The following is a 112735-nucleotide window of genomic DNA, read 5'->3' as shown; positions in this document are numbered from 1 at the left end:
CGATCGAGAAGCCCTGCCCGCTCTTGTACGTCGTCACGGCGGTGGAACCCGAACCCGATTCCTTGCCGTCGCCGCCCGAGCCGTTCGAGCCGTCCGCGTCGCCGGTGCTCGTGCCCGTCCCCGTGTCCGAGGAGGCGTCGTCCGAGCCGGAGCCGGACTTGTCGCCGCTGTCGGTGTGGGCGGCGTCGTCCTTGCTCTTGTCGCCGCCCTTGCTCTTGCTGTCGTCGCCGTTCTTCCCGCTGCCGGCGGCCGCTCCGCTGGAGGCGGTCGGCTTGGCGCCGCCACCGCCCTTGGCGCCGTTGTCGTCGCCTCCGCCGAGCGTGATGGCCAGCACGGTGCCGACCACGACCAGCGCCACGACGACCGCGAGGATCACCAGTGTCCGCAGCGGCACGACATCGGTGAGTGAGGCCTTGGGCGCCGGACGGGCCGGGCGCTCGGGCGCCACCGGCCACCCGGATCCCGAACCGCCGCGCCTGCCGCCCGCGGTGGTGGAGGCGGAGTTCCCCGCCTTGCCGTCGGAACCGCCCGTCCCTCCCGGCACGGACGCGTTCACGGCGGTGGCCGCCACGGAGGTGCCGCCGGTCTGGCCGGCCTCCGCTCCGGACCCCGAACCCGCCTGCGGGGAGGCCGTCTTGGCGGCCCCGGCCGCCTGCGCGGTGTCCGGGCTGCCGGCCGCCTTGGCACGGGCCGTCGCCGCCGAGGTGGCCGCCGCCGTGGCGGCACCGGCCGCGGTCGCGGCCTTGCGCACCGAACGCAGGGCACCGCGCAGCCGCTCCGAGGGCTCCTCGCCCTTCTTGGCACCGGCCGAACCGCCCCGCCGACCCGGTTCGTCCGGCAGCGGCGGCATGGCCACGACCTTCGTCGCGTCCGGCGGCTCCGGCACGTTCCGCTCGGGGTCGGGCGCGCGCAGCACCTCGTTGAGCATGGCCCGGGCGCCCGCGTCGTCGAGCCGCTGCTCGGGATCCTTGGCGAGCAGGCCGTAGATCACCTTCTCCAGCGGGCCCGCGTTCTTGGGCTGTTCGACCGGCTCGGTCATGACCGCGGTGAGCGTCGCGATCGCGGAGCCCTTGTCGTACGGCGGCACGCCCTCGACCGACGCGTACAGCAGACCGCCCAGCGACCACAGGTCGGCCGCGGGTCCGGGCTTGTGGCCGCGCGCCCGCTCCGGCGAGATGTACGAGGGCGCGCCGACGAGCATGCCGGTCGAGGTGATGGACGGGTCGCCCTCCACCTGGGCGATGCCGAAGTCGGTGAGCACGACCCGGCCGTCGTCGCCGGAGATCAGCACGTTCGACGGCTTCACGTCGCGGTGCAGGATGCCCTCGCGGTGCGCCGCCTGGAGCACGTCGAGGATCGCGAGCCCCACCTCGGCCGCGCGCCTCGGCGTGAGCAGCCCGTCCTCACGGATGGCCTCGGCGAGGGACTTGCCCTCGATGAGTTCCATGACGATCCAGGGCCGGTTGTCCTCGTCGACCACGTCGAAGACCGTCACCGCGCCGCTGTTGCGGATCCGCGCGATGGCCTTGGCCTCCCGCAGCGTGCGCGTGATCAGCCGGCGCTTCTCGTCCTCGTCGATGGCCGAGGGGAACCGCAGCTCCTTCACGGCGACCGTTCGGCCCAGGGTCTCGTCCTCGGCGCGCCACACGGTGCCCATGCCGCCGCGGCCGAGAACATCCCCCAGCCGGTACCGCCCGGCGAGGAGACGTTCGCTCTTGTCCTGACGGGATGCTCCCGCCCGCTCCGCCTCCGACATGCGTCCCCTCATGCAACCCGCCCTGACAGAGCCTCCATTGTCCCCCACCCGACAAGTGCCCAGCGCCCTGGGGGCCCCTGGAACCGCAACAGCTCGGCCACTGAGACGCCCGGACCCCGTCGGCGGCTCGCCCGCGACGGCGCCCCGCACCGCACGAGTGCCCCGCAACCACAGCCTTACGGGTCCGCCGCGCCCGTTTCCCGGACCGGCCCCCGCGCCGGCCGCGGACACAGCGACATGCCTCATGATGGCCGCGACAAGGAAGGACCCCGCGATGCCAGCGCCCCGGACACCTCGGACACTTGTGGCCATACCCCTGTCCCTGGCGCTGCTCGTCGCGGTCGGGGCCGACCTGCCGGGGCAGACTCCGGCCGCCGCGCGAACGGCCGTCACCCGGGCCTCGGACGCCGCGCTGGCCCGCCTGGTGACCCGTGGCGGCGCCCCCGCCGCCGCTCTGCTCGCCGACGACGTGACCGGTTCACGTTTCGCGAGCGACGGAAACGGAATTGCCCGCTCCGACCATTTCCGTGCCGGAAGCATCACCAAGTCGTTCATCGCGACGGTCGTCCTGCAACTCGCCGCCGAGCAACGGCTGTCCCTGTCCGACTCCGTCGAGGAGCATCTGCCCGGCCTGGTGCGCGGCGCGGGCAACGACGGCCGCCGCATCACCCTGCGCGCCCTGCTCCGGCACACCAGCGGCCTCTACGACTTCACCGCGACGACCCGGGGTGCCGTCCCCGTGACCGCTCCTCAGGCCTTGCGCATCGCACTCACCCATCCCCCGGCCGACCCCGGCCGCTTCGCCTACTCGAACACGAACTATGTGGTGCTCGGCATGATCGTCGAGCAGGTCACCGGACACCCGTACGCCACCGAGGCCGAGCGGCGCATCATCAACCCCCTTCACCTGACCGGCACTTCGTTTCCCGGCGACCGTGTGTCGCTTCCCGCGCCGCACGGCCGCGCCTACGCCGCCGACGGCTCCGACGTCACCGAACTCGACCCGCGCGTGGCCGGCGCGGCGGGTGAGCTCGTGAGCACGCTGGCCGATATGAACCGCTTCTACGCGGCCCTGCTCGACGGCACGCTGCTGCCCTCGCACTGGCTGCGCGAGATGCTCGACACCCGCGCCGCACATGGCTCGTACGGCATGGGCCTGTTCCCGGTGAAGCTGCCGTGCGGGACCACGGTGTGGGGACACAACGGCCGGATCTCCGGCAGCTACGTGCGCAGCGCGGCCACCGTCGACGGCCGCCGCGTCCTCACCTTCCGGGTGAACACGGACGGGGTCACGGACCCGGCACTCGAACCGGCCCTGCTCGCAGCCGAGTTCTGTCCCCGCACCTCGTAGAACGGCCGGGCCGCGAACAGAGATCCCGGCTCACCACACCCATTCGAGTGACATCCAAGGGAGGGCCGGTCAGAACTGCACGATGTCCGGCGCCCCCAGCCGGGCCGCGTCCGCCGTCAGGTCGTCCGGCTGGCGCTGGGACTCCCGCTCGGCCTCGACCCGCTTCTCGTAGTGCTCCACCTCGCGCTCGATCTGCTCCTTGTCCCAGCCGAGGACCGGCGCCATCAGCTCGGCGGCCTCCAGGGCGCTGCGGGTGCCCCGGTCGAAGGTCTCGATGGAGATGCGCGTGCGCCGGGTCAGGACGTCGTCCAGGTGGCGGGCGCCCTCGTGCGAGGCGGCGTAGACGATCTCGGCCCGGAGGTAGTCCTCGGCGGCGGGCAGCGGCTCGCCGAGGGAGGGGTCCGCCGCGATGAGGGCGAGGAGTTCCTCGGCGAGCGACCCGTACCGGTTCAGCAGGTGCTCCACACGCACCACGTGGATGCCGGTGCGCGCCGCGATCCGCGCCCGCGCGTTCCACAGCGCGCGGTACCCCTCGGCACCGAGCAGCGGGATGTCCTCCGTGACGCATTCGGCGACCCGCTGGTCCAGGCCGTGCACCGCCTCGTCCACCGCGTCCTTGGCCATGACCCGGTAGGTCGTGTACTTGCCGCCTGCCACGACCACGAGTCCGGGCACCGGGTGGGCCACGGTGTGCTCGCGCGACAGCTTGCTGGTGGCGTCCGACTCGCCGGCCAGCAGCGGCCGCAGCCCCGCGTACACCCCTTCGACGTCGTCGCGGGTGAGCGGCACGGAGAGCACCGAGTTCACATGCTCCAGCAGATAGTCGATGTCCGCGCTGGAGGCGGCCGGGTGGGCCTTGTCGAGGTCCCAGTCGGTGTCGGTGGTGCCGATGATCCAGTGGCGGCCCCACGGGATCACGAACAGCACGGACTTCTCGGTGCGCAGGATCAGGCCCGTCGTGGAGTGGATGCGGTCCTTCGGCACGACCAGGTGGATGCCCTTGGAGGCGCGGACGTGGAACTGGCCCCGCTCCCCGACCATGGCCTGGGTGTCGTCGGTCCACACGCCCGTGGCGTTGACGATCTGCCGGGCGCGGACCTCGTACTCGCCGCCGCCCTCGACGTCGCGCACCCGGGCCCCGACCACCCGCTCGCCCTCGCGCAGGAAACCGGTGACCCGCGCGCGGTTGGCGACCTTCGCCCCGTACGAAGCCGCCGTGCGCACCAGGGTCGCCACATAGCGGGCGTCGTCCATCTGGGCGTCGTAGTACTGCAGGGCGCCGATCAGCGCGTCCTTCTTGAGGGCCGGCGCGACGCGCAGGGCGTGCCGGCGGCTGAGGTGGCGGTGGCCGGGCAGGCCGCGGCCGTGCCCGCGGGCCATCGACATCGCGTCGTACAGCGCGACGCCCGAGCCCGCGTACAGCCGCTCCCAGCCCTTGTGCTGGAGCGGGTAGAGGAACGGGACGGGCTTGACCAGGTGCGGCGCCAGCCGTTCGAGCAGCAGGCCGCGTTCCTTCAGCGCCTCGCGGACGAGCGCGAAGTCGAGCATCTCCAGATAGCGCAGGCCGCCGTGGATCAGTTTGCTGGATCTGCTCGACGTGCCCGACGCCCAGTCACGCGCCTCGACCAGTCCGGTGGACAGGCCGCGCGTCGCGGAGTCCAGCGCGGTGCCCGCGCCGACCACGCCCGCGCCCACGACCAGCACGTCCAGCTCGCCCTCGGCCATTCCCGCCAGTGACTCGGCACGCTCCGCCGGCCCCAGTGTCGCTGTCCTCACCGCTGCCTCCCGCTGTAGGTCGCGCTGGCCGCACCCGTCCGGCGACGCCCGGCTCACATCCCCCCTGCCCAAAGTCTGACCGTCTCTCCCCTCATCGGCCACCGTCCGTCCTCAGCCTGTGGACAACTCTGGGCGACGCGCAAGGAATCTTGATCGATCAATCCCGCAAATCGGTCATATTTACTCCTAGTCTGACATTGCTCTCGCCCATCCTGTCCACAGGGCTTGCGCACCTGTCCCGCATCGGTTACTGGGAAGGACGGCCCACTCCATGCCCGCAGACCTCGCCGTCATCGGACTCGGTCACCTCGGCCTGCCCCTGGCCCAGGCCGCCGTCGCCGCCGGCATCCCCACCCTCGGCTACAGAACCGGCCCGGAAGGCGGCTCCCTCACCGCCGCGGAACTGCGCCGGATGCTCGCGGGCGGCTTCCGCCCGGCCACCAACCCGGCCGAGCTGGGCCGCGTCCGCACCGCCGTCATCTGCGCGCCGACCCCGCGGGGCGCGGACGGCGCCCTGGATCTCGGCCAGGTCGAGGCGGCGGCCCGCACCCTGGCCGCACGGCTGCGCCCGCACACCACGGTCATCCTGGAATCGCCGGTGCACCCCGGCACCACCGAGGCGTTCCTGCGCCCGCTCCTCGAAACCGGCTCGGGACTGCGAGCGGGACGCGATTTCCACCTCGCCTACTCGCCCAGCCGGGTCGACCCCGGCAACCGGGACTTCACGCCCGCCGGGACACCGAAGGTCATCGGCGGCCTCACCCCCGCGTGCACCGAGTCGGCCGCCGCCTTCTACGGACGGCTCACCGACAAGGTCGTCCGCGCGCGCGGGCCCCGCGAGGCGGAGACCGTGCAGGTCCTGGAGACCAATTTCCGGCACGTCAACATCGCCCTCGTCAACGAGATGGCCGTGCTCTGCCACGACCTGGGCGTCGACCTGTGGGACGTCATCCGCTGCGCGGAGACCAAGCCGTTCGGGTTCCAGGCGTTCCGGCCCGGCCCGGGAGTCGGCGGCCACGGGATCGCCCAGGACCTCGGCGGCCCCTCCGGACGCCCGCTGCGGATGGTCGAACTGGCCCGGCAGGTCAACAACCACATGCCCCAGTACGTCATCCAGCGCGCCGCCGCGCTGCTCAACGAGCACGGCAAGTCCGCCCGGGCCGCGCGGGTGCTCCTCCTGGGCATCACCTACAAGGCCGACATCGCCGACCAACAGGGCTCCCCCGCCCACGAGATCGCCGTACGCCTCATGGAACTCGGCGCCTCCGTCAGCTACCACGACCCGCACGTACCGGCCTGGAGCGTCCTCGGGCGGCCCGTCCCGCGCGCGGACTCCCTCTACGAGGCCGCGGCCGACGCCGACCTGACGATCCTGCTCCAGCAGCACCGCACCTACGACCTGCAAGGACTGTCCGTGAAGGCCCAACTCCTCCTGGACACAAGGGGGGCGACCCCGACCGGGGCGGCACACCGGCTCTGAGCCGGGGAAATCGCCTCACGGATTGTCACTCCCCCCTGCTAATCTGCGGCAGCTCTCGCACACACGTGCGCCCCTGCCCCGGGCGCCGACAGGTGTGCGCGGCATCCCAAGCGCACACCTCGTGCGCCCGCATCCCTGGGGGGAACCACATGACTCAGTCGACGCCGCCGTCCGGTCCACCGGTCGACGCCAACCCGTACGCGGACGCGCCCGCCGCACCCGCCGACCAGCCGCCCGTCCTGGAGAAGGCCGCCGCGCCGCAGGATGCTCCTCAGGGCGCGCCCCAGCCGGGCTTCCCGGTGGCGCCCGTCGCCCCGGCCGCCCCGGTGCGCAACAACTTCCCGCTCGGCCTCGTCGCCTCCATCGGCGCCGGCGTGGTCTCCGCGATCCTGTACGGCCTGGTCATCGGCCTCACCAAGCACGAGATCGGCTACGCCGCCGTCGGTGTCGGCTTCCTCGTCGGCATCGCCGCCGGCCGCGTCGGCGGGCGCAGCCAGACCCTCCCGGTCGTCAGCGTGATCGTCTCCGTGGCCGCGATCTACCTCGGCCAGCTCATCGGCGAGGCCATGATCGGCGCCGACGAGACCGGTCTCAGCTTCAGCACGATCTTCTTCGACCACTTCAGCGTGGTCCAGCAGGCGTGGAAGGACAACGCCGACCCGCTGACCTTCGTCTTCTTCGCGGTCGCGGCCTACGTGGCCTTCCAGAGCGCCCGCAAGACCGGGGACTGAGACACCGACTTCCGGGCCGACAGGCCCGGACACGTAGGAAGGGCCCCCACCGATTCGGTGGGGGCCCTTCCTACGTGCAGGCTTCGTACGAACTACCGCTTGTGCTGGGCGTCCGCCACCGTCACCTCGACGCGCTGGAACTCCTTCAGCTCGCTGTAGCCGGTGGTGGCCATCGCGCGGCGCAGGGCGCCGAAGATGTTCATCGAGCCGTCCGGGATGTGCGACGGGCCGGTGAGGATCTCCTCGATGGTGCCGACGGTGCCGAGGTCGACCTTCTTGCCGCGCGGCAGCTCCTCGTTCACCGCCTCCATGCCCCAGTGGTGGCCGCGGCCCGGCGCGTCGGTGGCGCGCGCGAGCGGGGAGCCCATCATCACGGAGTCGGCGCCGCAGGCGATGGCCTTGGGGAGGTCGCCGGACCAGCCGACACCGCCGTCGGCGATGACGTGCACGTACCGGCCGCCGGACTCGTCCATGTAGTCGCGGCGGGCCGCAGCGACGTCCGCGACGGCGGTGGCCATCGGGACCTGGATGCCCAGGACGTTGCGGGTGGTGTGCGCGGCGCCGCCGCCGAAGCCGACGAGGACACCGGCCGCGCCCGTACGCATCAGGTGCAGCGCCGCGGTGTAGGTGGCGCAGCCGCCGACGATCACCGGGACGTCGAGCTCGTAGATGAACTGCTTCAGGTTCAGCGGTTCGGCGGCACCCGAGACGTGCTCGGCCGACACCGTCGTACCGCGGATGACGAAGATGTCCACGCCCGCGTCGACGACGGCCTTGGAGAACTGCGCCGTGCGCTGTGGGGAGAGCGCGGCGGCGGTGACGACACCGGAGTCACGCACCTCCTTGATGCGCTGCCCGATCAGCTCCTCCTTGATGGGAGCCGCGTAGATCTCCTGGAGCCGGCGCGTCGCGCTCTCCGAGTCCAGTCCGGCGATCTCGTCGAGCAGCGGCTGCGGGTCGTCGTACCGCGTCCAGAGGCCTTCCAGGTTCAGGACGCCCAGGCCGCCCAGCTCACCGATACGGATCGCGGTGGCCGGGGAGACGACCGAGTCCATGGGGGCGGCCAGGAAGGGCAGCTCGAAGCGGTAGGCGTCGATCTGCCAGGCGATCGAGACCTCCTTCGGGTCCCGCGTACGGCGGCTCGGGACGACGGCGATGTCGTCGAAGGCGTACGCCCGGCGGCCGCGCTTGCCGCGCCCGATCTCGATCTCAGTCACGTTGTGGCCTTTCCCTCTTCGCTTCTGCGCCTCCCAGTATCCCCGACGCCCACGACAAGGGCGGCCCCGGAACCTCCGGGGCCGCCCTCGTGGCGGGTCTTCACGCGCGCGGGGAAGACCGATCAGGTGTACGGATGACTACTTGAGGCGGCTGTAGTTCGGCGCCTCGACCGTCATCTGGATGTCGTGCGGGTGGCTCTCCTTGAGGCCCGCCGAGGTGATGCGCACGAACCGGCCGCGCTCCTGGAGCTCGGGAACCGTACGGCCGCCGACGTAGAACATCGACTGCCGCAGACCGCCGACCAGTTGGTGGACGACCGCGGAGAGCGGGCCGCGGTAGGGCACCTGGCCCTCGATGCCCTCGGGGACGAGCTTCTCGTCGGAGGCGACGCCCTCCTGGAAGTAGCGGTCCTTGGAGAAGGAGCGCTGCTCGCCACGGGACTGCATGGCACCCAGGGAGCCCATGCCGCGGTACGACTTGAACTGCTTGCCGTTGATGAAGAGCAGCTCGCCCGGGGACTCCTCGCAGCCCGCGAGCAGCGAACCGAGCATCACCGTGTCGGCGCCCGCGACCAGGGCCTTGGCGATGTCGCCCGAGTACTGGAGGCCGCCGTCGCCGATGACCGGGACGCCGGCCGCCTTGGCGGCGAGCGAGGCCTCGTAGATGGCCGTGACCTGGGGCACGCCGATGCCGGCGACGACACGCGTGGTGCAGATGGAACCGGGGCCGACACCGACCTTGATGCCGTCGACGCCGGCGTCGATCAGCGCCTGCGCGCCCTCGCGGGTGGCGATGTTGCCGCCGATGACGTCCACACCCGAGGAGTTCGACTTGATCTTGGCGACCATGTCGCCGACCAGCCGGGAGTGGCCGTGCGCGGTGTCGACGACGATGAAGTCGACGCCGGCCTCGATCAGCGCCTGGGCCCGCTCGAAGGCGTCGCCCGCGACACCGACGGCCGCGCCGACCAGCAGGCGGCCCTCGCCGTCCTTGGCGGCGTTCGGGTACTTCTCGGCCTTGACGAAGTCCTTGACCGTGATGAGGCCCTTGAGGACGCCCGCGTCGTCGACCAGCGGAAGCTTCTCGATCTTGTGGCGGCGCAGGAGCTGCATCGCGTCGTGACCGGAGATGCCGACCTTGCCGGTGACCAGCGGCATCGGCGTCATGACGTCGCGCACCTGCTGCGAGCGGTCGGTCTCGAAGGCCATGTCGCGGTTGGTGACGATGCCGAGCAGCTTGCCGCCGCCGTCGGTGACCGGCACACCGGAGATGCGGAACTTGGCGCAGATCGCGTCGGCCTCGACGAGCGTGGCGTCCGGGTGCACGGTGATCGGGTCGGTGACCATGCCGGACTCGGAGCGCTTCACCAGGTCGACCTGGTTGGCCTGGTCCTCGATGGACAGGTTGCGGTGCAGAACACCGACGCCGCCCTGACGGGCCATCGCGATCGCCATGCGCGACTCGGTGACCTTGTCCATGGCGGCGGAGAGCAGCGGGATGTTGACCCGGACGTTCTTCGAGATGTGCGAGGCGGTGTCGATCTGGTCGGGCGCCATGTCCGACGAGCCCGGCAGCAGCAGCACGTCGTCGTAGGTCAGCCCGAGTGTCGCGAATTTGGCGGGCACTCCGTCGACGTTGGCAGTCATGACACCTTCCCCAAATGGCCTTGATCGGTGCGGATGTCCATGCTAACGGGAAGCATGGCTCTCTCATTCCACGGTTGCGGGTGGGCTTCGGCTTCGTATGTTCGTACGGGATGACGGCCTTTCCCGTTCAGACCCCGCCCCGAGAAGGGCATCGCAGTCCGCCCGGGCCGCCCTGCGCGGGTGGGCGAGCGCCCTCCGGCCCCGTCTGTTCCCGCCCGGAGCGGCGCCGTGCCGTCCCGGCCGGACCGCATCGACACCGCCGGGGCCCGTCACCTTTTGCCTGCAATTTGCGGAGGGAAACGGTTCCCGCACGCGGGACGCCCCCGACCGCAGTGACCGGCATCACCGGCCCGACATCACCGGAACGTGTCACGCCGCGCGGGACGCGACCAGTGCGACGGGACCGGCGCGGGCCGGACCCGCCACCGGCCGTGCACACGGACGAACGGCCGGTCACCCGGAGGTGCCATCCGTCGTGCCATCCGGCCGCGTCGCCGCGACCGGATCCGAAGGTCCACGGGATCCGAACGTCCACCGGGTCCGGACGTCCACCGGGTCCGAACGTTCACCAGATCCGAATGTCCGCGGGATCCAGATGCCCAACGGGTCCGAACGTCCGCGGGATCCAGATGTCCACGGAATCCGGATGTCCACCGGATCCGGGCGTCCACCGGATCCAAATTCCTACTGCTCCGCCAGTGCCCGCAGCCTGCTCAGCGCGCGGTGCTGGGCGACCCGGACCGCACCCGGCGACATGCCCAGCATCTGGCCCGTCTCCTCCGCCGTGAGGCCCACCGCGATCCGCAGAAGGAGCAGCTCGCGCTGGTTCTCGGGGAGGTTGGCCATGAGCTTCTTGGCCCACTCGGCGTCACTGCTGAGGAGCGCGCGCTCCTCGGGGCCGAGGGAGTCGTCGGGCCGCTCCGGCATCTCGTCGGAAGGGACGGCCGTGGACCCCGGATGACGCATCGCGGCACGCTGGAGGTCGGCGACCTTGTGCGCGGCGATAGCGAAGACAAACGCCTCGAAGGGGCGCCCGGTGTCCTTGTAGCGCGGCAGCGCGAGGAGCACCGCGACACAGACCTCCTGTGCCAGGTCCTCCACGAAGTGCCGCGCGTCCCCCGGGAGCCGGGACAGCCGGGCGCGGCAGTACCGCAGCGCGAGCGGGTGTACGTGGGCGAGCAGGTCGTGCGTGGCCTGTTCGTCGCCGTCGACCGCGCGAAGGACGAGCGCACCGATCCCCGTCGTCTCGTCTTCACGCATCGGTCCATGGTGCCTTGACGTCGTTCTGTCCGTGGCACCGCGTCCATAGTTGTGCACCGAAGCGTTATGAGCAGGTGCGCCGGAACTCATCTCCTGCGCCCTCCCCTTCCGCTCGACCGACTTGTCCCCAAGGAACTCCACACCTCAAGGATGCGGCATCCGCCGGGAAACGGAGTCCGGACATCGAGGAGGCACTCTCCGGGGGCCCGGCCCCACCCGCCGGCCGGCGGGCAGGGACCACCCTCGTCATACCCGCGAGGCTGTTCGCCCAAGGGCTGTCCCATGGTCTTCGGCGGTCGCCCGACGACGGCTACGGCGACTCGCCGCGTCGCCGGACCGCCCGGACACACCTCGTACGAGGACGGCCCTCCGCGTTGCGACGCACCGCGTCCGACGCCGCGCGCTGATCCACAGGGGACCACGGGACACCCCTCAGCGGACCAGGCCCCACCGGAATCCGAGCGCGACCGCGTGCGCCCGGTCCGAGGCGCCGAGCTTCTTGAAGAGCCGCCGGGCGTGGGTCTTGACCGTGTCCTCGGAGAGGAACAGCTCACGGCCGATCTCCGCGTTCGAGCGTCCGTGGCTCATTCCCTCGAGCACCTGGATCTCACGCGCGGTGAGCGTGGGCGCGGCGCCCATCTCCGCCGAACGCAGTCTGCGCGGCGCGAGCCGCCAGGTCGGGTCGGCGAGCGCCTGGGTCACGGTGGCGCGCAGCTCCGCCCGCGAGGCGTCCTTGTGGAGATAGCCGCGGGCACCGGCGGCGACGGCGAGCGCCACACCGTCCAGGTCCTCGGCGACGGTGAGCATGATGATGCGCGCACCGGGGTCGGCGGACAGCAGCCGCCGGACCGTCTCCACGCCGCCCAGTCCGGGCATACGTACGTCCATCAGAATCAAATCCGAACGGTCGGCTCCCCAGCGGCGGAGGACTTCCTCGCCGTTGGCCGCCGTCGTCACACGCTCGACACCGGGCACGGTCGCGACCGCGCGGCGGAGCGCCTCTCGGGCAAGCGGGGAGTCGTCGCAGACGAGGACGGATGTCATGACCGTCCTCCGCAGCTGATGCGCGTCACCTTGAGCCTCCAGGCTGTTACGAATCGTCACCTGTGCGGTCGACACTCGCAGGTGGATGTGTCCACCTACCCGAGCGCTTGTTCCTTCAACCGCCTCAGCCATCTCAACGATGGTCACTCGAAAGAGTTACGGGGCAGCCGGTCGTCATCGGCACTGTACGTGAGGGCGCGGACACGGTGCAGACATGCGCGCCGACCCTCAACGTTTCATCACAACCCATGCCCCATTTAGCCTGTTTTCTTCCCATTTGCTGGTGTCTGAGGCTAGATTCGCAATGAGTCATATTTTCATCTCCTTAGATCGTAGATGTACGGTCGGTGGGCACAGAGCAGCCCAGAACGGCAACAAGGGGACACGCAATGGCAGATTTCTCCCGCCTTCCCGGTCCGAACGCGGACCTCTGGGACTGGCAGCTCCTCGCGGCCTGCCGAGGGGTCGACAGCTCACTCTTCTTCCACCCGGAGGGTGAGCGTGGTGCGGCACGGAGCGCTCGTGAGAACTCGGCCAAAGAGGTCTGCATGAGATGCCCGGTACGCGCGGAGTGCGCGGCACACGCGCTCGCGGTGCGCGAACCGTACGGCGTGTGGGGCGGACTGACCGAGGACGAGCGCGAAGAGCTCATGGGACGGGCACGCAACCGACTGGTCTCGGCGGCGGCCACGGGAAACGCTTCCGCTTCGAACACCTGAAGGAACGTTTCTGCCCTGAAGGTGCGTACAGCTTCGGTACGCACAGGTGAGTGCGCACGGGCTGGAGGTGCGTACGAGGAAGCACGTACGGCGTGTGAACGGAGCACGAGGACGCGCACGGAAGGTGCGCGCAGCGCAGGAGGAGTCGAGCCCGGCCGCGACGGCCCGGCTCCCTCATGGACCGGACGCCGGGCGCCGGGGGCGAGGCGCTAGCCGGCGGAGTGCTGGCGGGCCGCCGCTCGCGCCAGCCGGTCGAGCGTCGCGGCCACGGCCGGCACCTCGGCGAGGTCGGGAAGGGTGAGGGCGACGATCTCGCGGCGCACCGCGGGTTCCACCGTCACGGTCCGGGCCCCCTTCGGCCGTACGGACTCGATCGCGAGCTCCGGCAGGACGGCGACGCCCAGTCCCGCGCCCACGAGTCCGACCACCGCGGGATAGTCGTCGGTGGCGAAGTCGATGCGGGGCTCGAAACCCGCTTCCCGGCAGACCTCGACGAGCTGGCCGCGGCAGCGCGGGCAGCCCGCGATCCACGACTCGCCGGCGAACTCGCCGATCGCGACGGACTCCGCGCGCGCGAGCCGGTGCCGCTCGGGGACCAGGCCGACGAGACGGTCCATCAGCAGGGGCCGTACGACGAGGTCGTCCCACTCCCCGACGCCCGGCGCGCCCTCGTAGCGGAAGGCGAGCGCGATGTCGCAGTCGCCGGCCCGGAGCTTCTCCACGGACTCGGGCGGTTCGGCCTCCTCCAGGGAGACACGCGTGCCGGGGTGGGCCTCGCGCAGCGCGGCGAGGGCGGTGGGGACGAGGGTGGAGCTGCCGCTCGGGAAGGAGACGAGGCGGACGCGGCCCGCGCGCAGGCCGGCGATCGCGGCGACCTCCTCCTCCGCGGCCGTGAGGCCGGCCAGGATGCTCGCCGCGTGCTTGACCAGGGCCTCACCGGCCTGGGTGAGCCGCATCTCGCGGCCCGTCCTGACGAGCAGCGGGGTGCCCACCGACGACTCCAGCGCCTTCATCTGCTGGCTCACGGCGGGCTGGGTGCAGCCCAGTTCGCGGCCCGCCGCCGAGAAGGATCCGGTGGTGGCGACGGCGCGCAGGACGCGGAGATGACGAGCCTCGATCACCCTTCGAGCATAAGCGCATCTTGGGTGCGGCGCCGAATATCACGTCGACGCTTTGGGGCGGATCGCCTAGCTTGGTCGCATGAAGCTTCTGTCACTGAACCTGGGCCGGGCGCGGACCGTCCCGTACACGGACCAGCCGGAGGGCGTGACCGGCATCGACAAGCGGCCGGTCGAGGGTCCGGTCCGCGTGACGGCGCCGGGGCCCAAGGGCGTCGGCGGGAGCGGGCTGGCCGGGGACACCGTGTGCGACCTGCGGCATCACGGGGGCGACGACCAGGCGGTGTACGCGATGGCGCGCGAGGACCTGGACGGCTGGGAGCGCGAGCTCGGCCGGACGCTGCCGAACGGCGTGTTCGGCGAGAACCTCACGACGCTGGGTCTTGACGTGTCCGGCGCGCTGATCGGTGAACGCTGGCGGATCGGCTCGGGCGTGGTCCTGGAGGTCACCTGCGGGCGCATCCCGTGCCGCACCTTCCAGGAGCACCTCGGCGAGAAGCGCTGGGTCAGGCGTTTCACGCTCCAGGGTGCGCCGGGCGCGTATCTGCGGGTGATCGAACCCGGCGAGATCCGTACCGGCGACCCGGTCGAGATCGTGCACCGGCCCGCGCACGATGTCACCGTCGCCGTCCAGTTCCGCGCCGCGACGACCGAACGGGAGCTGCTGCCGCGGCTGTTGGCGGCGGGTACGGCCCTGCATCCGGAGTCGCTGGCGGCGGCGCGGGAGTACGTGGCGAAGTACGGCGGGTAGGTCCGGCCGAGGCGGCGGCCCCGGGATGCCGGCGGGCGCGGCTCCTGCCTTCCGAGGCCGGCGGCCCGGGCTCCGGAAGCCGAACGGCCCCGGCCCGGAAGCCGGCCGGCCCCGGTTGCGGAGACCGGGCGTGAAGGACCCGTGGAGCGGGGCGGGAGGCCGACGCCGTGGGGCGGCGGGGGCCTTCGCCGGTCGGTAACGTTGCGCCATGACAACGGCTCTGATTACGGGATCGACCGCGGGGATCGGTGCCGCCTTCGCGCGGCGGCTCGCGGCGGACGGGCACAACCTCGTGCTGGTGGCGCGGGACACGAAGCGGCTGCGCGAGCAGGCGACCGAGCTGCACGACCGGCACGGCATCGAGGCGGAGGTGCTGACCGCGGACCTGGCGACGGACGCGGGCATCGAGGAGGTCGCCGCCCGGCTGGCCGACCGCAGGAGCCCGATCGACCTGCTGGTCAACAACGCCGGTTTCGGCAACAAGGGCCGCTATCTGGACGTGTCGATGGCGGACGAGCTGAAGATGCTCAAGGTGCACTGCGAGGCGGTGCTCCGGCTGACGTCGGCGGCGGCCGAGGCGATGCGGGAGCGCGGCCGGGGCGGGGTCGTCAACGTGGCGTCGGTGGCCGCGTTCGTGCCGCGGGGTACGTACGGGGCGTCGAAGGCGTGGGTCGTGCAGTTCACGCAGGGCGCGGCGAAGGATCTCGCGGGCAGCGGGGTGCGGTTGATGGCGCTGGCTCCGGGCTTCGTGCGCACCGAGTTCCACGAGCGGGCGGGGATGGGCACGGACAACATCCCGAACTGGATGTGGCTGGACGCCGACAAGCTGGTCGCGGCGGCGCTCGCCGATCTGGCCCGCGGCAGAACCCTGTCGGTCCCGGACCCGCGCTACAAGGTGCTGATGGGCGTGGTGAAGGTGACCCCGCGCGCGCTGCTGGGCGGGATCTCGTCGAAGACGGGACGCAAGTACGGGCCCCAGTGAACCGGGGCGCGCCGCCGGTCCCCGGGCTCGCGATGATCGTGCGGTGGGTGGTGCCGCTCCTCCGGTGGGAGGATTGAGGGTGTTTCGACCGGAGCGAGAGCCGGAGGCGGCGCCATGACTTTCGTACAGCTCATTGACGGCAGGACCAGTCGGTTCGACGAGATGAACCGGCTGATGGACACCTGGGTCGAGAAGACCAACGGCAAGCGGACCGCCACGCGCGGCGTCGTGGGCATGGACCGCTCCGACGCCAACCACTTCGTGGAGATCGTGGAGTTCCCGTCGTACGAAGAGGCGATGAAGAACTCGAAGATGCCGGAGACCGAGCAGATCTTCCAGGAGATGGTGGCGCTCTGCGACGGGATGCCGACCTTCACGGACCTGGACGTGGTGCGCGACGACAAGCTCTGAGAGCGGAGAACCGCGTGGAGCCCGTGGAACGCGGGAGGTCCCCGTTCCGACCGGAACGGGGACCTCTTCACGCTGTCACACCCCGAAGGGCGTGGCCTCGCTCATGACGTCGGACGTCAGTGGGAGTGACCGTGGCCGCCGTGGCCGGCGTCGCCCTCGTCCTCGGCCGGCTTCTCGACGACCAGGGTCTCGGTCGTCAGGAGCAGGGAGGCGATGGAGGCGGCGTTCTCCAGGGCGGAGCGGGTGACCTTGACCGGGTCGATGACGCCGGCCTTGACCAGGTCGCCGTACTCGCCGGTGGCGGCGTTGAAGCCCTGGCCCTTGTCGAGCTCGGCGACCTTCGAGGTGATGACGTAACCCTCGAGGCCGGAGTTCTCGGCGATCCAGCGCAGCGGCTCGACGGCGGCGCGGCGGACGACCGCGACACCCGTGGCCTCGTCGCCGGTCTTGCCGAGGTTGCCCTCGAGGACCTTGACGGCGTGGACGAGCGCGGAGCCACCACCGGAGACGATGCCCTCCTCGACCGCGGCGCGGGTCGCGGAGATGGCGTCCTCCAGACGGTGCTTCTTCTCCTTCAGCTCCACCTCGGTGGCGGCGCCGACCTTGATCACGCACACGCCGCCGGCCAGCTTCGCGAGGCGCTCCTGGAGCTTCTCGCGGTCCCAGTCGGAGTCGGTGTTCTCGATCTCGGCCTTGATCTGGTTGACGCGGCCGACGACCTCGTCGCTGCTGCCGGCACCGTCGACGATCGTGGTGTCGTCCTTGGTGACGGTCACGCGGCGGGCGCTGCCGAGCACGTCCAGGCCGACCTGGTCGAGCTTGAGGCCGACCTCCTCGGCGATGACCTGACCACCGGTGAGGGTGGCGATGTCGCCGAGCATGGCCTTGCGGCGGTCACCGAAGCCGGGGGCCTTCACGGCGACGGCGTTGAACGTGCCGCGGATCTTGTTCACGACCAGGGTCGACAGGGCCTCGCCCTCGACGTCCTCGGCGATGATCAGCAGCGGCTTGGAGGCGTTCGACTGGATGACCTTCTCCAGCAGCGGCAGCAGGTCCTGGATGGAGCTGATCTTGCCCTGGTGGATGAGGATGTACGGGTCGTCGAGGACGGCCTCCATACGCTCCTGGTCGGACACCATGTACGGGGACAGGTAGCCCTTGTCGAAGGCCATGCCCTCGGTGAAGTCGAGCTCCAGACCGAAGGTGTTGGACTCCTCGACGGTGATGACACCGTCCTTGCCGACCTTGTCCATCGCCTCGGCGATGAGCTCGCCGACCTGCGGGTCCTGGGCGGACAGACCGGCGACGGCGGCGATGTCGGACTTCTCGTCGATGGGGCGCGCGGTGGCGAGGAGCTCGTCGGAGACCGCCTTGACGGCCGCGTCGATGCCCTTCTTCAGCAGCGCCGGGGAAGCACCGGCGGCGACGTTGCGCAGGCCCTCGCGCACGAGCGCCTGGGCGAGCACGGTGGCGGTGGTCGTACCGTCACCCGCGATGTCGTTGGTCTTGGTCGCCACCTCCTTCACGAGCTGCGCGCCGAGGTTCTCGAACGGGTCCTCGACCTCGACCTCACGGGCGATGGTCACACCGTCGTTGGTGATGGTGGGAGCGCCGAACTTCTTGTCGATGACGACGTTGCGGCCCTTGGGGCCGATCGTCACCTTCACCGTGTCGGCAAGCTTGTTGACGCCGCGCTCAAGGGCGCGACGGGCGTCCTCGTCGAACTTCAGGATCTTCGCCATAGGAGCGGTTCAGCCCTCTCGAAAATATGGAGAACGAACCGCGCCCCCGGCGCCCGGCTGGATGGTCGCGGGTGCCAGGGGCGTGGTTCACTGCAATGCTTGGTGCGGGGTCGTCCGGGGAAAAGTCCCGAACTCCCTTACCAGGTGAATTACTTCTCGATGATCGCGAGCACGTCGCGAGCCGAGAGGACGAGGTACTCCTCGCCGTTGTACTTCACCTCGGTGCCGCCGTACTTGCTGTAGAGAACGATGTCGCCGACGGCGACGTCGAGCTCGACACGCTTGCCGTCCTCGATGCGGCCCGGGCCCACGGCCAGGACGACGCCCTCCTGGGGCTTCTCCTTCGCCGTGTCGGGAATGACCAGGCCGGAGGCCGTGGTCTGCTCGGCGTCGAGCGGCTGGACCACGATGCGGTCCTCGAGCGGCTTGATGGCAACCTTGGAGCTGGCGGTCGTCACGATCCGACCTCCCCCTTCGGAGATCTCACGGGGTTAACTGTCTGAGGTGGCGACCAGGTCGATCCGTCGTCGCGGGTGCCGGACCTGCCCGTCGCTGTTGGCACTCTCCAGGGGGGAGTGCCAGACCTGAGACTATGACTGTGATTAGCACTCGGTCAAGCGGAGTGCCAAAGGCGTCGGCGTGGCGTAGCCGACTAGAGGTAGTTCTCCAGTCGCGCCAGGGTGAAGCCCTCGCGCTGGATGCGGCGGAGCAGGCGGAGCGTGGCGCCCGTCAGATCGGGTTCGGCCGGGCCCGAGAGGATGTCGCCGGGCCGGAGCGGTCGGGTGTCGGCCGTCCTGCCGAGGACGATGGCGGCGACCCCGCAGTCGGCGGCGGCGCGCAGGGTGGTGTCGTCGTACCTGCCGTACGGGGGCCGCAGCAGCCGGGGCCGGACGCCGAAGCGCCGCGCGAGCTTGTCCTGTTGCCCGCAGATCTCGGCGCGCTGGCCGGCGTAGGGCAGGCCGCGCAGGGTGGCGTGGTCGACGGTGTGGTTCTGCAGGCTCGCGCCGACCGAGCGCAGCCGGGCGAGCCGCCCGTACCCGGGTCCGGCGACCCGGTCCGTGAGGAACATGCTGACCGGCAGGCGCAGTTCGCGGACCATGTCGGCGAACCGCGGGTCGCGCTCGGCCCCGTCGTCGTACGTCAGGAAGACCACCTTGTCGCGGGTGCGCACCTGGTTCACGACGGGCGGCAGGCCCGTGTCCGCGGTGCGCGCGGTGGTCCGGACGGTCACGGCCGGCGCGGGGGCGAGCGGACTGGCCAGGCCCCAGCGGTGGTACGCCGACTCCGTCGGGTGCACGCGCTGGGCGGCCTTCTTGCCGAGCCTCTCGATGGGGTCGACGGACTGCGCGCACCCGCTGAGCAGCGCCGCCACGAGCAGCCCGGCGGCCGGCGCCCGCAGCCTCACAGGTAGTCCTCCAGGCGTGCGACCGCGTACCCCTTGGCGGTGACCGTCCTCAGGAAGCGGCGGACCATGTCGGGCATGGTGCCCTTCCATTCCCCGCGGCCCTGGAAGTGGGTGAGGACGATGTCGCCGGGGTGCAGGTCCTGGTCCTCCTCGCGGTACTCCCAGTGGTCGGCGAAGACCTCCTCGTTCCAGATGGGCGCGTACCTGATGCCGCAGGACCTGGCGGCGCGCAGGGTGTCCTGGTCGTAGTTGCCGTAGGGCGGGCGGAAGACGGTCGGCCGTCTGCCGAACTGCTTCTCCATCACGTCCTGCATGCCGCAGATCTCGTGCTTCTGCCGGGCGTAGGACAACGCGGGCAGATAGGGGTGGTGCAGCGTGTGGTTGTTGAGCGTGACGCCCCGGTCGCGCATCTTCCGGAAGTAGCCGTAGTCGTCCTTGACGAGGAAGTCGCTGAGGAAGGCTGTGTACGGGATCTTCAGGTCGCTCATCATCCGCAGGAACGCGGGGTCCTTCTCGGCGCCGTCGTCGACGGTGAGGAAGACGACCTTGTCCTTGGTGGGGACGGTGGTGAAGACCGGCGGCAGCCCCAGTTCCCGCTGGTCGTCCACCTCGAACCCCTTGCGGGCCTCGATGACCGGCTTCCTGGCGGGCGGTGCCGGGGGCGTCAGCGGCACCGCCTTCAGGCCCCAGCGCCGGGCGACGGCGGCGCGCCGGGCCTGCGCCGCGCCGAGCCGGGAGGCGTACGCGGCGAGGGCGGCCGCGGGGCCTTCCGGGAGCACGGCCCGCGGGGCGTGGGCCGGTTCGGCGCTTCCGCGCCCGGCCCGACCTCCGCCCCCGGCCCCTTCCCCGGACCGCGTGGCCGGGACGGCGCCGGTCCCGGCGCAGCCGGAGGCGAGGAGGACGAGGGCGAGCACGCCGACTCCCCAGCGCGCACCAGCCCCGTTTGCGCCGGTTTTATCATTTTGTCGTACGGGTCGCATGGAGCCGGATCCTCCCAGCTCACCCCTCCCGCGAGGGCCCCGACACCGCCGCCGGAAGCACACCGTCCACCGACTGGCCCACAATGGCCGGGTGAACGACGTCTCCTTCGCCCCCCTCCTCACCCCCGAGGGCCGCGCCCTGCTCGACGAGGTCCGCGCCACGGAACCGGCACAGGAACTGGCCGTCGCCACCCGGCTGCGCCGCGAACACCCGGCCGACCTGGTCTCGGCGGCCCTCGGCCAGGCACGGCTGCGGCAGCGCGCGGTGGCGAAGTTCGGCGCCGAGGACGCCGGACGGATGTTCTTCACCCCGAACGGGGTCGAGCAGTCCACCCGGACGAGCGTGGCCGTGCACCGCGCCGAGCGGCTGCGCGCGCTGGGGGTCCGCTCCGTCGCCGACCTGTGCTGCGGCATCGGCGGCGACGCCATCGCGCTGGCCCGCGCCGGGATCCGCGTGCTGGCCGTCGACCGCGATCCGCTGACGGCCGCCGCCGCCCGCGCGAACGCCGACGCGCTGGGGCTCGCGGACCTGATCGAGGTGCGCGAGAGCGACGTCACCGAGGTGGACACCACGTCGTACGACGCCGTCTTCGTGGACCCGGCGCGCCGGGGCGGCCGGGGCCGGATCTTCGACCCGGAGGCGTACTCGCCGCCGCTGTCCTGGGCGGTCGGAGCGGCCCGGGGCGCACGGGTCGCCGCGCTGAAGATCGCCCCCGGCATCCCGCACGAGGCGGTCCCCGCCGAGGCGGAGGCCGAGTGGATCTCGGACGGCGGGGACGTGAAGGAGGCGGTGCTCTGGTTCGGCACGGAGCCCGGCCTGGTGCGCGCCACCCTGCTGCCGGGCCCGCGCGACCTGCGCGGGCGCGGCCTGCCGGATCCCGGGGTCAGGGCGGTCGGGCGCTATCTGTACGAGCCGGACGGCGCCGTCATCCGCGCGCACCTGGTCGCCGAGGTGGCCGAGGAACTGGACGGCGGACTGATCGACGAGACGATCGCCTACGTCACGGCGGACACCCTGCGCCCGACGCCGTACGCCTCAGCGTACGAGATCACCGATCAACTCCCTTTCAACGTGAAGAAGTTGAAGGCACTGCTCCGAGAGCGGGAGGTCGGTGTCCTGACGGTGAAGAAGCGCGGCTCGGCCGTCGAGCCGGAGGAACTGCGCCGCAAGGTGAAGCCGCAGGGCCCGCACTCCGCGACGGTGTTCCTGACCCGGGTGGCGGGCGCCCCGACCATGCTGGTGGGGGCACCCGCCAGGCCGCACGCCGCCGACGGCGGGCACTGAGCGGACCGAGGTCCGGCCCGGCGAGGTGGACGAACCCGCTCGGCGTGCGCATCCGTGCCGATCACCCGGGGAACGGGGTCACCGCACGGGAACCTCACGACTCCCGCAGCCCGCGCGCCCGCGCCTCCAGCATCGTGCGTTCCCGCTCGTTGCGCGCCAGCGCGGCCGCCCGCTCGAACTCCGCGCGTGCCTCCCGCGTCCGTCCGAGGCGGGCGAGCAGGTCGCCGCGCACGCTCGGCAGCAAGTGGTAGTCGCGCAGGGCCGGTTCGCCGGCCAGGCCCTCGACGATGACGAGCGCGGGCTCGGGGCCCTCGGCCATCGAGACGGCCACCGCGCGGTTCAGCTCGACCACGGGGGACGGGGAGCGGGCCGCCAGCAGGCCGTACAGGGTGGCGATCTGCCGCCAGTCCGTGTCCTCGTAGGTGTAGGCCTGCGCGTGGCAGGCGGCGATGGCGGCCTGGAGCGCGTACGGCCCGGGGCTGCCGGTGGCGACGGCGTTCGCCCGGCCCAGGGCGGCGAAACCGCGGTGGATCAGCATGCGGTTCCAGCGGCGTCGCCGCTGGTCCTTGAGCAGGACGGGCTCGCCGCCGGGCCCGGTGCGGGCGGCCGCCCGGGACTCCTGGAGTTCCAGGAGGGCGGCGAGGCCGTGCACCTCGCTCTCCTTGGGCATCAGCTCGGCGAGCACGCGGGCCAGCCGCAGCGCGTCCTCGCACAGCGCGGGGCGGAGCAGGTCGTCGCCCGCCGTGGCCGCGTACCCCTCGTTGAAGACGAGGTAGATGACCTCCAGCACGGAACCGAGCCGCGCCTCGCGCTCGGGCCCGTACGGGACTTCGAAGGCCACCCCCTTCGCCGCCAGCGTGCGCTTGGCCCGCACGATGCGCTGGGCGACCGTCGCCTCCGGGACGAGGAAGGCGCGGGCGATCTCGGACGTCGTCAGGCCGCCCAGGAGCCGCAGGGTGAGCGCGATGCGGGCCTCGGCGGACAGGACGGGATGGCAGGCGGTGAAGACCAGGCGCAGCAGGTCGTCGTCGATGTCGTCCGGGTCGGAGGGTTCGTCGAGGTGGTGCGGCGCGGACAGCGAGAGGTCCCGTCCGACCTCCTCCAGCTTGCGCGCGTACCGCTCCCGGCGGCGTACGAGGTCGATCGCCCGGTGCTTGGCGGTGGCCGTCAGCCAGGCGCCCGGGTTGTCCGGCACCCCGTCGCGCGGCCACTGCTCCAGTGCCGCGACCAGGGCGTCCTGCGCGAGTTCCTCGGCGATGCCGACGTCACGGACGATCCGGGCCACGCTCGCGATGATGCGAGGGGACTCGATGCGGTAGATGGTCTCGACGGCGGTGTCGACACCGCCGTCGGGTGCTCGGGTGGGCTGCTGTTCCACAACTCCCCATGAGACACCCACGGCGGCGCCGGGCCAAGGAGCGCTCAGCCCTCGGCGATCTCCCGCACCTCACAGGTGACCGTCCAGTGCTCCTCGTGCACCTTCAGGAAGCGCTTGGTCCACTCCAGGGCCTCGGCCATGTCCTTGCACTGCATGATCGCGTAGCCGCCGACGACCTCCTTGGACTCGGTGAAGGGCCCGTCGGTCACGGACAGCTCGCCGCCCGAGTAGTGCACGCGCTTGCCCTGCGCGCTGGGCGTCAGGCCCTCGGTCTGGAGCATGACGCCGGCCTTGGTGATCTCCTCGATGAGCTCGCCCATCCGCTGCATCAGTTCGGGGCTGGGGCCTTCGGCGGGCGCGGTGCGCTCGTCGATCTGGACCAGGGAAAGGTAGCGGGGCATGGTGACTCCTCGTATCGGGGCTACGCGGAGGCGGGGCTTCTCCCTGCCTCTCACCTGTGCGTCGAACGGGCGGAACCCGGATCGACACACGCCCCGAGAATTCTCCGGAACTATTTTCCGGGGCCCCCGCTCATCCACGTCTCCGCAGGTCGTACGGCGGCTGCGCGCCTCGTGACGCCGCCCCTCGCGCCGGGCCGGTCAGCGCAGCGACGTCCACAGCTCCTCGGCGGCCGGTTCGCGGGCCACCACCCGGTTGGGGTCGGACGGAGCCGTCGCGACCGGCATCATCACCGTCTTCACGTCGTCCGCGGACAGGCCCTTCAGGCTCTGGCCCAGGTTCGTCAGTTCCTTGAGGGAGTCGAGGCCGGTGTCCGTGGTCAGGCTGGAGGTGACGGCGTCGGCGACCTGGTAGAGCTTCGCGGGGTCGGTGAGCAGGTCGGTGCCGGCCATCTGCTCCAGCAGGGCCTTGACCAGCTTCTGCTGGAGGCCTATCCGGCCGAGGTCGCTGCCGTCGCCTATGCCGTGCCGGGTGCGGGCCAGGGCGAGGGCCTGCTTGCCGTTCAGGTGGTGGGTTCCGGCGTCGAGGTGCAGATGGCTCTTGTCGTCGTCGATGTCCTGGTCGGTGGTGACGGTGACCCCGCCGAGGGCGTCCACCAGCTTCGCGAAACCGGCGAAGTCGATCTCGATGTAGTGGTCCATCCGGACGTTCGTGATCGACTCGACCGTCTTCACGGCGCACACCGGACCGCCCACCGCGTAGGCGCTGTTGAACATCGCGCCGTACGCCACCGCCGTCGATCCCCCGGACGGCAGCGGGCAGGACGGGCGGGTGACCAGCGTGTCCCGGGGGATGCTGACGACCGTGGCCGTGGTGCGGCCCGCGTCGATGTGCACGACCATCGCGGTGTCGGAGCGCGCGCCGGAGCTGTTCCCCCCGCCGAGCCTCGCGTTCGCCTTGCCGCTGCGCGAGTCCGAGCCGAGGACCAGGATGTTGAGGGCCTCGGTCGGCAGCGGCGACGGGGACGCCGAGGCGGAGGCCGTGGCCGAGGGCGTCACCACCGCCTTGGCCGGGCGGTCGTCACCGAGCGCGCTGTTGATGTCGACGCTGGTGATGTTGTGGTTCAGATGCCAGTACGCCCAGCCCGCGGTGCCGGCGCCCACCACCAGCAGTCCCGCCAGGGTGAGGCCGGCGGCCTTCAGCGCCCGCGACCGCCGGCCCCGCCGTCTGATCCCGTCGCCGCTCTCGTCATGTCCCGTCACGGACAGGAACGTAAGTCCGAATTATTAGGGGACTGTTAGGGACGGTGACACACGACGGTTTTCTTCGAAGAATCTCATCCTTCTTACCCTCCTCAGCCTCCTCAGCCGAGCGTCACCGTGGGCGGCGGATTGCTCCCGCTCCAGGACGCGTTGAACCCGAAGGTCACCGAACCGCCGTCCGGGACGGTCCCGTTGTAGGAGGCGTTGGCACAGCTCACGGCCGCGCCGCTCTGGGTGCAGGTGGCGTTCCAGGCCTGGGTGATCCGCTGGCCCGCGCCGTACGTCCAGTTCACCTTCCACGAGGACAGCGCGGCCCCGGAGCACGCGATGCGCACCTGCCCGGTGAACCCGGTGTTCCACTGGCTCTGGACGCTGTACGTCGCCGTGCACGCGCCCGTGGGCGGCGGGGTCGTGGTGCCTCCGCCGAGCGAGGCCGCGATGGCGTCGTACGCCGGTTTCGGCACGTAGTTCTCGTCGTACGGGGTCGCCGCGCCGTAGCCCGAGAAGACGTCCGGGATCCAGGAGTCGGAGTCGGTGAAGCCCCAGACAGTCACGCCGTAGCAGCGGGTCACGGCGACGCAGGCGTCGAGGACCGCCTTGTAGTCGGCGGCCTGCTGGGTCAGCTTGGCGCTGTCGGAGGGCAGTTGCATCCGGATGTCCAGCTCCGTGACCGCGACGTCGACGCCGAGGTCGGCGAAGCGCTGGATGTTCTGCTGGAGGGTGCCGGGGACCTGGCCGACGATGAGATGGGCCTGGAGGCCGACGCCGTCGATCGGGACGCCGCGCGCCTTCAGGGACTTGACCAGGTTGTACAGGGCGGTGCTCTTGGCGTTGACGCCCTCGACGTTGTAGTCGTTGATGTAGAGCTTGGCACTCGGGTCGGCGGCGTGCGCCCAGGTCAGCGCCTGGGCGATGTAGTCGGCGCCGAGGCCGTTGTACCAAAGGGTCGAGCGGTAGGTGCCGTCCTCGTTGAAGGGCTCGTTGACGACGTCCCAGGCGGCCAGCTTGCCCTTGTAGCGGGTGACTTCGGTGGCGATGTGGTCCTGGAGCAGACCGCTCAGCTCGGCGGTGGTCCAGGTGCCGTTGGTCAGCCAGTTCGGGTTCTGGCTGTGCCAGACCAGGGTGTGACCCCTCACCTGCTGGTTGTGGGCCTGCGCGAACGCGACGATCTGGTCGGCCTCGGCCCAGTTGAAGCTGCCCCGGGTGGGCTCGACGGTGCCCCATTTCATCGCGTTGCCCGGGGTCAGCGAGTTGAACTGGCCGCCAGCGATGTCCCCGTACGTCCCGGTCAGCTTGGAGCCGGTGACGGCGGTACCGATGACCTTGCCCTTGGCGGCGGCGAGGTCGCGCAGCGGGGTGCCGGCGGCGTGCGCCGTGGTGCCGGCCGCGAGCAGGGCGGCCACCGTCAGGGCCCCGGTGAACAGGGCGGCGACGCGGCGGTGCAGGGGGCCGCGTAAGAGGTGGGTTCGGGAGGGGCGGGTTCGGGAGGTTCTCATGGCGGGTGCCTCCGAAAGTTTCGGTCGTTCAACCGATTGACTTCGCAGGAGTGTGGAGCGGGATGCCCCACCCGTCAATACGGCCTCCCGGCCCCGCAGGACCGACCTGCCCCCCGGGGAACCCCAACCGCCACTTTCGCCCCCTCCGCCCCTACCCGACCCACCCTGGGGCTCCGCCCCAGACCCCGCTCCTCAAACGCCGGAGGGGCTGAATTTCCCACGAACCACCCACACCCGGCGACGCACGGAAGGGGCCGTGCCGGTACATCAATGGCCGTCGCCACCGACGGTCACTCCTCACCCAACGGCGACGGGCTGATGCACCGGCACGGCCCCGACCCACCCACCGGACGGGAACCGCGCCCACCGGCATCACGCCGGAGGCGCCCCCGTGCTGCTGCGGACCACCAGGCTTGTCGCCAGTTCCATCCGCGTCCCCGCCGACGGCCGCTCCTGGCGGCTCAGGTCGAGCACCAGCTTCGCCGCCGCCTCGGCCATCTCCGTCAGCGGCTGCCGCACGGTCGTCAGCGGCGGCCCCACCCAGCGCGCCACCGGCAGATCGTCGAAGCCGACGACACTGAGGTCCTCGGGGATGCGCAGCCCCAGCTCGCGGGCCGCCTCGTAGAGGCCGAGCGCCTGGAGGTCGTTGCCGGCGAAGACCGCGGTGGGCCGGTCGGGGCGGCGCAGCAGTTCGAGGCCGATCCGGTGACCGGCCTCGTGGTGGAAGTCCCCGGCGACGATCAGCGAGGGGTCGACGGGCAGCCCGGCGGTCTCCAGCGCCGCGCGGTAGCCGTCGACCCGCGCCCGGCTGCACATCATCCGGGACGGCCCGCTGATGGCGCCGATCCGGGTGTGGCCGAGTTCGACGAGGTGACGGGTGGCGGCGAGGCCACCCTGCCAGTTGGTGGCGCCGATCGAGGGCACGTCGACACCGGGGTCGCCGGCCGGGTCCATCACCACGAACGGGATGGACCTGCTGTTCAGCAGGGCGCGCTGGGAGTCGTCGAGCCCCGAGAGGACGAGGACCACGCCGTGCGGGCGGCGGGCGGCGACCTGGTCGGCCCAGGTGCGGCCGGGGGTGAGCCGCCCGGCGGACTCGGAGAGCACCACGCTGAGGCCGGCGTCGCGGGCGACGTTCTCCACGCCCCGGATGACCTCCATCGCCCAGGCGCTCTCCAGCTCGTGGAAGACCAGGTCGATCAGCGGTGAGCGGGAAGCCTCGGCGCGGCGGCGCCGGTAGCCGTAGGCGTGCAGCAGCTCCTCGACGCGGGAGCGGGTCGCGGGGGCGACATCGGCTCGGCCGTTGAGGACTTTCGAAACAGTCGGAGCCGAGACCCCGGCCTCCCGGGCGATCTCGGCCAGCGTCGCCGTCTGTGCTTCTGCGGACTTCCCAGGCTTCATGGCGGCGATCGTATCTCTGCGCGACCCCTTGACGGGCCCATCGGATCGTCTTACCTTCCCGGAACATTCGAAAAATAACTCGAAACATTCGCGATGGATCATCGGCGATCCTTCGCGCCTACCGAGAGGTGCCGTCCTATGGAGTCCTACAGCAGACGTTGGTTCCTCGGCGCGGGCACGGCTGCCCTGGCCTCCGTCGGCGGGCTCACCGCCTGCGGCTCCAGCGGCGGCTCCGGCGCCGACGGGACGCTCACCGCGTTCGTCTACGGTGACGACGCGGCGAAGATCCAGGTCAAGTCCGTCAACCGGTTCAACGCCTCGGCCGCCGCGAAGAAGGCCAAGGGCACCATCAAGCTGCAGAAGGTGCCCGCGACCGACTACCCGGCCAAGCTGCGCACGGCGATGGGCTCGCCCAACGCCCCCGACGTGTTCTTCAACTGGGGCGGCGGCTCCATCAAGGCCTACCGGGAGGCCGGCCAGCTCGTCGACCTGACCGACGTCATCACGTCCGACGCGGTCCTCAAGAGCGGCTTCCTGCCGTCGGTGCTGGCCTCGGGCGGACTGGACGGCAAGAACTACGGCGTGCCGATGCGCGGCATGCAGCCCGTGATCCTCTTCTACAACAAGACCGTCTTCGAGGAGCAGAAGCTCCAGCCGCCCACCACCTGGGACCAGTTGCTGGACATCAACACCAAGCTCAAGAAGGCGAACATCACCCCGTTCGCGCTGGGCGGGGCGGACATCTGGCCCGAACTGATGTGGCTGGAGTACCTCGTCGACCGGATCGGCGGCCCCCAGGTCTTCGAGAAGATCAAGAACGGTGACGCCTCCGCCTGGGGCGACCCGGCCGTCCTCAAGGCCGCCCAGACGGTCAAGGAACTGATCGACGACGGCGCCTTCGGCAAGGGCTACAGCTCGGTGGGCTACGGCAACGGCGGAGCGCCCGCGGTCTTCGCCAAGGGCAAGGCGGCGATGCACCTGATGGGCTCGTGGGAGTACTCCACGCAGCTCGGCAAGTTCCCCGACTTCGCCAAGAAAAACCTGGGCTGGTGCGCCTTCCCGAAGTTCGAGGGCGGCGCCGGCGACATCCGCAACGTGGTCGGCAACCCGACCAACTACTGGTCGGTGAACGCCCACACCTCCAACAAGGACGCGGCGATCGCCTTCCTGCGGGACTCCGCCTCCCTGGCCTACACCAAGGAGCTCATCGCCAACGGTGACGTGCCGGCCACCTCGAACGCGGCGGACCTCCTGGACGCCTCGCCGAACCCGGAGTTCGCCAAGTTCCAGTACCAGATGGTGCAGCAGGCCCCGGCGTTCACGCTGAGCTGGGACCAGGCGGTCGACCCCGACGTGTCGACGCCGATGCTCACCGAGGTCAACAAGCTGTTCGTGGGCAAGTCCTCGCCGACGCAGTTCGTGTCGGCGCTCAAGGAGCTGAAGTGAGCCTCACGCAGGTCAAGGGCGGCCCGCGGAACGACGCGGGCCGCCCCCGCTCCGCCCGGCGCAACAGGGCCGGCCGCCCGAGCGCGGCACTGGCCGTTCCCGGCGTCCTGTTCTTCGCGTTCTTCGCCCTCGCCCCGATGGTCCTGGCCTTCTACCTGTCGTTCACCAAGTGGAACGGCCTCGGCGACCCGGAGCCCGTCGGTCTGGCCAACTGGCGCAAGCTGCTGAGCGACGACCGGCTGGGCCAGTCGCTCACGGTCACCGTCGCGCTGACCGTGGTGAGCTGGGCGTTCCAGACGGTGATCTCGCTGCTGCTGGGGGTCTGGGCGGCGGGCCGGCAGCGCAATCGCGCGGTGCTCTCGGCGATCTTCTTCGTGCCGTTCCTGCTGTCGTCGACGGCGATCTCGCTGCTGTTCTACGCCCTGCTCGACCCGAACTTCGGCATCATCCACAAGGACACCCTCGGCACGACCAGCGGCGCGTTCCTCGCGATCGTGTTCGTCGGCGGCTGGCAGTTCATCCCCTTCCACACCCTGATCTACCAGGGCGGGGCACGGCAGATCCCCGAGGTGCTCTACCAGGCCGCGGCGATCGACGGGGCCGGACGCCTGCGGCAGTTCTTCTCGATCACCCTGCCGCAGCTCCGCAACACCGCGACGACGTCGAGCGTGCTGATGATCGTCGGTTCGCTGACGTACTTCGAGACGGTCCTGATCCTCACCCAGGGCGGTCCGGGCACCGACACGGCGATCCTGCCGTACCTGATGTACGAGGCCGGCTTCAAGAGCTACGACTTCGGCTACGCGAGCGCCGTCGCCTCCTTCCTGGTGCTCGCGGCGACCGCGTTGTCCCTGCTGATGGTGAAGCTGTCCGGCTTCGGCGCGATGCGCAGTACCCGGGAAGGGATGTGACGCCATGTCGCACGACACTCTGCCCCGTCCCGTGAAGACGGACTCCGCCCCGGCCGCCGGGCGGCCCGCGCCCCGCCGCAGGCACTGGACCCGGCGCGCCAACCCGCTCGCCGGGGCCGGAGCGCTGATCTGGCTGGCCGTCGTGATCATCCCGATCTACGCGATGATCTCGGCCTCGCTCACCCACCAGGACGAGGCGCTGGGCCACAACGCCCTGAAGCCGCCGTCCCGTCCGACCCTGGACAACTACAACACCGTCCTGCACAACGGCTTCGGCCACCTGCTGTGGAACACGGTGCTGGCGGCCGCCGGGGTCGTCCTGATCGTCCTCGTGCTGTGCGTCCCGCTGTCCTACGTGGCCGTACGGACCCGCAGTGTCTGGTCGGGGGCCGCGTTCCGGCTGTTCCTGCTGGGCGTGGCGATCCCGGCGCAGGCCGTCGTGGTGCCGCTCTACCTGATGATCGCCAAGCTGAACCTCTACGACAGCCTGCTCGCGATCGTCCTGCCGACCGCCGCGTTCGCCATGCCGGTGTCGGTGCTGATCCTCACCGGCACGCTGCGGGACATCTCGGAGGAGATGTACGAGGCGATGGCGCTGGACGGCGCGTCCACCACCCGGATGCTGTTCCAGCTCGTCATCCCGATGGCCAAGGGCGGCATCAGCACCGTCGTCATCTTCTCGGCGCTCCAGGCCTGGAACGGCTTCCTCTTCCCGCTGATCTTCACCCAGTCCGACGGGCCACGGGTGCTGACCCTCGGTCTGTTCAACTACGTGAGCGAGTTCGGCGTGAACATTCCCGCGATCCTCGCCTCCGTCGTCCTCTCCGGTGTCCCGATCTTCATCGTGTACCTGGTGGCCCGCCGCGCGCTGGTCGGCGGCCTCATGGGTGTGGGCGGCAAGTGAACGTGTACGACCAGGGGCGCACGAACCCCCCTTTCCCCGACAGGAGTTCCATGACCACCGCTCCCTGGCGCGACCCCGCCCTGCCCGCCGCGACCCGCGTCGACGACCTGCTCTCCAGGATGACCCTGGAGGAGAAGACCGCCCAGCTGTACGGCGTGTGGGTGGGCGCCGCCACGGACGGCGGCGGAGTCGCTCCGCTGCAGAGCGAGATGGCCTCCTCGTACGACTGGGACGAGCTGATCACCCGCGGGCTCGGCCAGCTCACCCGCTCCTTCGGCACCGCCCCCGTGGACCCGGCGCTGGGCGCGCAGGCCCTTGCCCGCGCCCAGCGCCGGATCGCCGAGGCGGGCCGCTTCGGCATCCCCGCGGTCGCCCACGAGGAGTGCCTGGCGGGCTTCACCGCCTGGCGGGCGACGGCGTACCCGGTCCCGCTGTCCTGGGGCGCGACCTTCGACCCGACGCTGGTGGAGGAACTGGGCCGGCGCATCGGCGACGACCTGCGCTCGGTCGGCGTCCACCAGGGCCTCGCCCCGGTCCTGGACGTGGTCCGCGACCTGCGCTGGGGGCGGGTGGAGGAGACGATCGGCGAGGACCCGTACCTCGTCGCCACCGTCGCCACCGCCTATGTCCGCGGCCTGGAGTCGGCCGGGATCGTGGCCACGCTCAAGCACTTCGCCGGGTACGCGGCCTCGGCCGGCGCCCGCAACCTGGCGCCGGTGCGGGCGGGGGTGCGCGAGCTCTCCGACATCACGCTGCCGCCGTTCGAGATGGCGCTGCGCGAGGGCGGCGCCCGGTCGGTGATGGCCGCCTACAACGACACGGACGGCGTCCCGGCGTCGGCCGACCCGTATCTGCTGACCGAGCTGCTGCGCGAGGAGTGGGGCTTCACCGGCACGGTGGTCTCGGACTACTTCGGTGTCGGCTTCCTCCAGAGCCTGCACCGGGTGGCCGGCAGCGAGGCGGAGGCGGCGCACAAGGCGCTGGAGGCCGGCATCGACGTCGAGCTGCCGACGCTGAAGTGCTACGGCGAGCCGCTGGTGGCCGCCGTCCGCGCCGGCACCGTCCCCGAGGCGCTGATCGACCGGGCGGCCCGCCGGGTGCTGCTCCAGAAGTGCGAACTCGGCCTGCTGGACGAGGACTGGCGGCCGGAGACCGGCCTCCCGGTCGACCTGGACTCCGCGGGCAACCGGGCGCTCGCCCGCAGACTCGCCGAGGAGTCGGTGGTCCTGCTGGACAACGCGGACGGCGTGCTGCCGCTGAGCCCGGACACCCGCATCGCGGTGATCGGCCCGCGCGCGGACGACCCGCTGGCCATGCTCGGCTGCTACTCGTTCCCCTCGCACGTGCTCGCGCACCACCCCGAGGTGCCCACCGGTGTGGACATCCCGACCGTGCTCGGCGCGCTGCGCGCCGAACTGCCGGACGCCAAGGTGACGTTCGCGCAGGGCTGCGGGGTCTCCGAGCCGGACCGGTCCGGTTTCGAGGAGGCCGTGGCGCGGGCCGCCGAGGCCGACGTGTGCGTGGCGGTGCTCGGCGACCGCGCCGGGCTGTTCGGCCGGGGCACCTCGGGCGAGGGCTGCGACGTGGCCGACCTCGGCCTGCCGGGCGTGCAGGGCGAGCTCCTCGACGCCCTGGTCGCCACGGGGGTCCCGGTGGTCCTGGTGCTGCTCACCGGCCGCCCCTACGCGCTGGGCCGCTGGCAGGAGCGTCTCGGCGGCGTCGTCCAGGCGTTCTTCCCCGGCGAGGAGGGCGGCCCCGCGCTGGCGGGCGTACTGTCCGGCCGGGTCGGCCCGTCGGGCCGGCTGCCGGTGAGCGTGCCGCGCGACCCGGGCGGCCAGCCATGGACGTATCTCCAGCCGCCGCTGGGCCTGAAGGGCGAGGTCAGCAACCTGGACCCGACACCGCTGTACCCGTTCGGCCACGGCCGCTCGTACACGTCGTTCGCCTGGGAGGCGGCCGAGGTGCCCGAGGCGGAGATCGGCACCGACGGCTCATACGACGTGTCGGTGACCGTCCGCAACGCCGGCGAGCGCGCGGGTGCCGAGGTCGTCCAGCTCTATCTGCACGACCCGGTGGCCTCGGTGACCCGGCCTGACGTGCGGCTGATCGGCTACCGGCGGCTGGAGCTGGCACCGGGCGAGGCCCGCCGGGTGACCTTCCGCTTCCACGCGGACCTCTCGGCCTTCACCGACCGCGCCGGCACCCGGATCGTCGAACCGGGCGCCCTGGAGCTGCGGCTCGCCGCCTCCAGCGCGGACGTGCGCCACACGGCCCGGCTGCGTCTGACGGGTCCGGTACGGCGGTTGGGCACGGACCGGCGCCTGCGCTGCGAGACCGAGGTCGCCGAGGTGTCCTGACCCGGCGGCCGGCCGGTGTGTCCTGTGCCCGCACGGGACACACCGGCCGTTCGGCCGTTCGTCAGCCCACCGACTCGAAGCGCCACCTGTGCACGGCCCGGGAGACCAAATCGTCGTCGGGGTCCGGCAGTTCGGGAAGCTCGGCGTGGTACTCCGCTTCCCACCAGGTGATGACGAGGACCCGGTCCTGCGGGGCCCGGAGGATCTCCTGGCGCGTCGGGCTCCCGGGGATCTTGTGCCCCCGCACCCAGGCGAGCAGGTCCTCGCCCCGGCCGGCGGCGGCCCGGGCCTCCCACATCACGGCGACGGTCACGGGTACAGGTTCTCCTTGGCGACCTCGTGCACGTGATCGTGCGTGTGCGCGTGCCCGCGCCCCGGCACGTGCGGATCCGTCACCGGCAGCGAGGAGTCCGCCGACAGGTCCCAGTCGGACGCGGCCCGGTTGCGGGCGACCATCTCGGCACCCAGCGCGGCGACCATGGCGCCGTTGTCCGTGCACAGTTTGGGGCGCGGCACCCGCAGCCTGATCCCGGCGGCCTCGCAGCGCTCCTGGGCGAGCACCCGCAGCCGCGAGTTCGCGGCCACGCCGCCACCGATCATGAGGTGGTCGACGCCCTCGTCCTTGCACGCGCGGACGGCCTTGCGGGTGAGCACGTCCACGACGGCCTCCTGGAAGGACGCGGCCACGTCGCGCACCGGGACCTCCTCCCCCGCCGCCCGCTTGGCCTCGATCCAGCGGGCCACGGCGGTCTTGAGACCGGAGAAGGAGAAGTCGTAGGCGGGATCGCGCGGCCCGGTGAGACCGCGCGGGAACGTGATGGCGTTCGGGTCGCCCTCCTTGGCGTACCGGTCGATGACCGGGCCGCCCGGGAAGCCGAGGTTCAGCACGCGCGCGATCTTGTCGAACGCCTCGCCGGCCGCGTCGTCGATGGTCGCGCCCATCGGGCGTACGTCGGAGGTGATGTCGGTGGACAGCAGCAGCGAGGAGTGACCGCCGGACACCAGCAGGGCCATCGTCGGCTCGGGCAGCGCGCCGTGTTCGAGCTGGTCCACGCAGATGTGGGAGGCGAGGTGGTTCACGCCGTACAGCGGCTTGCCCAGCGCGTACGCGTACGCCTTCGCGGCGGAGACCCCGACGAGCAGGGCCCCGGCGAGCCCGGGTCCGGCGGTGACCGCGATGCCGTCCAGGTCCCTGGCCGACACCCCCGCCTCCTTCAGCGCCCGCTCGATGGTCGGGACCATCGCCTCCAGGTGCGCGCGGGACGCGACCTCCGGGACGACGCCGCCGAAGCGCGCGTGCTCGTCGACGCTCGACGCGATGGCGTCGGCGAGCAGGGTCGTGCCGCGGACGATGCCGACGCCGGTCTCGTCGCAGGAGGTCTCGATGCCGAGGACGAGGGGTTCGTCAGCCATGGGTCTCTGTTCCTTGTACGGAGGTCGATGGGTCGTGCAGCCGCATCACCAGGGCGTCGATGTTCCCCGGCTGGTAGTAGCCGCGCCGGAAGCCGATGGGCTCGAAGCCGAAGCGCTCGTACAGCTTCTGCGCGCGGACGTTGTCCACGCGGCACTCGAGCATCACCTCGGCGCAGTCGAAGTCGCTCGCGGCCCTCAGCAGTTCGGTGAGCAGCCGGCCGCCGAGGCCCGTGCCCCACTGGTCCTGCCGCACCGCGATCGTCTGCACGTCGCCCAGGTCTCCCGAGGCGGCGAGCCCGGCGTAGCCGACGAGCGCGTCACCGTCGCAGGCGACCAGATAGCGCCGGGTCGCCTCCGCCCCCCGGGCGTGGGCGAGTTCGGACCAGAACATGCCCCGGGACCAGGCGTCAACGGGGAAGAGTTCCTTCTCCAGCTCCAGTACGGGATCGATGTCCCACCAGCGCATCTCGCGCAGCACGGCGGTCACTTGGGGGTGACCACCTTGTAGTTCTTGGGCACCTGGGCGTCCGGGCGGCGCAGATACAGCGGCCTGGGCGGCTCCAGTTCCTCGCCCGCGGCCAGCTTCTCGGCGGCCAGGGAGGCGAGGGCCGCGGCCGAGACGTTCTCGGGAGCGCGGGCGTCCGGGAACGTGTCGGGGTACAGGAGGGCGCCGGCGCCGACGGCGGGCAGCGCGGTGACCGTCCCGTCGATCTCGGCGGGGCGGTCCACGGCGGGCTCCGACAGCCGCGTACGGCGGTCGGCGTACCGCGCCCAGTAGACCTCCTTGCGCCGGGCGTCCGTGGCGACGACGAACGGCCCCTCCACGTCGGCGGCGTAGGCGAGCCCGTCGAGGGTGCAGACACCGTGCACGGGCACGCCGAGCGCGACTCCGAAGGTGTCGGCGGTCATGAGGCCGACGCGCAGCCCCGTGTAGGGGCCGGGGCCGACGCCCACGACGATGCCGGTGACGGCGTCCAGCCTGAGGCCTGCCTCGGCGAACACCCGGTCGACGGCCGGCAGCAGCAGCTCTCCGTGCCGGCGCGCGTCCACCTGGCTCGACGAGGCGATGACGGACGTGCCGTCGTGCAGGGCGACGGTCACTGCGGGGGTGGCGGTATCCAGAGCGAGCAAGAGCACGCAAACAGCGTACGGCGCCGGAGCCCGACGCAAGGCCGCCCGGGACTCCCGTCCCTCGGCTGCTACCGTCAGCGCAAGGACGTACGAAGGTCGAGAGGTGGGCACACAAGGTGGCTAGGAGCAGCTCGGGAATCGTGGCCGGGCTCACCGTGGCGGCGCTCGCGGCAGTCGGCTTCCTCGCCTTCCAGGCATCCGCGAACGTACCGGACACCCTGGGCAAGCCGGCCGCGAGCGTGTCGGCCGAGCCCTCCGCCTCCAAGGCCGCGCCCAGGGCCAAGAAGGACCCCGCCGCGCTGCCGGCCGCGTCCGGCTCCGGTGTGCGGGTCGTCTACTCGACCGGCGCGGACCGGGTCTGGCTCGTCGGCGCGGGCAACAAGGTGAAGCGCACCTTCGGGGTCACCCCGGGCACGGTCGACCCGGCCGTCGGCACGTACGCCGTCACGTCGCGGACGGGAGCGACCCCCGGGTCCGACGGGACGCAGATCGAGCACGTCGTGCGGTTCACGGAGGTCGACAGCGTCTCGGTGGGCTTCAGCGCCGCGGTGAGCGGCTCCACGGAGGCCCCCGACCCCGAGAAGAAGGTCGGCGGCATCCGCGCCTCGCGCGCGAACGGCGACGCGATGTGGGCGTTCGCGACCGTCGGCGCGAAGGTCGTCGTCGTCAAGTGACGAGCGGCGACGGCGCCCGGCTCCGCGCGAGCGTGAGGGGCGCCGCGTCCGGCTCGCTGCGGCCCCGCGCGAGCGCCTGAGGCGCCGCGTCCGACTCGTGGGGCCCGCTCGAACCGTCGGGGCGGCCGACCGGGCGGCGGCGTCGAACGCCCCGTGTACGCGTCAGGCAGCCCGCGTCAGGCAGCCCTGCGCGGGCTCTGCGCGTCGGGGTCGCCCAGAGGGGCCCGGGGCGGCCTGGAGACCGCCTCCGCCGCGGCGCACGCCGCCAGCAGATCCCTCATCGACACCCCGGCCACCGCGCGCGGCGCGGCCGTCACGTCACGTTCTGAAGCAGGCACTGCGGCCGACTCCGATGCCGACATGGACGCCTCCTCGGGCTCCGGGGGCAAGCGTGGTTAGGTAGACCTAACCACGTACTGATGTCCATGTGACCACGGCCGGGACACCGAACGCAACGTTTTGCCGACGTCCTGTCGGAAACGTTGGCCGAATGTACGAGCGAGCGCCGCCCGGACCGCGCACGCGGGCGGGTCGGGCGGTGGACGAACGCGGGTCGGGCGGCGGACGAACACGGGTCGCGCGCCGGTGAAAGGTGAAAGGGGTCAGGCGGCGAGGACCGTCAGGTCGGCGGCGGCCCAGCGCCGTCCGAGTCCCGTGACCGTCACATGCCGCACCTCGTCGGTGGTGTCCCCGACGGCCCGGTGGATGACGACGTGCAGCCGGTCGTCGGTCAGCTCCTCGACCTTGCCCTCGCCCCACTCCACGACGATCACGGAGTCGGAGAGCGAGACGTCGAGGTCGAGGTCCTCCATCTCGTCGAGCCCGCCGCCGAGGCGGTACGCGTCCACGTGCACGAGCGGCGGCCCGTCACCGAGGGAGGGGTGCACACGGGCGATGACGAAGGTCGGTGAGGTGACCGCGCCGCGGACGCCGAGCCCCTCGCCGAGTCCGCGGGTCAGCGTGGTCTTGCCCGCGCCGAGCTCGCCGTTCAGCATCACGAGGTCGCCCGCGCGCAGCAGTTTGGCCAGTCTGCGGCCCAACTCCTTCATCTGCTCGGGAGAGTTGACGGTGATCTGCACGCCGACGCCGTCCTGGGCGGGCTCAGCCGGGTTGTGCGCTGCTGCTGGTGCTTCCATAGCCACCCACGGTAGCCCCTGCCGGCACGGCTCCGGCCCGCACGAGGAGGTCGGCGAGGCGGTCTATGACGACCTCGGGGTGCTCCAGCATGACGAGGTGTCCGGCGTCCGGGACGAGCACCAGCTCGGCGTCCGGCAGCAGGTCGGCGATCGCCTCGCTGTGCTCGCTCGGTGTCACCAGGTCCTTGACCCCGGCGAGGACGAGGACGGGCATCTCGGCGAAACGGGCCAGCGCGGCGGCCTTGTCGTGCTCGGTGAACGCCGGGTAGAACTCGGCGACCACGTCGATCGGCGTGCCCTCGATCATCCGCTCGGCGAACCGCTCGACCGCCGGATCGACGTCCCGGCCCGCGAACGAGTACCGCTTGATCACCCCGGCGAACAGGTCGGCCGTGGCCCGCCGCCCCCGCTCCACCAGGGCCGCCTGCTGCCCGAGCGCCTTCAGCACACCGGGGAGCACGCGCCGCACGGCGGCGACGCCCGCGACGGGCAGCCCGAAGTTGACCTCGCCGAGCCGCCCCGAGGACGTACCGACCAGGGCGACGGCGACGACCCGGTCGCGGATCAGCTCGGGGAACTGCTCGGCCAGGGCCATGACGGTCATGCCGCCCATGGAGTGCCCGACGAGCACGATCGGGCCCTCGGGCACCGCCGCCTCGATGACGGCCAGCAGATCGCGGCCGAGCTGGTCGATCGTGACCGGCTTGCGGTCCTCCAACTGGGCGACCCCCCGCCCGGACCGGCCGTGGCTGCGCTGGTCCCAGTGCACGGTGCGCACGACACCGCGCAGGGCGGCGCGCTGGAAGTGCCAGGAGTCCTGGTTGAGGCAGTAGCCGTGGCTGAAGACGACGGTGACGGGGGCGGGTGCCTTGCGGCCGAAGAGCCGGCGCCGGCGCGGGGCGAGCGAGGCCTCCGGCTCGGCCTCGTCGACCTCGTAGTACAGCTCGGTGCCGTCGTCCGCGTAGGCCTTGCCCGGCGTGCCGCGCAGGGAGCCGTACGGGCCGGTGGAGTCGAGGGCGAGACGGGCCTTCTTGCGCATGCCGCGTCCGACCGTGAGCCGCTCGATCGCCACTCCGGCCGCGGCGCCCGCCGCGACCACGCCTATCGCGGCGCCGGCGACACCGGCCCGTCGCCAGTTCCCGGCGGAGGCTACGGCCGTCGAGGCCGCGCTCACGACAGCCTCCGCACTGGTCTCGCTCACGTCCCGCTCCTCTTCGCTCCGGCTCTCGGCTGTCCGCTGGGTTCGCTGTCGGCTCTGGGCTGCACGCGCGCCGACCGGGCTCCCGCCCGCCGTGTGCCGCCCACCGATCCTCGCTCGCCGGGCTCCGCGCGCCTGTTCGACTACAGGGTGCTACCCGTCTTGTTCCTCTTTCACCTTCACGTAGACGCGCGGAACGCGGGTTCCGATGCGGGTGACGATCTCGTACGCGATCGTGCCCGCCGCGCGCGCCCAGTCCTCGGCGGTGGGCTCGCCGTCGTCGCCGGGACCGAACAGGACGGCCCGGGCGCCGGGCTCCGGCTCGTCGCCGCCGAGGTCGACGACGAACTGGTCCATCGCGACCCGGCCCGCGACCGTACGCCACTTGCCGCCGACCAGGACGGGGCCGGTGCCCGAGGCGTGCCGCGGGACGCCGTCCGCGTAGCCGACCGGGACGAGGCCGAGGGTCGTCTCGCCCGGGGTGACGTAGTGATGGCCGTAGCTCACGCCGTGCCCTGCCGGTACGTGCTTGACCAGCGCGAGCGACGCGCTCAGCGTCATCACCGGACGCAGCCCGAAGTCGGCGGGGGTGCCGAGCTCGGGGCTCGGCGAGATCCCGTAGACCGCGATCCCGGTCCGTACGAGGTCGAAGTGGCTCTCGGGGAGGGTGAGGGTCGCCGGCGAGTTGGCGATGTGCCGCACCTCGGGGCGTACGCCCTGCTCCTCGGCGTACGACACCATCTCGCGGAAGAGCGCGAGCTGGGCCTGGATCGAGGGGTGGCCCGGTTCGTCGGCGCAGGCGAAGTGGGACCAGAGTCCGGTGACGGTGATCAGTCCGCGTGCCTCGGCGGCCAGGGCCTCGGTGACGAGTTCGGCCCAGTCGGCGGGCTGGCAGCCGGCGCGGCCGAGGCCGGTGTCGGCCTTGAGCTGTACCCGGGCCCGCAGCCCGACGGACTCGGCGGCCGCCACGACCTCCCGCAGCGCCCACATCCCGCTGACCGACACGTCGATGTCGGCCTCGATCGCCTCGGCCCAGGGGCCGCCCGGGGTCCAGAGCCAGCACATGACGCGTCCCGGCAGGCCGGCCGCCCGCAGGGCGAGCGCCTCCTCCGGGGTGGCCGTGCCGAGCCAGGTGGCGCCCGCCTCGCGCGCGGCGCGGGCGCACTGGACCGCGCCGTGGCCGTACGCGTCGGACTTGACCACGGCCATCAGGGCCGCGGTCGGCGCGTGGGCACGCAGGGCCCGCACGTTGGCTCGCAGGGCGGCCAGATCGATCTCCGCGCGGGCGCGCAGGGGCGCCGTCCGCGGGTGTGCTGTCTCTGTCATCGCGCCCCAGTCTCTCAGAGGCGTACGGCGGCCTCCCGGCACCGGTCCCCGGGAGCGGCCGGTGCGCGGCCCGGGACCGGCCGGATGCCCGGGGAGAACTCCCTCCCGGGCGCTCAGCGGCTGAAGTGGCGGGGCCGTCGGCCCCACACGTAGACGCGGTCGCCCTTCCTGAGGACCTTCCAGAGTCCGCGGGCGTCGGCGGGCCGCAGATTCACGCAGCCCATCGAGCCGCCGACCGTGCGGATGCTGCCGCGCACGGCGTGGAAGGCCTGTCCGCCGCTGAAGAACTGGGCGTAGGGCATGGGGCTGTTGTAGAGGGTCGACCGGTGGTGCCGGTGCCGCCAGTAGATCGTGAACCAGCCGGTGCGGGTGGGGTGCCGGACGCTGCCGCTGCGCATCGGCACCGGGCCGTACAGGATCCGGCCCCGCTGCTGCACCCAGGTGCGCTGGTGGGCGAGGTCGACACAGGCGACCCGGTAGGAGCGGGCCGGGCAGCCGCGGGGAGCACGCCGGTGCGGGGCCTCGCGGGCCGACAGCGCCCGCACGCGGGCCCAGGTCGCCCGTCCGGCGGTCCCGTCGGCGGGCTTCACGCCGTGCTTGCGCTGGAAGGCGCGGATGGCCCGGCAGTCCCTCGCCGACTGCACCCCGTCCACCCGCAGCCTCAACCCCCGCTCGACCTCCCGCTGGTACGTCCCGGGCCCCCCGGCACACCGCCCGGGCCCTCGCCCACCCGAGGCACCCGCCCCCGACTTGCCCGAGCCCGCGCTGGCCCCGACCGACGCGGACCCGCGGGTCGCGGAGATGAGCGGCTCGGACCCGCGAGTCGCGGAGGTGAGGGGCGCCGACCCGCGAGTCGCGGACGTGAGCGGCTCGGAGCCGAGCGGCGTGGTCGTGAACGGTGTCTCCCAGCCTCGGGGTGTGCCCCGCAGGCCGCGCTCCGCGGCGGGCGGGGCCACGGGGGCCGGGAGGGCCGGTGGCATCAGGTCGCCCCGGTGCCGGTCCGGCCAGGACGGGTGCGGGCCTCTCGCCGCGCCGGGCCACGGCTCGGCGGTCCGTCCGGAGACGGCCGACAGCGGAGCGGACGCGGCCGCCACCGCCCCCACGGGCACGGCCGTCACGACCGCCAGCAGCACCGCGATCCCCCGCCAGGCACTTCGTCTGCTCATCACGCGAACAGACATACGCAAAACCCCGGGCCCCCCGGAGACGCCACACGCAAAGGGTCCCCCGATCTGGGCAACGCCCACGGCATGCGGAGGCCGAAGGCAGGCCGGGCCCGAGCGTGGGTCGGGGTCAGTCGAGGGTGTCTCGCCAGGCCTCGGGGAGGGCCGCGGCCACGTCGTGGGCGCCGGCGGGGGCGCCGTCGGCAGCGAAGCGGCCGGCGAGTCCGTGCAGGTAGGCGGCGACGCTGCCCGCGTCGAGCGCGGAGAGCCCCGAGGCCAGCAGCGACCCCGCGAGCCCCGACAGCACGTCCCCGCTCCCCGCGGTGGCCAGCCACGCCGTCCCGGTGGCGTTCACCCGCACCGCGCCGCCCGTGGGATCGGCGACCAGGGTCGTCGCCCCCTTGAGGAGGACCGTCGCCCCGTACAGCCCCGCCAGTTCCCGTACGGAGGCCAGCCGGGCCTCCTCCACCGCCTCGCGGGCGACCCCGAGGAGCGCGGCGGCCTCCCCGGCGTGCGGAGTCATCAGCGTCGGCGCGGTGCGGGCCCGTACGGCCCCCCGGTCTGCCAGCCGCAGCCCGTCCGCGTCCACCAGCACCGGCACGTCGGCTTCCAGCACCTCCGCGACCGCCGAGGCGTCGTCCCCGGCCCCGGGACCCGTCACCCAGGCCTGCACCCGCCCCGCCTTCGACGGCCCCGTGTCGGACACCAGCGTCTCGGGGAAACGCGCGATCACCGCGTCCGCGGCGGGCCCCACGTACCGCACCGCCCCGGCACCGCCGCGCAGCGCCCCGGCCACGGCGAGCACCGCGGCCCCGGGATAGCGGGCGGACCCGGCGGCGATCCCGACGACACCGCGCCGGTACTTGTCGCTCTCGGCGCCCGGAAAGGGCAGCCGGGCCGCGACGTCGGCGTGCTGGAGCGCCTCCACGTCGGCCGGCTCCGGCAGGTCGAGCCCGATGTCGACGAGGCGTACGGAACCGGCGTACCCACGCGCCGGTTCGATGAGCAGCCCCGGCTTGTGGGTGCCGAAGGTGACGGTGAGATCGGCGCGGACGGCGGCGCCCAGCACCTCCCCGGTGTCCGCCTCGACCCCGCTCGGCAGGTCGACGGCGACGACGGCGGCCCGTGAGGCGTGCGCGAGTTCGGCGAGGCGCGCCGCGTCCGGCCGCAGTCCGCCCCTGCCGCCGATCCCGACGATGCCGTCGACCACGAGATCGGCCCGCCGCAGCAGCGGTTCGGCGTCCGCGGGCGGGGCCGAGGTGCCCCCGGCGCGCAGCAGCGCCGCGAGTCCGCCCGGGTGGGTCCTCCCGGGAGCGAGCAGCACCGCGGTGACACCGGCCCCGCGCCGGGCCAGCCGCGCCCCGGCGTACAGGGCGTCGCCGCCGTTGTCCCCGCTGCCCACCAGCAGCACCACCCGGCGGCCGTACACCCGGCCCAGCAGATCCGCGCAGGCGGCGGCGAGCCCGGCGGCCGCCCGCTGCATCAACGCTCCTTCGGGGAGCCGTTCCATCAGCTCCCGCTCGGCGGTCCTCACGGTCTCCACGCTGTACGCAGTACGCATGCCGCCGAGTCTCCCGCACCGGCACGCCCCGCGCGCGCTCCCCGCACCGGATGGAGCGGCGCCCCGGGCCGCGCGGACCGGCGGGCCCGTCCACGGCAGAGCGGGCGGCGGCCCTAGCCCTCCGCCACCACCACCGCCGAGGCCACCCCGGCGTCATGACTGAGCGACACGTGCCAGGAGGACACGCCCAGTTCGGCCGCGCGGGCCGCCACCGTGCCCTTCACCCGCAACCTGGGCTGTCCGCTGTCCTCCACGTAGACCTCGGCGTCCGTCCAGTGCAGTCCCGCCGGGGCCCCCAGCGCCTTGGCGAGCGCCTCCTTGGCGGCGAACCGGGCCGCGAGCGAGGCGACGCCCCGCCGTTCGCCGCTGGGCAGCAGCAACTCGCTGTCCACGAAGAGACGTTCGGCCAGCCCGGGCGTCCGCTCCAGCGACGCCCGGAACCGGTCGATCTCGGCCACGTCGATACCGACCCCGATGATGCTCATGTCCGCACCCTAGAGGGCGCGCACGGCGGCCGCGCTCACTCCACCGTCACGGACTTCGCCAGGTTGCGCGGCTGGTCCACCTCGTTGCCCCGGGCCGTCGCCAGTTCGCAGGCGAACACCTGGAGCGGGACCGTCGACACCAGCGGCTGGAGCAGGGTGGGCGTGGCCGGGATACGGATGAGGTGGTCGGCGTACGGGACGACGGCCTCGTCGCCCTCCTCCGCGATGACGATCGTGCGGGCGCCCCTGGCCCGGATCTCCTGGATGTTGGAGACGATCTTGTCGTGCAGGACCGAGCGGCCACGCGGCGAGGGGGCCACGACCACCACCGGCATGTCCTCCTCGATCAGCGCGATCGGCCCGTGCTTGAGCTCGCCCGCCGCGAAGCCCTCGGCGTGCATGTACGCCAGTTCCTTGAGCTTCAGGGCACCTTCGAGCGCGACCGGATAGCCCACGTGCCGGCCGAGGAACAGCACGGTGTCCTTGTCGGCGAGGGAGCGCGCGAGCTCCCGTACGGGCTCCATGGTCTCCAGCACCCGCTCGACCTCGCGGGAGATGCGCGACAGTTCGCGGATGACGGCCTGGATCTCGTCGCCCCACTTGGTGCCGCGGACCTGGCCCAGGTACAGCGCCACCAGGTAGCAGGCCACGAGCTGGGTGAGGAACGCCTTGGTGGAGGCGACGGCGACCTCGGGGCCCGCGTGCGTGTACAGCACGGCGTCGGACTCGCGCGGGATGGTCGAGCCGTTGGTGTTGCAGATCGCCAGCACCCGGGCGCCCTGCTCGCGGGCGTGCCGCAGCGCCATCAGCGTGTCCATGGTCTCGCCGGACTGCGAGATGGCGATGACGAGCGTCTGCCGGTCCAGGATCGGGTCGCGGTAGCGGAACTCGCTGGCCAGCTCCACCTCGCACGGGATGCGCGTCCAGTGCTCGATGGCGTACTTGGCGATCAGGCCGGCGTGGAAGGCGGTCCCGCAGGCGACGATGACGACCTTGTCGGCCTCGCGCAGCGCCCGCACCGGGATGCGCACCTCGTCGAGCCGCAGCGAACCGGCCGCGTCGATCCGCCCCAGCAGGGTGTCGGCGACCGCCTTGGGCTGCTCGGCGATCTCCTTGAGCATGAAGTAGTCGTAGCCGCCCTTCTCCGCCGCCGACGCGTCCCAGTCGACGTGGTACGAACGGACGTCCGCGGGGCTGCCGTCGAACCCGGTGACGGTCACTCCGTCGCGGCGCAGTTCGACCACCTGGTCCTGGCCCAGCTCGATCGCCGACCGGGTGTGGGCGATGAACGCGGCGACGTCCGAGGCGAGAAAGGCCTCGCCCTCGCCGACACCGACGACCAGCGGCGAGTTCCGGCGGGCCCCGACGACCACGTCCGGCTCGTCCGCGTCCACGGCGACGAGCGTGAACGCGCCCTCCAGACGCCGGCACACCAGCCGCATCGCCTCCGCCAGGTCCGCGCACGAGGAGTACTCCTCGGCGAGCAGATGGGCGACCACCTCGGTGTCCGTCTCGGAGGCCAGGTCGTGCCCCCGCTCGGTCAGTTCGTCGCGGAGCACGGCGAAGTTCTCGATGATGCCGTTGTGGACGACGGCGACCCGGCCCGCGTTGTCGAGATGCGGATGGGCGTTGGCGTCGGTGGGGCCGCCGTGGGTGGCCCAGCGGGTGTGCCCGATCCCCGTCGTGCCGGACGGCAGCGGTCTGCTGCCCAGCTCCTTCTCCAGGTTGACCAGTTTCCCGGCCTTCTTCGCGACGGCGAGTCCCCCGTCCGCGAGGACGGCGACGCCGGCCGAGTCGTATCCCCTGTATTCGAGCCTCTTCAGTCCGGCCATCACCACGTCGAGCGCCGGCTGCGACCCCACATATCCCACGATTCCGCACATGGCGGCAGCGTACGATCATCCGCCCGCCGAAATCAGGCTCACCGTGCCCGATATCGGAAATTCCGGCCGCCTTTCGGAGGCTCCCGTGGGCTCCTCGGCCCCCGATCGGCCCCGACGGGCCGACTCGGGCCTGTGCCCCGACCGGCCCCGGTCGGCCCCCGCTGTCACCTGGCGTGACGGACCCCACCCTCCATCCTGTCCATACTCCCGTAACAATGGACTGTGATCTCTCCGGTCTCCTCGTTGCCGCGGAGCGCCCACCGGTCCAAGCCGGAGGCGACTCCCTACGTCGACCTCACCCGTGCCGAGTGGAGCGCGCTGCGCGAAAAGACGCCGCTCCCGCTGAACGCCGAGGAGGTCGAGAAGCTGCGCGGTCTGGGCGATGTCATCGACCTCGACGAGGTGCGGGACATCTATCTGCCGCTGTCCCGGCTGCTGAACCTGTACGTCGGCGCCACGGACGGGCTCAGAGGCGCGCTGAACACCTTCCTCGGCGAGAAGGGCTCGCAGTCCGGCACCCCGTTCGTCATAGGCGTCGCCGGTTCCGTGGCCGTCGGCAAGTCCACCGTGGCCCGACTGCTCCAGGCGCTGCTCTCCCGCTGGCCCGAGCACCCCCGCGTCGAGCTGGTCACCACGGACGGCTTCCTGCTCCCGACGAAGGACCTCGAAGCGCGCGGGCTGATGTCGCGCAAGGGCTTCCCCGAGTCGTACGACCGCCGCGCCCTGACCCGGTTCGTCGCGGACATCAAGGCGGGCAAGGACGAGGTGACCGCGCCCGTCTACTCGCACCTGATCTACGACATCGTCCCCGGCGAGCGGCTCACCGTGCGCCGCCCCGACATCCTCATCGTCGAGGGCCTGAACGTGCTCCAGCCGGCCCTGCCCGGCAAGGACGGCCGCACGCGGGTCGGCCTCGCCGACTACTTCGACTTCAGCGTGTACGTCGACGCCCGCCCCGAGGACATCGAGCGCTGGTACCTGAACCGCTTCCGCAAGCTGCGCGCGACGGCCTTCCAGAAGCCCGACTCGTACTTCCGGAAGTACACCCAGGTCTCCGAGGAGGAGGCCCTCGACTACGCCCGGACGACCTGGCGCACCATCAACAAGCCGAACCTGCTGGAGAACGTGGCCCCCACCCGCGGCCGGGCGACTCTCGTCGTCCGCAAGGGACCGGACCACAAGGTCCAGCGTCTGAGCCTGCGCAAGCTGTAGCCCCTGCGGTCGAGCCGTAGCCCCTGCTGGCCCTCCGTCGGCGGCGGCTAGTCTGCGGCCATGCTGCACCTGCGCCTGATCACTCCCGCGGACCGGACCGACGACGTCGTGCGCCTGATCGACGAGACCGTCGGCACCACGCACCTCGTCGTCCTTCCCGGCGCCGCCCGCAACCCGGCGGGTGACGTCGTCATGTGCGACGTCGCCCGGGAGGCGGGTGACGAACTCGTCGGCGGCCTGCGCGACCTGGGCATCGACCGTACGGGCTCGATCGCGGTCGAGGACATCGACCTGTCGCTGTCGCGGCGCGCCGACGAGGCGGAGGACGAGGCCCCGGGCGAGGGCGTCGACGCGGTGCTGTGGGAGCACCTGGAGGAGGCCACGCACGAGGAGTCGACGCTGTCGGTCACCTACGTCGCGTTCATCACGATCGCCACGATGATCGCGGCGTGCGGTGTGGTGCTCGACAACGCGGTGCTGATCGTGGGCGCCATGGCCGTGGGGCCGGAGTTCGGCCCGCTGGCCGGGCTGTGCACGGCGATCGTGCAGCGCGGCGGACGCCTCGCCCTGCGTTCGCTGACGGCGCTGCTGGCCGGCTTCGCGATCGCGATGGCGGTGACGGTGCTCTTCAGCCTGTTCATGGACGCGGTGGGCCTGTTCAGCGAGGCGAAGCTGGAGGGCGCGCGTCCCAACACCGGGTTCGTCTACGCCCCGGACTGGTTCTCCTTCGTCGTCGCGGTGCTCGCGGGCGCCGCCGGCATGCTGTCGCTGACCTCGGCGAAGTCCGGGGCCCTGGTCGGTGTAGCGATCTCCGTGACGACGGTCCCGGCCGCCGCGAACGCCGCGGTGGCCCTGAGCTACGGCGACATGGGCCAGACCTGGGGCTCCACCAAGCAGTTGCTGTTCAACCTGCTCGGCATCGTGGTCGCCGGCACGCTCACGCTCATGGCCCAGAAGTGGTTCTGGGCGGCGCAGCGCAAGCGGCAGCCCGCGTAGCGGGAGTCACCCCGGGCGGGTGGCCTCGGACGTTCGTGAGGCCCGGCACCCCGAGGGGTGCCGGGCCTCACGGCTTCGTACGGGGGTGCTAGCCGAGCGCCGACTTCACGGCGTCGGCGAGGCGGGCGGCCACCGAGCGGGCGTGGTCGATGTCGGCGGCCTCGACCATGACGCGGACGAGCGGCTCGGTGCCGGAGGGGCGCAGCAGCACGCGTCCGGTGCTGCCGAGCTCCTGCTCCGCGTCGGCCACGGCGGCGGCCAGTTCGGCGGAGGTGTTCACCCGCGTCCGGTCGACGTCCGGCACGTTGATGAGGACCTGCGGCAGCCGCTCCATGACCGAGGCGAGGTCCTTGAGCGTCCGGCCGGTCTGCGCGACCCGGGCGGCGAGGAACAGGCCGGTGAGGGTGCCGTCGCCGGTGGTGGCGTGGTCGAGGACGATGACGTGCCCGGACTGCTCGCCGCCGAGCGCGTAGCCGTGCTGCTTCATCTCCTCCAGGACGTAACGGTCGCCGACCGCCGTCTGGACCAGGGAGACGCCCTCGCGCTCCATGGCGAGCTTGAAGCCCAGGTTGGACATGACCGTCGCGACAACGGTGTCGGAGCGCAGTGCGGAACGCTCCCGCATCGCCAGCGCGAGAACGGCCAGGATCTGGTCGCCGTCGATCTCCTCGCCCGTGTGGTCCACGGCCAGGCAGCGGTCGGCGTCGCCGTCGTGCGCGATGCCGAGGTCGGCGCCGTGCTCGACGACGGCGGCCTTGAGGAGGTCCAGGTGGGTGGAGCCGCAGCCGTCGTTGATGTTGAGCCCGTCGGGCGTGGCGCCGATCGTGACGATCTCGGCACCGGCCCGCGCGAAGGCCTCGGGGGAAACCCGGGCGGCCGCGCCGTGCGCCTCGTCGAGGACGACCTTCAGACCGTCGAGGCGGTTGGGGAGCACACCGATGAGATGGGCGACGTACTGGTCGAAGCCCTGGTGGTAGGAGTTCACCCGGCCGACGCCGGATCCGGTCGGACGGTCCCAGGGAGCGCCGGTGCGGTGCTCGTCGTAGACGCCCTCGATCCGGCCCTCCAGCTCGTCGGCGAGCTTGTGCCCGCCGCGGGCGAAGAACTTGATGCCGTTGTCGGGCATGGCGTTGTGGCTGGCGGAGAGCATGACGCCGAGGTCGGCGCCGAGCACACCGGTGAGGTACGCCACCGCCGGGGTGGGCAGCACGCCGACCCGCAGGACGTCCACACCGGCGCTGGCGAGGCCGGCGACCACTGCGGCCTCCAGGAACTCCCCGGACGCGCGCGGATCCCGCCCGACCACCGCCACGGGCCGGTGGCCTTCGAACGTGCCCGCCTCGGCGAGTACGTGCGCCGCCGCAACGGACAGCCCGAGCGCGAGCTCGGCCGTCAGATCCGCGTTGGCGACACCACGCACGCCGTCCGTGCCGAAGAGTCGTCCCACTTGTCCTCCTGAGAAAGCTGCAGAGTACGGAAGTCCCCCGCAGGATACGGAGTCATCCGATCACATGAGCCTTTGAGCACCTTGTGCCGTTATACGCCCAAGCACTGTGATAAACGAACGCCCCGGCAGCACGGTGACGTGCCGCCGGGGCGTTCGGAGCTACGCGTGGTGACGCGCAGAAGCAAGCAGCGGAGATTAACGCTTGCTGTACTGCGGGGCCTTGCGGGCCTTCTTGAGACCGGCCTTCTTGCGCTCGACCGCACGGTCGTCGCGCTTGAGGAAGCCGGCCTTCTTGAGGGCGCCGCGGTTGTTGTCCACGTCGGCCTCGTTCAGCGCACGGGCCACGCCGAGGCGCAGGGCACCGGCCTGACCGGAGACACCGCCACCCGAGATGCGGGCGATGACGTCGTAGCGGTTGTCGAGCTCGAGCACCTTGAAGGGCTCGTTGACTTCCTGCTGGTGCACCTTGTTGGGGAAGTAGTCCTCAAGGGTGCGGCCGTTGATCTTCCACTTGCCGGTGCCCGGGACGATCCGGACGCGGGCGATGGCGTTCTTGCGACGGCCAAGGCCGGCCGCGGGCTGCGGGTCGCCGAAGCGGCCCGCGAGCGACTCCGAGGTGTACTCGCCCTCGACGGGGACCTCGGACTCGGTGGTGTAGTTCTCGATGTCGACGAGCTCAGTCTCTTCGACCGGCTGCTCAACGGTGGTCTCGGCCACGATTCTCCTCAGATTCTTTTTCGTCTTAGGGGGTGGCCGGAACTACTGCGCGACCTGGGTGATCTCGAACGGGACCGGCTGCTGAGCAGCGTGCGGGTGGTTCTCGCCCGCGTAGACCTTCAGCTTCGAGAGCACCTGACGGCCCAGGGTGTTCTTGGGGACCATGCCCCGGATGGCCTTCTCGACGGCCTTCTCGGGGTTCTTCGCCAGCAGCTCGTCGTAACGGACGGAGCGCAGACCACCCGGGTAACCGGAGTGGCGGTACGCCAGCTTCTGGGTCTTCTTGTTGCCGGAGAGGTGCACCTTGTCCGCGTTGATGATGATGACGAAGTCACCAGCGTCGACGTGGGGGGCGTAGATCGGCTTGTGCTTGCCCCGCAGGATGTTCGCGGCAGTGGTCGCCAGACGGCCCAGGACGACATCCTGGGCGTCGATGACGTACCACTGGCGAGTGATGTCGCCGGGCTTGGGGCTGTACGTACGCACGGTCGTAGCCTTCGCTTCTTCAGTGAGTGGGTCCTGACATGGCCACCACGGACGATCACGACAGCCCTGACCGCACTGCGGTGACGCATACCGCGTGCTGGTCGCTGGTCATCGGCCCCGGTGGACCGGTGTAAGGGCCCCTCACGTGAGAATGAGCAAGCCAATACACATAACGAACTGCAAGCTTACCCGCGGTGGCCCGGAAGGGTCAAAACGCGGGTACTCACACCCTCGTGGCCCGTCGTCCTCGTCGCTGGGCGACGAAGTGGTCCGGACCGGCGAGCGGCAGGTGACGGCGGCGCGGGAGCGCCACCGATGCAGTCATCACACACAGGGTAAAGCAGTCCCGGAAGGAACGCCGGGTCACCGCTTCCAGCCAGGGCCAGTCCGCGCCGGGCACCTGCGGCACCAGCGCCAGCCAGAACCAGGGCTCACGGGCCGCCGCGCCGGGGTACGGCAGCCCCGCGAGCAGCGACGGCACCACGACCAGCAGATAGTGGTCGTAGGAGGGCCGGGACACCAGGAACGCCGAGAGCATCAGCAGCACCGCGGTCTCCGTGAGCCGCAGGGGCCCCGGGACACCGCGCGACCAGCGGCGGTACGCGGCCAGGACGCCGGCGCCCGCCGCCGCGCAGGCGAGCGCGACCGCCACCGGGGAGGGCACCCCCAGCCGCGGCAGCACGGCCGCCGGAGAGGCCTCGTAGAGGCGGACGAAGTCGTCGTGGCCGCTCAGCAGGAACGGCAGGGTCCGTGTGACGAACGCCGCAGGATCGGGCATCAGCAGCGCCGCCCCGCCGGACGCGAGGGCGGGGACCAGAACCGTCGCGGCCAGCCCCCTCCAGCGGCGCGCGAAGAGGAACAGGAGCGCCAGGGGCGCGAGCAGCGGCTTGAGGGCGAGGGTCGCGCCGATGACCACTCCGGCCCACCCCCACCGCTCCCGCGCCGCAAGGAGCAGGGCGAGCGGCAGCGCCGCCGCGGCGATCACGGTCCAGTTGCCGAGCGCGACCAGGTGCCCGAAGGGCGCGAACCCCAGCGCGAGCCCGGCCGGTCCGAGAACCCCGAGGCGGCTGCGCCAGGGGACGCCGTGGACGCGCAGCGCGCACGCCCAGCCCGTCAGCAGCAGAGCCGTCACCGTGAGCGGGACCAGCAGCCGCGTCGCGGCCGCCGGGAGCAGCGTCTGCGGCACCGCCGCGAGCACCGCGCCCGGGAGATAGAGGAAGTGCCGGTCGGCGTACGGCGAACCGCCGTCCAGCCAGGTCCGCGCCGCCCGGACGACGATGGCGTTGTCCATCCCGCCGTCGGAGGTGTGCAGCGCGACGGCCACGACGTGCGCGCACAGCACCGCTCCCGAGGCAGCCCACGCGTGCCAGGAGGCCCTACGCACCAACCACCCGGAGATGTCACTTTTGCCCTTGCGCATTCAGATCACGCTAGGGGCTCAAGTGCCCGGTGGAGCTGACCGGCACCCCCCAACCCCCGTCTAAGATGCGGCGCATGAGTTATGGGCAAGGTGGGCAGGGGCAGCCCCCGTGGGACCCCTGGAAGCCGGGTTCTCAGCAGGCGCCCCAGTGGAACAACCAGCGTTCCGGCGGGAATCCCGACTGGGCCGCCATGGCGGAGGCTTCCGAAACGCGCAACAAGCGCCGCAAAGTGCTGTTCATCGTGGGCGGGGCGCTGGCCACCGTCGCGGTCGGAGCTGCCGTGGCCATGGCCGTCGCCAACGCGAACGGCGACAACGCGGCCGCCAACCAGCCGTCCAAACTGCCCGCCACCGCGGACATCCCCGGCGCCACGACACCGCAGCCGTCCTTCGAACCGACCTCGGCTCCGCCGCCGCTGGATCCGAAGGAGTTCATATCCAGCGCGAAGAAGGACACCGCGCCGCTGAGCCCGGACATCCTCTTCCCCGGCACGCAGCTCACCATGGGCAACCGCGTGTACCGCAAGGGTCCGACGGCCGACACGAAGAACTGCGTCTCGGCCGCGAAGGGCACCCTGCCGCCGGTCCTGACCAAGGACGGCTGCACCCGCTTCATGCGGGTCAGCTACGTCAAGGACGGCGTGGCGGTCACGGTCGGCGTCGCGGTCTTCGACACCGAGGCCCAGGCGACCAAGGCGAAGGCCGACGCGGACAGCAAGAGCATCATCGCCTCGCTGCCCGGCAACGGCATCAAGGCGTTCTGTGACGCGGCCGTCTGCCGTTCGACCACCAACGCCTACGGGCGTTACGCCTACTTCACCCTCGCCGGCTTCACCGACGGCAAGGACGTGACGACGAAGGACACCGCGGTGTTCACGACCGGCGACGACCTCGCCGAGTTCGCGTTCCGTCAGATCAGCCGCCGGGGCCAGGCCCAGGCGTCGGCCGCGGCCGCGCGGTAGCGGTTCCGGGCGCGGCGGCCGCCGGACAGCGGCCGCCGCCCCACCCTCCCCCGGGCTTCCGCCCACTACGGTTGACGCGCGGTCAGGCGCGCAGGCCCCGTGCGGACCCGCGCCGGTGACCGGGCGTCAGCAGGACTCGCACCCCGCCGCACCGGGCAACGTCCGCTTGTTGCGGGCCTCCTTGTTTCGCGCGGCCAGCAACTCGTCGGCGGGGTAGCCGACTTCCTCCAGCGTCAGCCCGTGCGGCCGTACGACGTGAACGGCCGAGTCCCGTACACCGGCGGCGAGGACCTTGCCCGGCCAGTCGGGCCCGCGGTGCCCGTCCCCCACGAACAGCAGGGCCCCGATCAGCGACCGCACCATGTTGTGGCAGAAGGCGTCGGCCCGCACGGTGGCGGTGATGACCCCGTCCTCGCCCCGTACCAGGCTCAGTTGCTGGAGGGTACGGATGGTCGTCGCGCCCTCTCGCTTCTTGCAGTACGCGGCGAAGTCGTGCTCCCCCAGCAGCCGTTCGGCGGCCTGGTTCATGGCCTGGACGTCCAACGGCCAGTCGTGCCACAGGACATGACTGCGCAACAGCGGGTCGACACCGCCGGGTTCGTCGGTCACGCGGTAGGCGTAGCGCCGCCAGATCGCCGAGAAACGCGCGTTGAAGCCGGGGGGCGCCTCGGTGAGCGACCACACCCGCACGTCCTTGGGCAGCCGTCCTGCGAGCCGCTTCAGCAGCTTCTCCCGGTGCTCGGCCCACAGTTCCCCGGGCAGGTCGACATGGGCCACCTGGCCGCGCGCGTGCACCCCGGCGTCCGTCCGTCCGGCCACCGTCAGCTCGTACGTGGTGTCCTTCGTCCGCGTCACCGTCCGCAGCGCGTCCTCGATCTCGCCCTGCACGGTCCTGCGTCCGCCGGCCTGCTTGGCCCACCCGGAGAACTCGGTCCCGTCGTACGACAGATCCAACCGCACCCGGACGAACCCGGGCTCCGCTTCGTCACTCACACCTAGATCCTCTCAAGCCCGGGTTCCTCCCCGGGAACGCGAAAGCGGGCCCGCCCCGAAAGGGACGGACCCGCTCACAGCAAGGCAGTGCCTCAGGCGTCCTTCGACTCCTCGGCGGGAGCCTCGACGGCGTCCTCGGCCTTGGTGTCCTCGACCTTGGCCGGGGCCTCGGTCTCCTTGGCGGCACGCTTGGTCGCAGCCTCGGCCTCACCGGTGGCCTGCTGGGCCACGGTCAGGGCCTCCACCAGCTCGATGACAGCCATGGGCGCGTTGTCGCCACGGCGGTTACCGATCTTGGTGATACGGGTGTAGCCACCCGGGCGGTTCTCGTAGCGCGGGCCGATCTCGGTGAAGAGCGTGTGCACGATGCTCTTGTCCGTGATCACCGAGAGCACCTGACGGCGGTTGTGAAGGTCACCCTTCTTCGCCTTGGTGACCAGACGCTCCGCGTAGGGACGCAGGCGACGGGCCTTGGCCTCGGTGGTGGTGATGCGGCCGTGCTCGAAGAGCGACTTCGCGAGGTTCGCGAGGAGCAGCTTCTCGTGCGCGGCGCTGCCGCCCAGACGGGCACCCTTGGTGGGCTTCGGCATGGTGTTTCTCCTAGGTGTCTGCCCCGGCCGTATCAGGTACCGAGGTCAGTGTCCGAGCGGGCGATTACCCGTCGAAGATCCGGCACTTTTCAGCGCCGGAGGTACCGAGCCCCGTAAGGGGCGCGGGACGGAGTCGACATGCGACTCCGTCGCGGGTGCGCGACCAGCCACAGCCGGCCGGCAGCCGGGATCAAACCCGGCGGGACCGCCGCCCGAAGACGCCTGCCCCGCCGGAGGCGATCAGTACTGCTCGGTCTCGACGAAGCCGGCGTCCGCGTCGTCGTCGGCGCCGAAGGCGTCGGCGGCGGCGGTCGGGTCGAATCCGGGCGGGCTGTCCTTGAGGGCCAGGCCCATGCCGGCCAGCTTCGCCTTGACCTCGTCGATGGACTTCGCACCGAAGTTGCGGATGTCCAGGAGGTCGGCCTCGGAGCGGGCGACGAGCTCACCCACGGAGTGGATGCCCTCACGCTTGAGGCAGTTGTACGAGCGGACCGTGAGCTCCAGCTCCTCGATCGGCAGCGCGAGATCGGCGGCGAGGGCGGCGTCCGTGGGGGACGGGCCCATGTCGATGCCCTCGGCGTCGATGTTGAGCTCGCGGGCCAGACCGAACAGCTCGACCAGGGTCTTACCGGCCGACGCCATGGCGTCACGGGGACGCATGGCCTGCTTGGTCTCGACGTCGACGATCAGCTTGTCGAAGTCGGTGCGCTGCTCGACACGGGTCGCCTCGACCTTGTACGTGACCTTCAGCACCGGCGAGTAGATCGAGTCGACCGGGATGCGCCCGATCTCCTGACCGACCTGCTTGTTCTGAACGGCGGAGACGTAGCCGCGACCGCGCTCGACGGTCAGCTCCATCTCCAGCTTGCCCTTGCCGTTGAGCGTGGCGAGGACGAGGTCGGGGTTGTGGACCTCGACACCGGCCGGGGGCGCGATGTCGGCGGCGGTGACCAGACCCGGGCCCTGCTTGCGCAGGTACATCACGACGGGCTCGTCGTGCTCCGAGGAGACGACGAGCTGCTTGATGTTGAGGATCAGGTCGGTGACGTCCTCCTTGACGCCCGGCACGGTGGTGAACTCGTGCAGGACACCGTCGATGCGGATGCTGGTGACAGCAGCGCCGGGGATCGACGAGAGGAGGGTGCGGCGCAGGGAGTTGCCGAGGGTGTAGCCGAAGCCCGGCTCCAGCGGCTCGATCACGAACCGGGAGCGGAATTCGTCGACGACCTCTTCGGTCAACGAGGGGCGCTGAGCGATCAGCATGTGGTGATCAGATCCTTCATTCGTGGACGCCCGCTATTTGACGTCCGCCAAAACCGAGCCTCCGAAGAGACCGGGTACAGCAAGGGTACGGGCGATACGGCCCTTTTACGGAGCCGTACCGCCCGAAAACCTCTAACCAGCACAGGGCCGTCGAGATCGACGGCCGAGCGGCCGTGCGTCAGACGCGGCGGCGCTTCGGCGGACGGCAGCCGTTGTGCGGGGTGGGGGTGACGTCCTGGATCGAGCCGACCTCGAGGCCGGTGGCCTGGAGGGAGCGGATCGCGGTCTCGCGACCGGAGCCCGGGCCCTTCACGAAGACGTCAACCTTGCGCATGCCGTGCTCCTGCGCGCGACGGGCGGCCGACTCGGCGGCCATCTGCGCGGCGAAGGGGGTGGACTTGCGCGAGCCCTTGAAGCCGACGTGGCCGGCGGAGGCCCAGGAGATCACGTTGCCCGAGGGGTCCGTGATCGAGACGATCGTGTTGTTGAACGTGCTCTTGATGTGAGCGTGCCCGTGAGCGACGTTCTTCTTTTCCTTGCGGCGCACCTTCTTGGCGGCGCCCTGACGACCCTTGGGGGGCATCTGTTTCTCCTACGGGGAGGTGGTCGGTCCTACAGCGAAGACCGCTGATGAAGCGTTGTCCGCTGAGGACTACTTCTTGCCCGGCTTCTTCTTGCCGGCGATGGCGCGACGCGGGCCCTTGCGGGTACGAGCGTTCGTGCTGGTGCGCTGACCGTGGACGGGCAGGCCACGACGGTGGCGCAGACCCTGGTAGCAACCGATCTCCACCTTGCGGCGGATGTCGGCCTGAATCTCGCGACGGAGGTCACCCTCGGTCTTGATGTTGGCGTCCACGTACTCGCGGATCTTGACCAGCTCCTCCTCGGAGAGGTCACGAACGCGCGTGTTGGGGTTCACGCCAGTCTCGGCCAGCGTCTGCTGGGAAAGGGTCCGGCCGATGCCGAACACGTAGGTGAGGGCGACCTCCACACGCTTTTCGCGCGGGATGTCAACACCGGAAACGCGTGCCATTCAATGGCTCCAGTTGTCGTTCGGAGGTCTTCCGCAGAACCGGATCCCGCCCGCCGTCGTCCTCTGATCCAGGGATCGAGGAGTCGGTACGAACCGGGTCCCCGGCCTCCGACCGGGGGTGTCAGGCCTGATGAGACTCAGCCCTGGATCCTGCGTATGAACATGTACTGCTTGCGTCGCGCGAAGTATCTGCGGGTGCAGAAGGTGCGGTCGTGCGTCAGCCCTGGCGCTGCTTGTGGCGCGGGTTTTCGCAGATGACCATGACCCGACCGTGACGGCGGATCACCCTGCACTTGTCGCAGATCTTCTTGACGCTCGGCTTGACCTTCATTAGGTGAGGTTCTCCGGGTCAGTGCCACCCCCCGTGCCCCGGAACGGGAACACGGAGCAAGGCAAGATCTACTTGTAGCGGTAGACGATCCGGCCGCGCGTCAGGTCGTACGGAGACAACTCCACCACGACCCGGTCGTCAGGGAGGATGCGGATGTAGTGCATGCGCATCTTGCCGCTGATGTGCGCCAGGACCTGGTGGCCGTTCTGGAGCTCCACCTTGAACATCGCGTTCGGAAGAGACTCAACGACAGTGCCCTCGATCTCGATGGCACCTTGCTTCTTGGCCACGCTTTGCCCTTCGAATCGACTACCTTGATCGACTTCGTGCGAGCGCATGGAGACATGCGGGTGCACGAGAGCCGACGAGTCAGTCTACGTCAGGGCTCCCGGAAAGACGAATTCGTCGCTGTCCTCCCCGCCACTCATGACGATGCCCCACCCTTCGGCGCGATATGCGCCAAGGGGCGGGGCTGACCGATTCACGGTCGGCGAAGAAGGAGAGCGCCCGGCGTTTCAGCCCGCGAGGGGATCGGGCGCCGCCGTGATCCCGTACTCGGCGAGCTTCGCCCGGCCGCAGTCGGGAGCCGTGAGGACGAGCGGTCCGTCCTCCGTGAGCGCCACGGAGTGCTCCCAGTGCGAGGACCAGGTCCCGTCCGTGGTGATCACGGTCCAGTCGTCCTCCAGCACCTCGGTCCGCGGGGTGCCGAGCGACACCATCGGCTCGATCGCCAGGCACAGACCGGGCACCAGCTTCGGACCCTTGCCGCGCTTGCGCTCGACGTAGTTCAGCAGGTGCGGGTCCATGTGCATCTCGGTGCCGATGCCGTGGCCGCCGTAGTCCTCGACGATGCCGTACTTGCCGCCGCCCGGCTTGGGCTGGCGGCGGATGTAGGTCTCGATCGCCCGGGAGATGTCGACCAGGCGGTTGCCCACCTTCATCGCCGCGATGCCCGCCCACATCGACTCCTCGGTCACCCGGGAGAGCTCGATGAGCTCCGGGGCGTGACCGGAGCCGACGAAGGCCGTGAACGCGGCGTCGCCGTGCCAGCCGTCGACGATCGCGCCGGCGTCGATGGAGATGATGTCGCCGTCCTTCAGGACGGTCTTGTCGTCCGGGATGCCGTGGACGACGACCTCGTTGGCCGAGGTGCAGATCGTCGCCGGGAAGCCGCCGTATCCGAGGAAGTTCGACTTGGCGCCGTGCTCGTCCAGCACCTTGCGCGCGACCTCGTCCAGGTCCCGGGTGGTCGCGCCGGGAACCGCCGCCTCACGCGTGGCCGCATGGATGGCCGCGACGACCAGCCCCGCCTCACGCATCTTGGCGATCTGCTCGGGGGTCTTGATCTGCACCATGGTGGCTGCGGCCTTTCTGGACCGGAAAACGGACTACTCCAACGATACGGGGGACTCGACCCACCCCGCCCGGGGTCCAGGGACCCCGACCCGCGCAGGACCTTCGCCCCGCCCGCCTCGCACGTCGGCCGCGGCACCCGGTGAGGGTGCCGCGGCCGATGCGACGTACATCTTCATGCTCCCCGCGGCACGCGCACCGCGGAGCGGACCGCGGGGACTAGGCGTCCTCGCGGGCCAGCGCCTCCATGGAGCGCGCCGTGACGTCCTCCACCTTGCCGAGCGCCGGGATCGTGACGACCAGGCCCTGGGCCATGTAGTAGTCGATGATCGGCTCGGTCTGCGTGTGGTAGACCTCCAGCCGCGTACGGACGGTCTCCTCGGAGTCGTCGTCACGCTGGTACAGCTCGCCGCCGCAGACGTCACAGACGCCTTCCTGCTTCGGCGCCTTGTACGACACGTGGAAGACGTGCGAGGAGTCGTTGCGGCAGATGCGACGGCCCGCGATACGGCGGACCACCTCGTCCTCGGGGACCTCCAGGTCCAGCACCGCGTCCAGCTTCATGCCCTCGGTGTCCAGCATCTCGTCCAGCGCCTCAGCCTGCGAGACGTTGCGCGGGAAGCCGTCGAGAAGGAAGCCGCTCTCCGCGTCCGGCTGCTCCATGCGGTCCTTGGCCATGGCGATGGTGACCTCGTCCGGTACCAGTTCGCCCTTGTCCATGTAGGACTTCGCCAGCTTGCCGAGCTCCGTCTGCTGAGAGATGTTGGCGCGGAACAGGTCGCCCGTTGAGATGTGCGGGATCGCCAGATTCTTGGCGAGGAACGCGGCCTGCGTTCCCTTCCCGGCACCGGGCGGCCCGACGAGGACGATTCGCATCAGCGGAGGAACCCTTCGTAATTGCGCTGCTGAAGCTGACTCTCGATCTGCTTCACCGTCTCCAGGCCCACACCCACGATGATGAGGATGCTGGTGCCACCGAACGGGAAGTTCTGGTTTGCCCCGAAACCAACCAACGCCACCGTCGGCACGAGAGCGATCAGCCCCAGATACAGCGAACCCGGCCAGGTGATCCGGTTGAGTACGTAGCTCAGGTACTCAGCGGTCGGCCGGCCAGCCCGGATGCCCGGGATGAAGCCACCATACTTCTTCATGTTGTCGGCGACTTCCTCGGGGTTGAACGAGATCGCCACGTAGAAGAACGCGAAGAACACGATCAGAAGGAAGTACAAGGTGATGTAAATCGGGTGGTCACCCTTGGTCAGGTTGTTCGTGACCCAGGTTTTCCACTCCGAGTTCCCCTTGGAGAACTGCGCGATCAGGCTCGGAATGTAGAGCAGCGACGACGCGAAGATGACAGGAATCACACCTGCCTGGTTGACCTTCAGCGGAATGTAGGTCGAGGTGCCGCCGTAGGAACGGCGACCGATCATGCGCTTCGCGTACTGGACGGGAATCCTGCGCTGAGCCTGCTCGACGAAGACCACCAGACCGACCATGCACAGACCCACGGCGATGACGGTGCCGAACTCGATCCAGCCACCGGCCAGCTTGCCCTGGATCTTGACGGTCCACAGCGCGCTCGGGAAGGTCGCGGCGATCGAGATGAACATCAGGATCGACATGCCGTTGCCGATGCCGCGGTCGGTGATGAGCTCACCGAGCCACATGACGACGCAGGTACCGGCGGTCATCGTGACGACCATCGTGATCGTGGTGAAGATCGACTGGTCCGGCACGATCTGCGAGGCCACGGGGCAGCCGGAGAAGAGCGCGCCGCTGCGGGCGGTGGCCACCAGGCCCGTGCCCTGCAGGATGGCGAGCGCGACCGTCAGATAGCGGGTGTACTGCGTGATCTTCGCCGTGCCGGCCGAGCCCTCCTTCTTGAGGGCTTCGAGTCGCGGGATCACCACGGTGAGGAGCTGGAGAATGATGCTCGCCGTGATGTACGGCATGATCCCGAGCGCGAAGATCGTGATCTGGAGCAGCGCGCCGCCGCTGAACATGTTGATCAGGCTGAACAGCCCGCGGTTCGAGTCGGCCACGTCCATACACGTCTGGACGTTCTTGTAGTCCACGCCGGGGATCGGGATGTGGGTACCGACCCGGTAGACCACGATGATGCCGAGCGTGAAGAGCAGCTTCTTGCGCAGGTCGGGCGTCCTGAACGCCCGGGCGAACGCGGTGAGCACGGTGCCTCCTGCGACCCCCGCGCTACTGCGTCTGAGGGTGACGGTCTTGAGGTTCGACGGATGACTGACAGCTAACCAACAGTCAAAGACCGCCCGGAGTTCCCGTGAGGCACGCCGGACGAAAATTAACAGTGCAGGCCACCTTACCGGCGACACTGCCCCCCTTGGAACGACCAACCGGGGATGCCCCTTTTGTGGGCATCCCCGGTCGGGATCGTTCAGGTCATCGAGACGCCTGTTGAAATCAGACGAGCTCGGTGACGGTACCGCCGGCGGCGGTGATCTTCTCCTTGGCGGAGCCGGAGACGGCGTCGACCGTCACCTGCAGCGCCACGGAGATCTCGCCCTGGCCGAGGACCTTGACGAGGCTGTTCTTGCGAACGGCACCCTTGGCGACGAGACCCTCGACGGTGACCTCGCCACCCTCCGGGTACAGCGCGGCCAGCTTGTCGAGGTTCACGACCTGGAACTCGGTCTTGAACGGGTTCTTGAAGCCCTTCAGCTTCGGGAGACGCATGTGGAGGGGCATCTGCCCGCCCTCGAAGCGCTCCGGAACCTGGTAGCGGGCCTTCGTGCCCTTGGTACCACGACCGGCCGTCTTACCCTTCGACGCCTCACCACGACCGACACGGGTCTTGGCGGTCTTGGCGCCCGGGGCGGGACGGAGGTTGTGGATCTTGAGCGGGTTGTTCTCCGCCATGATCTAGTCGACCTCCTCGACCGTCACGAGGTGGCGGACGGTGTGAACCATTCCGCGGAACTCGGGGCGGTCCTCCTTGACGACCTGCGTGTTGATCCCCTTGAGACCAAGGGAGCGCAGGGTGTCGCGGTGGTTCTGCTTGCTGCCGATGTACGACTTCGTCTGCGTGACCTTGAGGCGAGCCATTACGCACCCGCCCCTGCACGCGCACGAAGGAGAGCCGCGGGGGCGACGTCCTCGAGGGGCAGACCACGGCGAGCCGCGATCTCCTCGGGACGCTGCAGGCCCTTGAGGGCCGCCACGGTCGCGTGCACGATGTTGATCGCGTTCGAAGAACCGAGCGACTTCGACAGGATGTCGTGAACGCCGGCGCACTCGAGCACTGCACGCACGGGACCACCGGCGATAACGCCGGTACCGGGGGAAGCAGGCTTGAGCAGGACGACGCCCGCGGCCTTCTCGCCCGTGATCGGGTGCGGGATGGTGCCCTGGATGCGGGGGACCTTGAAGAAGTGCTTCTTGGCCTCTTCAACACCCTTGGCGATCGCGGCCGGCACCTCCTTGGCCTTGCCGTAACCGACACCGACGGTGCCGTCACCATCGCCTACCACGACGAGCGCGGTGAAGCTGAAGCGACGACCACCCTTCACAACCTTGGCGACGCGGTTGATCGCGACAACGCGCTCAACGTACGCGGTCTTCTCGGCGGCAGCAGCGCCGCCGTCACGGCCCTTCCGGTCCCGCCGCTCGCCGCCACCGGCACCGCTTCCACGGCGCTGGGGTCCAGCCATTGGATTACCTCTCTCTTTCCGCTAGCTACGGAAGCGGCTCAGAACTTGAGCCCGGCTTCGCGGGCGGCGTCCGCCAGGGCGGCGATGCGCCCGGCGTACTGGTTTCCACCACGGTCGAACACGACAGCCTCGACACCGGCGGCCTTGGCGCGCTCGGCGACCAGGGCGCCGACCGACTTGGCCTGCGTGGACTTGTCGCCCTCGCCACCACGGATCGTGGTGTCCAGGGTCGACGCCGACGCGAGGGTGTGACCCTTAACGTCGTCGATGACCTGGGCCACGATGTGGCGGTTGGAGCGCGTCACGACCAGGCGCGGACGCTCAGCCGTACCCGAGATGTGCTTACGGATGCGGATGTGACGACGCTTGATGGCAGCACGCTTGTAAGCGTCGCCCTTAGCAATCTTGACACCGTATGCCATGGCTTACTTACCCGCCTTTCCGACCTTGCGGCGGATGACTTCGCCTTCGTACTTGACGCCCTTGGCCTTGTACGGGTCGGGCTTGCGCAGCTTGCGGATGTTGGCCGCAACCTCGCCGACCTTCTGCTTGTCGATACCCTCGACCGAGAAACGGGTGGGGGCTTCCACCTTGAAGGTGATGCCCTCGGGGGCCTCGACAGTGATCGAGTGGCTGTAACCGAGCGAGAACTCCAGGTTGGAGCCCTTCGCCAGGACGCGGTAACCGACACCGCTGATCTCGAGCTTCTTCACGTAACCCTCGGTCACGCCGGTGATCATGTTCGCCACCAGCGTGCGGGACAGGCCGTGGAGGGCCTTGTTCTGACGCTCGTCGTTGGGGCGGGTGACGTTCAGAACGCCGTCCTCACCCTTGGCGATCTCGATCGGCGCCACGACAGTGTGGGTCAGCGAGCCCTTGGGGCCCTTGACCGAGACCGTCTGGCCGTCGATGGTGACGTCCACGCCGGCGGGAACCGTGATGGGGAGCTTGCCAATACGCGACATAGCTGTTTCCTCCGTTCCCTTCCGCTACCAGACGTAGGCGAGGACTTCTCCGCCTACGCCCTTCTTGCCGGCCTGCTTGTCGGTCAGGAGCCCGTGCGACGTGGAGATGATCGCCACGCCGAGGCCGCCCAGAACCTTGGGCAGGTTGGTGGACTTCGCGTAAACCCGGAGACCGGGCTTGGAGATCCGCTTGATGCCCGCGATGGAGCGCTCACGGTTCGGGCCGAACTTCAGCTCGAGAACGAGGTTCTTGCCGACCTCGGCGTCCTCGACCTTCCAGCCCGTGATGAAGCCCTCCTGCTGGAGGATCTCCGCGATGTGCGACTTGATCTTGCTGTGCGGCATACCCACGGTGTCGTGGTACGCCGAGTTCGCGTTACGCAGACGCGTAAGCATGTCTGCGATCGGATCAGTCATGGTCATGAATTGGCCTTCGGCCTCTCTCGCCGGGGTTTCCTGTATGCGCCATCCCTCTCCCCACTCATGGGCGGGACGGGTGCGGTGCGGGGACCTACGGCGTAGTAAGTCGTGTGGGCGTCAGGCGCCCAACCCTCCTAGCCTAAGCCATGGAGAGCTGGGCACCCGACAGAGCCCATTGCTTACCGAGAGCCCTGGAATCCCAGAATTGCGGGGATTACCAGGAGCTCTTGGTCACGCCCGGCAGCTCGCCACGGTGAGCCATCTCACGAAGGCAGACGCGGCACAGGCCGAACTTGCGGTACACGGAGTGCGGACGACCGCAGCGCTGGCAGCGCGTGTAGCCACGCACACCGAACTTGGGCTTACGAGCAGCCTTGGCAATCAGAGCCTTCTTCGCCATCTCGCTTACGCCTCCTTGAAGGGGAAGCCGAGGTGACGGAGAAGGGCGCGGCCCTCAGCGTCGTTGGTCGCCGTGGTCACCACGGTGATGTCCATGCCCCGGGTACGGTCGATCTTGTCCTGGTCGATCTCGTGGAACATGACCTGCTCCGTGAGACCGAAGGTGTAGTTGCCACGGCCGTCGAACTGCTTGGGGGACAGACCACGGAAGTCGCGGATGCGCGGGAGCGCGAGCGACAGGGTGCGGTCCAGGAACTCCCACATGCGGTCGCCACGGAGCGTGACGTGGGCACCGATCGGCTGACCCTCACGCAGCTTGAACTGCGCGATGGACTTGCGGGCCTTGGTGATGGCCGGCTTCTGACCGGTGATCGTGGTGAGGTCACGGACGGCACCGTCCATGAGCTTCGAGTCACGGGCGGCGTCGCCGACACCCATGTTGACCACGATCTTGACGAGGCCCGGCGTCTGCATGACGTTCTCGTAGGAGAACTCTTCCTGCAGCTTCGCCGCGATCTCCTCGCGGTACTTCGTCTTGAGACGCGGAGTGGTGGTGGTAGCCATCAGATGTCCTCACCCGTCCGCTTGGCAACGCGGATCTTGTTGCCCTCTTCGTCGAAGCGGTAACCGACGCGCGTGACGACCTTGTTGCCGTCCTTCTCAACGACCAGCTGGACGTTGGAGACGTGGACGGGCGCCTCGGTCGTGACGATGCCACCGGCCTGCGAGCCCTTGGCGGTCGGACCGGCCTTCGTGTGCTTCTTGACCCGGTTGACACCCTCGACCAGGACGCGCTCGTCGCGCGGGTAAGCGGCAATGACCTTGCCCTGCTTGCCCTTGTCCTTACCGGTGATGACCTGAACCAGGTCGCCCTTCTTGATCTTCATGCTTACAGCACCTCCGGCGCGAGCGAGATGATCTTCATGAACTTCTTCTCGCGCAGCTCACGGCCGACGGGGCCGAAGATACGGGTGCCGCGAGGGTCGCCGTCGTTCTTCAGAATGACGGCGGCGTTCTCGTCGAAGCGGATGTACGAGCCGTCCGGACGGCGGCGCTCCTTGACGGTGCGAACGATGACGGCCTTGACGACGTCACCCTTCTTCACGTTGCCGCCGGGGATCGCGTCCTTGACGGTGGCGACGATCACGTCACCGATGCCCGCGTAGCGGCGACCGGAGCCACCGAGCACACGGATGCAAAGGATTTCCTTCGCACCAGTGTTGTCGGCGACACGCAGTCGCGACTCCTGCTGGATCACGTCTATCTCCTGATTGTCTGCCGGTTCCCGGGGCGGGGCCGTCTAGGACGGTCCCGCCCCGAGCCTGGCGGAACGAACCTGAGGGAAACCCCTCAGGTAATTACTTGGCCTTCTCGAGGATCTCGACGATGCGCCAGCGCTTCGTCGAGGACAGCGGCCGGGTCTCCATGAGGAGGACGCGGTCGCCGACGCCGGCGGCGTTCTGCTCGTCGTGGGCCTTGAGCTTGCTCGTACGGCGGATGACCTTGCCGTACAGGGCGTGCTTCACACGGTCCTCGACAGCGACGACGACGGTCTTGTCCATCTTGTCGCTGACGACCAGACCCTCACGGGTCTTGCGGAAGCCGCGGTCGGTCTTCTGCTCAGTCACGTTGCTCTCGCTCATCAGGCGCTCTCCACCGTCTCGATGCCCAGCTCGCGCTCACGCATCAGGGTGTAGATCCGCGCGATGTCCTTGCGGACGGCCTTGAGCCGACCGTGGTTCTCGAGCTGACCGGTCGCCGCCTGGAAGCGGAGGTTGAACAGCTCTTCCTTGGCTTCGCGGAGCTTCGCGAGAAGCTCCTCGTCACCCAGTTCGCGCAGCTCGGACGCCTTGGTACCGGCCGACATCACGCTTCACCTGCCTCGCGCTTGACGATCCGGCACTTCATCGGCAGCTTGTGGGCTGCGCGAGTGAGGGCCTCACGGGCGATCTTCTCGTTGGGGTAGGACAGTTCGAACATGACCCGGCCCGGGTGCACGTTCGCGATCCACCACTCCGGCGAACCCTTACCGGAACCCATGCGGGTCTCGGCAGGCTTCTTCGTGAGCGGGCGGTCCGGGTAGATGTTGATCCAGACCTTGCCGCCACGCTTGATGTGGCGGGTCATCGCGATACGCGCGGCCTCGATCTGGCGGTTCGTGACGTACGCCGGCGTGAGGGCCTGAATGCCGTACTCGCCGAACGCAACAGTCGTGCCGCCCTTGGCCTGACCACGGCGCTTCGGGTGGTGCTGCTTGCGGTGCTTGACCCTACGGGGGATCAGCATGTCGGTCAGGCCTCCGTTCCGGTGCTCTCAGCCGGAGCGGCAGCCGGAGCCTCGGCCTTGGGGGCCTCGGCAGCGGGAGCCTGCTGCGGCTTACGACCGCGACCGCCACGCTCGCCACCGCGGCCACCACGGCCGGCCGGGCGGTCAGCGCCGCCACGGGCCGGGCGGTTGCCGGCGCGGGCAGCGGCGTTCTCGGCGCGAACCTCGGCGATGTTCTTGACGTCGCCCTTGTAGATCCAGACCTTCACGCCGATGCGGCCGAAGGTCGTCTTGGCCTCGAAGAAGCCGTAGTCCACGTTCGCGCGGAGCGTGTGCAGGGGCACACGGCCCTCGCGGTAGAACTCCGAGCGGGACATCTCGGCGCCGCCGAGGCGGCCACCGCACTGGATCTTGATGCCCTTGGCGCCGGCCTTCATCGCCGACTGCATGCTCTTACGCATGGCGCGACGGAAGGAGACGCGGGAGGAGAGCTGCTCGGCAACGGCCTGGGCAACGAGCTGAGCGTCGGTCTCGGGGTTCTTGACCTCGAGGATGTTCAGCTGGACCTGCTTGCCCGTGAGCTTCTCGAGGTCACCGCGGATGCGGTCGGCCTCGGCGCCACGGCGGCCGATGACGATGCCGGGACGCGCGGTGTGGATGTCCACACGCACACGGTCACGGGTGCGCTCGATCTCAACCTTCGAGATGCCGGCGCGCTCCATGCCGGACGTCATCATCCGACGGATGGCGACGTCTTCCTTGACGTAGTCCTTGTACAGCTTGTCGGCGTACCAGCGGGACTTGAAGTCCGTGGTGATGCCGAGCCGGAACCCATGCGGGTTAACCTTCTGGCCCATTACCGGGTTCCTTCCTTGCTGCTGACGACCACGGTGATGTGGCTGGTCCGCTTGCGGATCCGGTAGGCACGGCCCTGGGCGCGCGGACGGAACCGCTTCAGGGTCGGACCCTCGTCGACGTACGCCTCGGAGATGTAGAGGCTGTCGGCGTCGGTGTGGTCGTAGTTGTGCGCGGCGTTGGCAATGGCGCTGTCAAGCACCTTGCCGACCGGCACGCTCGCGGCCTGCGGGGCGAAACGCAGGACCGCCTGAGCCTCCGTGGCATCCATGCCACGGATAAGGTCCACCACGCGGCGGGCCTTCATGGGCGTGACGCGGATGTACCGCGCCTGGGCCCTGGCTTCCATGGTTGTCCTTCCAGTGTCTGTCATGGTCATTCCACCCCGCTACTAGCGGCGCTTCGACTTCCGGTCGTCCTTCACGTGACCCCGGAAGGTGCGCGTCGGCGAGAACTCGCCGAGCTTGTGGCCGACCATCGACTCGGTGACAAACACCGGAATGTGGGTCTTGCCGTTGTGCACCGCGATCGTGTGGCCGAGCATGGCCGGGATGATCATCGAGCGACGGGACCAGGTCTTGATGACGTTCTTGGTACCGGCTTCGTTCTGAGCGTCCACCTTCTTTACAAGGTGTCCGTCGACGAAGGGTCCCTTCTTGAGACTGCGCGGCATCTAAACCCGCTCCTAGCGCTTCTTGTTCGTCTTGCGGCGGCGGACGATGTACTTGTTCGAAGCCTTCTTCGGCGAACGAGTACGACCCTCCTTCTGACCCCACGGCGAGACCGGGTGGCGACCACCGGAGGTCTTGCCCTCACCACCACCGTGCGGGTGGTCAACCGGGTTCATCGCCACACCGCGGACGGTCGGGCGAACGCCCAGCCAGCGCTTACGGCCGGCCTTACCCCAGTTGATGTTGCTCTGCTCGGCGTTGCCGACCTCGCCGACCGTGGCGCGGCAGCGCTGGTCGACCAGGCGGATCTCACCGGAGGGCATGCGGAGGTGGGCCATGGTGCCCTCCTTCGCGAGCAGCTGCACCGAGGCACCGGCGGAGCGGGCGAACTTGGCACCGCCACCGGGACGGATCTCGATCGCGTGGATCGTGGTACCGACCGGGATGTTGCGGAGCGCCAGGTTGTTGCCCGGCTTGATGTCGGCCCCGGGACCGTTCTCGACGCGGTCACCCTGCGACAGGTTGCGGGGGGCGAGGATGTAGCGCTTCTCGCCGTCCGCGTAGTGCAGCAGCGCGATGCGCGCGGTGCGGTTGGGGTCGTACTCGATGTGCGCGACCTTCGCCGGCACGCCGTCCTTGTCGTGACGACGGAAGTCGATCACTCGGTAGGCGCGCTTGTGTCCGCCACCCTGGTGGCGAACGGTCACACGACCGGCGTTGTTACGGCCGCCCTTGCTGTGCAGCGGGCGGACCAGCGACTTCTCCGGCGTGGACCGCGTGACCTCGACGAAGTCGGCGACGCTGGAGCCACGACGGCCCGGCGTAGTCGGCTTGTACTTGCGGATTCCCATTTCTCAGTCCTCGTCCGATATTCGGACCAGGGCGCTCCGTTAGGAGGCCTGGCCGAAGATGTCGATACGGTCGCCCTCAGCGAGGGTCACGATCGCGCGCTTGCTGTCAGCACGCTTGCCGAAGCCCGTCTTGGTCCGCTTGCGCTTGCCCTGACGGTTGATCGTGTTGACCCCGGTGACCTTGACCGAGAAGACCGCCTGGACGGCCTGCTTGATCTGGGTCTTGTTGGCCCGCGGGTCCACGACGAAGGTGTACTTGCCCTCGTCGAGCAGCGCGTAGCTCTTCTCCGAGACGACCGGCTTGAGGAGGACGTCACGGGGGTCCGTGAAGCTCTTGCTCAGCGGGGTCTCGACGGTGTTCTTGCCTTCGGCCTCGTGGCGCTTCGCCTTGGCGATGCGCGCGACCTTCTTGGCCTTGGCGGCCTTCGAGGCGATGCTCGGGTGACGCGTAGCCATCAGGCTTCGCTCCCTTCGGTGTCAGCGGCCTGGGGGCCAGACACGAAGGACTCGAAAGCGGCCTGGGTGAAGACCACGTCGTCCGAGACGAGAACGTCGTACGTGTTGAGCTGGCCCGGCTCCAGGATGTGGACCTGGGGCAGGTTGCGCGCGGAGAGCAGCGCGGCCTCGTCGGAGCGCTCGATGACCAGGAGCACGTTCTTGCGCTCGCTGACCTTGCCGAGGAAGCTCTTCGCGGCCTTGGTGGAGGGGGTCTCGCCCTCGATCACGCCGGTGATGACGTGGATGCGAGCGTTGCGGGCCCGGTCGGTGAGGGCGTGGCGCAGGGCCGCGGCCTTCATCTTCTTCGGGGTCCGCTGCGAGTAGTCACGCGGGGTGGGGCCGTGGACGACGCCACCGCCGGCGAACTGCGGCGCACGGGTCGAACCCTGGCGCGCGCGGCCGGTGCCCTTCTGGCGGTAAGGCTTCTTACCGCCACCGCGGACCTCGCCACGACGCTTGACCTTGTGCGTGCCCTGACGGGCGGCGGCAAGCTGCGCGACGACGACCTGGTGAAGCAGCGGAATGCTGATCTTCTCGACGTCGAAGATCTCGGCCGGGAGCTCGACGGTCCCGGCGTTGTCGCCGGAGGGCGACAGAATGTCAATGGTGGTCATAGTCCTCAGGCCCCCTTGGCCGCGGTGCGGACCAGGACGAGGCCGCCGTTCGGACCAGGAACCGCGCCCTTGATGAGGAGCAGGCCCTTCTCCGCGTCAACGGCGTGAACGGTCAGGTTCTGGGTGGTGACCCGCTCGTTGCCCATGCGACCCGCCATGCGGAGGCCCTTGAACACACGACCCGGGGTGGCGCAGCCACCGATGGAGCCGGGGGAGCGGTGCTTGCGCTGGGTGCCGTGTCCGGCGCCGAGGCCCTTGAAGTTGTGACGCTTCATGACACCGGCGAAGCCCTTGCCCTTGCTCTTGCCGGTCACGTCCACCTTGATGCCGGCCTCGAACACCTCAGCGGTGATCTCCTGGCCGAGGGTGTACTCGCTGGCGTCAGCGGTACGGATCTCGACGAGGTGGCGGCGGGGAGTGACGTCGGCCTTCGCGAAGTGGCCCTTGAGGGGCTTGTTCACCTTGCGCGGGTCGATCTCGCCGAACGCGATCTGGACGGACTCGTAGCCGTCGACGTCGTTCGTACGAACCTGGGTCACGACGTTCGGGCCGGCCTTGACGACGGTGACGGGAACAACACGGTTGTTCTCGTCCCACACCTGCGTCATGCCGAGCTTCTCGCCGAGGATGCCCTTGATCTGCTTAGCCATTCTCTGACTCACCGATCCCTAGAGCTTGATCTCGATGTCGACACCGGCCGGAAGGTCGAGTCGCATCAGAGAGTCAACGGTCTTGGGCGTGGGGTCGAGGATGTCGATGAGGCGCTTGTGGGTGCGCATCTCGAAGTGCTCGCGAGAGTCCTTGTACTTGTGCGGCGACTTGATGACGCAGTACACGTTCTTCTCAGTGGGCAGCGGCACCGGGCCCGCGACCGACGCACCAGTGCGGGTCACCGTCTCGACGATCTTCTTCGCCGAGGAGTCGATGACCTCGTGGTCGTAGGCCTTGAGCCGGATGCGGATCTTCTGTCCCGCCATGGCTACTCAGTAGTCCTTTGTCTCGATTTAAACGCTCTGGCACTCGGGGGTTCGCGTCCTGCTCTCCGACCCACGCGGTCGGGTGTGTCGCGCTCCCGGCGACAGAGATATCCATGACGGATTTCCCTGCCAGGGACGCGGCTCCGCCCGAAAGCAACCGCAGGACCGGGGGTGAGAACACCCACCGGGTGCCTGGCCTGCACCCCGCTGACACTTCCCGGAAGATTCCCGTACGTCCGCCCCAGTGCTGCCTGACGACAGATTGGGCGACGAGTACTGTGGGACTCGCTTCCAGTCCTCCCGACGGGAGGCGCGCAGCATCGGCACTCGACCGAGCAACCCCGTTAGTCTGCCATACAGGACACCCCCCTGGCCAATCGAGCCAGGGATCGTACCCCTAAGGTGACGCAGATCAAACCCGGCTCGGCCGGAACGTCGGGGCCCGCCCGAAGAAGGCCGTCGAACGCCGCGTCCACCTCGGCGGGGTCGCCGGTACGGATCAGGTCAGTCCCACGGATCACGCAGTGGCCTGCGCGTCCACCACTGGGCGAGTTCCGCCTCGGGACGCTCCTTCGTCGGACGCACCCAGGCGCGCAGGGATCGTTCCGGATCCGGGACGCTCGCGGCGGCGAAGCGTTCGTCCAACCGCGCCAGCAGTTGCCCCAGCGCACCCTCCCGGGCCTCCGCGGGCAGCCCGAGCATCAACTGCTCGAGCGAGTCACGGGAGTCGAGGTCGTTCTCGTAGGCGCTGATGGGATAGAAGTCGTCGCTCGACCAACCGGGCTCCATCCGGCGCACCACACGCTCCCAGGAAGCGAACCGATCGGCGACCGAGTAGACGGGAGCCGTGATCCTCTCCCGCAGCGCCGGTGCGACCCGGGACCGCTCCACCTCCAGACGCTCCGCGTCGCACCGGGCGACGGCTTCCAGGACCTCTGCCGGCAACCCCGCCCACACGGCCCTCGTGTCCGGCGCGGATCGGAACACGTCCCGCGGTTCGCGTTTCCTGCCCCGTCGCGGCGGGGTGGGCCCCTCTGTCCGCGTCAACGCCATCACTCCTTCAGTTGCTTCAGGAAGTATTCATAGCCGTCGTCGGGCTGCATGAAGGTCCCGTTGTCGCCTTCCCGGATCAGCATCGTTCCCGTCGCATCGTCCCACCAGGCGAAACGAGGATTGCCCGACGTCGTGCTCCGCATACGGATACCTGGGGAGTTGGTCATCAGATCCTCCAAGTGCTCCGGCACGTCCAGGTCGTCGACGCCCGGGATCCCTCGGTTCTTGATGTCTCCGTGCGCCGCGATCTTGTCGGCGAGCATCGGCAGATTCCCTGCCTGACTCGCGGGGTCCGGCTTGCCGATCTCGTAGAGCCCGAGCGGGTCGGCCATGAGAAGTGGATCGAGGACGTAGAGGAAGGGATGCGGAGCGGGCCCCAGACCGAGCGGATCGGGGCTGACGTAGCCCGCCGTCTCCGGGTCGTAGTAGCGGTGCACGTTGTAGTGCAGACCGGTCTCGGAGTCGTAGTACTGCCCAGGGGATCGAAGCGGTGTGTAGGCGCGGCCTCCGCTCTTCCAGGCGGTGACCCCCCACAGTGTGCTCCGCGCCTGCCAGGCGACGCTGCCGTCCTCACCGACGAGTTCGGTGGGAGCACCCGCCAGATCGGCGACGATGGCGAAGAAGCGTGAGTCGATCTCTTCGTGCGAGGCGGTGAGGATGCGTTCGGTCTGGGCGATGGGGCGCAGCCCGTCGTACTCCCAGGACAGGGCCACGGGTCGGGTGCCTTCGGCGTCGGTCGTGACCTGCTCACAGAGGGTGGCTCCGTCCCAGGTGAAACGGGTCTCCTCCACCACGGTGGTTCCCCCGACGGCCAGACGCTGCTTGGCGATGCGGCGTCCCATCGGGTCGTAGCGGTAGCGCCAGCACGTCCCGTCGGGGGTGTGCACGGAGGTGAGCCGGTCTTCCGCGTCCCACGTGTAGGCCCAGGTCTCCGGCTTCCGTGAGAGGCGCGTGCGGTGCCGACGGATCAACCGCCCTTGGTCGTCGTACCGATAACGGGTGGCTCCCGCCCTGACGATCCGGCCGCCCCCGTGGGCGCGAGGGCCCACGGCCGCCTGGCCGGGGTGCCGACTCGGCCAGGCGGCATCCGTCTGGGCTCCGTTCTCGTCGTACGCGTAGGTCTCCAGCCAGTCTTCGGCCCGTACGGCAGTGGTACGGCCGGCGGCATCCAGCTCGAAGCCCCGGCTCTCCCCGTCGAGGCCGTCGATGCCGATCAGATGCCCGTCGGCGCGGTAGTGGTAGGAGCGGTCGCTCACGGTGCGCCCGTCGCCGGTGGCAACGGCCTGCGTCGTGACTCTGCCGAGTCGGTCGTACCCGCGGCTCAGCGACAGAGCGTCGTCCACGCCGACGGAAAGCAGTCGCCGTGCGTCGTCGTAGCGGAAGTCGAGAGTGCGTCCCGCGGTACTGACCTGGGCGACCTCGCCACGGCCGTCGTACGTCTTCGTGCTGGTCACACCTGTGGGGGTGGTGCGGCTCAGCGACCGCCCCGCTGCATCGTGCGTGAAGGTGGTGGTCCGACCGTCGACGGTCTCCGAGAGGAGGCGTCCCTCGGGGTCTCGCTGGAGGACCACCGTGGCGTCCCGGCCCACGGCCTCGCAGAGCCGGCCGTTGAGGTCGTAGGTGTACGTACTCACCGCACCGTCCACGTCCTTGACGGTCATGCGACCGAAGGTGTCCCTGGTGATGCGGACCGTCTGCCCGAGCCCGTTCGTGCGCGAGACGACCTGGCCCTTGGCATCCCGGCGGTAGCGCCTGGACCGCCCGTCGAAATCCGTCTCCGAGGCGAGTCGCCCCGCGACGTCGTACTCGTACGTCCAGTGACGGCCGTCAGGGCGGCCCACCTTGGTCAGCCGCAGGGAGGGGTCGTACGCGAAGGTGTGGCGGACGCCGTCGGGCCCGGTCCGTGCCGCGAGCAGGTTGAAGTGGCCGTACTCGAAGCGTGTGACAGCTCCCATGGCGTCGGTGTGGCCGACCCGGTTCCCCTCGGCGTCGTACGTCCACACCTCCGTCTGCCCGTCCGCGTCGGTGCGCCGCGTCAGTTCGCCGTCCGCGCCCCACTCCATGGAGGTCATGTGGCTCAGAGGGTCGGTGACCGTCGCCACGCGGCCGAAGGCGTCGTGTGCGTAGCGCGTGACACCGCCCAGGGGATCGGTGACGTGTTCGGCCAGGCCCGCCGGGTTGCACCGCACCCGGGTGAGGCCCCCTGCCGGATCAGTCACCGAGGACAGGTGTCCGGCGTCGTCGTAGGTGTAACGCGTGGTCGCTCCACCGGGCTTGACGACCGTGACGCAGTTCCCGCGGGCGTCATACTCCCGGCGCAGCACCTGGCCGTCCGGGCGGACGGTGGTGACAAGGCAGCCCCGGGTGTCGTACGCGAGACGCACGGGTGCACCGTCCGGGCGCCTGACCTCAACGAGTCGACCGAGGTCGTCGTAGCTCCTGGTCGTGGTGTGGCCCAGCTCGTCCGTCCAGGAGGTCGGCCGGTGGTGCTCGTCCCATGACGTGCGGGTCGTGCCGCCCAGCGGATCGATCTCGGCGACGACCTGGCACCTGTCGTTGACGACGAACCGGCTGACAGCGCCCTCCGCCGTGGTGACGGTGGTGATCTTGGCTTCGGGCCAAGCGGCGTCGGTGCCGTCGTAGTCCAGGCTGAGGCTGAGGTGCCCCGCCTCCCCTCCTTCCGCTATGCATCGGTCCGCCGTGTCGTACGCGTACGAGTAGCCGCGGCCGTTGCGATCGGTCCACGACGTGATGCGGTGCCGCTCGTCATAGGTGAACCGCATCGGATGGCCCGTGGCGTTGACGATGGTGGTGAGGCAGCCGTCGGTGTAGCCGTAGGAGCGCAGGAGGAGGTTCGAACCGTCGTGGCCCGCGCCCGCGAGGTGCAGCGCCGTGACCCGGCCGTCAGTGACGGTGACCTCGATCCGGTAGCCACCGGAGTGCCGGATCGCGAGCGGGGTTCCGTCGGCGGCGTGATCGAAATCGATCGTTTCACCGTTGCGGTTGGACATGCGCTTGAGGAGAGCGATGCCGTCGACGGGAACGTCGAACTCACGAGTGATGCCGGTGAGCGGGTCGTCCACGTGGTAGCGGCCATCACCGAGACGGGTCAGGGGGAAACGCGGGCCTGCCTCGGGAAGGACCGATCGCTGCGGCTCTGCGGGATGGGCATAGCTGAGGAGCAATCCGTCCTCGGTGACGAGTACGACGCCGGCTCCGTCGACTTCCAGGCGCTGGTCGACCGTGGAGGCCCAGGTGCTACCGAACCACCAGCCCGTCCGGTAGTCGGACGCGGCCCTGCGCGTGAAGACGAGGGGCAAGCTGCCGGGCAGACTGACGTCGGTCTCCGGGAAGTACATGGCCCCGGTGGCCATGTCCACGGGGTCGCTGCCCTTGGAGCGGACCGCGTTCTTGAGCCGGTTGTACGCGCCCTTCGCACCGTCCGCGAGCATGCCGCGGGCGTTCTTGCCCAGCCCCCGCGCCGCCAGGCTCATCCCCTTCAGCCCGCCCTTGAGCCCCTTCATCGCGGCCAGGCCGCCCTTGAGTCCCTTGGCCAGGCCGCCGAGGGTCGTGATCCCCTTCATCCCGGGGATGCAGTCCAGCGCCGCCAAGCCCACGTCCCAGAGGGACGCTTGGCCCTTCGCGTATTTGTTGAGGGTGTCGGCGAGGACGACCAGCGCGGCGATCAGCACGATCGCGCCGAGGATCGGCCCCCCGATGATCATCGCGATGATCCCCACCACCGCCACCACGACCTTGCACACCGCGACGATGGTGTCCCAGTTGTCGGAGAACCAGTCCCCGACCTCCTCCCACCACTTCCGATTGTGAATCCCCGCGTCCGACGCCTCATCGATCTTCGACTTCGCGTCCCGCGCCGCCTCCTCCCGCATCCTGCGCGCATCCGCGGCCATCTTCTTCGCCGCGTCCAACGCACCGTTCGCATCCGTCACGTCCGACTGGGCGCTGGTCCGAGCCGACTGGGCGTGCTGCGCGTCCCTGGTAGCGGCACGGACCTTCGCCTCGTCCGGTTTCTCCGCGTCCTTGCTGCCGGTCGGATCGTCCTTGTACTTGTCCGCTTCCCTGGTGGCCCGCGTCACCCACGAATCAGCCGACGACAGACGAGACTTCGCGGACGTCAGATCGGCCTGCGCCTCCCGCCCCTTGGCGAGTGCCTTGTCCGCCAGCGCCTGCGCCCGCTCCAGCTTCGGCCAGTAGTCCCCGAGCGCGTCCCCCGCCATCTCGTACGACTTCTTCAGCTTCTTCAACTGCTTGGGCACACCCGAGAACTCGGACTGGAACGCCTCCGCCGACTTCCCCGCCCACTGCAAAACGGCGTCCTCGTCCGCCATCCCCTTGATCAGCCGCAACGCATCCGACACGTCATCCGCGAAACCGAGCAGATCCTTCGACAGCTTCCGCACCCGGTCCGGATCACCCGGCGTCGGATCCCGCTCCAGATCCAGCACATGCCAGTCACCCGGCCGATTCCCCGCCATGCCGCAACCCCCGTCACGCCCACATCAACAACACCCGTACACACAAGCGAACTTACAGGGAACACCGGTTCGGCAGCGTCACCGAGGCCGCTGCCCACATCCCTTGATCGCAGAGCCGGTTGGGGCCGTAACCTCGTCCTCATGTCTCGCACCACTCCCCCGCGGCCCCTCGACGTCACCGCGTCGTTCCCCGAACTCGCGCCGCTGGCGCGTTCCGCCGTGCGGTTGCATCCGCGTCCGGGTGCGCCGACGGTCGCGGACAGTTCGATCGGCGGCCCCCTGTTGTGGCCCGCCGACGAGCCGTGGCCCACCTGCGCGGACCACGACGCGCCCACGCACTACGGCCTCGCCCCCGGGGACGTACGGCTGGGGCGGCGCATCCTCGCCGACGCGTGGACCCGGCCGGGCGCCGAGGGCGCCGACCTCCTCACCCCCGAGGAGCGCGAGATCGTCGACCGTGCCGCCTCCGAGACGGACATACCCCAGGACGGCCCGGTCCCGCTCATCCCCGTGGCCCAGCTCTACGCCGCCGACATCCCTTCGCTGCCCCGCCCGGCCGGCACCGACCTGCTCCAGGTGCTGTGGTGCCCGTTCGACCACGACGAGGACTACCTCCCCGCCGCGGCGCTGTACTGGCGGGCCTCCGCGGACATCACCGACCCGCTCCCCGCACCGCCCGAGCCCTCGGTGATCGGCACCGACGACTACCTGCCCGAGCCGTGCCTCCTGCACCCCGAGACGGTCACCGAGTACCCGGCCCCGCACGAGCTCCCCGAAGAACTGGCGGACCGGATCCACGGCTGGGAGGCGGAACAGAACCCCGACGACGAGGACGGCATCGAGGTCGTCGACTACCAGTACGACCTCAGCGTCGCCCCCGGCTGCAAGCTCGGCGGATACGGTCCCTGGAGCTTCAGCGACCCGTTCCCGATGTCCTGCCCCGAGTGCGGCTCGGACGTCCGCCCGCTGCTCACCGTCGACGGCGCCGAATGGGACGGCAACAAGAGCTGGCGCCCCCTGGAGGACGCCGACTACGACGGTCTGCACTTCCTCGGCCCGGCGTGCTCCACCCGGCTCACCATCGGCCGCAGCTACAACATGCAGCTCTACGTGTGCGTGGCCTCGTACGACCATCCGCACGTGCAGAACATGCAGTAGCCGGTCTCCGGGCGAACCTCAGACCGGCGCGAGCAACCGCTCCAGTTCCGCGTCGTACGCCCTGTATCCCGCCTTGCCGGACTCCGGAGCACCGGAGTCCGGGCGCAGGGTGTCCGGCAGACGGGCCACCCGCCACATACGGAACACGCCGTCCGGGGCATAGCTCCCAGCGTCGCCCACGAGCTCACAGGCGATACGGACGACCCCGGCGGCCAGGTCCCCACCCTCCTCGGCGTCCACTCCGGCCGCGATCCCGGCGGTCACCAAGGCGTCCAGCAGGTTGACCAGTTGGAGGTCCGCGCCCATCCGGCACATCCGGCGCACCACCGACGGATCCGCCAGATACGCGAGGTCGTCCGCCGACTCCGGGTCCCAGGCGATGCCCGCCGACCAGAGCAGCATGAACGGCGCCTCGACCGGGTGCTCGCGCAGGTACCCCAGCTCGTCCGAGATGGCCATGACGGGGTCCTCGAACCGGCCGATCGTCCGGACCGCCGCCATGATCCGTGCGATGTCCTCGCCCCTGGGCGTCAGGAAGTCCACCACCGAGGCCTGCGCCAGGTCCCAGGTCCCGGTGTCGTTCACCGCGCCGATCTCGACGACTCCGCCCAGGGCGGCGAACACGGTACGGGCGTAGCTCTGCGGGTGGATCTCCGCTCCCCCCGTCACCTCTGAGCGGCGTACCCGACGAACGCCGTCCAGGCCGCGGGGGTCATCGCCAGACGGGCGCCGCCCGGGTTCTTGGAGTCGCGGATGTGGATCGTGGTGGGGCTGAGGGCCATCTCGACGCAGTCGCCGGCTTCGCTGCTGCTGCTGTAGCTGCTCTTGAACCACATCAGCCCCGAGGAGTTCTCGGGGGAGGTCACACGAGTCATGTCTCTCCCAGCACTTGCTCGATGAAGGTCAACGACTCCCTCGGGGTGAGGGCTTGGGCCCGGATGATGCCATAGCGCAGCTCCAAGATCCGCAAGTCCTTGGGGTCCGAGACAGGGCGACCGCTGAAGGCACCGTCGGAACGCCCGACCGCCGTACCGTCATCGAACTTCAGCACCTCGATGAGCCCCTGCATCCCGGCGTGATCCTCTCGGTCTGTCGGCATCACCTGAAGCGACACGTTTCGCAACTGACCGACGTGCAGCAGGTGTTCGAGCTGGCGGCGCAGCTTCATCTTCCCCCCGATCGGGCGCCGCAGCGTCACCTCTTCCTGGATGAAGCTGAGCGCTGGGGCCGGCGACCTTTCGTAGATCACCTTCCGGCTCATGCGCGCAGCGGTCTCACGCTCCACCACCTCCTGCGAGTAGGCAGGCTGGCGGGTCTCGAAGAGAGCTTGCGCATACTCAGGCGTCTGCAACAACCCATGGATGTTGTGGTTGCTGTACAGCAGCAACTCCACCGCCCGCTCCTCCAGCATCTTCAGTTCGCGGACCTTCTTCGGGTACCGGGCCTTCTCCATGTCCTCCTTGAAGGCGCGGAGATGCCCGCCGGCCTTCAGGACGTCGTCCGCGCGGTCCAGGAAGTCCGCCCGGGGGATCCGCGCGCCCCGTTCCACCTTCCGGACCAGGTCCTCCCCGTAGCCGATCGCCCGTCCGAAGTCGACCGCCCGCATGCCGGCCGCCTCCCGCCAGAGCCTGACCTGGCGGCCGGTCGCCTCGACGACCGGGGCGATCTCGTCCTCGGGGCTCACGTCCCACCCCGGTTCGTCCGCACTCCCGCTGCTCACACCCAACCACCTCCAACGCCCAGGGGTTCCCGGACGACACCCGGGACAGCCGGGACAGATCGGGACAACGACTGGACAGTCCCGATACGTACCGACGTCATCGCTGCTCAGGGTAGGCAGCGTCGGACACGCTGAGTGACGTGAATCAGGAAACCGCCGGGCCGGAGGCCCAACGCGTCGAACCCGTCCGCAACTTCAGTGTGCTGCTGTCCCCCACGTCACGGGGCGCCCGTCTGGCGAGGCTGCTCGCGACCGAACAACTCCGTTCCTGGGCGATGCCGTTGAGCCCGGCCGACCAGATCGTCGCGGAGCTCGCGTCGAACGCGGTGACGCACGGACGGGTCCCCGGCCGCGACTTCAGGCTGACGCTGTACGTCGTCGGCGACACCCTCCGCGTCGAGGTGACCGACACCGTGGGTGACCGGCTTCCCCGACTCGGGACGGCGGGGGCCGGCGCCGGCTCGGGCCGCGGACTGCTCCTCGTCGACGCGTTCGCGGACCGCTGGGGCGTGACACCGGGTCCCGCCCCGCGCAAGACCGTCTGGGCCGAACTGTCCTGCGCGTCGGAGGGATCCGCTTCCCCCGCACGTCAAGGGGTTGCTCCGCTCCCGGGACCGCCGAGACTGCCTGAGACCGCGTGAACCCGGCCACGGGGAAGGGCCCGTCCGACCGACGTCGTACGGGCCCTTCCCGAAGTCCGGTGCGGCGGATGCCGCGGCCGGGTCAGATCACGCCCTGCTCCAGCATCGCGGAGGCGACCCGCTCGAAGCCCGCGATGTTCGCGCCGCTGACGTAGTCGCCGGGGACGCCGTAGCGCTCGGCGGTCTCGTGGCAGAGGGCGTGGATGTTGTTCATGATGCCGGTCAGCTCGTCCTCGACCCGATCCCGCGACCAGGAGGTGCGGGCGTGGTTCTGGCTCATCTCCAGGGCGCTGACCGCGACGCCGCCCGCGTTGGCCGCCTTGCCGGGACCGAAGGCGACGCCCGCCTTCTGGAAGAGCTGGACCGCCTCGGGGGTGGTGGGCATGTTGGCGCCCTCGGAGACCGCCTTGACGCCGTTGCCGATCAGCGTGGTCGCCGCGGCCGCGTCCAGCTCGTTCTGGGTGGCCGAGGGCAGCGCGACGTCGCCCGGCACGTCCCAGACGCTGCCGTTCGCTACGAACCGTGCCGACGCGCCGCGCCGTGCCGCGTAGTCGGCGACCCGGCCGCGCTCGACCTCCTTGATCTGCTTGAGCAGCTCGACGTCGATGCCCTTGTCGTCGACGACGTAGCCGCTGGAGTCGGAGCAGGTCACGGCGTTCGCGCCAAGGGCGGCGAGCTTCTCGATCGTGTAGGTCGCGACGTTGCCGGAGCCGGAGACGACCACGGTCTGGCCCTCCAGGTCCTCGCCGCGCTCCCGCAGCATGGCGGCGGCGAACAGGACGTTGCCGTAGCCGGTCGCCTCGGGCCGGATCAGCGAACCGCCCCAGTGCGTGCCCTTGCCGGTCAGGACGCCGGCCTCCCAGCGGTTGGTGATGCGCCGGTACTGGCCGAACAGGTAGCCGATCTCACGGCCGCCCACGCCGATGTCGCCGGCCGGCACGTCCGTGTGCTCGCCGATGTGCCGGTACAGCTCGGTCATGAACGACTGGCAGAACCGCATCACCTCGGCGTCCGACCGGCCGCGCGGGTCGAAGTCGCTGCCGCCCTTGCCGCCGCCGATCCCGAGACCGGTCAGGGCGTTCTTGAAGATCTGCTCGAAGCCGAGGAACTTCACGATGCCGAGGTTGACCGACGGGTGGAAGCGCAGGCCGCCCTTGTACGGGCCGAGCGCGCTGTTGAACTCCACGCGGTAGCCGCGGTTGACGTGGACCTTGCCGTGGTCGTCCTGCCACGGGACGCGGAAGATGATCTGCCGCTCCGGCTCCACCACGCGTTCGACGAGAGCCGCTTCCCCGTACTCCGGGCGCTGCGAGAGGACCGGAGCCAGCGTTTCGAGGACCTCGTGCGCGGCCTGGAGGAACTCGGGCTGCGCCGGATTGCGCCGCTCGATGTCGGCCAGCAAGGAGGCGATACGGCTCTTCGTGTCGGGGCGGGTCACCTGGGGGTCCCTTCAGACGGGGCCGCCGGAACGGCTGACCGGGGTCGGTTCGACCGGTCGGTTGCGGCGGCAGCGGTGCACAGAGCAGTCGGCCCCCCGCCCGGAAGCGGGAGACCGTCCCTACAGTCTTCCCCCTGAATTACGGACGCGTTGCGTGATTCTTTCGAGACGCGCCAAGATTCGTTTCACCTGCACGGACCACCACGACATGCCGAAGACGTTCGAATTTCGTATACGAATTCGACCGGATCGGCAGACTGGCACGACGGGCCGGACATGCGAAAGGGCCCGTACGACCGAAGTCGTACGGGCCCTCTCAAGGAGCTCGTGAAAGAGCTACCAGGTCAGATCACTTACTTCGTGATCTTGGTGACCTGGCCGGCGCCCACGGTCCGGCCACCCTCACGGATGGCGAACTTCAGGCCCTCTTCCATGGCGACGGGCTGGATGAGCTCGACCTTCATCTCAGTGTTGTCGCCCGGCATGACCATCTCCGTGCCCTCGGGGAGGGTCACAACACCGGTCACGTCAGTCGTACGGAAGTAGAACTGCGGACGGTAGTTGTTGAAGAACGGCGTGTGGCGGCCACCCTCGTCCTTGGACAGGATGTAGGCCTGCGCCTCGAACTCGGTGTGCGGGGTGACCGAGCCCGGCTTGATGATGACCTGGCCGCGCTCGACGTCCTCGCGCTTGATGCCACGGAGGAGCAGACCGACGTTCTCACCGGCCTGGCCCTCGTCGAGCAGCTTGCGGAACATCTCGATGCCCGTGACCGTGGTCGTGGTCTTGTCCTGCTTGATGCCGATGATGTCAACGGTCTCGTTGACCTTCAGGACACCACGCTCGATACGGCCGGTGACGACCGTACCGCGACCGGTGATCGTGAAGACGTCCTCGACGGGCATGAGGAACGGCTTGTCGACGTCACGAGCCGGGGTGGGGATGGACTCGTCGACGGCGGCCATGAGGTCCAGAACGGTCTGGCCCCACTCCTTGTCGCCCTCGAGCGCCTTGAGCGCCGAGACCTTGACGACCGGAAGGTCGTCGCCCGGGAACTCGTACTCGGAGAGGAGCTCACGGACCTCGAGCTCGACGAGCTCCAGGATCTCCTCGTCGTCCACCATGTCGGCCTTGTTCAGGGCGACGACGATGTACGGAACGCCGACCTGGCGGGCCAGGAGCACGTGCTCCTTGGTCTGCGGCATCGGGCCGTCGGTGGCGGCGACGACGAGGATGGCGCCGTCCATCTGCGCCGCACCCGTGATCATGTTCTTGATGTAGTCCGCGTGACCGGGGCAGTCGACGTGGGCGTAGTGACGGCCCTCCGTCTGGTACTCGACGTGCGCGATCGAGATCGTGATACCGCGCTGGCGCTCCTCAGGAGCCTTGTCGATCTGGTCGAAGGCCGAGGCCTCGTTCAGGTCCGGGTACGCGTCGTGCAGCACCTTGGTAATGGCGGCCGTGAGGGTCGTCTTACCGTGGTCGATGTGACCGATGGTGCCGATGTTGACGTGCGGCTTAGTCCGCTCGAACTTTGCCTTCGCCACTGGGGTCCTCCTGCGGAGTGGTTCTGGTACGCCTTACTCATCGGCGCCAGGTGATCTTTGCTGGGATGCCGCCCGCCGGGGTTTTCCCCTCCGGGTCGGCCCCGGCGGTCGGTGTCAAGCCTAAAGCGTGTAAACGGGGTGTGTTACTCGCCCTTGGCCTTCGCGATGATCTCCTCGGCGACGTTCCTGGGAACCTCGGCGTAGGAGTCGAACTGCATCGAGTAGCTTGCGCGACCCGAGGTCTTGCTGCGGAGGTCTCCGACGTAGCCGAACATCTCCGAGAGAGGCACCAGACCCTTGACGATCCGGGCGCCCATGCGCTCCTCCATGGCCTGGATCTGGCCACGGCGGGAGTTGATGTCGCCGATGACCTCACCCATGTAGTCCTCGGGCGTGGTGACCTCGACGGCCATCATCGGCTCGAGGAGCACGGGCTTGGCCTTGCGCGCGGCCTCCTTGAAGGCCTGCGAACCGGCGATCTTGAAGGCGAGCTCCGAGGAGTCGACCTCGTGGTAGCCACCGTCGAGAAGAATGACGCGGACGCCCGTCATCTCGTAGCCGGCGAGGATGCCGAACTGCATGGCTTCCTGCGCACCCGCGTCGACCGAAGGGATGTACTCCTTCGGGATGCGGCCACCGGTGACCTTGTTCACGAACTCGTACGAGGCGTCGCCGCCCTCGATCGGCTCGATCGCGATCTGCACCTTGGCGAACTGACCGGTACCACCGGTCTGCTTCTTGTGCGTGTAGTCGAGACGCTCGACGGCCTGACGGATCGTCTCGCGGTACGCGACCTGCGGCTTGCCGACGTTGGCCTCGACCTTGAACTCACGGCGCATACGGTCGACCAGCACCTCGAGGTGCAGCTCGCCCATACCACCGATGATGGTCTGGCCGGTCTCCTCGTCCGAGTGGACCTGGAAGGAGGGGTCCTCCTCCGCGAGACGCTGGATGGCGACACCCAGCTTCTCCTGGTCACCCTTGGACTTGGGCTCGATGGCGACCTGAATGACCGGCGCCGGGAAGTCCATGGACTCCAGGATCACCGGGTTCTTGTCGTCGGCCAGCGTCTCACCCGTGGTGGTCTGCTTCAGGCCCATGACGGCGACGATGTCGCCGGCGCCCACCGACTCGATCTCCTCACGCTTGTTCGCGTGCATGCGGTAGATCTTGCCGATGCGCTCCTTCTTGCCCTTGACGGAGTTCAGCACAGCGCTGCCCGCCTCGAGACGGCCCGAGTAGACCCGGACGAAGGTGAGCTTGCCCAGGTGCGGGTCGCTCATGATCTTGAACGCGAGGGCGGAGAGCGGCTCGTCGTCGGACGGCTTGCGCTTGACCACGACCTCGGGGTCCTTCACGTCGTGGCCCTCGATGGCCTCGACGTCAAGCGGGGTCGGGAGGTAGCGCACGACCGCGTCGAGCAGGGGCTGAACGCCCTTGTTCTTGAACGCGGTGCCACAGAACACCGGGGTGACGGTGACATCGGTGGACTTGCCGGACGCGATGGTGACGCGACGGATCGCGGCGTACAGCTGCTCCTCGGTGGGCTCCTGGCCCTCCAGGAACAGCTCCATGATCTCGTCGTCGTGCTCGGCGACGGTCTCGACCAGCTTGCCGCGGTACTCCTCGGCAGCCTCGGCGTGCGTGGCCGGGATGTCGACGACGTCGTACATCTCGCCCTTGGCCGCCTCGGCGGACCACACGAGCGCCTTCATGCGGACCAGGTCCACAACGCCCTTGAAGTCCATCTCGGCACCGATCGGGAGCTGCATGACGATCGGGACCGCGCCGAGGCGGTTCTCGATCATGTCCACGCAGCGGTGGAACTCGGCGCCGGTGCGGTCCAGCTTGTTCACGAAGCAGATGCGCGGCACGCCGTAACGGTCGGCCTGACGCCACACCGTCTCGGACTGCGGCTCGACACCGGCGACACCGTCGAACACCGTGACGGCACCGTCGAGGACGCGGAGCGAACGCTCCACCTCGACCGTGAAGTCGACGTGCCCGGGGGTGTCGATGATGTTGATCGTGTAGTCGTCGTCCTCGAGCGGCCAGTGACAGGTGGTGGCAGCAGAGGTGATCGTGATGCCACGCTCCTGCTCCTGCTCCATCCAGTCCATGGTGGCAGCGCCGTCGTGGACCTCACCGATCTTGTAGCTGACGCCGGTGTAGAAGAGGATCCGCTCGGTGGTGGTCGTCTTGCCCGCGTCGATGTGGGCCATGATCCCGATGTTGCGGACCCTGGCCAGGTCAAGTGAAGTGGTAGCCATAAGGCTTCAGTCTTCTCTCGGTCTCGATGTGGGTAGCGACTACCAGCGGTAGTGCGCGAAGGCCTTGTTGGACTCGGCCATCTTGTGGGTGTCCTCGCGCTTCTTCACAGCGGCACCAAGGCCGTTGGAGGCGTCGAGAAGTTCGTTGAGCAGACGCTCGGTCATGGTCTTCTCGCGACGGGCGCGGGAGTAACCGACCAGCCAGCGCAGCGCGAGCGTGTTGGCACGACCGGGCTTGACCTCGATCGGAACCTGGTACGTCGCACCACCGACACGGCGGGACTTGACCTCGAGGGTCGGCTTGATGTTCTCAAGCGCGCGCTTCAGCGTGATGATCGGGTCGTTGCCCGTCTTCTCACGCAGACCCTCCATGGCGCCGTAGACGATGCGCTCGGCGGTGGAGCGCTTGCCGTTCAGCAGCACCTTGTTGATGAGGGAGGTCACCAGAGGGGAACCGTAGACCGGGTCGATGATGACCGGGCGCTTCGGGGCGGGGCCCTTACGAGGCATTTCTACTTCTCCTTCTTGGCGCCGTAGCGGCTGCGGGCCTGCTTGCGGTTCTTGACACCCTGGGTGTCGAGGGAACCGCGGATGATCTTGTAACGAACACCAGGCAGGTCCTTCACACGGCCGCCGCGCACGAGCACGATGGAGTGCTCCTGCAGGTTGTGTCCCTCACCCGGAATGTAAGCCGTGACCTCGATCCCGCTGGTCAGACGCACACGCGCGACCTTACGCAGGGCCGAGTTCGGCTTCTTCGGGGTGGTCGTGAACACACGCGTGCAGACGCCGCGACGCTGGGGCGAACCCTCGAGTGCGGGCGTCTTGTTCTTCTCGACCTTGTCCTGCCGGCCCTTCCGGACCAGCTGCTGGATCGTAGGCACTACTTCTCCGGTTTCTGTGTGCCGAATGGTGAAGCTAACCTGGAACGCCACCGACCCACGCGGTCGGGTGTGTCGAATACTGCAGACCCTCGCCGCGAGGCGAGAAGGGCGCAGATTGCGGTGGTCGCTTACGGCTCCCCTTGCGGTCTGAAGGCACGCACGAGAGCCAGGGCACACCCCAGGCACAAGGTATGAGCGTACCTACCTCACGGACTTCGGTCAAAACAAATGCCGTGGTGCCCGACACGCCGGACTGCTCCCGATCCATTCTCGGGGCACTTCACACTTGGCGCAGCTTGTCACCGGTTCCGCGATGAAAGTCCCCGATTCGGTTCGCGCCGCACACACTGGGTGATTACGTTGACGCGTTGCCGCGCACCGGTCACTGTGCGTCGGCCGCGGGGCCGATCGGGGGACGGGGGATGGACTCATGGCGGCTGCACCCTTGGCCGGGGACGAGAGCCTGGACGACCGGGTGCCGTTCCTGGCACGCCTGGAGAGCGAGGACCGCTCCGCGCTGCTGTCCCTCGGACACGAACTGTCCTTCATGCCCCGGACGGTGCTCCTGCGCCAGAGCGAGCCCTCCTCGCACGTGCTGATCGTCACGCACGGCTGGACGAAGGTGACGGCCGCCGCCGCCAACGGCTACGAGGCGCTGCTCGCGCTCCGCGGCCCCGGCGACATCGTCGGGGAGTCCGCCGCGCTCACCGGCCGGCCGCGCTCCGCGACGGTGACCGCCCTCGAACCGGTCCGCACGGTCGCGCTCGTACGCGAACAGTTCCGGGACTTCCTCGCCCGCTCCCCCGCGGTCTCCTTCGCCCTCCTCGGCCTCACCTCCGACCGCACCCGCGCCGCCGACCGCCGCCGTCTGGAGTTCGCCTCCATGAGCGTCCGCGAGCGCTTCGCGGCGCTCCTGCTCGACCTGGCCCGCACGAACGGCCACCGCACCGAGGAGGGCATCGAACTCTCCGTCCCGCTGAGCAAACAGGAGCTCGCGGGATCGGTGGGGGCCTCCCGGGAGATGGTCCAGCGCCTGCTGAAGGAACTCCGGGAGCGGGAGGCGGTGCTGACGGGCCGGCGGACGCTGGTGATCCTGCGCATGGACGTCCTGCGGAGGATCGCCCGGCGATGAACCGTCAGACCCTGCCGGGACCCGCCGCGGGCCCCTCCCCCGGCGAACGGCCCGGCGCCTTGCTCCCGGAAGCCGGGACCGCCGTGACCACGGATCACTTCTGTGCACACGGTCACACTTCGAGTGGGACATCCGTCCTCACACCCGTCCCACCGGTGACGCCACGCTGCTTGCCAGGCGAGGCCCCCACCGAAAGGCGACCATGACCGACCCCGTGAGCCGGACGATCCTCCTGCTGGACATCGAGAAGTACAGCGACCGGGACGACGTGGAGCAGGCCTATCTGCGGCGGATGCTGTACGACATCACGGACCGCGCGCTGGAGAGCGCCGGCATCGACGAGCGGCTGCGCCTGCGGGCGGACCGCGGCGACTCGGTGATGGAACTGATCGACGCCAACGCCTCCGTCACGGCACTGCTGCGCACCCTGCTCACCGAGGTGCCCGACCTGCTCCGCGCGGTCAACCGGACGGCGTCCAGCTCGGCCCAGATCCGGCTGCGCGGTGTCGTGGCCACGGGATACGTCGCCGTCGACGAGCACGACGGCTGGGTCGGCTCCGACCTCAACCACGCCTGCCGGCTCCTCGACGCCGGGCTGCTGCGCGCCGCCCTGCGCGAGCGGCCGGACGACTTCGCGCTGTGCGTCTCCGAGGGCGTGCACGCCGGGATCGTGCGGCACGACCACCCGGGCATCCCGGCGCAGGACTTCCACGCGGTGACGGTGGACAGCAAGAACGGACCCCTGCGGGCCTGGCTGCACGGCCCGGTCCCGTACGGGGCGGACGACCGCAGTGAAACAGGGGGAGCCCCGGCGCCGGACTGCTCGGGGGAGAGCCCGGCGCCGGGGGCGGCCACCTCCGCGGCCCGGACGGAACCGGCGGCGACGGAGGGGGTGAAGGCGGAGGCGGCGACGGCGACGGAGCGGACGCAGGCGGAGGTGACGGCGGAGGCTGCGGCGACAGCGGCGGCGGTCGAGCCCACCCGGCCCGAGCAGCCCGCACAACCGCCCGCCCAGCCCGCCGCGCCCCCCGGCAACGTCGTCTTCAACTTCGGCGGCGGCTCCCCCAGTTTCGGCGGAAGCCTCGTCGCGGGGGACCAGCACGGGGTGTCCGGCGGACAGGTCACCGGGGACGTCCACCTGGGCCGCAGCGGGGGTGAGCCCACGTGACCGTGCCCCCGCCCGCGAACCGGGGCGGCCTCGACGACGAACCACCGCGGGACCCGCCCTGGACACCGGGGGCCCACCCCGACCCCGAGACCGGCACCGACGCGGACGAGCCCGAGGAGGACACCCGGGAGGCCCGCGCCGCACAGCGCGAACTCGTCGCGCACACGCCCGGGTTCATCTTCAGCGAGGCCGCGTCCTTCGGCGGCAGCCTGGTCGCCGGAGCCCAGCACGGGGTGTCGGCGGGCGGCTCGGCCCGTGACGTGTTCCTGGGCGGCAAGACGGAGATCCACCACCACGGGACGGCCTCCGCGTCGGCCGCGTACGTCTCCGGCGAGATCCCCCGGCAGCGGCTCGACGCGCTCGCCTCGGTCTTCGCCGAGGGTCCCGCCTTCGCCGCCGCCCTGGCCCGGCTGCGCGAGGAACGCGTCCTCGTCCTCGCCGGCGCCCACTCCACCGGCCGCTACGCCGCCGCGCTCATGCTCCTGCACCACCTCGGCGTGCCCGCCGTGCACGCGCTGTCCGCCGAGACCGGCCCGGCGACCCTGGCCGGCCGGCTCACCGCGCCCGGCGGCCACGTCCTGCGCGACCTGCCGCTGAGCCGCAACCGCCCACTGCGCGACACCCACCTCTACGCGGCCCGCGACCGGCTCGCGAAGACCGGCGGATATCTGGTCCTGACCCTGGAGAACTCCCCGTTCCTGCTGGGCGTCACCCCGTCCGTCTGGGAACCGCCCGAGGCGGCCGCCGTCCTGCGCGCCCACCTGGCCGACCTGCGGAAGGATCCCGGCGACGGCGCCGGACTGCTCGGCCTCGGCCCGGTCCGCGACTTCCTCGCGCGCGGCGCCCACCGGCCCGCCGAGGTGGCCCGGTTCGCCGTCGAGGTCGCCCGCTACGACGGCGGCGAGGAGGCGGCCGCCCGCCTCGCCGACTTCGGGCACGCGGCCGTCGAGCAGCAGTGCCGGGAATGGCTCGGCGACCCCGAGACCACCCTGCGCGACAAGGCCTTCCTCATCTCGCTCGCCGTCTTCGACCAGGCGCCCTACGTGCTCTCCGCCGAACTCGCCGACAAGCTGTACGTGCACTTCCAGCGGCTCCAGCATCCCGAGCAGCCCCCGGAGATCCCGGTGTTCGGACTCGATGCCGGGACCCGCCTGGAGCGGGCACGGGCCGAGGGCGAGTTACGCGACGAGGAGACCGACTGGGGTCCGGTGCCGCAGTTCACGGCCCGCTTCAAGAGGGAGAACACCCCGCGGGTGCTGCTCGGCGAGGTCTGGACGGGCCATCCGTCGGCCCGGCCCGCGCTGGTCGCCTGGCTCAAGGAGCTGGCCCGTGACCGGCGTCCGGTCGTCCGGACCCGGGCCGCCGCGGCCACCGCGCTGCTGGCCCGCGCCGACCTGCCCTCGGCGATGGCGCTGCTGATCGACGGCTGGGCGGTGTCCAAGGCCTTCGGCCCCCGCGTCACCGCCGCGAACACCCTCACGCTCGCCCAGCTCCTCGACGCGCCCGTCGTCCTGCGCCTGCTCACCCAGTGGTGCACGGACCCCCACTGGGCCCGCCGCTGGACCGCGATCCGCGCCTTCGGCCTGCTCACCCCGCTGCGCCCCGACCTCGCCGGCCCGGCGCTCAGCGCCCTCGCCGCCCGCGCCCGTGCCGGAGGCAGCAGCAGGACCGAGTCGAACAACCTGGTCGAGTCGACGGCCCTGCTCCTGTCGGTGGGCGGGCGCCGCGGCGAGATGCTCTCCGAACTCGTGCGCCTGCTCCACCACGACACGGCCTCGGTCCGTGCGCTCGCGCTGGCCGCGTTCGTGCGCTCCTGCGACAACGCGGAGGAGGGCGCGCTCGTCGAGTGGTACGCCGACACCGGCATGTACGAGACGGACTCGGCCCGCGACCTCGCCACCCTGTGGCGGACCGCGCTCGGCGACCGGGGGCACACCCGTGGCGCCCTGGCCGCGCTGCGCACCTGGGTACGGCTGGCCGAGCGCCGCGCGGACGTCGCGCAGGCCCTGGAGCTGCTGCTGCCCGCGCTGATCGCCACCGCGGACGACCGCAAGCGGCTGTGCCACGAACTGGCCGGCCTGCCCGCCCAGGACGGCGGCGCGCGCTCCCCGGTGGCCGACCGGCTGCTCGCCCTTCTGATCCCCTCCACCCCAGATCCGTCGAGAGATCCATCGAGGAGTTGAACCATGGCGGAGTTCCGCCGTCAGCCGGAGTGGCAGCAGGACGCCAACCGGCACACCACGCTCATCGACCCGGTGCTCACCGTCCGGCCCATCGCGCGCTTCGACTACACCGTCCGCCGCGCGGTCACCGCGATCGACCACGCGCTGGTGTTCGTCACCGCCAAGGGCACGTACGACGTCTACACGCCGCCGCACCGGCCGAGCCGCTCGGACGCGGCCACCCGCCGCTACACCTCCGTCTACGAGGTGGACATGGGCAGCCACCCCGTCCAGCTCACCCTGGAGATGCCGAGCGACGACGACGCCTTCTCCTTCGGCGCCACGGCCGACCTGACCTGGCGCGTCGCGGACCCGATCGCGTACGTGGCGAGCGGTGAGCGTGACGTGCCGACACGGCTCACGCGCGAACTGCACCAGCTCGCGCGGCCGGTGAGCCGGGCCTACTCCATCGAGGACAGCCCGGCCGCCGAGCGCGCGGTCCAGCGGGCCGTGGAGGACGGCGGTTTCGCCGCGGGCATCGGGCTGTCCGTGACCTGCGCGGTACGGCTGCGGCTGGACGACGAGGCCATCGCGCACCGGCGACGGCAGCGGAGCCTGCGCTACGAGTCCGACATGCTCGACCCCGAGCACGAGTACCGGCTCCGGGCGATCCGGCAGCAGCACGAGCTGGAGTTGCTGCGCCAGCAGCAGGACCACCATCTGATCGCCGAGAAGATCAACTTCTACCAGTACCACCTCCAGCACGGAGGCGTCGCGGCCTGGGCCCTGCATCTGTCCCAGCACCCCGAGGACACCAAGATGGTCATCGGGTCCATCCAGAAGGACCAGTTGTCCATCATCAGGGGGCAGCTCCAGGTCCTCGCCGGGGACAGCCTGGAGGACTTCCAGAAGGCGGAGTCGGCGCGCTCGACCCTGCGGGCCGTCGACGAGCTGATCCAGCAGCAGGCGCCTCCGGCGCCGCGGGACGGCCAGGGGGCACTGCCCGCCGGGGCGATGCCGGGACAGCCTCAGACACCGCCCCAGCCGCCGTATCCGGGGCAGTCCCCGCACCCCGGCCCGTCCCCCCAGGCGCCGTACGCCGGAGCGCCGCCGTACGGCGAGCACTCTCCGTACGCCGGCGGCCCGGCCCCGATCACCGGGCAGCCCCCGACCCCGTACACCGGGCAGCCCCAGACCCCGTACGCGGGCGGCCCGCCGCCCTACGCCGGACAGCCGCCGTACACCGCCGATCCGGCCGGACGGCCGCCGTACAGCGGCGACACGGCCGGTCAGCCGCCGTACGCGGCGCAGCCTCCGTACGCGGGCGGCCCGCCGCCCTACGCCGGGCAGCCCGACGGCCCGGCCGCGTACGAGCCGCCCGCCGCGACGCCCTACGCCACCGCGGGACCGGCTCCGGCCGTGCCTCCCCTGCCCGGCCGCCCCGACGGCCCGCGAGCCGCCGTGCCGCCGGACGCCGCTCCGGAGGACGGGACCGCCTGACCACACCCGCCGAGGCGGACGTCGGCCGCCACCCACCGGCCGACGTCCCCGCACAGCCACCTGCCGCACAGAAGGAGCCGTCATGTCCCAGCCTCCAGGCCCGGCCCACGAGCCCCCGTATCCGGGAACCCCGTACCCAGGACCGCCGTATCCAGGAGCGACGACGCCGCCACCGGAGTACCCCGCGGCCTCCGCTCCCGCGCCGCAGTACCCGGGAGGACCCGCACCGCACCACCCGGGCGCCGCGGCCGGAAGCCCGGCACCACCGCAGTACCCGGGAGCAGGAGCCGGGGGCCCGGCACCCCGGTACCCCGGAGGCTCGGGCGCCGCACCCCAGTACCCCGGAACAGGGGGCCCCGGGCCCCAGTACCCCGGCAGTCCCCACCCGGGAGCCCCCGGCCCCGGCGGACCGGGACCGCAGTACCCGGGGGCGGCGGCCGGGAGCCCGTTACCGCCCCAGTACGCCGGGGGCCCCGACCCGCGGTTCGCGGGGGAGCAGCCGCAGCCGAAGCCGTTCGTGCCGCGGCAGGCCGTCGCGCCCGACGATCTCGACTACCGCCACCAGGGCTCACGCGTCCACCTCGCGAGCCACCAGCGCGGCGCCGACGCCACCGCCATCGGACAGCTCGCCACCCAGATCCCGGGCGCGCTGGTGAGCCTCGCCGTCGTGTCGGCTCTCGCGCTGGGGCTGTTCGGCACGGTCGTCGGCTGGCTGGTCGTCGTGGCCTGGGTGGCCTCGGGAGCCCTCGTCTTCCACCGGCCCACCGAACTCCGCTTCGCCCGGCACGTGCTCAAACTGCGGACGCCGCTGGCCGAGGAACGCGCCCGGCTGGAGCCGATCTGGCGCGAGGTCACCGCCCGGGCCGGCATCGAGGCGAACACCTACGAGCTGATGGTGGAGAACAGCGACGACCTGAACGCGGTCGCGGTCGCCGGCCACGTCGTCGGCGTCACCACCTACTCCCTCAACAAGATCCCCAGCAGCAACCTCGCCGCCGTACTCGCCCATGAACTCGGCCACCACACCGGCGGTCACGCCTGGGCCGGGCTCCTCGGCTACTGGTACTCGCTGCCCGGCCGGCTCGCCTGGGCCTTCACCCGCGGGATGGCCCGTATCGCGCTCGCCGTCGCCGGAGTCTTCTCCGCGGCCGCGACCGGACTGCTGATCCTCTTCATGGGGATGTTCGTCGTCGCCGGGTTCCTCGTCGCCTGGTACATCACCATCCCCCTCGTCGTCGCCCCCTACCTCCTCGCCTGGGTCGGCCGCCTCGGCGAACTGCGCGCCGACCAGCAGGCCGCGGCCCTCGGCTTCGCCCCCGAGATGGCCGAGGTCCTGCACCACTTCCAGGCCGAGGAGGACGCCGCGAAGGCCGTCGCCGCCGGCCAGGGCAAGAAGCTCCAGGAGCCCACCGGCCTGGCCCGCCTGCTGTCCACCCACCCCGACAACTACACCCGCCTGCGCGCGCTGGAGCCCTACCTCCAGCTCCCGCGCTGAGACCGGGAACGCCGAAGGGCGGTCACCCCCTGGTGGGGGTGACCGCCCTTCGGACTACCGCTTACTGGTTGTACGGACCGTAGTCGTAGTCCTCCAGCGGGACGGCCTGGCCGGAGCCGGTGCCGAACGGCGAGTAGTCGATGTCGTCGTAGCCGACGGCCGAGTACATCGCGGCCTTGGCCTCCTCGGTCGGCTCCACCCGGATGTTGCGGTAGCGGGACAGACCCGTACCGGCCGGGATGAGCTTACCGATGATGACGTTCTCCTTGAGGCCGATGAGGCTGTCGGACTTGGCGTTGATCGCCGCGTCCGTCAGAACTCGGGTCGTCTCCTGGAAGGAGGCGGCCGACAGCCAGGACTCCGTCGCCAGCGAGGCCTTGGTGATACCCATCAGCTGCGGACGGCCGGAGGCGGGGTGACCGCCCTCGGTGACCACACGACGGTTCTCGGTCTCGAACTTCGAACGCTCGACCAGCTCGCCGGGCAGCAGCTCCGCGTCGCCCGACTCGATGATCGTCACACGGCGCAGCATCTGCCGGATGATGATCTCGATGTGCTTGTCGTGGATCGACACACCCTGCGAGTTGTAGACCTTCTGGACCTCGCCGACCAGGTGGACCTGGACGGCACGCTGACCCAGGATGCGCAGCACGTCGTGCGGGTTGGTGGCACCCACGGTGAGCTTCTGGCCCACCTCGACGTGCTCGCCCTCCGACACCAGGAGACGGGCGCGCTTCGAGATCGGGAACGCCGTCTCGTCGCTGCCGTCGTCCGGGGTGACGACGAGCTTCTTGGTCTTCTCGGTCTCCTCGATCCGCACGCGGCCGGAGGCCTCGGAGATCGGGGCGACACCCTTCGGCGTACGGGCCTCGAAGAGCTCGACGACACGGGGCAGACCCTGGGTGATGTCGTCACCGGCCACACCACCGGTGTGGAAGGTACGCATCGTCAGCTGGGTACCGGGCTCACCGATGGACTGGGCGGCGATGATGCCGACCGCCTCACCGATGTCGACCAGCTTGCCGGTGGCCAGCGAGCGGCCGTAGCACATGGCGCAGGTGCCGACGGCGGACTCACAGGTCAGGACCGAACGGGTCTTGACCTCCTCGATGCCGTGCTTGACGAGCTCGTCGATGAGGACGTCGCCGAGGTCGGTGTTGGCCGGGGCCAGCACCTTGCCGTCGACGGTGATGTCCTCGGCCAGCGCACGTGCGTACACGCTGGTCTCGACGTTCTCCGTCTTGCGCAGCACGCCGTCCTCGCCGCGCTCGGCGATGGCCAGACGCAGACCGCGGTCGGTGCCGCAGTCCTCCTCGCGGATGATGACGTCCTGCGAGACGTCCACCAGACGACGGGTGAGGTAACCCGAGTCGGCGGTACGCAGGGCGGTGTCCGCCAGACCCTTACGGGCACCGTGCGTGGAGATGAAGTACTCCAGCACGGACAGGCCCTCACGGAACGAGGCCTTGATCGGACGCGGGATGGTCTCGTTCTTGGCGTTCGACACCAGACCACGCATACCGGCGATCTGACGCATCTGCATCATGTTACCTCGGGCGCCCGAGTTCACCATCATCGAGACCGGGTTGGTCTTCGGGAAGTTCGCGTTCATCGCCTCGGCGACCTCGTTGGTCGCCTTGGTCCAGATCGCGATGAGCTCCTGCGTGCGCTCTTCCTTGGTGATCAGACCACGCTCGTACTGCTTCTGGACCTTCTCGTCCAGGTCCTCGTAGCCCTTGACGATCGCGCGCTTCGCATCCGGAACGACGATGTCGGAGATGGCCACGGTGACGCCGGAACGGGTCGCCCAGAAGAAGCCCGCGGACTTCAGGTTGTCGAGCGTCGCCGCGACGATGACCTTGGGGTAGCGCTCGGCCAGGTCGTTGACGATCTCGGAGAGCTGCTTCTTGCCCACCTCGTAGTCGACGAACGGGTAGTCCTCGGGCAGCAGCTCGTTGAAGAGCGCGCGGCCCAGGGTCGTCCGCAGGCGGAAGGTGTCACCCTGCTGCCACTCCGGGTCGCCCTCCTCCTGCGCCGGCGGGGTCCAGCCGCGCGGCGGGATGGTGCCCACCGGGAAGCGGATGTCCACGCGCGACTGGAGGGAGAGCTCGCCGGCGTCGAACGCCATGATCGCCTCGGCGACGGACGCGAAGGAGCGCTCCTCGCCCTTGACGTTGCGCAGGTCGCCGTCGGTGGTCAGGAAGAACAGACCGAGGACCATGTCCTGGGTCGGCATCGTGACCGGGCGGCCGTCGGCCGGCTTGAGGATGTTGTTCGAGGACAGCATCAGGATGCGGGCCTCGGCCTGCGCCTCCGCGGAGAGCGGCAGGTGCACGGCCATCTGGTCACCGTCGAAGTCCGCGTTGAACGCGGTGCAGACGAGCGGGTGGATCTGGATGGCCTTGCCCTCGACGAGCTGCGGCTCGAAGGCCTGGATGCCGAGGCGGTGCAGCGTGGGCGCACGGTTCAGCAGAACCGGGTGCTCGGCGATGACCTCTTCGAGGACGTCGTACACGACCGTGCGGCCGCGCTCGACCATCCGCTTGGCGCTCTTGATGTTCTGCGCGTGGTTCAGGTCGACCAGGCGCTTCATCACGAACGGCTTGAAGAGCTCCAGCGCCATGGCCTTCGGCAGACCGCACTGGTGCAGCTTGAGCTGCGGACCGACGACGATCACGGAACGCGCGGAGTAGTCCACACGCTTGCCGAGGAGGTTCTGACGGAAGCGGCCCTGCTTGCCCTTGAGCATGTCGGACAGCGACTTCAGCGGACGGTTGCCGGGGCCCGTGACCGGGCGACCACGACGGCCGTTGTCGAAGAGCGCGTCGACGGCCTCCTGGAGCATGCGCTTCTCGTTGTTCACGATGATCTCGGGGGCACCGAGGTCGAGAAGGCGCTTCAGGCGGTTGTTGCGGTTGATCACACGGCGGTACAGGTCGTTCAGGTCGGAGGTCGCGAAGCGGCCACCGTCGAGCTGCACCATCGGGCGAAGGTCCGGCGGGATGACCGGCACGCAGTCGAGCACCATGCCCTTGGGGCTGTTGCTGGTCTGCAGGAACGCGGAGACGACCTTGAGGCGCTTGAGCGCGCGGGTCTTCTTCTGGCCCTTGCCGGTGCGGATGATCTCGCGGAGGCGCTCGGCCTCCTCGTCCAGGTCGAAGGACTCCAGGCGCTTCTGCAGCGCCGCGGCACCCATCGAACCGTCGAAGTACGTGCCGAAGCGGTCACGCAGCTCGCGGTAGAGGAGCTCGTCGCCCTCCAGGTCCTGGACCTTGAGGTTCTTGAAGCGGGTCCACACCTCGTCGAGGCGGTCGATCTCGCGCTGCGCGCGGTCGCGGAGCTGCTTCATCTCGCGCTCGGCGCCCTCGCGCACCTTGCGGCGCACGTCGGCCTTGGCGCCCTCGGCCTCGAGCTCGGCCAGGTCGGTCTCGAGCTTCTTGGCGCGGGCTTCCAGGTCGGCGTCGCGACGGTTCTCGACCTGCTGGCGCTCGACGGAGACGTGGGCCTCCAGCGAGGGCAGGTCGCGGGTGCGGCGCTCCTCGTCGACGTACGTGATCATGTACGCGGCGAAGTAGATGACCTTCTCGAGGTCCTTCGGGGCGAGGTCGAGCAGGTAGCCCAGCCGCGACGGAACGCCCTTGAAGTACCAGATGTGGGTGACGGGAGCGGCCAGCTCGATGTGGCCCATCCGCTCACGGCGCACCTTGGCGCGAGTGACCTCGACGCCACAGCGCTCACAGATGATGCCCTTGAAGCGGACACGCTTGTACTTGCCGCAGTAGCACTCCCAGTCCCGGGTCGGACCGAAGATCTTCTCGCAGAAGAGTCCGTCCTTTTCGGGCTTGAGGGTGCGGTAGTTGATGGTCTCGGGCTTCTTGACCTCGCCGTGGCTCCACTGACGGATGTCGTCAGCGGTGGCCAGACCGATCCGGAGCTCATCGAAGAAGTTGACGTCGAGCACTATGCGTCAATCCCTCTCAGGGTTGTAAGTCTTAGGGGTCTGATACGGGGGTCCTGGGGCCGGCGGGCCTTGATCACCTTTTCCACAGGTGGCCAAGGCCCGGCCGGACTCCCGTCAGACCTCTTCGACGCTGCTCGGCTCGCGCCGGGACAGGTCGATGCCGAGCTCCTCCGCCGCGCGGAAGACGTCCTCGTCGGTGTCACGCATTTCGATGGACATACCGTCGCTGGACAGCACCTCCACGTTGAGGCAGAGAGACTGCATCTCCTTGATGAGCACCTTGAAGGACTCGGGGATGCCGGGCTCGGGGATGTTCTCGCCCTTGACGATGGCCTCGTAGACCTTCACGCGGCCGGTGACGTCGTCGGACTTGATCGTCAGCAGCTCCTGGAGGGCGTAAGCGGCGCCGTACGCCTCCAGCGCCCACACCTCCATCTCACCGAAGCGCTGGCCACCGAACTGAGCCTTACCACCCAGCGGCTGCTGGGTGATCATCGAGTACGGACCGGTCGAGCGGGCGTGCAGCTTGTCGTCGACCAGGTGGTGCAGCTTGAGGATGTACATGTACCCGACCGAGATCGGGTCCGGGAACGGCTCGCCGGAGCGGCCGTCGAACAGCCTCGCCTTGCCGGACGGGAGGACCAGACGGTCACCGTCGCGGTTGGGCAGGGTGTGCTCGAACAGACCCGCGAGCTCGTCCTCACGCGCACCGTCGAACACCGGGGTGGCGACGTTGGTCCGCGGCGGGACCTGGTCGGCACCGATGGCCTGCAGGCGCTGCGCCCAGTCGTCGGCCAGACCGGAGACGTCCCAGCCGCGGCTGGCGAGCCAGCCGAGGTGGATCTCCAGCACCTGTCCCGGGTTCATTCGGGACGGGACACCGAGCGGGTTGAGGATGATGTCGACCGGGGTGCCGTCCTCCAGGAACGGCATGTCCTCGATCGGCAGGATCTTCGAGATGACACCCTTGTTGCCGTGGCGGCCGGCGAGCTTGTCACCGTCCGTGATCTTGCGCTTCTGCGCCACGTAGACGCGAACGAGCTGGTTCACGCCCGGCGGCAGCTCGTCGCCCTCTTCGCGGTCGAAGACGCGGACACCGATGACCTTGCCGATCTCGCCGTGCGGGACCTTCAGGGAGGTGTCGCGGACCTCACGGGCCTTCTCACCGAAGATCGCGCGCAGCAGGCGCTCCTCCGGCGTCAGCTCGGTCTCACCCTTGGGCGTGACCTTGCCGACGAGGATGTCGCCGGCGACGACCTCGGCACCGATACGGATGATGCCGCGCTCGTCGAGGTCGGCGAGGACCTCTTCGGAGACGTTCGGGATGTCCCGGGTGATCTCCTCCGGGCCGAGCTTGGTGTCACGGGCGTCGACCTCGTGCTCCTCGATGTGGATCGAGGAGAGGACGTCGTCCTGCACGAGGCGCTGCGACAGGATGATCGCGTCCTCGTAGTTGTGACCCTCCCACGGCATGAACGCCACGAGCAGGTTCTTGCCGAGGGCCATCTCGCCGTCCTCGGTCGCGGGACCGTCGGCCAGGACCTGGCCCTCGATCACGCGGGCGCCCTCGTCCACGACAACCTTCTGGTTGACGGAGGTGCCCTGGTTCGACCGGGAGAACTTGTGCAGGCGGTACGTGGTGTACGTGCCGTCGTCGTTGGCGGTGGTGATGTAGTCCGCGGAGACCTCCTGGACCACACCGTCCTTCTCCGACTTCAGGACGTCACCGGCGTCGACCGCACAGCGGTACTCCATGCCGGTGCCGACCAGCGGCGCCTCGGACTTGATGAGCGGAACGGCCTGGCGCATCATGTTCGCGCCCATGAGGGCACGGTTGGCGTCGTCGTGCTCCAGGAACGGGATCATCGCGGTCGCGACCGACACCATCTGGCGCGGGGAGACGTCCATGTAGTCGACGTCGTCACCGGGGACGTAGTCGACCTCTCCGCCACGACGGCGGACCAGGACGCGGGACTCCTCGAAGCGGAGCTCGTCCGTCAGCGGCGCGTTGGCCTGCGCGATGACGAACCGGTCCTCTTCGTCGGCCGTGAGGTAGTCGACCTCGTCGGTGACGACACCGTCGGTGACCCGGCGGTAGGGCGTCTCGACGAAACCGAACGCGTTCACGCGGCCGTAGGAGGCGAGCGAGCCGATCAGACCGATGTTCGGGCCTTCAGGGGTCTCGATCGGGCACATGCGGCCGTAGTGCGACGGGTGCACGTCACGGACCTCGAAGCCGGCCCGCTCACGGGAGAGACCACCCGGGCCAAGAGCCGACAGACGGCGCTTGTGGGTGAGACCCGACAGCGGGTTGTTCTGGTCCATGAACTGCGAGAGCTGGCTGGTGCCGAAGAACTCCTTGATGGAGGCGACGACCGGCCGGATGTTGATCAGGGTCTGCGGCGTGATCGCCTCGACGTCCTGGGTCGTCATGCGCTCGCGGACGACGCGCTCCATACGAGCCAGACCCGTGCGGACCTGGTTCTGGATGAGCTCGCCGACGTTGCGCAGACGACGGTTGCCGAAGTGGTCGATGTCGTCGGTCTCGACGACGATCGAGGTGCCGTTGTCACCAACGGTCTCGGTCTCACCGGCGTGCAGCTTCACCAGGTACTTGATCGACGAGATGATGTCCTCGACGGTCAGGATCCCGGCGTCGAGCGGGGCGTCGCCGCCCAGCTTCTTGTTGACCTTGTACCGGCCGACCTTGGCGAGGTCGTAGCGCTTCGGGTTGAAGTAGAGGTTCTCCAGAAGCGTCTGCGCGGCCTCACGGGTCGGCGGCTCGCCCGGACGCAGCTTGCGGTAGATGTCCAGCAGCGCGTCGTCCTGGCCCTGGGTGTGGTCCTTCTCCAGGGTGGCGCGCATGGACTCGTACTCGCCGAACTCCTCGAGGATCTGCTCGGTGGTCCAGCCGAGAGCCTTCAGGAGAACGGTGACGGACTGCTTGCGCTTGCGGTCGATGCGGACACCGACCATGTCGCGCTTGTCGATCTCCATCTCCAGCCAGGCACCCCGGGAGGGGATGACCTTGGCCGAGAAGATGTCCTTGTCGGACGTCTTGTCGATGGAGGAGTCGAAGTAGACACCCGGCGAGCGGACAAGCTGCGACACGACGACACGCTCGGTGCCGTTGATGACGAAGGTGCCCTTGTTGGTCATGAGCGGGAAGTCGCCCATGAAGACCGTCTGGGACTTGATCTCGCCGGTCTCGTTGTTGGTGAACTCGGCGGTGACGAAGAGCGGGGCCGCGTACGTGAAGTCGCGGTCCTTGCACTCGTCGATGGAGTTCTTCGGGGGCTCGAAGCGGTGGTCGCGGAACGTCAGCGACATCGACCCACTGAAGTCCTCGATCGGGGAGATCTCCTCGAAGATCTCCTCCAGACCGGACTTGGTGGGGACGTCCTGTCCGCTGTCCAGAGCCGCCTCGACACGAGCCTTCCACGCGTCGTTGCCGAGCAGCCAGTCGAAGCTCTCGGTTTGCAGCGCAAGAAGGTTCGGAACCTCGAGGGGCTCCTTGATCTTTGCAAAGGAGATGCGCAGCGGGGCGGTGCTGGCGCCGTTGTTCGTATTCGCGGTCGAGGCAGTGCGCGAGGCGGCCAAGAGGGGGTCCTTCCGAGGGCTCGGACTCACTACGCGCGTACCGGTCCCATGTCGGACAAAGCCTCGGACCGTTCCCGATCCGGCCGTATGAAGGCCAGGTCAGAGATGGTCCATCAGTCGATGTACAAACACGGGCATGCCCCTGGTGACGGGCAGGAGGCAGCTAACAGGCAGCGCAAAGGGTCAGTGTAGCCACTAGGCCCACTGATGTCCAGTCCCGGTTTCTTGAGACCACTGTTCTCAACACCTGGAGCAAGCCACGCCCTCAATGCACATCGATACTGCCCTCTTCGTCAGCGATCCATGCCTCGGATCCGGATCGTTGTGACGACGCGTCCTGAGAATTGCGCGCTGCGTGCGGTTCGTCAAGGCCCCCCATGCCCAAAGCAAGTGCCGCGATCGTCACGTGCGGCCCGTCTTGCAACCCGTCCCTCTGCCTGTCAGGGCGGCCGGAGGCACAACGAAGATCACCATACTCGTCGCGGCCCGCAGCGCAAGGCTGCCGCTTCAGGGACCCCCTGGAACGCCGAAGAGCGACCACCCAGTTGGGTGATCGCTCTTCAGTGCGTCAGCGTTACAGCGCTACGAGAGCGGCTGTGACAGCTTCACAGGAGTCCTCGGGGGACTCGTCGAGTTACTTGACCTCGACGGAGGCGCCGGCGCCCTTGAGGGACTCGGCAGCCTTCTCGGCGGCCTCCTTGGCGACCTTCTCGAGGACGGGCTTCGGAGCGCCGTCGACGAGGTCCTTGGCCTCCTTCAGGCCCAGGGAGGTCAGCTCACGCACGACCTTGATGACCTGGATCTTCTTCTCGCCGGCACCCGTGAGGATGACGTCGAACTCGTCCTGCTCCTCAGCGGCCTCGGCGGGGGCACCGGCGACGGCGGGGCCGGCAACGGCGACGGCCGCGGCGGCGGTGACGTCGAACTTCTCCTCGAAGGCCTTCACGAACTCGGCGAGCTCGATGAGGGTGAGGTTCTCGAACTGCTCGAGCAGCTCTTCCTGGGACAGCTTCGCCATGATGGCGTCCTTCCACTAATTCGGCAGGTGCCGGATGTACTGGTGAGGCGGGCGTACGTTCGGCCCGCTACGACCGTCGCCTCAGGCGGCGGTCAATGCGCGAGCCGAATTACTCGGCACCGCCCTGCTCGGCCTGCTTGACCCGAAGCGCCTCCGCGGTGCGGACGAACTTCGAGGGCAGGGCCTGGAAGAGGCGAGCAGTCTGCGTCTGCTTGCCCTTGAAGGCACCCGCCAGCTTGGCGAGCAGAACCTCGCGGGACTCGAGGTCCGCAAGCTTCTTGATCTCGTCGGCGGACAGCGCCTTGCCGTCAAGGACACCGCCCTTGATGACGAGGTTCGGGTTGTCCTTGGCGAAGTCACGAAGACCCTTCGCCGACGTCACCGGGTCACCGGAGATGAAGGCGACCGCCGTCGGACCGTTGAACAGGTCGTCGAGCGTCGAGATCCCGGCCTCGTTGGCCGCGATCTTGGTCAGCGTGTTCTTCACCACGGCGTACTGGGCGTCTTCACCGAGCGAACGGCGCAGCGTCTTGAGCTGCGCCACGGTGAGACCCCGGTACTCGGTCAGCACGGCGGCGTTCGAGCTGCGGAACTGGTCCGCGAGCTCGGCTACCGCGGCAGCCTTGTCGGGCCTTGCCATAAGCGTGGCCTCCTTCCGGGTGATGAGGACCGCTCAGAAGGGGCCACAACAAAAACGCCCCGGCGCAGGCGCACGGGGCGTAGCTCGACCGGATTCCTCCGCACGCTGGGCGTACGAACACCGGGAACACATCCACGATCACCTGCGCGGGTCGTCCGCAGTGCGGATCCTTCGGTCACCCCGTCCTCTTGCGAGCACGTGGCAACGACCAGCGGTCTTTGGCTTCTCGAGGAGAGTACGTGAAGGGGACGCCGTCAAGCAAATCCGGCCGAACGGCCCGGCGGCGCGGGTCAGCCCTGCTGGGCGCCCTTCATCATCTCGGCGAGGTCGACCGTGTCCTTGGCCGGCGGAGCGGTCACGGTCACGGGCTTGTTGTAGTCCAGGAACGTGATGGTCATGTCGAGCGGACCCTTGTCGGCGGTGCCCCGCATGCGGAACTGCTTGGTGTGGTCGTCGCCGTCGATCCACATGTCCATCGTGATCGCGTCGATGCCCATCTTCGTGTACTGCTCGAGGGCCTTCTCGCGCTGCTCACGGGTGGTCTTGTCCTGGCTCTTGAGCGACTTGCGCAGCGCGTCCAGGGGGACCGTCCCCTTGTAGTGCGTGGTCTTCACGCCCTCGACCGTCTCGGTGCCGACCTTCTTCACGTCCTTGGAGCCGGTCAGGAAGGTGGACTCGGTGGCGGGGTTCTTGTCGGCCTGTCCGCCGCCGAACTGGTCCGCGTTCAGCTCCTTGTCCGCGCCCAGGGCGGACATGTCGAACTTGATCCAGCTCTTGCCGTCCATCTCCTTGGCGGCCTGGGCGCCCGCACCGATGTACATGGCGTTGTTCACGAGCCGGATCTCGACCGGACCGTCGGTTGCCTGGTCCTCGGCGGTCATCTTCATGCTCATGGCCAGCGGCTTCATGCTCATCGCCGCCTCACCGCTGACGCGTCCCTCTCCGGGAACCTTGCCGGTCATCCGGTAGCGGAGCGAGGTGATGTCCTGGGTCTTCTTCGCCGCCTTCGCCACGGCCGCGGCGGGCGTCAGCGCGGGCGACTCCTCCGCGCCGCCCTTCGAACAGCCCACCGCTCCCCCGCCGAGGACCAGCGCCGCGAGGGCCACGCCGGTCACTCGGCGCCCTGCCAGAGTGCTCACAGAAAGCTTCAAGGTTCCCCCCAAGGAACAGATGCACGATTCACATATTCGGCGCGAGCGTAGCCCAGGCGGGTCGGATGATCACCTGAGTTTCGGACCGCTCCGGGGGCTCGGGGCTTTCGGACCGCTCCGGGGCCGGGGAGTTCCGGACCGCTCCGGGGCCGGGAGTTCCGGACCGCTCCGGGGCTCAGGAGGGGGACGCGGTACCCGAGCCGCTCGCGGTGTCGCCGCTGCCGGGCGTCAGGCCCTGCTTCGTCAGGATGTCCTTGAAGTCCATGGTGTCGCCGGCCGGGGGCGCGGTGGCGGAGACCTTCACGCCGTAGTCGGTGTAGTACGTCGTGGACGACATCGTGCCGGTCGCCATCGCGGCCTTGGAGACGGCCTTGACGAGCAGGTCCTCGGAGTCGACCCAGATGTCGACGTCCTCGGTGCTGATGCCGGCCTGGTCGAACTGCTTCTTCATGTCGGAGAGCTGGCTCGTGGTGAGGTGTGAGCCGCGGGCCGCGAGGTCGCCGACGTCCACCGTGCCCGCGTAGTGCGTGGTCCGCTTGCCCCGGACCATCTCCTCGCCGACCTTCTTCACGTCGCCGGACGCCAGCAGGAGCTTGACCGACTGGTTCGGCGAGCTGTTCTGCATCTGGTCCTTCAGGAGCGCGCCCGAGCCGCCCCCGAACTTCGCCAGGTCGTCGTACCCGTACCGGATCCAGTGCTTGCCGCCCACCTGCCGGGCGTAGGCGTCGCCCATCTTCGCGTAGTAGGCGTCGGACAGATAGCGGGCCTCCATGGAGTCGCTGCCCATCTGGCGCATGGTGTCGGCCATCGTGCCACCGGTGTACGTGATCGTCATGTCGCCGGTGAAGCCGTCACCCCAGGCCATGACGCCGCCCGACTTCATGGACATCAGCGTGCCCAGGGTCGTCGTGGACTCGATCCTCGCGGAGTCCGCGCCGTCGGTGGACTTCTCCGCGGAGCGCAGGGCCGCGATGGGGCTGACCCGGGTGGCGCTCTTGTGGCCGGCCTTGTCGCCCTTGCCCGAACTCCCGCCGGAGTCCGAGGAGTTGCAGGCCGCCACCCCTGCCAGCGCCGTCGTCAGCGCGATCGAGACACTCACACGGCGGACCATGGTGCTCTTCATTCGTCCCCACCCCTATGCGAACTCTGTGAGCCGCACGCTAGCGCAGCCCACCGACACTCGTGTCCGGATCACGCCAGGGGCGGTTCGCCCCGCGACGGCCGGAAAAGACTTCCGGACATGAGGACGGGCCCCGCACCTCGAAAGGTTGCGGGGCCCGTTCAGATACGCGTGCGCGACGCGGTCACCGGGGTGAGCGAAGGGCTCAGACGGCGGCCGGGTCCTCCTCGACGAGGAGGTTGCGGGTGCGGTTGGGGTCGACGGGAACGCCGGGGCCGATCGTCGAGCTGATCGCGGCCTTCTTGATGTAGCGACCCTTGGCGGCCGACGGCTTCAGACGAAGGATCTCGTCGAGCGCGGCGCCGTAGTTCTCCACCAGCTTGGTGTCGTCGAAGGACACCTTGCCGATGATGAAGTGCAGGTTCGAGTGCTTGTCGACGCGGAACTCGATCTTGCCACCCTTGATCTCGGTGACAGCCTTGGCGACGTCGGGGGTCACGGTGCCGGTCTTGGGGTTCGGCATGAGACCACGGGGACCGAGCACGCGGCCGAGACGGCCGACCTTGCCCATGAGGTCCGGGGTGGCGACGACGGCGTCGAAGTCCAGACGGCCCTTCGCGACCTCGTCGATCAGTTCGTCGGAGCCGACGATGTCGGCGCCCGCGGCCTCCGCGGCCGCAGCACGGTCACCGGTCGCGAAGACCAGGACCCGGGCGGTCTTGCCGGTGCCGTGCGGCAGGTTCACGGTGCCACGGACCATCTGGTCGGCCTTGCGCGGGTCGACACCCAGGCGGAAGGCGACCTCGACGGTGCCGTCGAACTTGCTGGTGGAGGTCTCCTTGGCGAGACGGACGGCCTCGAGCGGGGCGTAGAGCTTGTCCCGGTCGACCTTGGCGTCCGCAGCCCGGAGAGACTTGCTGCGCTTGCTCACTACTGCTCCTGATGTGTTCTGAGGAGTCGTGGTGCGGGCCGAGCAGGCCCTGCCACGTGCGGCCGAGGCCGCATGGTTCCTACGAAGGTGGGTGTCAGCCCTCGACCGTGATGCCCATGGAACGGGCGGTGCCGGCGATGATCTTCGCGGCGGCGTCCAGGTCGTTGGCGTTGAGGTCGGGCATCTTGGTCGTGGCGATCTCGCGGACCTGCGCCTCGGTGATCTTGGCGACCTTGGTCTTGTGCGGCTCGCCGGAGCCCTTCTCGACACCCGCGGCCTTGAGGATCATCTTGGCGGCCGGCGGAGTCTTGGTCACGAAGGTGAAGGAGCGGTCTTCGTAGACCGTGATCTCCACCGGGATGACCCAGCCACGCTGCGACTCGGTCGCGGCGTTGTAGGCCTTGCAGAACTCCATGATGTTGACGCCGTGCTGACCGAGCGCGGGGCCGACCGGCGGGGCCGGGTTCGCCGCACCGGCGTTGATCTGGAGCTTGATAAGCCCCGTGACCTTCTTCTTCTTGGGAGGCATTCCGGGTCCTCTTTCGTTTTCGCCTTCCTACGTCCGAGTCTCCCCGGACGGCTGCCTTCAACCGAGCAAATGATCCGGATGAAGGCATACCGCACAACGATAACGGGTATCTGTGTGCGGCTAAAAACCGAGCAGGTCAGACCGGCTGTGACAGCCCGTCTGACCTGATCGGAAGACGTACGTCCAGAAGGTCTCAGTTCTTCTGGATCTGGTCGAAGGACAGCTCGACCGGGGTCTCGCGGCCGAAGATCTCGACGAGGCCCTTGACCTTCTTCGAGTCGGCGTTGATCTCGTTGATCGTGGCCTGCAGCGTGGCGAAGGGACCGTCGGTGACGGTGACCGAGTCGCCGACCTCGAAGTCCAGCACCTGGACCTCGACCTTGCGCTGCGGAGCGGGCTTGCCCTCGGCCTCGGCGGCCTCGCGGGCGGCCTTCTCCTCGGCCTCCGGGGCGAGCATCTTGACGATCTCGTCCAGGGTCAGCGGGTACGGGTCGTAGGCGTTGCCCACGAAGCCGGTGACACCGGGAGTGTTGCGGACGACACCCCAGGACTCGTTCGTCAGGTCCATGCGGACCAGGACGTAGCCCGGGAGCTTGTTCTGCTTGATCGTCTTGCGCTCGCCGTTCTTGATCTGCGCGACCTCTTCCTGCGGCACCTCGGCCTGGAAGATGAAGTCCTCGACGTTCAGCGAGACGGCACGCTGCTCGAGGTTGGTCTTCACGCGGTTCTCGTAACCGGCGTACGTGTGGATGACGTACCACTCGCCGGGGAGCAGGCGCAGTTCTTCGCGCAGGGCGGTCACGGGGTCGACGGGCTCGGCCTCGATCTCGGGCTCGGCCTCGTCGGAGGCGTCCTCGTCCTCGACGGACTCGTCCGTGGCGTCCTCGACGTCCTCACCGGACTCGTCCTCGACGTGCAGGGCCGCGTCCTCGGCGTTCTCGCCGGCGGCGGCATCGGCAGCCTCGAACTCGTCCACGACGTCCGCTCCCTCGACGATCTCGAGCTCGTCGTCTACGGACTCGACCGACTCGGAGGAATCGTTCAGGTTCGGGTCAGACACGGTGGCTGCTTCTTCCTGGTTACATGGGGGTGGAACGCGCGAAAGGGGCGCCGGTGACGGCGCCCTTCGCTCTCGGCTCAGCCGAAGACGTACTTGGCGGCGTGGTTGAGCCCATAGTCAATCACGGTGACCAGGCCGATCATGATGACGACGAACACAATCACCACAGTGGTGTAAGTCGTCAGCTGATTGCGAGTCGGCCAGACAACCTTCCGGAGTTCCGCGACGATCTGGCGGTAGAAGGTGGCGAGGCGCTTCAGCGGGCCCTTCTTGGCACGCTTACCGCCCTTGCGGGCCTTCTTCTTGGACTCCGGCGCCTCGGCATCAGGCATGTCGATGGAGCCCACGGCGTCCGTCACTCGTCCTCACCTGATTCCCGGGTCGTGACCGTGCCGCGCCCGGTTGAGCCGCACGGCGATGCATTGCAGTACGTACATGCGCACACATCCGCGAGAGGTGTGTGTAGCAGGGCCGGAGGGACTTGAACCCCCAACCGCTGGTTTTGGAGACCAGTGCTCTACCAATTGAGCTACGACCCTTTGATTTCCCCCAACGTACCGCATCCGACCGGGTGCTCGGTGTGCACCGGTTGAGCGCGGCCGGTGAAGGCCAACGAGGTGAGAGTGTACGTGGTCCGAAGCCGGGCGTCGAACAGAAAGTGTCGGTACGGGTCTGCCGCGTTGAAGATCCACTGGTGGGGCGCGCGGATCCGGACGGATGTTCTGCCCGTGTTCAGTCCGTGAAACCCGTGTGCCGGGGGCGTTTCCGGTCTGAAACGATGGGGTCATGAGCCCTGCAACCCCTCCCACCGAGCGCCGGGTCTCCGCCCGAGTCGGCGCGATCTCCGAATCCGCCACCCTCGCCGTGGACGCCAAGGCCAAGGCACTCAAGGCCGCCGGACGTCCGGTGATCGGCTTCGGCGCCGGTGAGCCCGACTTCCCGACCCCGGACTACATCGTCCAGGCCGCCATCGAGGCCTGCTCGAACCCCAAGTACCACCGCTACACGCCGGCAGGCGGGCTTCCCGAGCTGAAGGCCGCGATCGCCGCGAAGACGCTGCGCGACTCCGGCTTCGAGGTGGAGGCCGCCCAGGTCCTGGTCACCAACGGCGGCAAGCAGGCCATCTACGAGGCCTTCGCCGCGATCCTCGACCCGGGCGACGAGGTCATCGTCCCCGCGCCGTACTGGACCACCTACCCCGAGTCCATCCGTCTCGCCGGCGGTGTCCCGGTCGAGGTCGTCGCCGACGAGACCACCGGCTACCGCGTCTCGGTCGAGCAGCTCGAGGCCGCCCGCACCGAGAACACCAAGGTGCTGCTCTTCGTCTCCCCGTCCAACCCCACGGGCGCGGTCTACACCCGCGAGCAGATCGAGGAGATCGGCCGCTGGGCCGCCGAGAAGGGCCTGTGGGTCCTGACCGACGAGATCTACGAGCACCTGGTCTACGGCGACGCCGAGTTCCACTCGCTGCCCGTGGTGGTGCCCGAGCTGCGCGACAAGTGCATCGTCGTCAACGGCGTCGCCAAGACGTACGCCATGACCGGCTGGCGCGTGGGCTGGGTCATCGGCCCGAAGGACGTCGTCAAGGCCGCGACCAACCTCCAGTCGCACGCCACCTCGAACGTCTCGAACGTGGCCCAGGTCGCCGCGCTCGCCGCCGTCTCCGGCGACCTCGCGGCCGTCGCGAAGATGCGCGAGGCCTTCGACCGCCGCCGCAAGACCATCGTGCGCATGCTGAACGAGATCGACGGCGTGCTCTGCCCCGAGCCCGAGGGCGCCTTCTACGCGTACCCCTCGGTGAAGGGCCTCCTCGGCAAGGAGATCCGCGGCAAGCGTCCCGCGGACACCGTCGAGCTGGCCGCGCTCATCCTGGAGGAGGCCGAGGTCGCGGTCGTCCCGGGCGAGGCCTTCGGCACGCCGGGCTACCTGCGGCTGTCGTACGCGCTCGGCGACGAGGACCTCGTCGAGGGCGTCAGCCGGATCCAGAAGCTGCTGGCCGAGGCGACGGACTGATCTCCCTCGCCTGACGCGCCCCCGGGCGCACCGGTGACGTCACCGCGCTCCACGCGCGCGTACGGGGGCCGGCCACTCTCACGGAGCGGCCGGCCCCCGTTCGTCTGTTCGAGCAAGCGCCCGATCAGGGAAAGCCCTACCGGCGCGTGCCGCGCGTGGGGCAGGATCTTTGGATGGAGCGCGTACGTGATGTCAGTCAACTTCCGAAGGCCCATCTGCACCTGCACTTCACCGGTTCGATGCGGCCCGGCACCGTGCTGGAGCTCGCCGACAAGTACGGCGTGCGGCTGCCCGAGACGCTGACCGAGGCGCTGACCAGCGGGGAACCGCCGAAGCTGCGGGCGACCGACGAACGCGGCTGGTTCCGCTTCCAGCGCCTGTACGACGCCGCGCGGTCCTGTCTGAGAGAGCCCGAGGACATCCAGCGCCTGGTGCGCGAGGCCGCCGAGGAGGACCTCAGGGACGGCTCCGGCTGGCTGGAGATCCAGGTCGACCCGACGTCGTACGCCCCGCGCCTGGGCGGTCTGATCCCGGCCCTGGAGGTGATCCTGGACGCGGTCGACTCGGCCGTGCGGGACACCGGGCTCGGGATGCGCGTCCTGGTCGCCGCCAACCGGATGAAGCACCCCCTGGACGCCCGCACGCTGGCCCGGCTCGCCGTGCGCTACGCGGACCGGGGGATCGTCGGTTTCGGGCTCTCCAACGACGAGCGCCGGGGCATGGCGCGGGACTTCGACCGGGCCTTCTCCATCGCCCGCGAGGGCGGACTGCTGTCCGCGCCGCACGGAGGCGAGCTGACCGGTCCCGCCTCGGTCCGCGACTGCCTGGACGACCTGCACGCCTCCCGGATCGGCCACGGGGTGCGGGCCGCCGAGGACCCGCGGCTGCTGAAGCGCCTCGCGGACCGCGGGGTGACCTGTGAGGTCTGCCCCGCCTCGAACGTCGCCCTCGGCGTCTACGAGAAGCACGCCGATGTCCCCCTGCGCACTCTGTTCGAAGCCGGGGTGCCGATGGCGCTCGGAGCCGACGACCCGCTGCTCTTCGGCTCCCGTCTCGCCGCCCAGTACGAGATCGCCCGCCGCCACCACGCCTTCACGGACCAGGAACTGGCCGAGCTGGCCCGCCAGTCGATCCGCGCCTCGGCCGCGCCCGAGGACGTCCGGGCGAAGCTGCTGGCCGGCGTCGACGACTGGGTGGCCGGCTAGCGGACGTGCCCTAGGGCGTGTCCGTCCCGCCCCTGGGCGCGATCCCGGCGAGCAGGGTGCGGGCGAGCGCCGGGGCGAAGGTGTCCAGGGACGGCGGCGTGCCCTCCTCGGTGGCGTCGTAGGCGAACGCCCGCTGCGCGCAGGCCCCCAGGAGCAGGGACGCGGCCGCGTAGGTGTCGGTGTCCGGCTGGACGCGCCCGGCCCGCTGCTCCGCCAGCAGGTAGGCGGCGACGCCCCGGATGGGCATGTGCGGGCCCGCGCCCATGGCCCGCATGGCGTCGTCGTGACGGCGCTTGAGCTGTGTCTCCGCGTACAGGGAGGCGGCGATCGGGAAACTCTGCTCGTAGAAGAGGGCCGCCTGACGGGCGATCTCCGTGAGGTTCTCCTCCAGGGAGTGCTCCCGCGGCTCGGCCGTCAGCCGCTCCAGGAGGGGACCGAGCTGGGGCAGCCGCTCGTGCAGGACCCGGATGAACAGCTCTTCCTTGCTCGCGAAGTACTTGTAGAGCGCCGCCTCGGAGCAGCCGGCCGCCCTGGCGATCTCCTTGGTGGTGGCACGGGAGAGGCCGAGCGTGAGCATCAGCTCGTGCGCCGCGTCGAGGATGCGGATCCGGGCCGGCCTCGACGGGGTGCCCGACGGCGTGGCGTCCGTGGCGGATTTCTGCTGCATGGGGCCCAAGGATTCCATGACACGCCCTGCCGGGCTTGACGGGTGGGTGAGTACTTACTCACTCTAGAGGAAGCAAGGGTGAGTGAACACTCACCCACCTCATCTCCGTCTCATACGGGAGCAGGTCATGGAACTCACCGTTCTCGGTGCCACCGGAGGCATCGGCCAGGAGATCGTCCGTCAGGCCCTCGACGCGGGCCACCGGGTCACGGCGGTCGTACGGGATCCCGCGCGGCTCACCGTCACGGGAGCGCGTCTGGAGGTCTTCCGCGCGGACCTCACCGACCCGGAGTCGCTGCGCCCGGCCGTCGCGGGCCGGCACGCGGTCCTGTCCGGCCTCGGCGCGCGCGCCCGGAAGGACGCCGGGGTCGCGGCCCGGCTCACCCGCACGGTGCTCGGCGCCATGGAGGCCGAGCAGGTGCGACGGCTGCTGGTGGTCAGCGCGGCCCCGGTCGGGCCCGGCCCCGAGGAGGACACACTCCTGGACCGGACGATGCTGCGTATGATCTCCGCCCTTCTGAAGGACGTCTACGCCGACCTGCGGGAGATGGAGGAGGAGCTCGCGGGCAGCGCCACGGACTGGACCGCCGTCCGGCCGCCCCGCCTCCAGAACAAGCCGCTGACCGGCTCCTACCGCACGGCCGTGGGCGGCTTCCCGCCCAGGGGCCGCTTCATCGCGCGCGCCGACGTGGCCCACGCGATGCTGGCGATGATCGACGCCCCGGAGACCGTGAAGCAAGGGGTGGGCATCGCGTACTAGGTTGCGATCCCGGGCCGCTCAGAGGCTCGCGTTCACCGTCACCGGCTCGTTGACGAGCGTGATCCCGAAGGCCTCGTGGACTCCCGCGACGACTTCCCGGGCCAGCGCGAGCAGGTCCTCGGTGGTCGCCCCGCCCCGGTTGGTCAGCGCGAGGGTGTGCTTGGTGGAGATACGGGCGGGCCCGGTCCCGTAGCCCTTGGTGAAGCCCGACTTGTCGATCAGCCAGGCCGCCGAGGTCTTTGTGTGGCCGTCCCCGGCCGCGTACGCCGGCGGTACGACACCGGCGCCGAGCCGTTCCTGCACGCGCGCGTGGAACGCGGCGAACGCCTCGTCCGTGAGGATCGGGTTGGTGAAGAAGGATCCGGCGGACCAGGTGTCGTGGTCCTCGGGGTCGAGCACCATGCCTTTGCCCGCACGCAGCTTCAGGACGGTCTCGCGGGCGGCGTCGAGGGGAACACGGTCACCGGGCTCCACACCGAGCACACGGGCCGTCTCGGCATACTTGACCGGCGCCGACAGGCCTTGCGCGTCCTCAAGACCGAACCGCACCCGCAGCACGACATGCCGCTCGGGGTCCGCCTTGAAGCGGCTGTGGCGGTACGAGAAGGAGCACTCGGCGTTGGTCAGCGTGACCGTCTCGCGCGTCTTCCGGTCGTAGGCGACCACCTCGGTGATCGTCGACGACACCTCCTGGCCGTACGCGCCCACGTTCTGGATCGGTGTCGCACCGGCCGACCCGGGGATGCCCGCGAGGCACTCGATCCCGGCGAGCCCGGCCTCCACTGAGCGGGCGACCGCGTCGGTCCACACCTCGCCGGCGGCCAGCTCCAGGTTCGTACCGTCGAGGGAGAAGCCCTTCGTGGCGATCCGCAGGGCGGTCCCGGCGAACCCCTTGTCACCGATGACCAGGTTCGATCCGCCGCCGATGAGCAGCAGCGGCGTACCGGCGTCGTCGGCCTCGCGTACGGCGGCGACGACCTCGGCGTCGGTCGTGGCGGTGATCAGCAAGGCGGCCGGGCCGCCGAGCCGGAAGGTGGTCAGCGGGGCGAGCGGGGCATCGTGGAGTTCCTGCACGGGCCCAAGACTACGAGACGGCACCGACTGCTCCGGGCGCACGGGGTCAAGCGGGTGCCGGGGTCGCCGGGAGGCGGGGTTGCCCGGAGGCGGGGGTTGCCGGGAGGCGGGGTGTCGGTCGCCGGGCACGCACGCGTACGGCCCCGCCCGGGCGGGCGGGGC

The 112735-nt window shown here is 69.9% G+C and carries 109 protein-coding genes, 1 tRNA gene and 1 pseudogene (1 of these 111 cut by a window edge); 26 read left to right on the top strand and 85 right to left on the bottom strand.

The annotated features are described in order from the left end of the window. Positions 1-1756, bottom strand: partial view of a serine/threonine-protein kinase gene (locus ACFRIC_RS32160; RefSeq protein ID WP_382793505.1) — the 5' portion only. It extends 389 nt beyond the left edge of the window; the window shows 1756 of its 2145 coding nt (coding positions 1-1756); the start codon lies at positions 1754-1756; its stop codon lies beyond the left edge, outside the window. 274 nt (positions 1757-2030) lie between these two features. Here ACFRIC_RS32160 and ACFRIC_RS32155 point away from each other — a divergent pair, with 274 nt between their 5' ends. After that, the gene (locus tag ACFRIC_RS32155; protein ID WP_382793090.1) at positions 2031-3107 is read left to right on the top strand and encodes a serine hydrolase domain-containing protein; all 1077 of its coding nucleotides are present in this window, start codon (positions 2031-2033) and stop codon (positions 3105-3107) included. 69 nt (positions 3108-3176) lie between these two features. Here the strand turns inward: ACFRIC_RS32155 and ACFRIC_RS32150 are convergent, their stop codons facing one another. Further along, a complete protein-coding gene (locus ACFRIC_RS32150) occupies positions 3177-4883 on the bottom strand; it encodes a glycerol-3-phosphate dehydrogenase/oxidase (RefSeq protein WP_382793088.1) in 1707 nt (568 codons plus the stop codon). A gap of 271 nt (positions 4884-5154) precedes the next feature. On the opposite strand from ACFRIC_RS32150, the gene ACFRIC_RS32145 reads away from it, so the two are divergent. Beyond that, positions 5155-6363 carry a nucleotide sugar dehydrogenase gene (locus ACFRIC_RS32145; protein ID WP_382793086.1) on the top strand — a complete coding sequence of 403 codons (1209 nt, stop codon included), beginning with the start codon at positions 5155-5157 and terminating at the stop codon, positions 6361-6363. A gap of 149 nt (positions 6364-6512) precedes the next feature. Further along, the gene (locus ACFRIC_RS32140) at positions 6513-7094 is read left to right on the top strand and encodes a hypothetical protein (RefSeq protein ID WP_382793083.1); all 582 of its coding nucleotides are present in this window, start codon (positions 6513-6515) and stop codon (positions 7092-7094) included. Between the two features lie 92 nt (positions 7095-7186). On the opposite strand, the gene ACFRIC_RS32135 is transcribed toward ACFRIC_RS32140, so the two are convergent. From ACFRIC_RS32135 to ACFRIC_RS32120, 4 genes are all read right to left on the bottom strand, one after another. After that, positions 7187-8311, bottom strand: a complete 1125-nt coding sequence (locus tag ACFRIC_RS32135) for a GuaB3 family IMP dehydrogenase-related protein (protein ID WP_339130981.1) — start codon at positions 8309-8311, stop codon at positions 7187-7189. Between the two features lie 138 nt (positions 8312-8449). Beyond that, positions 8450-9958: an IMP dehydrogenase gene (guaB, locus tag ACFRIC_RS32130; protein WP_382793079.1), complete on the bottom strand. Its 1509-nt coding sequence runs from the start codon at positions 9956-9958 to the stop codon at positions 8450-8452. 684 nt (positions 9959-10642) lie between these two features. Continuing rightward, entirely contained in the window at positions 10643-11218 is a 576-nt protein-coding gene (locus ACFRIC_RS32125; protein ID WP_037626847.1) for a sigma-70 family RNA polymerase sigma factor, read from the bottom strand. 432 nt (positions 11219-11650) lie between these two features. Continuing rightward, on the bottom strand, positions 11651-12262 hold the full coding sequence (locus ACFRIC_RS32120) for a response regulator transcription factor (RefSeq protein WP_003948568.1): 612 nt from the start codon (positions 12260-12262) through the stop codon (positions 11651-11653). Between the two features lie 389 nt (positions 12263-12651). On the opposite strand from ACFRIC_RS32120, the gene ACFRIC_RS32115 reads away from it, so the two are divergent. Beyond that, a complete protein-coding gene (locus ACFRIC_RS32115; protein WP_328670972.1) occupies positions 12652-12981 on the top strand; it encodes a WhiB family transcriptional regulator in 330 nt (109 codons plus the stop codon). A gap of 209 nt (positions 12982-13190) precedes the next feature. Here the strand turns inward: ACFRIC_RS32115 and ACFRIC_RS32110 are convergent, their stop codons facing one another. Further along, a complete protein-coding gene (locus ACFRIC_RS32110; RefSeq protein WP_382793075.1) occupies positions 13191-14102 on the bottom strand; it encodes a LysR family transcriptional regulator in 912 nt (303 codons plus the stop codon). 79 nt (positions 14103-14181) lie between these two features. On the opposite strand from ACFRIC_RS32110, the gene ACFRIC_RS32105 reads away from it, so the two are divergent. The 3 genes and pseudogenes from ACFRIC_RS32105 to ACFRIC_RS32095 all read left to right on the top strand — a co-directional run. Beyond that, complete coding sequence (locus ACFRIC_RS32105) at positions 14182-14850, top strand: MOSC domain-containing protein (protein WP_382793072.1); 669 nt, start codon at positions 14182-14184, stop codon at positions 14848-14850. Between the two features lie 208 nt (positions 14851-15058). Then, positions 15059-15832, top strand: a complete 774-nt coding sequence (locus ACFRIC_RS32100; protein ID WP_382793069.1) for an SDR family NAD(P)-dependent oxidoreductase — start codon at positions 15059-15061, stop codon at positions 15830-15832. A gap of 114 nt (positions 15833-15946) precedes the next feature. Next, a pseudogene (locus tag ACFRIC_RS32095) lies at positions 15947-16240 on the top strand (ester cyclase); the annotation flags it as partial. Between the two features lie 119 nt (positions 16241-16359). Here ACFRIC_RS32095 and groL read toward each other — a convergent pair. The 4 genes from groL to ACFRIC_RS32075 all read right to left on the bottom strand — a co-directional run bounded on the left by groL (position 16360) and on the right by ACFRIC_RS32075 (position 20370). Next, positions 16360-17985 carry a chaperonin GroEL gene (gene groL, locus ACFRIC_RS32090; RefSeq protein WP_382793066.1) on the bottom strand — a complete coding sequence of 542 codons (1626 nt, stop codon included), beginning with the start codon at positions 17983-17985 and terminating at the stop codon, positions 16360-16362. Positions 17986-18134: 149 nt separating this feature from the next. Further along, a complete protein-coding gene (groES, locus tag ACFRIC_RS32085) occupies positions 18135-18443 on the bottom strand; it encodes a co-chaperone GroES (RefSeq protein WP_037626893.1) in 309 nt (102 codons plus the stop codon). 194 nt (positions 18444-18637) lie between these two features. Next, positions 18638-19390 (bottom strand): polysaccharide deacetylase family protein, encoded by a 753-nt coding sequence (locus ACFRIC_RS32080; protein WP_382793063.1) that lies wholly within the window; start codon positions 19388-19390, stop codon positions 18638-18640. Beyond that, on the bottom strand, positions 19387-20370 hold the full coding sequence (locus ACFRIC_RS32075) for a polysaccharide deacetylase family protein (RefSeq protein ID WP_382793060.1): 984 nt from the start codon (positions 20368-20370) through the stop codon (positions 19387-19389). Before ACFRIC_RS32075 ends, ACFRIC_RS32080 begins: the two co-directional genes overlap by 4 nt. Before the next feature lie 91 nt (positions 20371-20461). Here ACFRIC_RS32075 and ACFRIC_RS32070 point away from each other — a divergent pair, with 91 nt between their 5' ends. Continuing rightward, positions 20462-21655: a methyltransferase domain-containing protein gene (locus ACFRIC_RS32070; RefSeq protein ID WP_382793057.1), complete on the top strand. Its 1194-nt coding sequence runs from the start codon at positions 20462-20464 to the stop codon at positions 21653-21655. A gap of 94 nt (positions 21656-21749) precedes the next feature. Here the strand turns inward: ACFRIC_RS32070 and ACFRIC_RS32065 are convergent, their stop codons facing one another. The 5 genes from ACFRIC_RS32065 to ACFRIC_RS32045 all read right to left on the bottom strand — a co-directional run bounded on the left by ACFRIC_RS32065 (position 21750) and on the right by ACFRIC_RS32045 (position 27591). Further along, positions 21750-23033, bottom strand: a complete 1284-nt coding sequence (locus ACFRIC_RS32065) for an RNA polymerase sigma factor (protein ID WP_382793054.1) — start codon at positions 23031-23033, stop codon at positions 21750-21752. 44 nt (positions 23034-23077) lie between these two features. Further along, entirely contained in the window at positions 23078-23434 is a 357-nt protein-coding gene (locus ACFRIC_RS32060; RefSeq protein WP_037626905.1) for a YciI family protein, read from the bottom strand. 198 nt (positions 23435-23632) lie between these two features. Then, positions 23633-24694 carry an LCP family protein gene (locus tag ACFRIC_RS32055; protein ID WP_382793051.1) on the bottom strand — a complete coding sequence of 354 codons (1062 nt, stop codon included), beginning with the start codon at positions 24692-24694 and terminating at the stop codon, positions 23633-23635. Between the two features lie 101 nt (positions 24695-24795). Continuing rightward, positions 24796-26190, bottom strand: coding sequence for an endo-1,4-beta-xylanase (locus tag ACFRIC_RS32050; protein WP_382793048.1), 1395 nt, complete (start codon positions 26188-26190; stop codon positions 24796-24798). Positions 26191-26562: 372 nt separating this feature from the next. Then, positions 26563-27591 carry a LacI family DNA-binding transcriptional regulator gene (locus ACFRIC_RS32045; protein WP_355765732.1) on the bottom strand — a complete coding sequence of 343 codons (1029 nt, stop codon included), beginning with the start codon at positions 27589-27591 and terminating at the stop codon, positions 26563-26565. Between the two features lie 138 nt (positions 27592-27729). On the opposite strand from ACFRIC_RS32045, the gene ACFRIC_RS32040 reads away from it, so the two are divergent. From ACFRIC_RS32040 to ACFRIC_RS32025, 4 genes are read left to right on the top strand one after another with little or no spacing between them, the layout of a single operon-like run. Continuing rightward, positions 27730-29037: an ABC transporter substrate-binding protein gene (locus ACFRIC_RS32040; RefSeq protein ID WP_382793044.1), complete on the top strand. Its 1308-nt coding sequence runs from the start codon at positions 27730-27732 to the stop codon at positions 29035-29037. Continuing rightward, positions 29034-29948 (top strand): carbohydrate ABC transporter permease, encoded by a 915-nt coding sequence (locus tag ACFRIC_RS32035; RefSeq protein ID WP_382793041.1) that lies wholly within the window; start codon positions 29034-29036, stop codon positions 29946-29948. The genes ACFRIC_RS32040 and ACFRIC_RS32035 overlap by 4 nt, the downstream gene beginning before the upstream one ends. A gap of 4 nt (positions 29949-29952) precedes the next feature. After that, positions 29953-30852 carry a carbohydrate ABC transporter permease gene (locus ACFRIC_RS32030; protein ID WP_382793038.1) on the top strand — a complete coding sequence of 300 codons (900 nt, stop codon included), beginning with the start codon at positions 29953-29955 and terminating at the stop codon, positions 30850-30852. Positions 30853-30902: 50 nt separating this feature from the next. Then, positions 30903-33209 carry a glycoside hydrolase family 3 N-terminal domain-containing protein gene (locus tag ACFRIC_RS32025; protein WP_382793035.1) on the top strand — a complete coding sequence of 769 codons (2307 nt, stop codon included), beginning with the start codon at positions 30903-30905 and terminating at the stop codon, positions 33207-33209. A gap of 61 nt (positions 33210-33270) precedes the next feature. On the opposite strand, the gene ACFRIC_RS32020 is transcribed toward ACFRIC_RS32025, so the two are convergent. From ACFRIC_RS32020 to tsaB, 4 genes are read right to left on the bottom strand one after another with little or no spacing between them, the layout of a single operon-like run. Next, on the bottom strand, positions 33271-33522 hold the full coding sequence (locus ACFRIC_RS32020) for a hypothetical protein (RefSeq protein WP_382793032.1): 252 nt from the start codon (positions 33520-33522) through the stop codon (positions 33271-33273). Next, complete coding sequence (gene tsaD / locus ACFRIC_RS32015; RefSeq protein ID WP_382793030.1) at positions 33519-34622, bottom strand: tRNA (adenosine(37)-N6)-threonylcarbamoyltransferase complex transferase subunit TsaD; 1104 nt, start codon at positions 34620-34622, stop codon at positions 33519-33521. Before tsaD ends, ACFRIC_RS32020 begins: the two co-directional genes overlap by 4 nt. Then, positions 34615-35088: a ribosomal protein S18-alanine N-acetyltransferase gene (rimI, locus tag ACFRIC_RS32010; RefSeq protein WP_382793503.1), complete on the bottom strand. Its 474-nt coding sequence runs from the start codon at positions 35086-35088 to the stop codon at positions 34615-34617. Before rimI ends, tsaD begins: the two co-directional genes overlap by 8 nt. Positions 35089-35105: 17 nt before the next feature. Further along, the gene (tsaB, locus tag ACFRIC_RS32005; RefSeq protein ID WP_382793027.1) at positions 35106-35759 is read right to left on the bottom strand and encodes a tRNA (adenosine(37)-N6)-threonylcarbamoyltransferase complex dimerization subunit type 1 TsaB; all 654 of its coding nucleotides are present in this window, start codon (positions 35757-35759) and stop codon (positions 35106-35108) included. A 110-nt stretch (positions 35760-35869) separates the two neighbouring features. On the opposite strand from tsaB, the gene ACFRIC_RS32000 reads away from it, so the two are divergent. After that, positions 35870-36427 (top strand): hypothetical protein, encoded by a 558-nt coding sequence (locus ACFRIC_RS32000; protein WP_382793024.1) that lies wholly within the window; start codon positions 35870-35872, stop codon positions 36425-36427. 602 nt (positions 36428-37029) lie between these two features. On the opposite strand, the gene tsaE is transcribed toward ACFRIC_RS32000, so the two are convergent. The 7 genes from tsaE to glmS form a co-directional block, all read right to left on the bottom strand. Next, positions 37030-37563: a tRNA (adenosine(37)-N6)-threonylcarbamoyltransferase complex ATPase subunit type 1 TsaE gene (gene tsaE, locus ACFRIC_RS31995; protein WP_355765753.1), complete on the bottom strand. Its 534-nt coding sequence runs from the start codon at positions 37561-37563 to the stop codon at positions 37030-37032. Beyond that, positions 37529-38764: an alpha/beta fold hydrolase gene (locus ACFRIC_RS31990; RefSeq protein ID WP_382793020.1), complete on the bottom strand. Its 1236-nt coding sequence runs from the start codon at positions 38762-38764 to the stop codon at positions 37529-37531. The genes tsaE and ACFRIC_RS31990 overlap by 35 nt, the downstream gene beginning before the upstream one ends. Before the next feature lie 150 nt (positions 38765-38914). After that, positions 38915-40087 (bottom strand): alanine racemase, encoded by a 1173-nt coding sequence (gene alr / locus ACFRIC_RS31985; protein ID WP_382793017.1) that lies wholly within the window; start codon positions 40085-40087, stop codon positions 38915-38917. A gap of 113 nt (positions 40088-40200) precedes the next feature. After that, complete coding sequence (locus ACFRIC_RS31980) at positions 40201-41253, bottom strand: L,D-transpeptidase family protein (protein WP_382793014.1); 1053 nt, start codon at positions 41251-41253, stop codon at positions 40201-40203. Positions 41254-41380: 127 nt separating this feature from the next. Further along, positions 41381-42811: an NAD(P)H-hydrate dehydratase gene (locus tag ACFRIC_RS31975; protein WP_382793012.1), complete on the bottom strand. Its 1431-nt coding sequence runs from the start codon at positions 42809-42811 to the stop codon at positions 41381-41383. A gap of 113 nt (positions 42812-42924) precedes the next feature. Then, positions 42925-43296: a holo-ACP synthase gene (locus ACFRIC_RS31970; RefSeq protein WP_382793009.1), complete on the bottom strand. Its 372-nt coding sequence runs from the start codon at positions 43294-43296 to the stop codon at positions 42925-42927. Between the two features lie 35 nt (positions 43297-43331). After that, positions 43332-45179, bottom strand: coding sequence for a glutamine--fructose-6-phosphate transaminase (isomerizing) (gene glmS / locus ACFRIC_RS31965; protein ID WP_382793006.1), 1848 nt, complete (start codon positions 45177-45179; stop codon positions 43332-43334). 222 nt (positions 45180-45401) lie between these two features. Between glmS and coaA the strand changes: the two genes are divergently transcribed. Further along, a complete protein-coding gene (coaA, locus tag ACFRIC_RS31960) occupies positions 45402-46391 on the top strand; it encodes a type I pantothenate kinase (RefSeq protein WP_382793004.1) in 990 nt (329 codons plus the stop codon). Positions 46392-46451: 60 nt separating this feature from the next. Continuing rightward, positions 46452-47387 (top strand): DUF389 domain-containing protein, encoded by a 936-nt coding sequence (locus ACFRIC_RS31955; protein ID WP_382793001.1) that lies wholly within the window; start codon positions 46452-46454, stop codon positions 47385-47387. Between the two features lie 88 nt (positions 47388-47475). On the opposite strand, the gene glmM is transcribed toward ACFRIC_RS31955, so the two are convergent. The 4 genes from glmM to ACFRIC_RS31935 form a co-directional block, all read right to left on the bottom strand. Next, complete coding sequence (glmM, locus tag ACFRIC_RS31950; RefSeq protein ID WP_382792998.1) at positions 47476-48834, bottom strand: phosphoglucosamine mutase; 1359 nt, start codon at positions 48832-48834, stop codon at positions 47476-47478. A gap of 195 nt (positions 48835-49029) precedes the next feature. Further along, positions 49030-49551 carry a 30S ribosomal protein S9 gene (rpsI, locus tag ACFRIC_RS31945; RefSeq protein WP_037626952.1) on the bottom strand — a complete coding sequence of 174 codons (522 nt, stop codon included), beginning with the start codon at positions 49549-49551 and terminating at the stop codon, positions 49030-49032. A 42-nt stretch (positions 49552-49593) separates the two neighbouring features. Further along, positions 49594-50037 (bottom strand): 50S ribosomal protein L13, encoded by a 444-nt coding sequence (gene rplM, locus ACFRIC_RS31940; RefSeq protein WP_037626954.1) that lies wholly within the window; start codon positions 50035-50037, stop codon positions 49594-49596. A gap of 223 nt (positions 50038-50260) precedes the next feature. Continuing rightward, a complete protein-coding gene (locus ACFRIC_RS31935) occupies positions 50261-51457 on the bottom strand; it encodes a glycosyltransferase family 87 protein (protein ID WP_382792995.1) in 1197 nt (398 codons plus the stop codon). 74 nt (positions 51458-51531) lie between these two features. On the opposite strand from ACFRIC_RS31935, the gene ACFRIC_RS31930 reads away from it, so the two are divergent. After that, the gene (locus ACFRIC_RS31930) at positions 51532-52419 is read left to right on the top strand and encodes a hypothetical protein (protein ID WP_382792992.1); all 888 of its coding nucleotides are present in this window, start codon (positions 51532-51534) and stop codon (positions 52417-52419) included. A 126-nt stretch (positions 52420-52545) separates the two neighbouring features. Here the strand turns inward: ACFRIC_RS31930 and truA are convergent, their stop codons facing one another. The 33 genes from truA to ACFRIC_RS31765 form a co-directional block, all read right to left on the bottom strand. After that, the gene (gene truA, locus ACFRIC_RS31925) at positions 52546-53412 is read right to left on the bottom strand and encodes a tRNA pseudouridine(38-40) synthase TruA (RefSeq protein WP_382792989.1); all 867 of its coding nucleotides are present in this window, start codon (positions 53410-53412) and stop codon (positions 52546-52548) included. 92 nt (positions 53413-53504) lie between these two features. Continuing rightward, positions 53505-54002, bottom strand: coding sequence for a 50S ribosomal protein L17 (gene rplQ, locus ACFRIC_RS31920; protein WP_361676678.1), 498 nt, complete (start codon positions 54000-54002; stop codon positions 53505-53507). 240 nt (positions 54003-54242) lie between these two features. Beyond that, positions 54243-55265 (bottom strand): DNA-directed RNA polymerase subunit alpha, encoded by a 1023-nt coding sequence (locus ACFRIC_RS31915; RefSeq protein WP_003966937.1) that lies wholly within the window; start codon positions 55263-55265, stop codon positions 54243-54245. 178 nt (positions 55266-55443) lie between these two features. After that, positions 55444-55848 carry a 30S ribosomal protein S11 gene (gene rpsK / locus ACFRIC_RS31910; protein WP_003956432.1) on the bottom strand — a complete coding sequence of 135 codons (405 nt, stop codon included), beginning with the start codon at positions 55846-55848 and terminating at the stop codon, positions 55444-55446. A 69-nt stretch (positions 55849-55917) separates the two neighbouring features. Further along, the gene (rpsM, locus tag ACFRIC_RS31905) at positions 55918-56298 is read right to left on the bottom strand and encodes a 30S ribosomal protein S13 (RefSeq protein WP_060901485.1); all 381 of its coding nucleotides are present in this window, start codon (positions 56296-56298) and stop codon (positions 55918-55920) included. Between the two features lie 217 nt (positions 56299-56515). Next, a complete protein-coding gene (gene rpmJ / locus ACFRIC_RS31900; RefSeq protein WP_003998809.1) occupies positions 56516-56629 on the bottom strand; it encodes a 50S ribosomal protein L36 in 114 nt (37 codons plus the stop codon). Positions 56630-56697: 68 nt separating this feature from the next. Then, a complete protein-coding gene (gene infA, locus ACFRIC_RS31895) occupies positions 56698-56919 on the bottom strand; it encodes a translation initiation factor IF-1 (RefSeq protein WP_003948620.1) in 222 nt (73 codons plus the stop codon). A 225-nt stretch (positions 56920-57144) separates the two neighbouring features. Next, on the bottom strand, positions 57145-57984 hold the full coding sequence (gene map, locus ACFRIC_RS31890) for a type I methionyl aminopeptidase (protein WP_382792985.1): 840 nt from the start codon (positions 57982-57984) through the stop codon (positions 57145-57147). 217 nt (positions 57985-58201) lie between these two features. Further along, positions 58202-58858, bottom strand: a complete 657-nt coding sequence (locus ACFRIC_RS31885; RefSeq protein ID WP_382792982.1) for an adenylate kinase — start codon at positions 58856-58858, stop codon at positions 58202-58204. Next, a complete protein-coding gene (secY, locus tag ACFRIC_RS31880) occupies positions 58858-60171 on the bottom strand; it encodes a preprotein translocase subunit SecY (RefSeq protein ID WP_382792979.1) in 1314 nt (437 codons plus the stop codon). The genes ACFRIC_RS31885 and secY overlap by 1 nt, the downstream gene beginning before the upstream one ends. Positions 60172-60415: 244 nt before the next feature. After that, positions 60416-60871, bottom strand: coding sequence for a 50S ribosomal protein L15 (gene rplO, locus ACFRIC_RS31875; RefSeq protein WP_003974249.1), 456 nt, complete (start codon positions 60869-60871; stop codon positions 60416-60418). 3 nt (positions 60872-60874) lie between these two features. Next, positions 60875-61057, bottom strand: coding sequence for a 50S ribosomal protein L30 (gene rpmD / locus ACFRIC_RS31870; protein ID WP_055553514.1), 183 nt, complete (start codon positions 61055-61057; stop codon positions 60875-60877). Further along, positions 61057-61662: a 30S ribosomal protein S5 gene (gene rpsE, locus ACFRIC_RS31865; RefSeq protein WP_006376045.1), complete on the bottom strand. Its 606-nt coding sequence runs from the start codon at positions 61660-61662 to the stop codon at positions 61057-61059. The genes rpmD and rpsE overlap by 1 nt, the downstream gene beginning before the upstream one ends. A 38-nt stretch (positions 61663-61700) precedes the next feature. Further along, positions 61701-62084, bottom strand: a complete 384-nt coding sequence (gene rplR / locus ACFRIC_RS31860; protein ID WP_037626978.1) for a 50S ribosomal protein L18 — start codon at positions 62082-62084, stop codon at positions 61701-61703. A 3-nt stretch (positions 62085-62087) separates the two neighbouring features. Then, positions 62088-62627: a 50S ribosomal protein L6 gene (rplF, locus tag ACFRIC_RS31855; protein WP_361676696.1), complete on the bottom strand. Its 540-nt coding sequence runs from the start codon at positions 62625-62627 to the stop codon at positions 62088-62090. Positions 62628-62651: 24 nt separating this feature from the next. After that, entirely contained in the window at positions 62652-63050 is a 399-nt protein-coding gene (gene rpsH / locus ACFRIC_RS31850) for a 30S ribosomal protein S8 (RefSeq protein WP_010986352.1), read from the bottom strand. Positions 63051-63261: 211 nt separating this feature from the next. Beyond that, the gene (locus ACFRIC_RS31845; protein WP_003948630.1) at positions 63262-63447 is read right to left on the bottom strand and encodes a type Z 30S ribosomal protein S14; all 186 of its coding nucleotides are present in this window, start codon (positions 63445-63447) and stop codon (positions 63262-63264) included. Between the two features lie 5 nt (positions 63448-63452). Continuing rightward, positions 63453-64010: a 50S ribosomal protein L5 gene (gene rplE, locus ACFRIC_RS31840; protein WP_037626984.1), complete on the bottom strand. Its 558-nt coding sequence runs from the start codon at positions 64008-64010 to the stop codon at positions 63453-63455. After that, complete coding sequence (gene rplX, locus ACFRIC_RS31835) at positions 64010-64333, bottom strand: 50S ribosomal protein L24 (RefSeq protein WP_328449240.1); 324 nt, start codon at positions 64331-64333, stop codon at positions 64010-64012. Before rplX ends, rplE begins: the two co-directional genes overlap by 1 nt. Before the next feature lie 2 nt (positions 64334-64335). Next, entirely contained in the window at positions 64336-64704 is a 369-nt protein-coding gene (rplN, locus tag ACFRIC_RS31830) for a 50S ribosomal protein L14 (protein WP_003998823.1), read from the bottom strand. A gap of 100 nt (positions 64705-64804) precedes the next feature. Further along, a complete protein-coding gene (gene rpsQ, locus ACFRIC_RS31825; RefSeq protein WP_037626988.1) occupies positions 64805-65089 on the bottom strand; it encodes a 30S ribosomal protein S17 in 285 nt (94 codons plus the stop codon). After that, the gene (gene rpmC, locus ACFRIC_RS31820; protein WP_003998824.1) at positions 65089-65313 is read right to left on the bottom strand and encodes a 50S ribosomal protein L29; all 225 of its coding nucleotides are present in this window, start codon (positions 65311-65313) and stop codon (positions 65089-65091) included. The genes rpsQ and rpmC overlap by 1 nt, the downstream gene beginning before the upstream one ends. Then, on the bottom strand, positions 65313-65732 hold the full coding sequence (gene rplP, locus ACFRIC_RS31815; RefSeq protein WP_004927269.1) for a 50S ribosomal protein L16: 420 nt from the start codon (positions 65730-65732) through the stop codon (positions 65313-65315). The genes rpmC and rplP overlap by 1 nt, the downstream gene beginning before the upstream one ends. 5 nt (positions 65733-65737) lie before the next feature. After that, on the bottom strand, positions 65738-66568 hold the full coding sequence (gene rpsC, locus ACFRIC_RS31810) for a 30S ribosomal protein S3 (RefSeq protein WP_037747976.1): 831 nt from the start codon (positions 66566-66568) through the stop codon (positions 65738-65740). Next, on the bottom strand, positions 66568-66915 hold the full coding sequence (gene rplV, locus ACFRIC_RS31805) for a 50S ribosomal protein L22 (RefSeq protein WP_019329637.1): 348 nt from the start codon (positions 66913-66915) through the stop codon (positions 66568-66570). Before rplV ends, rpsC begins: the two co-directional genes overlap by 1 nt. A 42-nt stretch (positions 66916-66957) precedes the next feature. After that, entirely contained in the window at positions 66958-67239 is a 282-nt protein-coding gene (rpsS, locus tag ACFRIC_RS31800; protein WP_015035577.1) for a 30S ribosomal protein S19, read from the bottom strand. Positions 67240-67251: 12 nt separating this feature from the next. After that, a complete protein-coding gene (gene rplB, locus ACFRIC_RS31795) occupies positions 67252-68088 on the bottom strand; it encodes a 50S ribosomal protein L2 (RefSeq protein WP_020132633.1) in 837 nt (278 codons plus the stop codon). A 39-nt stretch (positions 68089-68127) separates the two neighbouring features. Beyond that, on the bottom strand, positions 68128-68544 hold the full coding sequence (gene rplW / locus ACFRIC_RS31790) for a 50S ribosomal protein L23 (RefSeq protein WP_103549184.1): 417 nt from the start codon (positions 68542-68544) through the stop codon (positions 68128-68130). Further along, positions 68544-69200, bottom strand: coding sequence for a 50S ribosomal protein L4 (gene rplD, locus ACFRIC_RS31785; RefSeq protein ID WP_103549183.1), 657 nt, complete (start codon positions 69198-69200; stop codon positions 68544-68546). Before rplD ends, rplW begins: the two co-directional genes overlap by 1 nt. A gap of 5 nt (positions 69201-69205) precedes the next feature. Next, on the bottom strand, positions 69206-69850 hold the full coding sequence (rplC, locus tag ACFRIC_RS31780; RefSeq protein ID WP_020135811.1) for a 50S ribosomal protein L3: 645 nt from the start codon (positions 69848-69850) through the stop codon (positions 69206-69208). A gap of 18 nt (positions 69851-69868) precedes the next feature. Then, the gene (gene rpsJ / locus ACFRIC_RS31775) at positions 69869-70177 is read right to left on the bottom strand and encodes a 30S ribosomal protein S10 (RefSeq protein ID WP_003948644.1); all 309 of its coding nucleotides are present in this window, start codon (positions 70175-70177) and stop codon (positions 69869-69871) included. Between the two features lie 504 nt (positions 70178-70681). Next, on the bottom strand, positions 70682-71122 hold the full coding sequence (locus ACFRIC_RS31770) for a hypothetical protein (protein ID WP_382792970.1): 441 nt from the start codon (positions 71120-71122) through the stop codon (positions 70682-70684). Between the two features lie 107 nt (positions 71123-71229). After that, a complete protein-coding gene (locus ACFRIC_RS31765) occupies positions 71230-75729 on the bottom strand; it encodes a DUF6531 domain-containing protein (RefSeq protein ID WP_382792967.1) in 4500 nt (1499 codons plus the stop codon). A 141-nt stretch (positions 75730-75870) separates the two neighbouring features. On the opposite strand from ACFRIC_RS31765, the gene ACFRIC_RS31760 reads away from it, so the two are divergent. Further along, positions 75871-76887: a hypothetical protein gene (locus ACFRIC_RS31760; RefSeq protein WP_382792964.1), complete on the top strand. Its 1017-nt coding sequence runs from the start codon at positions 75871-75873 to the stop codon at positions 76885-76887. Between the two features lie 18 nt (positions 76888-76905). On the opposite strand, the gene ACFRIC_RS31755 is transcribed toward ACFRIC_RS31760, so the two are convergent. From ACFRIC_RS31755 to ACFRIC_RS31745, 3 genes are read right to left on the bottom strand one after another with little or no spacing between them, the layout of a single operon-like run. Then, positions 76906-77556, bottom strand: coding sequence for a hypothetical protein (locus tag ACFRIC_RS31755; RefSeq protein WP_382792961.1), 651 nt, complete (start codon positions 77554-77556; stop codon positions 76906-76908). Next, complete coding sequence (locus ACFRIC_RS31750; protein ID WP_382792958.1) at positions 77553-77762, bottom strand: DUF397 domain-containing protein; 210 nt, start codon at positions 77760-77762, stop codon at positions 77553-77555. The genes ACFRIC_RS31755 and ACFRIC_RS31750 overlap by 4 nt, the downstream gene beginning before the upstream one ends. Then, positions 77759-78571, bottom strand: a complete 813-nt coding sequence (locus ACFRIC_RS31745) for a helix-turn-helix domain-containing protein (RefSeq protein ID WP_382792955.1) — start codon at positions 78569-78571, stop codon at positions 77759-77761. Before ACFRIC_RS31745 ends, ACFRIC_RS31750 begins: the two co-directional genes overlap by 4 nt. Positions 78572-78747: 176 nt before the next feature. Between ACFRIC_RS31745 and ACFRIC_RS31740 the strand changes: the two genes are divergently transcribed. After that, positions 78748-79248 carry an ATP-binding protein gene (locus tag ACFRIC_RS31740; RefSeq protein WP_382792951.1) on the top strand — a complete coding sequence of 167 codons (501 nt, stop codon included), beginning with the start codon at positions 78748-78750 and terminating at the stop codon, positions 79246-79248. A gap of 82 nt (positions 79249-79330) precedes the next feature. Here ACFRIC_RS31740 and gdhA read toward each other — a convergent pair whose 3' ends face one another. The 5 genes from gdhA to rpsL form a co-directional block, all read right to left on the bottom strand. Next, positions 79331-80686, bottom strand: coding sequence for an NADP-specific glutamate dehydrogenase (gene gdhA, locus ACFRIC_RS31735; protein ID WP_382792948.1), 1356 nt, complete (start codon positions 80684-80686; stop codon positions 79331-79333). A 353-nt stretch (positions 80687-81039) separates the two neighbouring features. After that, the gene (gene tuf / locus ACFRIC_RS31730; protein ID WP_382792945.1) at positions 81040-82233 is read right to left on the bottom strand and encodes an elongation factor Tu; all 1194 of its coding nucleotides are present in this window, start codon (positions 82231-82233) and stop codon (positions 81040-81042) included. A 143-nt stretch (positions 82234-82376) separates the two neighbouring features. Continuing rightward, entirely contained in the window at positions 82377-84503 is a 2127-nt protein-coding gene (gene fusA, locus ACFRIC_RS31725) for an elongation factor G (RefSeq protein ID WP_382792943.1), read from the bottom strand. A gap of 39 nt (positions 84504-84542) precedes the next feature. Beyond that, entirely contained in the window at positions 84543-85013 is a 471-nt protein-coding gene (rpsG, locus tag ACFRIC_RS31720; protein ID WP_003992340.1) for a 30S ribosomal protein S7, read from the bottom strand. 2 nt (positions 85014-85015) lie between these two features. Continuing rightward, positions 85016-85387 (bottom strand): 30S ribosomal protein S12, encoded by a 372-nt coding sequence (gene rpsL, locus ACFRIC_RS31715; RefSeq protein WP_003948652.1) that lies wholly within the window; start codon positions 85385-85387, stop codon positions 85016-85018. Between the two features lie 430 nt (positions 85388-85817). Here rpsL and ACFRIC_RS31710 point away from each other — a divergent pair, with 430 nt between their 5' ends. The 5 genes from ACFRIC_RS31710 (at position 85818) to ACFRIC_RS31690 (ending at position 92844) form a co-directional block, all read left to right on the top strand. Next, entirely contained in the window at positions 85818-86519 is a 702-nt protein-coding gene (locus ACFRIC_RS31710) for a Crp/Fnr family transcriptional regulator (RefSeq protein ID WP_382792941.1), read from the top strand. 202 nt (positions 86520-86721) lie between these two features. Continuing rightward, positions 86722-87687 (top strand): hypothetical protein, encoded by a 966-nt coding sequence (locus ACFRIC_RS31705; protein WP_382792939.1) that lies wholly within the window; start codon positions 86722-86724, stop codon positions 87685-87687. Beyond that, positions 87684-89870 carry a hypothetical protein gene (locus ACFRIC_RS31700; RefSeq protein WP_382792937.1) on the top strand — a complete coding sequence of 729 codons (2187 nt, stop codon included), beginning with the start codon at positions 87684-87686 and terminating at the stop codon, positions 89868-89870. Before ACFRIC_RS31705 ends, ACFRIC_RS31700 begins: the two co-directional genes overlap by 4 nt. 3 nt (positions 89871-89873) lie before the next feature. Further along, positions 89874-91349, top strand: a complete 1476-nt coding sequence (locus tag ACFRIC_RS31695; protein WP_382792934.1) for a PE-PGRS family protein — start codon at positions 89874-89876, stop codon at positions 91347-91349. A gap of 517 nt (positions 91350-91866) precedes the next feature. After that, the gene (locus tag ACFRIC_RS31690) at positions 91867-92844 is read left to right on the top strand and encodes a M48 family metalloprotease (protein WP_382792931.1); all 978 of its coding nucleotides are present in this window, start codon (positions 91867-91869) and stop codon (positions 92842-92844) included. A 61-nt stretch (positions 92845-92905) separates the two neighbouring features. On the opposite strand, the gene ACFRIC_RS31685 is transcribed toward ACFRIC_RS31690, so the two are convergent. The 11 genes from ACFRIC_RS31685 to ACFRIC_RS31635 form a co-directional block, all read right to left on the bottom strand. Further along, complete coding sequence (locus ACFRIC_RS31685; protein ID WP_339130928.1) at positions 92906-96805, bottom strand: DNA-directed RNA polymerase subunit beta'; 3900 nt, start codon at positions 96803-96805, stop codon at positions 92906-92908. A gap of 114 nt (positions 96806-96919) precedes the next feature. Continuing rightward, positions 96920-100405, bottom strand: coding sequence for a DNA-directed RNA polymerase subunit beta (gene rpoB, locus ACFRIC_RS31680; protein ID WP_361676747.1), 3486 nt, complete (start codon positions 100403-100405; stop codon positions 96920-96922). Positions 100406-101039: 634 nt separating this feature from the next. Next, on the bottom strand, positions 101040-101423 hold the full coding sequence (rplL, locus tag ACFRIC_RS31675; protein ID WP_361676750.1) for a 50S ribosomal protein L7/L12: 384 nt from the start codon (positions 101421-101423) through the stop codon (positions 101040-101042). Between the two features lie 109 nt (positions 101424-101532). Further along, positions 101533-102063, bottom strand: coding sequence for a 50S ribosomal protein L10 (gene rplJ / locus ACFRIC_RS31670; RefSeq protein ID WP_037627039.1), 531 nt, complete (start codon positions 102061-102063; stop codon positions 101533-101535). Positions 102064-102353: 290 nt separating this feature from the next. After that, positions 102354-103214 (bottom strand): LppX_LprAFG lipoprotein, encoded by an 861-nt coding sequence (locus ACFRIC_RS31665; RefSeq protein WP_382792926.1) that lies wholly within the window; start codon positions 103212-103214, stop codon positions 102354-102356. Positions 103215-103389: 175 nt separating this feature from the next. Then, positions 103390-104337, bottom strand: coding sequence for a hypothetical protein (locus ACFRIC_RS31660; RefSeq protein ID WP_382792923.1), 948 nt, complete (start codon positions 104335-104337; stop codon positions 103390-103392). A 202-nt stretch (positions 104338-104539) separates the two neighbouring features. Further along, positions 104540-105265: a 50S ribosomal protein L1 gene (gene rplA / locus ACFRIC_RS31655; protein WP_328449291.1), complete on the bottom strand. Its 726-nt coding sequence runs from the start codon at positions 105263-105265 to the stop codon at positions 104540-104542. A 94-nt stretch (positions 105266-105359) separates the two neighbouring features. Then, positions 105360-105794, bottom strand: a complete 435-nt coding sequence (gene rplK, locus ACFRIC_RS31650) for a 50S ribosomal protein L11 (protein ID WP_037627044.1) — start codon at positions 105792-105794, stop codon at positions 105360-105362. Positions 105795-105987: 193 nt separating this feature from the next. Beyond that, positions 105988-106854: a transcription termination/antitermination protein NusG gene (nusG, locus tag ACFRIC_RS31645; protein WP_382792919.1), complete on the bottom strand. Its 867-nt coding sequence runs from the start codon at positions 106852-106854 to the stop codon at positions 105988-105990. A gap of 77 nt (positions 106855-106931) precedes the next feature. Next, positions 106932-107213 carry a preprotein translocase subunit SecE gene (gene secE, locus ACFRIC_RS31640; RefSeq protein ID WP_153289137.1) on the bottom strand — a complete coding sequence of 94 codons (282 nt, stop codon included), beginning with the start codon at positions 107211-107213 and terminating at the stop codon, positions 106932-106934. A 107-nt stretch (positions 107214-107320) separates the two neighbouring features. Then, positions 107321-107393, bottom strand: a tRNA-Trp gene (locus ACFRIC_RS31635). 247 nt (positions 107394-107640) lie between these two features. On the opposite strand from ACFRIC_RS31635, the gene ACFRIC_RS31630 reads away from it, so the two are divergent. Both ACFRIC_RS31630 and ACFRIC_RS31625 read left to right on the top strand, forming a co-directional pair. Further along, entirely contained in the window at positions 107641-108867 is a 1227-nt protein-coding gene (locus tag ACFRIC_RS31630; protein WP_382792916.1) for a pyridoxal phosphate-dependent aminotransferase, read from the top strand. 173 nt (positions 108868-109040) lie between these two features. After that, positions 109041-110072, top strand: a complete 1032-nt coding sequence (locus ACFRIC_RS31625) for an adenosine deaminase (RefSeq protein ID WP_382792914.1) — start codon at positions 109041-109043, stop codon at positions 110070-110072. 10 nt (positions 110073-110082) lie between these two features. Here ACFRIC_RS31625 and ACFRIC_RS31620 read toward each other — a convergent pair whose 3' ends face one another. Further along, entirely contained in the window at positions 110083-110739 is a 657-nt protein-coding gene (locus ACFRIC_RS31620) for a TetR/AcrR family transcriptional regulator (protein WP_382792911.1), read from the bottom strand. Positions 110740-110866: 127 nt separating this feature from the next. Here ACFRIC_RS31620 and ACFRIC_RS31615 point away from each other — a divergent pair, with 127 nt between their 5' ends. After that, positions 110867-111499, top strand: coding sequence for an NAD(P)-dependent oxidoreductase (locus tag ACFRIC_RS31615; RefSeq protein WP_382792909.1), 633 nt, complete (start codon positions 110867-110869; stop codon positions 111497-111499). Between the two features lie 18 nt (positions 111500-111517). Here ACFRIC_RS31615 and ACFRIC_RS31610 read toward each other — a convergent pair whose 3' ends face one another. Further along, the gene (locus tag ACFRIC_RS31610) at positions 111518-112573 is read right to left on the bottom strand and encodes a UDP-N-acetylmuramate dehydrogenase (RefSeq protein ID WP_382792906.1); all 1056 of its coding nucleotides are present in this window, start codon (positions 112571-112573) and stop codon (positions 111518-111520) included. Between the last annotated feature and the right edge of the window lie 162 nt (positions 112574-112735).

The organism is Streptomyces sp. NPDC056738, from assembly GCF_042790435.1.
Lineage (GTDB): Bacteria > Actinomycetota > Actinomycetes > Streptomycetales > Streptomycetaceae > Streptomyces.
This window is presented reverse-complemented; position numbering and strand designations above follow the sequence as displayed.

Bases quoted from the DNA above. Each gene is read 5' to 3' on its own strand.
- ACFRIC_RS32105 (WP_382793072.1), top strand. From the start codon at position 14,182: ATGAAGCTTCTGTCACTGAACCTGGGCCGGGCGCGGACCGTCCCGTAC.
- ACFRIC_RS32140 (WP_382793083.1), top strand. From the start codon at position 6,513: ATGACTCAGTCGACGCCGCCGTCCGGTCCACCGGTCGACGCCAACCCG.
- rpsQ (WP_037626988.1), bottom strand. From the start codon at position 65,089: ATGAGCGAGAGCAACGTGACTGAGCAGAAGACCGACCGCGGCTTCCGC.
- guaB (WP_382793079.1), bottom strand. From the start codon at position 9,958: ATGACTGCCAACGTCGACGGAGTGCCCGCCAAATTCGCGACACTCGGG.
- rplF (WP_361676696.1), bottom strand. From the start codon at position 62,627: ATGTCGCGTATTGGCAAGCTCCCCATCACGGTTCCCGCCGGCGTGGAC.
- rpsS (WP_015035577.1), bottom strand. From the start codon at position 67,239: ATGCCGCGCAGTCTCAAGAAGGGACCCTTCGTCGACGGACACCTTGTA.
- rplR (WP_037626978.1), bottom strand. From the start codon at position 62,084: ATGGCATACGGTGTCAAGATTGCTAAGGGCGACGCTTACAAGCGTGCT.
- ACFRIC_RS32120 (WP_003948568.1), bottom strand. From the start codon at position 12,262: ATGACATCCGTCCTCGTCTGCGACGACTCCCCGCTTGCCCGAGAGGCG.
- rplD (WP_103549183.1), bottom strand. From the start codon at position 69,200: ATGACCACCATTGACATTCTGTCGCCCTCCGGCGACAACGCCGGGACC.
- ACFRIC_RS32040 (WP_382793044.1), top strand. From the start codon at position 27,730: ATGGAGTCCTACAGCAGACGTTGGTTCCTCGGCGCGGGCACGGCTGCC.
- ACFRIC_RS31885 (WP_382792982.1), bottom strand. From the start codon at position 58,858: ATGCGAATCGTCCTCGTCGGGCCGCCCGGTGCCGGGAAGGGAACGCAG.
- rpmD (WP_055553514.1), bottom strand. From the start codon at position 61,057: ATGGCTCGCCTCAAGGTCACGCAGACGAAGTCGTACATCGGCAGCAAG.
- rplE (WP_037626984.1), bottom strand. From the start codon at position 64,010: ATGGCTACCACCACCACTCCGCGTCTCAAGACGAAGTACCGCGAGGAG.
- ACFRIC_RS32030 (WP_382793038.1), top strand. From the start codon at position 29,953: ATGTCGCACGACACTCTGCCCCGTCCCGTGAAGACGGACTCCGCCCCG.
- ACFRIC_RS31710 (WP_382792941.1), top strand. From the start codon at position 85,818: ATGGCGGCTGCACCCTTGGCCGGGGACGAGAGCCTGGACGACCGGGTG.
- ACFRIC_RS32050 (WP_382793048.1), bottom strand. From the start codon at position 26,190: ATGAGAACCTCCCGAACCCGCCCCTCCCGAACCCACCTCTTACGCGGC.
- rpmC (WP_003998824.1), bottom strand. From the start codon at position 65,313: ATGTCGGCCGGTACCAAGGCGTCCGAGCTGCGCGAACTGGGTGACGAG.
- rpsJ (WP_003948644.1), bottom strand. From the start codon at position 70,177: ATGGCGGGACAGAAGATCCGCATCCGGCTCAAGGCCTACGACCACGAG.
- rplJ (WP_037627039.1), bottom strand. From the start codon at position 102,063: ATGGCAAGGCCCGACAAGGCTGCCGCGGTAGCCGAGCTCGCGGACCAG.
- ACFRIC_RS31935 (WP_382792995.1), bottom strand. From the start codon at position 51,457: ATGCGCAAGGGCAAAAGTGACATCTCCGGGTGGTTGGTGCGTAGGGCC.
- groL (WP_382793066.1), bottom strand. From the start codon at position 17,985: ATGGCGAAGATCCTGAAGTTCGACGAGGACGCCCGTCGCGCCCTTGAG.
- rplV (WP_019329637.1), bottom strand. From the start codon at position 66,915: ATGGAAGCCAGGGCCCAGGCGCGGTACATCCGCGTCACGCCCATGAAG.
- tsaE (WP_355765753.1), bottom strand. From the start codon at position 37,563: ATGGAAGCACCAGCAGCAGCGCACAACCCGGCTGAGCCCGCCCAGGAC.
- rplO (WP_003974249.1), bottom strand. From the start codon at position 60,871: ATGGCGGAGAACAACCCGCTCAAGATCCACAACCTCCGTCCCGCCCCG.
- ACFRIC_RS31615 (WP_382792909.1), top strand. From the start codon at position 110,867: ATGGAACTCACCGTTCTCGGTGCCACCGGAGGCATCGGCCAGGAGATC.
- rpsH (WP_010986352.1), bottom strand. From the start codon at position 63,050: ATGACCATGACTGATCCGATCGCAGACATGCTTACGCGTCTGCGTAAC.
- ACFRIC_RS31660 (WP_382792923.1), bottom strand. From the start codon at position 104,337: ATGAAGAGCACCATGGTCCGCCGTGTGAGTGTCTCGATCGCGCTGACG.
- ACFRIC_RS31970 (WP_382793009.1), bottom strand. From the start codon at position 43,296: ATGAGCATCATCGGGGTCGGTATCGACGTGGCCGAGATCGACCGGTTC.
- tsaD (WP_382793030.1), bottom strand. From the start codon at position 34,622: ATGGCTGACGAACCCCTCGTCCTCGGCATCGAGACCTCCTGCGACGAG.
- ACFRIC_RS31980 (WP_382793014.1), bottom strand. From the start codon at position 41,253: ATGAGCAGACGAAGTGCCTGGCGGGGGATCGCGGTGCTGCTGGCGGTC.
- rplX (WP_328449240.1), bottom strand. From the start codon at position 64,333: ATGAAGATCAAGAAGGGCGACCTGGTTCAGGTCATCACCGGTAAGGAC.
- ACFRIC_RS31630 (WP_382792916.1), top strand. From the start codon at position 107,641: ATGAGCCCTGCAACCCCTCCCACCGAGCGCCGGGTCTCCGCCCGAGTC.
- rpsE (WP_006376045.1), bottom strand. From the start codon at position 61,662: ATGGCTGGACCCCAGCGCCGTGGAAGCGGTGCCGGTGGCGGCGAGCGG.
- ACFRIC_RS32155 (WP_382793090.1), top strand. From the start codon at position 2,031: ATGCCAGCGCCCCGGACACCTCGGACACTTGTGGCCATACCCCTGTCC.
- ACFRIC_RS31975 (WP_382793012.1), bottom strand. From the start codon at position 42,811: ATGCGTACTGCGTACAGCGTGGAGACCGTGAGGACCGCCGAGCGGGAG.
- rplQ (WP_361676678.1), bottom strand. From the start codon at position 54,002: ATGCCGAAGCCCACCAAGGGTGCCCGTCTGGGCGGCAGCGCCGCGCAC.
- ACFRIC_RS32145 (WP_382793086.1), top strand. From the start codon at position 5,155: ATGCCCGCAGACCTCGCCGTCATCGGACTCGGTCACCTCGGCCTGCCC.
- ACFRIC_RS31845 (WP_003948630.1), bottom strand. From the start codon at position 63,447: ATGGCGAAGAAGGCTCTGATTGCCAAGGCTGCTCGTAAGCCCAAGTTC.
- rimI (WP_382793503.1), bottom strand. From the start codon at position 35,088: ATGCGCTGGTGGGACATCGATCCCGTACTGGAGCTGGAGAAGGAACTC.
- ACFRIC_RS32025 (WP_382793035.1), top strand. From the start codon at position 30,903: ATGACCACCGCTCCCTGGCGCGACCCCGCCCTGCCCGCCGCGACCCGC.
- rplC (WP_020135811.1), bottom strand. From the start codon at position 69,850: ATGGCTAAGCAGATCAAGGGCATCCTCGGCGAGAAGCTCGGCATGACG.
- rpsM (WP_060901485.1), bottom strand. From the start codon at position 56,298: ATGGCACGCGTTTCCGGTGTTGACATCCCGCGCGAAAAGCGTGTGGAG.
- rpsK (WP_003956432.1), bottom strand. From the start codon at position 55,848: ATGCCCCCCAAGGGTCGTCAGGGCGCCGCCAAGAAGGTGCGCCGCAAG.
- rplK (WP_037627044.1), bottom strand. From the start codon at position 105,794: ATGCCTCCCAAGAAGAAGAAGGTCACGGGGCTTATCAAGCTCCAGATC.
- glmS (WP_382793006.1), bottom strand. From the start codon at position 45,179: ATGTGCGGAATCGTGGGATATGTGGGGTCGCAGCCGGCGCTCGACGTG.
- rplP (WP_004927269.1), bottom strand. From the start codon at position 65,732: ATGCTGATCCCCCGTAGGGTCAAGCACCGCAAGCAGCACCACCCGAAG.
- ACFRIC_RS32075 (WP_382793060.1), bottom strand. From the start codon at position 20,370: ATGCGACCCGTACGACAAAATGATAAAACCGGCGCAAACGGGGCTGGT.
- rpmJ (WP_003998809.1), bottom strand. From the start codon at position 56,629: ATGAAGGTCAAGCCGAGCGTCAAGAAGATCTGCGACAAGTGCAGGGTG.
- ACFRIC_RS32060 (WP_037626905.1), bottom strand. From the start codon at position 23,434: ATGCCCCGCTACCTTTCCCTGGTCCAGATCGACGAGCGCACCGCGCCC.
- ACFRIC_RS31915 (WP_003966937.1), bottom strand. From the start codon at position 55,265: ATGCTGATCGCTCAGCGCCCCTCGTTGACCGAAGAGGTCGTCGACGAA.
- ACFRIC_RS32115 (WP_328670972.1), top strand. From the start codon at position 12,652: ATGGCAGATTTCTCCCGCCTTCCCGGTCCGAACGCGGACCTCTGGGAC.
- ACFRIC_RS31765 (WP_382792967.1), bottom strand. From the start codon at position 75,729: ATGGCGGGGAATCGGCCGGGTGACTGGCATGTGCTGGATCTGGAGCGG.
- rplB (WP_020132633.1), bottom strand. From the start codon at position 68,088: ATGGGAATCCGCAAGTACAAGCCGACTACGCCGGGCCGTCGTGGCTCC.
- ACFRIC_RS32045 (WP_355765732.1), bottom strand. From the start codon at position 27,591: ATGAAGCCTGGGAAGTCCGCAGAAGCACAGACGGCGACGCTGGCCGAG.
- ACFRIC_RS31760 (WP_382792964.1), top strand. From the start codon at position 75,871: ATGTCTCGCACCACTCCCCCGCGGCCCCTCGACGTCACCGCGTCGTTC.
- ACFRIC_RS31695 (WP_382792934.1), top strand. From the start codon at position 89,874: ATGGCGGAGTTCCGCCGTCAGCCGGAGTGGCAGCAGGACGCCAACCGG.
- ACFRIC_RS31930 (WP_382792992.1), top strand. From the start codon at position 51,532: ATGAGTTATGGGCAAGGTGGGCAGGGGCAGCCCCCGTGGGACCCCTGG.
- ACFRIC_RS32100 (WP_382793069.1), top strand. From the start codon at position 15,059: ATGACAACGGCTCTGATTACGGGATCGACCGCGGGGATCGGTGCCGCC.
- ACFRIC_RS31955 (WP_382793001.1), top strand. From the start codon at position 46,452: ATGCTGCACCTGCGCCTGATCACTCCCGCGGACCGGACCGACGACGTC.
- map (WP_382792985.1), bottom strand. From the start codon at position 57,984: ATGGTGCAGATCAAGACCCCCGAGCAGATCGCCAAGATGCGTGAGGCG.
- fusA (WP_382792943.1), bottom strand. From the start codon at position 84,503: ATGGCTACCACTTCACTTGACCTGGCCAGGGTCCGCAACATCGGGATC.
- rplL (WP_361676750.1), bottom strand. From the start codon at position 101,423: ATGGCGAAGCTGTCCCAGGAAGAGCTGCTCGAGCAGTTCGAGAACCTC.
- alr (WP_382793017.1), bottom strand. From the start codon at position 40,087: ATGACAGAGACAGCACACCCGCGGACGGCGCCCCTGCGCGCCCGCGCG.
- ACFRIC_RS31625 (WP_382792914.1), top strand. From the start codon at position 109,041: ATGGAGCGCGTACGTGATGTCAGTCAACTTCCGAAGGCCCATCTGCAC.
- ACFRIC_RS32125 (WP_037626847.1), bottom strand. From the start codon at position 11,218: ATGCGTGAAGACGAGACGACGGGGATCGGTGCGCTCGTCCTTCGCGCG.
- ACFRIC_RS31705 (WP_382792939.1), top strand. From the start codon at position 86,722: ATGACCGACCCCGTGAGCCGGACGATCCTCCTGCTGGACATCGAGAAG.
- ACFRIC_RS31620 (WP_382792911.1), bottom strand. From the start codon at position 110,739: ATGCAGCAGAAATCCGCCACGGACGCCACGCCGTCGGGCACCCCGTCG.
- rplW (WP_103549184.1), bottom strand. From the start codon at position 68,544: ATGGCTACGCGTCACCCGAGCATCGCCTCGAAGGCCGCCAAGGCCAAG.
- ACFRIC_RS31750 (WP_382792958.1), bottom strand. From the start codon at position 77,762: ATGACTCGTGTGACCTCCCCCGAGAACTCCTCGGGGCTGATGTGGTTC.
- rpsC (WP_037747976.1), bottom strand. From the start codon at position 66,568: ATGGGCCAGAAGGTTAACCCGCATGGGTTCCGGCTCGGCATCACCACG.
- rpsG (WP_003992340.1), bottom strand. From the start codon at position 85,013: ATGCCTCGTAAGGGCCCCGCCCCGAAGCGCCCGGTCATCATCGACCCG.